This is a genomic window from Crocosphaera chwakensis CCY0110, from assembly GCF_000169335.1.
GTDB lineage: Bacteria > Cyanobacteriota > Cyanobacteriia > Cyanobacteriales > Microcystaceae > Crocosphaera > Crocosphaera chwakensis.
On the sequence record NZ_AAXW01000010.1, the window covers coordinates 57672 to 142523 of the forward strand.

The following is an 84852-nucleotide window of genomic DNA, read 5'->3' on the forward strand; positions in this document are numbered from 1 at the left end:
ATCAATTATTGGAATGGGCAGAATATGCGGGTAATTATTACGGGACTCCCCGTGCTAAGGTTGAAGAAAAAATCAACCAAGGTTTACTTGTACTTCTAGAAATAGAAGTGATTGGGGCAAAAGCCATAAAAAACAGCTTTCCTGATGCTTTGAGAATTTTTATACTTCCCCCTTCAATTGAAGAATTAGAATATCGTTTAAGAAGCCGAAAAACGGACTCAGAAGCAGCTATTTTACGTCGTTTAGATAGGGCAAAAGAAGAATTAGCAGTCAGTGATGAATTTGATAAGTGTATTATTAATGATGATTTAGAAATAGCTTTAACACAACTAGAAAAAGCTATTTTTTCTGATTAGATATAGAAGAAATATGCAAATAATAATTGTGACTAAAACAAAGAAAAATCTTAAATGTAAGTTATCTCAAAATGGGGTTTAATGGTTAGGTTAATATACGAAATTTTACTTATACTTGTGGTTTATTTTTACATTCGGGTCAGTGTTTTTTGGGATTGACGGTAATTAATTATGATTCATATCTTAGTAATAAGAAAGGGAAAATCGACCCTTCTGATGATCCGATGTAGGATAAAGCATGAATCATTCGACAAACTTTAAACATGACTTAGAAAACCTAACTCAAAAAACATTTTACTTTTGTTTAGGTGCAACTTCTTCCATTGTACAAAACACTCAAGACAATTTACAACAGTTGTCAAAAAATGCTCAACAAACTGTCGACGAATTAATCAAACGAGGAGAAGATAGTTATTCTCATTCTCCTGAAATTAACTTTCCTAATTTTCAAACTAAAGAATCTGTAAGTTTTGATTTAAAAAATCGTCTTTTTATGTTGGTCAAAGGAGATCAAGACTTAGCAGAAAGATTAATTAATTTACAAAAGCAAAAAAATCCTGGTCATCCTGAAAAATGGTATTGGGAAAAAGTAATTTATGACTTAGAAAGACATTAAATTTACTAAACCATCATCATCAACTTACATAGTCCCTAATCATTAACATTAATTAGTATCAATGAGTAGTAAAAAACATGAGATTTTTAAAACGCATCGGAATAGTTGCCTTATTTTTTCTCGGAGTTTCTTGGGCAGTTTGTAACTTTCAAGGATTAGCTAATAAAGGGGAATTTGATTCTATTGTCCTGAACTTCAAACAAGATATTCCTATTACAGAGGTTGAAAATAAAATTAGTGAACTTAGTCAAAAATACAATCAAAAAATTAGTTTAAATAGTGAATTCTCAAAAACCGAAAGAATCTATATTCTTAAAGGGAATAAACAGTTTCTAAAACAATTAAAAGAATCTGGATTATGTGACCTAACAGACTATATTGAGCCTAATTATCGATATCATACCTTAGAAGCGGTTAACGATCCTAGATATAGTGAACAATGGAATCTGCAAAATATTAATATTGAAGCTGCATGGCGACAAGCTAAAGGTAAAGGGGTAACAGTTGCTGTTATTGACACAGGTGTTAGTCATGTTCCTGACTTACAAAAAACAGAATTTGTCGAAGGATATGACTTTGTTAATAATAAAAAAGAAGCTAGTGACGATCATGGCCACGGCACTCATGTAGCAGGAACAGTTGCACAATCAACTAATAATAGATATGGAGTTGCAGGGGTTGCTTATCAGGCAAAAATCATGCCTCTGAAAGTGCTATCTGCTGCCGGATTTGGTACCATTTCTGATATTGCCGAAGCCATCCGTTTTGCTGCTGATAATAATGCTGATATTATTAACATGAGTTTAGGGGGTGGTGGTGCCAGTCAAATGATGGAAGATGCCATTAATTATGCCCACGAAAAAGGGGTTGTTATTGTAGCAGCAGCCGGCAATGAAGGTCGTAGTTCTGCCTCTTATCCCTCTCGTTATGATAAGGTTATTAGTGTCTCTGCCTTAAATGCTAATAACGAGAAAGCCTTTTATTCCAATTTTGGGGCAGGTGTGGATATTTCGGCCCCAGGAGGCGGAGAAGATAAGAAGATTCTTCAAGAAACCATTGATCGTAATGGACAACCAACCATAGCAGGGTTTATGGGAACCAGTATGGCTTCTCCTCACGTTGCTGGTGTTGCTGCTTTGATTCGTTCGGCTGGTGTTAAAGAACCTGAGAAAATTCGTAAGATTTTAGAAGACTCTGCCAAAGAGGTCGAAAACGACAAATTAAATTATTATGGTTTTGGTCAATTAGATGCAGAAGCAGCCTTAAAATTAGCCAAAAAAGGGCAATTTCTTCTGCGGTTAGATCATGATTTATTAATGAAGTTGTTAATGTTAGCAGTGGCTTATATATTCACTGCATGGTTCAGTAAGTCTATCCGTTTTACCGACCTTTTTCATCTGGGAATGGTGTTAGGAAGTTCTGGTTTTTTCTTGTTAAAGCTAGTGCAAATTTTCGATGTTCCTCAATGGCCTCTAAGATTAGTCAGTAGTCCTTTAGGAGAATGGGGTAATGCGATTCAAGGCAGTATTGATATGAATCCCATTTTTGCTAGTGTTCTTATTCCTTTTTGTTTGATGGCCTTACTATTAGGAAATAATGACGGAAAATGGTTTGCTGTAGGAACAACCATTGGAATGGCCGGATTTTTAGCTGTGACCACCTTTACTTCTCCTGATCTTTGGTTATTAAGTTCAGGTTTAGGGTCTCAAATCTTTTTAGGGGTAAATGCTTTACTTTGTTTAGGGTTAGTTAGTTTATCTTTAAAAGAAAATTAGTCCCTTGATCAAGAGAAATTCTGCGATCGCCTTTTTCGGTAGGGAAAAAGGCGATCGTATTTTCTTGAGAAACCTAATGCTGAACCTTGAACTCAAGTTATTCAGTTGGCAAAAGGTAATAAGTATGAGAACAATGGTTAAATATAAAATAAAAATAATACTGTCACCAACTAGCCGATGAACGACAACGCAACTGCTAAAAACCGCCTTCTGGGAGAATTTGACTATTATTTATTTGGCCAAGGGGATCATCATCGCATCTATGAGAAGATGGGGGCCCATTTGGTTGACATCGATGGGGTGTCAGGGGTTTACTTTGCTACCTGGGCCCCAAATGCTTATGAAGTCGCTGTAGTGGGAAATTTCAATAACTGGAACCCTGAAGCGAACAAGATGGAGAGAACCGAAGTAGGAATCTGGGAATTATTCATTCCTGGGATGAAAGTCGGGGATCTTTATAAATATTCAGTAAAAAATCACCATCACCATTGTGTCTATAAAACTGATCCCTACGGGTATCAACAGGAAGTGCGTCCTGCCACGGCTTCTATCGTAGCTGATCTTTCTACCTATACTTGGAACGATCAGCAATGGATGGACAAACGGGAACGCACGAACCCCGAAAAACAACCTATGTCTGTCTATGAAGTCCATTTAGGATCTTGGTTACACGACAGTATTGATAACCCTCCCAAAGAAGGTCCGAGTCTTCCGGTTGAACAAAAACCAGGGGCCCGTTACCTTAATTATCGAGAACTGGCAGAAAAATTAATTCCTTATGTTAAAGATATGGGTTACACTCATATCGAGTTACTCCCTGTCACAGAATATCCTTTTGACGGATCTTGGGGCTATCAAGTGGTTGGTTTTTATGCCCCCACTTCTCGCTACGGTCCCCCTCAAGATTTTATGTATTTTGTGGATAAATGTCACGAAGCCGGTATTGGGGTAATTTTAGACTGGGTTCCTGGTCATTTTCCCAAAGATCAACATGGGTTAGCCTATTTTGACGGTGGACCTTTGTACGAATATGCTGATCCTCGTAAGGGAGAAATCAAAACTTGGGGAACCTTAGTCTTTGACTACGGACGCAATGAAGTAAGAAACTTTCTGATTGCCAGTGCCATGTTTTGGTTTGATAAGTATCATATTGATGGCATTCGTGTCGACGCTGTCGCCTATATGATCGAACTGGATAAAGGTAGAGAAGGGAACTGGGTTCCTAATAAGTATGGAGATAATGGTCATTTAGAAGCCATTAGTTTCTTACAACATTTGAATAATACCATTAGCCATAATTATCCGGGTGTGGTGACCATTGCTGAAGACTCTACCGCTTGGGGTAATGTTTCTAAACCGGCTAGTGAGGGAGGACTTGGGTTTACTTTCAAGTGGAATATGGGTTGGATGAATGATACCCTGAAATATTTAAAAGAGCATCCTAACCATCGTTCTAACTGTCATAATAAACTTACGTTCAGCATTTGGTACGCTTTCGATGAAAAGTTCATGTTAGCCCTTTCCCATGACGAAGTGGTTCACCTCAAAGGACATTTGGTTAATAAAATGCCTGGGGATGAATGGCAAAAAATGGCTAATGTTCGCACCTTGTTAACTTATATGTTTGCTCATCCTGGGAAGAAAACTCTATTTATGGGAATGGAGTTTGGTCAGACTTCTGAATGGCAAGAATTTCTGGATATTGACTGGTATCTCCTACAATACGAACCTCATAAAGGGTTAAAACGGTTGGTTCAGGATCTTAATAAAATGTATGTCCGTGAACCGGCTTTATATATGGAAGATTTTAGCCGTGAAGGTTTCGAGTGGATCGAGGCTAATGATGCGCCAAGGGGCTTAATCTCTTTTATTCGCCGTGATCCTGCATCTGGGGATACCATTGTCGCTGTATGCAACTTTAAACCCTATGTCTATGAATATTACTGGGTTGGCTTGCATCAACCAGGAGAGTATATCGAATTAATTAACTCTGATGCCCAAGTTTACTGGGGTAGTGGTGTTTCTAATCCTAGCGTTATTGAAGCCCGTCAATGGAATAATGCCCCTTGGCCCTATGCTCTAGAAATCACTATCCCTCCTTTAGGTGCTGTAATCTATAAATTAAAGCGATAAACGTGACTTAGGAGTTTGGAGTGATATATTTATGCTCCTCTAACTGTCATCTAGGTTGGAGGAGCATTATATTTTGAGTATTTACTGTATTTATTGTTTCATTGCTGGTTCGATAGGTTCTAAAGGCCGTACATCTTGGGCGGTTTCAAAGAACGTGGCATAAACCCATCCTCCGAGAATTCCACCAATGATAGGAGCAACCCAAAATAACCATAATTGAGCAATAATTTCTCCATTACCACAGAATAAGGCAACCCCGGTACTTCTGGCCGGGTTAACAGAGGTATTGGTGACAGGAATACTAATTAAGTGAATTAAGGTTAATGCTAAACCGATGGCAACTGGACCAAAACCAGCAGGGGCTAAGCGATCAGTCGCTCCCATAATAATTAATAAAAACATAAAGGTCATGACAATTTCAGTCACTAAAGCAGACAATAGACCATAACCTCCTGGGGAGTGGGTTCCATAACCATTGGTAGCTAAAGGGGTTGGACCACTTAAATCAAGGGCCCCATTACCACTAGCAATGATTAATATGACTGCTCCGGCTGCGATCGCTCCTAAGACTTGTGCCACAACATAGGGTAGTAAATCTGAGCCACTAAAGCGTTTTCCTGCGAACAAACCAAAGGAAACAGCCGGGTTAAAATGACCCCCAGAAATATGACCCACTGCATAGGCCATGGTTAAAACCGTAAGTCCAAAAGCAAGGGAAACTCCTAAAAATCCTAATCCTAATGGGTTACCTTCTCCTCCAAAGTTAGCAGCTAATACCGCGCTACCACAGCCTCCCAGGACTAGCCAGAATGTGCCAAAAAACTCCGCTACATATTTTTTCATGATTCGATTTTTTGTCAATTTTGATTGAAATTGACTACAAACTAACAGTCCTTATCTCTGAAAAGGAAAGTCATTAATAAAATTTAAAGATTTGTTTTACATTAAGTAATAGTTGCCGTTATTTTTGTTAAGAAACCAGTTATTGTGTTCATAGACAAAAGTATTGGAGATTTATAGTAATTACTGCATAAATAATAAGTATTAATTTTTAATTAGTGCTGAATCCATTATTTACCAATACAAAATCGGCTAAAAATTTTATCTAAAACCGATTCTGTTATTTCTTCTCCTGTTATTTCTCCTAATACTTGAATGGCTGATCTTAGGTCAATCGTCCAGAAGTCAAGGGGTAAGTCTTCTGTGATGGTAATTTGTACTTGTTGTAAGGCGATTTTTGAACGGGTTAAGGCTGCTGCTTGTCTTTGATTAATAGCAAAATCTAGATTATTTGCGGTTAGTTTCTGTTGATTAATCCCTTGTAAAATAGTCGATTCTAAGGCTTCGATTCCCTGATGATTGGCAGCCGATGTCTTAACAATCCCTTTGATTTCTGGAGGAAATTGAGATAAATCAGGGGTAGCTAAATCAATTTTATTAATAACTAAAATGGTAGGAAGATGACGGATCGGTTGATAAATTTCACTATCTTCTACTGTCCATCCCACCGTTGCATCAATAGTAAGTAAAACGAGATCCGCTTGACTGGCCGCTAACCGCGATCGCTCAACTCCAATTTTTTCGACTTGATCCGTTGTCTGACGAATACCGGCAGTGTCTAAGACTTGAATGGGAATACCTCCCACCACTAACTGGGACTCCACCACATCCCTGGTAGTGCCAGGTAAGTCAGTAACGATAGCGCGATCGCTGCGACTCCAGGCATTCAATAAACTGGATTTTCCCACATTAGGACGGCCAACGATAGCCACTTTTAAGCCATTCCGCAATAATTCTCCTTGTTCTGCGGTCTTTAAAATGCTCTCAACTTGCTCTAAAATTTCCTCTAACCCCTGAGAAATGGCTTTTTTATCTAAAGGAGGTAAGTCGTCTTCAAAGTCGATTCTAGCCTCAATTTCGGCGAGGATATCTAGGCAATGATGGCGTAATTTTTGGATGGGTTGGGCGAGCTTTCCCTGTAACCCGGCTAAGGCCATTTGAGATGCTTGTTGCGATCGCGCAGAAACTAATTCACTAATACTTTCGGCCTGGGTTAAATCAATCCTACCATTGAGAAAGGCTCGCAGGGTAAATTCTCCGGGTTGAGCTAAAATGGCACCTTGTTCTAAACATAACTGTAACACCTGTTGAACGGGCATAATTCCCCCATGACAGTGAAACTCGATGACATCTTCACGGGTATAAGAACGAGGTGCTAACATCATTAATAACAAAGCTTCATCAAGCACTTGTTCCGTTTGGGGATGACGAATATAACCATAAAGGATACGATGGGATTCCCATTTTTGCTTTCCTGGGGCGATAAATAAGGTTTGAGCGATATTCAGGGCGTTATTGCCTGATAAACGGATAATTCCGATACTCCCTTGTTGGGGAACAATGGCTGTTGCGATCGCTGCAATGGTTTCTCCTTGGGTTATCATTTCTGTCATAAGCTAGTAATCATAATCTATTAAAAATATTAAATCCTGATACCAGGGGAGAAAAGCTTTCTCTTCCCTGACAAATAGTTAATTTTTTAGTTTAATCTGAAAATCATGGTTAATTATAGAAAGAAAAGATAAAATCAAACTATAATGCCAACCGAATTACAATTATTAAAATGTTTAATTCTCTGCCAAATTCTTTCTAATTGTTATCAACCCATTCAATTAATACGGTTTGATGAGACAAGAAAAGAGATATTCATTATTGCAGGAGAATTAGGAACAATTGAAATTACCATTTTTGAACAAGGACAATGGAGATATGATGTCACCGAAACCTAACTTTAAAGAGATGAGTCTTCAGGAACTAAAAAAATACGTCTTATCCCATAGAGACGATCAAGAAGCATGGCAAGAATTTACCCATAGAGATCGACCTAATGCTGTTTATTTTGACACAGATGTACCTTTAGCGACACAAAAACAAAGACTACAAGAACTCATTGAAAAGGAGAAGTATTCTAATGAAATCTAATCATTATACTCAAATAAGTAACCACGAATTTAAACAATATTTAATTAAAAACAAAGATAATCAAGAAGCTTTTTATGCCTATTTGGTTCGTAAACAAAAACAACCTAAAGATATAATGATTGGAGTCGATTAAGTAGATAACTTAACCACTGAACAACAAATTGAATTAATGACTCAATGGCTTCAAGAAAAATTCAATCTGTAGTGCGACTCTCTGACAGTTTCTCTTTAAGTTATAATTGTTACAATAACTGTGAAAATTAATTAGTTGTTTGATAAATCTCAAACTAAACTTTCATGTTTAAAGAAGAAAAACCTTTAGAAAGAGAAGCATTAATTAAAGAAGTTTGTCGTCGTATTCGAGTCGCTAGAAGTTACTGGGATGCTCATAATAATCGAGCTTGTCGACGAGAACGAGAACAGGCATTACTATTATATAATCGTTTAAGCAAGCAAGAAAAAGAAAAAATTCCTCAAGTCTTAAGAGTTTGGCTTCGTTATCGGAGTGAAAAGTATTTCGGTTCTCATCGTACCTCACCTGGAAAAAGAAAAAAGAAGAGAAAATAATTAATAATTGATCACTGGTAACTGAAAATGCGTTAACTTAGATAATGGTTCTTCAAAAATCGTTTAACATCATGGTTTATCACATTATTTATGACGGAAATTGTAATCTTTGTTCGACTTTTACCCAACTTTTAGCTAAATTTGATCAAGGTAATCTTTTTGATTATATTCCCATACAAGATGAAGCTACTTTGCAACAGTTCAGTATTACCTCAGAAGATTGTGAAATGGGGATGATTTTAATTGATGGTGACAACGAAAAAAGACGTTGGCAAGGAAGCGACGCAGCAGAAGAAATTGTTAATTTATTACCGTTAGGACAAGCATTTATTACTGCTTATCGTAGTTTACCAGGAATGAAATGGTTAGGGGATAAAACCTATGAACAAGTTAGGGACAATCGTTATAATTGGTTTGGTAAACGGGATAAAACTTATCAATCTCCCTATCCTTTTGGTTGTGGTGAAAGGGATAATTGTTCTGTTTCTAGTTAATTAAATCATAGAAGAAATGGCTTTAATTAACTGTTCAATTTCATCAGGTAACGTAAAATAATGAATACAAGCACGAATACAGTCAGGATCACTAATAGTTCTTAATAAAAATCCTTGATTTTCTAACTTTTTAACTAAGGTTATATGATTAATCCCACTATCCACTGTAAAAGAAACTAATCCCGCTTCTGGTGGTGATTTTTTTAGACAGTTAATAGCAGAAATTTCCGATAACCCTTGCCATAAATATTCACTTAGCTTACAAATTTGTTGATACCGTTGTTCAGAATTTGCCCAACTGTTATGAACAGCGATCGCAGCCCTTAATCCTTCATATTGAGGATAAGCAGATGTAGCAATTTCAAACTTTCTACCATCTTGTTTAAAATCAATGGGTTGTGCTTTTTCATCAATATTAATCCCTCGCCAACCAATAAACGTAGGATTAATTAAGTCAAAAATTTCTGGACGGATATAAAGTGCGCCTACACCAGCCGGTCCACAAAACCATTTATGTCCGGTAAACGCATAAAAATCCACCTCAGTTTCTGTTAAATTTAACGCTAATGAACCAGCAGATTGAGCAGCATCTGCTAACACTAAAATCGGGCGATCGCTTTCGGTATAATGATGACAAAGATGACTAATTTCTTTTAAGGGTAAAACTTGTCCTGTATTCCATAATAAATGACTTAAAACCAGTAGTCTTGTTTGTGGTTTTAAATATTCTTTAATCACCTCAACGGGGTTACCTTCATTTAAGGTGTTTAAGATGGGACAAATATCAATTTCTACGGCAAATCGCTGGCTAATTTCTTTAACTATAGCAATCACGCCCGGATGTTCACAATCGGTCATTAAAATGCGATCGCCTTTCTTCCAATCTAATCCCCATAGAGCAATATTACAGCCAGATGTTACATTTTCTGTTAAGGTAATTGTTGAGGCTTCAACCCCTAATTCTTGAGCAATTTCTGCTCGTAATAATTCTGTTTTTTGAGTAATCCATTCATTAACTTTAAAAGAAAAAGGACCTTGTTGTTGAAGAACATTATGAGCATCAATAATGGCTTCTAATCCGGAACGGGGTAAAGTTCCTTGTCCCCCAAAATTAAAATAGACTTTGTTCGTGAGTCCAGGAAACTCTTGTCTTTGTTGTTGGACTTCTGACAGGAATGCTTGGGGATAAATCATTCTTTGGGTAACAGGAATAGGTGAAAAAAATCAGTACAAAACTAAATTTGTCCTTATTTTAGTTTATGAGCGATCGCTAATTTTTGCAATACCACTAAAATACTAAAGAAGGAGTCAGAATCAATCATAAATTAATTGTTGTTCTGACTCCTTATGCGAAAGGCAGTTTACTTTTTTGAAAACTGTTACTTTTGCCTGTCTTGAGTGTGTCTTAGATTCGCTTTTGCTTCTTGTTTATTTTGACTATTTAAGCTTTAAACTGTTTGCTAATGCGTTTCATGGCTTCTTCGACATTTTTCCGACTATTAAAGGCAGAAATACGAAAATAACCTTCTCCTGCTGCCCCAAACCCTGATCCGGGAGTTCCTACCACATTAGTCGTTTGTAAGAGTTTATCGAAGAAATCCCAACTAGAAAGATTATGGGGGGTTTTTAACCAGATATAAGGGGCATTAACCCCACCATACACCTCAAATCCTGCGCTTTTAAGCTGTTTACAGATAATTTTTGCGTTTTCTAGGTAAAAGCTCACTAACGCCTTAATTTGGGCTTTTCCGGCTTCAGAATAAACTGCTTCTGCTCCCCGTTGCACAATATAAGAAACCCCATTAAATTTAGTGGACTGCCGACGGTTCCATAGTTTCCAGAGTTCTACCTCAGATCCGTCGGAAGCTTTAGCGGTTAACTGTTTGGGAACCACTGTAAAAGCGCAACGAGTACCGGTAAACCCTGCATTTTTAGAAAAAGAACGAAACTCGATGGCGCAGTCTTTTGCTCCTTCGATTTCGTAAATAGAATGGGGTAAACTATCATCGGTGATAAAAGCTTCGTAAGCAGCATCAAAGAAGATAATGGCGTTATTTGCCTTAGCATAATCAACCCACGCTTTAAGATACGCTTTTGTTGCTGTTGCGCCGGTGGGGTTGTTGGGGAAACAGAGATAAATGAGGTCAACTTTTTCGCTAGGAATATCGGCGACAAAGTTGTTTTCTGCACTGATGGGTAAATAAACTAAGCCTTCGTATTCTCCCTTATCGTTGGTGTCTCCCGTGTGGCCGGCCATGACATTGGTATCAACATAAACGGGGTAAACCGGATCTGTAACAGCAATTTTGTTATTTTTGCCAAAAATGTCGAGAATGTTGCCGGTATCGCATTTTGCACCGTCTGAAACGAATATTTCTGAGGCATCAATATCACATCCTCTACTTTGAAAGTCTTGATCTGCGATTTTTTCCCGTAGCCAACCGTAACCTTGTTCGGGGCCGTAACCTTTGAAGGTGTTGCGATCGCCCATATCTTCTACAGCTTTGATCATAGCGGTTCGGCAAGCTTCAGGTAAGGGTTCGGTTACATCTCCAATCCCTAGTTTAATGATTTTCGCTTCGGGGTTCCCTTCAACAAAGGTGTTGACTCGTCTTGCTATTTCGGGAAAGAGATACCCTGCTTTGAGTTTGAGATAGTTATCGTTAATAGTTGCCATATTCTAGGTGGTTACAAATGCCTTTATTTAGCTTACTCTGGTTTCGGTTGTTCAAACATCAGATAAGGAAGTTGTTTCATTCCTAATGCGTTATAGGTTTCTTGAGCGATAAGATTATCTTGTTCAACATATAATCGAAACCCACAAACATCTTCTTTATTACTAGCGAGTTCTTTAACAAACTCATACATCCTGCGATAAACGCCACGACGACGATAATTTTTTAGAACAAAAACACTTTGAATCCACCAAAATACGCCATTTCGCCAGTCGCTCCATTCTCTGGTAATCATTAAACACCCAACTACTTTTGAATCAACTTCGGCTACAATATAGAATCCTTGTGATGGGTTTTTTAACAAAGTATTGACCCCTGCTAAAATGACATGAGGTACTAAAACTTTATTTTCAGTTTCTTTTGCCATTGCTTGATTAAAATTGGCAATATTTTTTCCATCACTAGGTTGGGCTAGACGTATGCTTATAGTATCCAATTTTTAACTCAAATTAGTCCGTTTCATCATTTCTATTTTACTTTCTTAAGGAAACTAAAATTAAGTTTTCTTAGTTCAACGGAAGAAAAAGTGATTCAAATAAAGAGAATACTGACTCTACTTATTATTAGGAAACTTCTTATTTATTATTGGACTCTTCCCAGTCCGGACAAGCATCAGTATTAGAACCATAAGGGTGCATTCCACAAACAAATAAATGTTTACCATAGAGTCGTCCATGGTAATGAATACACCCGCGACAAGCAGGATGTACGTTATGAGTTGGTTCTATTTTTGGGGAGAGCATTAAATCAGAATCTTCATGGTATTCATGATAGTAGTAATAGCCCTGAAATTCTTCTTCGATGGAAATATCAGCCAGTGGGGTGAAAACATCATCAAGAAATTGATCAATTTCTCTTACGACATCGTTTTGAAAGTCTTCAGCAGCCGTTTCTACAGACTGGCCGACTTCATCGACAAAACCCTCTACAGCAACTGCTACGTTTTCCATCCATTCTGTTAAGTCTTTTTGCCAGTCTTCCATAATATTAATTCATTTAAAATGATCTAGTAGAAAGTATTTTGCTTAGTTATTGACGCTTTAATCGATTTAATTCGTCTTGTAAGGATTCAACTTGTTGTTTTAAATCATCTAAGTTTTCTTGTTTTGTTTCTTCGGTGTTGTTTTCATCATCTTCTGAAACAATTTCGATTAGACGGGGTTCTTTTTGTTTATTTTTTTCTTTTGTTTCTTGGTTGACTTGTTGAGCTTGTTGAATCATGTCATCAACATATTTCTTAGCTTCTTCTACATTCATTTCTCCCCTTGAAACCATTTCATCAGCAACTTTTTGCGCTTGGATTCTTAATTCTTGTAAGTTTATTTCAGCTTTTTCCCTCGCATAGTCAGCAATACCAACTCCAAGATAAAATGCTTTTTGTACTAAGTTTCTTAGATCAGCCATATTGTCCTCAACTTTAGCTTTTTTTTAAATTATAACATTAATATTTTAACTTTCTTTTTCGGCTAATTCTAACCATCTTTCTGTAGCTCTGTCAATTTCTTCGACTAATTGGGATAATTGTTCGGTTAGGGTTTGCATTTCACCATAATCTCTAGGAGGATTATTATATAAATTAGCTTCTAGTTTTTCTTTTTCTTCCTCTAGTAAAGGAATTTTTTCTTCTAAGTTCTTATATTCGTATTTTTCTTTAAATGTGAGTTTATTGGATTGCTTGGGTTGACTATTTTTAGTGGATTTTGATGGTTTGCTTTCTTGAAAAATTGCCTGATTTTGTAACTCTCTTTCTTTCTCTTCGGCTGCTTTTTTATAGTCTAAATAAACAGAGTAATTACCAGGATACTGTTTAATATTTCCTCCTTCTTCTAGGGCAAAAATAGTGTCAACGGTTCGATCCAAAAAGTAGCGATCGTGAGAAACAACAATAACACAACCATTAAACTCTTCTAAATATTCCTCTAAAACAGCTAAGGTTTGTACATCTAAATCATTGGTAGGTTCATCTAATATTAAGACATTAGGCGCACTCATTAATACTTGTAATAAAAATAATCTTCTTTTTTCGCCTCCCGATAGTTTATGAATGGGGGCATATTGTTGATTAGGAGGGAATAAGAATCTTTCTAACATTTGAGAGGCAGTAATCACACTACCATCGGCAGTTCTTACTAATTCTGCTACATCTTTTAAATAATCAATAACTCGCTGATTTTCATTAATTAATAAATCTTCTGAATGTTGATCAAAATAACCAAAATGAATGGTTGATCCGATGTCTACTTTGCCTGAATCGGGAGTAATTCTTCCTGTAATAATATTCATTAAAGTAGATTTACCGGCTCCATTTTTGCCAATAATTCCTACCCGATCTTGAGGACTAAAAATATAGGTGAAATCTTGAATTAAAACCCGATCACCATAAGCTTTATTAATGTTTTCTAATTCAATAACTTTCTTACCAATACGACGACTAGCGGTACTAATTTCTACCTTTTCTTGAGCTTGCCTAAACTCTTTATTTTGCATTTCACCAATACGATCAATACGGGCTTTTTGTTTTGTACTTCTCGCTTTTGGTCCCCGTTTTAACCATTCTAATTCTCGTCTTAATACCCCTGCGTGTTTCTTTTGACTACTAATTTCTGACGCTTCTGCGTCTGCTTTTTTTTCTAAGAAATAGGAGTAATTTCCTGAATAACCATAGAGATCACCCCGATCAATTTCAATAATACGATTGGTGACTTTATCTAAGAAGTAACGATCATGAGTAATTAATAATAATGCTCCAGAATAACGGTTTAAATAACTTTGTAACCATTCCACTGACATGGCATCTAAATGGTTCGTCGGTTCGTCCATTAATAAGGCATCGGGTTCTGATAATAAGCCAGAAGCTAAAGCAATTCTTTTGCGATAACCTCCCGATAAATCTCCAATTTTAGCGTCAAAATTTTCAATTCCTAATTGACTCAAAACAATCTTAGCATTGGTTTCTAATGCCCAAGCATCTAGGGTTTCAATTTGTTGAGTTACGGATGATAAACGGGACATTAAACTATCAGTTTCTTGAGGGTTATGAGCTAATTTATGAGAGATTTCTTCATACTCTCTAATTAGTGCCATTTGTTCTCCACAGTCAGCGAAAACCTGTTCTAAAACGGTAAGATTTTCATCCAAATTGGGTTGTTGGGGTAAATAAACAATTTTCGATCCCGAATTGATCCATAGTTCTCCCCCATCAATGGGTTCTAGCCCTGCTATAATTTTTAGTAAGGTAGATTTCCCCGATCCATTAGTACCAATTAAACCGACTTTATCCCCTTCGTCTAAACTAAAGGTTGCCTCTTTTAAAATTTCTTTGATTCCAAAATCTTTTTCAACTGATTGTAAGCTTAAAATCGCCATCTATTCCTTTCCTTCTTGTCCTATTTTTAATTCTAGCAAACCGACTGTTCCCACAAAAAAAGTATAGATACTATACTGTAGGGGATTTTTCTGTTGTAATCTAGTATAGTAAGCTGCAATAAGTGCTTCTATCCCGTGACTAATAAGGGCAATTCTATCTATCCAAAAAATCCAGTTTAAATCTTTCGATACTTGCCAATTATGAAACGTTCCATAAAGATTAACTAACTCCCAAATAATAGCCGTACTAATTAACCCAGTAGAAACTATTTTAATTAAGGTTTTAATTTTTTGAAATGAAGAATGATTAATGATTTTTGTTTCTATTTTTGAGTCCATTAATTTGATATGTTACACGACAACAATTGATTATTTTAGATTATCTTAGGCGCTAATCCACTAGAATTTAGGATTAAATAACTTAAGCTTAATCCCGATTTTGTAAAAAAATCTCTTAAACAATTATATGATAACTAACTTAAGTAAAATTATCCATCATTTCTTTCAGAGGACTATAGAAACTCTAATAGGAAAAAAATACATGAGATGGTATAAAACTATTAATTGGGAACAAGTCACTCGTTCTTATCAATCTGATAAAATTAGTTACCCCTCTTATTATACATCAGTTAACTATCATGGCATCCAAAACGGTTATCTTAACCCTATTGCTGCTATAACTTACGATATTATAACGCCTTTAGCTACTCTGCCAAGTGAACAATGGCTGCGTCAAAGTTTATTAAAAACAATCACCATAAAACCTATAAAAATTCTAGACTTAGGTTGTGGAACCGGAACAAACACGATAAACTTAAAAACTACATTTCCTAAAGCAGAGGTAATGGGCTTAGATTTATCTCCCTATATGTTAGCAATAGCAGATAAAAAATCTCGCATTAATCAGCAAGAAATTATCTGGAAACAAGGACTTGCTGAATCAACAGACATCTCATCTTATTCGTGTGATTTAATTACTATTTCTTTACTGTTTCACGAAGTTCCTAATAAAATTTCTCAAGCCATTCTTAAAGAAAGTTTGCGGTTACTAAAGCCAAAAGGACAGTTAATTATTTTAAATGCTAATCAACAGCGACTAAGATATCTTAAATGGTTAACGAAATTGTTTAGAGAACCTTACTCTTTCACTTATGCTCAAGGTAATATTAGAGAATGGTTAGAAAAAATTGGCTTTCAAACTATTAAATCCAAACCAATAGGAGGAATTTATCAAATTACCTCTGCTTATAAACTTTAAGAAAAAAGTAAAAATTATCTTAAAAATAAAAATTTTATAGATCCCAAAACCTAATAATGATATGATTAAGAGGATATGCTTCTCCATAACCTATTTTAACTTATCAAACTGAAGTCAATATGTTCTTTTTATTGGAAGTCGGTACAGAAGAATTACCCGCAGATTTTATAGATGAAGCGATCGCTCAATGGAAACAAATCATTCCTAATAGTTTAGAAGAAAACTTTTTAACTCCTGATAAAGTTGCTGTTTACGGAACACCTAGACGATTAGCTGTTTTAATTTCTGAACTTCCAGAACAACAAAAAGATCGAGATGAAGTCATAAAAGGTCCACCAGCAAAAGCAGCCTTTAAAGACGGAAAACCTACCAAAGCAGCGGAAGGATTTGCCCGTAAACAAGAAGTTGAGATCAAAGATTTGGATATTCGTCCTACTGATAAAGGAGACTTTATTTTTATTGAGAAAAAAATAAAAGGAAGACAAACGAAAGAAATTTTACAAGCGTTAATTCCAAATTGGATTGATAGCCTAGAAGGCCGACGGTTTATGCGTTGGGGCAATGGAGAACTAAGATTTTCCCGTCCGATTCGTTGGTTAGTTGCATTGTGCGATAAGCAAGTTTTACCCATTGAAATTATTAATGGAGATAGTACTATAACCAGCGATCGCCTATCAAGAGGACATCGAATTTTACATCCAGATACGGTTAGTATTGCTCAAGCATCGGACTATGTAGAAACCTTACGCTCTGCCTACGTAGAAGTTGACCCGAAACAGCGTCAAGAAATTATCGAAAAAGATATCGAAACCATTGCCAAAGAACTAAAAGGCAAAGCTGATCTCCCCGACGACTTATTAACAGAAGTCATTAATTTAATTGAATATCCTACCGCTATTGCTGGAAAATTCGATCCAGAATTTTTAAACCTTCCTACTGAAGTCATTACGACAGTAATGGTCAAACATCAGCGATATTTTGCCGTCAAAAAAACTGAAAATGAACTATTACCCAATTTCATCACCATTGCTAATGGAGATCCCAACAAAAAAGACATTATTGCTCAAGGAAATGAAAGAGTAATTAGAGCAAGATTAGCGGATGCACAATTCTTTTATACGGCTGATTGTGACGAACCCTTAGACAGTTACTTACCTGAACTAGAAAACGTCACTTTCCAAAAAGAATTAGGAACCATGCGCGACAAAGTTGATCGGATCATGGACATGGCACAACAAATTGCAAAACAGTTAGAAATTGACGAAAAAGAACAAGAAGAAATTGAAAGTACGGCCTTATTATGTAAAGCTGATTTAGTAACGCAAATGGTCTATGAATTCCCCGAATTGCAAGGCGTAATGGGACAAAAATATGCTTTAGTTAGTGGAGAATCAGAACAAGTTGCCCAAGGTATTTTTGACCATTATTTACCCCGTGGGGCTAATGATATCATGCCCAAAACCTTAACGGGTCAAGTTGTCGGAATTGCCGATCGCTTAGACACTTTAATTAGTATTTTTGGCTTAGGGATGATCCCTACCGGTTCTGGCGATCCCTTTGCTTTACGACGGGCTGCTAATGCTATTATTAGTGTAACTTGGGAAGCGAAATTACCCATTAATCTATCCCAATTATTAATACAAGGGTGTGAAGCATTTATGGCGGATCACGCAGATAAAGACTCTCCCTTAGAAGCATTACAAACTTTCTTAATTCAACGTATACAAACCCTATTACAAGATGAGTTAAACATCGACTATGATTTAGTGAATGCGGTGTTAGGTGAAGCGGATGCCGAATACACAGACAGAGCATTACAAAACCTTTTAGATGTCAAAGATAGAGCAGAATTTTTACAAGAAATTCGTAATAATGAAATATTAGATAAAATTTATGAAACCGTTAATCGTTCAACCCGTTTAGCAGCGAAAGGAGACTTAAATTATACAGAATTAGATCCCAGTGAAGTGGTGCAAACTGAGTTATTTGAAAAGTCTTCTGAACAGGAATTTTACAATGGTTTAATGGCTTTATTGTCTAAGACAACTCAAGCACAATCTCAGAGAAACTACCAATTACTAATAGAAGGATTACTAGATATTGTTCCTAAAGTTAGTGAATTTTTTGATGGAGAAAATAGTGTTTTAGTAATGGATGAAAATCCACAAGTTAGACAAAATCGTTTAAATTTGTTAGGGGTTCTCCGTAATCATGGACGAGTTCTGGCAGACTTTGGTGCTATTGTTAAAAGTTAACCTAAGTCCGAACTTTGCTATAGAAAATATAGCAGTTCCCTTGCTTGTAAGGTACAAAGGTTATCGCTTTGAGGCAGAAGGCAGAAGGCAGGAGTTACGTGTGCCTCATGAGTCCGAGAATTGCTATAACAGGTTTTTGAAAGTATTTCCAAGGCTCAAGCTCTAAAAATTCAATAACTGAAATTGTCCATTCTTTTTAATACTTTAATTATAAAGAATTATGTCTTTTAATTACATTAAATTAAATTAACCCATAGTTTCACTATAGCTTTGAAGCTAGAATAATAGAGTAATATCCTGTTAGTTAAAATTGTAATTATAAGCATGATATACTAAGATAAAGATCACAGATATTACATTTTTAAGATTAAAAAAAAAGCCCTAATCCTATCTTGACTCACAATTAAGGATTAAGACTTTCTGTTCCCTAACCTTAATTCACTCATTTTGGTAGTGAATCTGCGAATAACCAACATAACGAACTAAGCGTAAACTTGTCTGTACGTGAACGTACATAACGTCTGAAGCAGTTCTGTATTATTAGGATAAATTAATAGAGATATTTAAAGTCCTGTGAGTTGTAAATGCTTGGAAGAAATTTTCCAATTAAATTGAGGGGAATACCAACAATAATCAAGGAGAATTGTTAACGGAGAAAGGAAAAATAACGCCCAAAAAATAGCAGTCGGTAGATAGAGAGAATATTGAATCATAAAAGTTACAAATGCAATAGCGATCGCCCAAATAATCCGACTAAAATAATGATTCGGAATAGAACGGGGATCAGTTAACATAAATAGAGCAAATAATAATAAACTACCCGTCATTAAGTGATGGCTTAAAACGTCCCAACTCCAGCCTAACCAAATATTACGAATGGCCTCTAATAGGGTATAAAATCCTAAAAATATTGCCGAAGTGTCCCAACGGCCAACCCGTTTTAAAATCATGGCACCGGACCCTAACAATAGTAGCAAAAACCAAAGATCATTACCCCATTGTCCAGGAGATACCCAAGCATCTTGAGTCAAGGTTAAAGCTGTAATAATGCCAAAATTAGCAGGATTAAAAAAATGTTTGTTATTAACACGAAAAAGAAACTTACTGGCAATGGCTAAGCTTCCTGCTAAAATCATAGTTGTAGGCTGATTAGCCCGTAATAATAAACATAAACCCAAAGCCGTAATTAATGCACTGCGCCAAGATGCCATAAATAAGGGATTAATAATAGACAAATTTAGATTAATTGTTTCTTTATTTTTTAAAAAGTAAATACAAGAAGTTAACAAGAATTGTGTCAATAAACAACTAATAATAACGACAATAATCAATTCAGGTTTTAACGACCAATCACGGGTAATAATCCCTAACCCAAGAAAGCCACTGAGGAACAAAATTTGATAATCTCGATCATCTTGTAAAATCATGATAGATTCCTGTAGAGTAATGTCCCTTATTTTATCGATTTTAGAAAATCATGGTCAGTTTCGTATCATTTTCTTATTTTTTGCTTTCAAAGTAGCTTAATAAAAATGCGAGGTTAGCAGATTTTGTCCGCTAACCTTTTTCTTCTATATCTAGCTGATTTTTGGAATTAAACTTGTTCTGATACCAAATCCGCTTATTTTAGTAGAGTAACATTTTTTCTCCCTGCTCCCTGCTCCCTGCTTCAAGACTTAATACTATACTATCTAAAACGGATCTAGTATGACACTGGCTTACAGCCTTCAGTTGTCACTAATGACTCAAACCCCTTAATTGCTATATACAACTGTAGAACAACGTTACCCAAAAAACCCTTTTTTTGAACAGTGCCTTAAAAAAGGCAAGATTACCAGTAGCAAACCAACCACAGAGGAAGGTTCAGGAACGTTTTCTGGTTCAGCAAACAGAAAATCATCGGTTACCACCAAATCTACCCCATTTACTGGGTCATCTACTTGCCCAGGTATGGGATCAACAATTGGAGTTAAGACTGGTATTTCTCCGTCTATATCGAAAATAGAACCATTACCTAAAATTAGTTCTACACTGGTTACTATCGGCTTGTCAAAGAGTACCCCTAAAAAGGAGGGTTCGCCACTATCAGATGGCTCGACAAAGAATTTTCCCAAACTCTTTGAGCCATTAAAGTATTCAATACTGCTTGTTTCAGGTAGTTCAACATCGAGGAAAATTGCCCCGAACCCGCGCGTCGCTGCCTGAGTAAAAGTACCAGCTAATGTAAAACTTTGTTCGATTTCATTTTGGTTGTTTCCTTCGCCAATATGGGCGAAAGTAACAGGGGGACTAAATGCAGGAAACTGACCAGCCACGCTTGGGTTCACGCTCTCAAAGCCATCGTCACTAACAAAGTAAATCTCATCGTATAGTGCGCCTCGCCCTAAAAACAAATCTTCAGGAATGCCTACTGTCCCATTAACTGGAACTCCGTCCCAGTTAATCGTGCGAAACCCACCTTTTTGGGGACCTACAGCTAAAGTATTATCTGCACCACCAATGGCTTCTTTCATCTGTTCAAAAGCAACGGCCGCAGCGTCACCAGTCCCGCTAAAAACAGTGGCAGCTTGAACAGGGATATTAACTGTAACCATCCAGACAAAAATGGCTGCTTTGCCTAAGTGTTGAATTTTCATAAACATTAACTCCTATAAATAAATACCAAGTTACAAAGCGACTTAGTTTTTATCAAACCTTATAGCTATAAAATTTGATATGAACAATTATTCTATAAAATTTTACTCAAAAATTGGAGAAGACATAACTTAAAAAATAATTAATTTTAAACACAATCGCTTTAATAGAAAGTCAATACTACTTCAGTGAAAAAGCGATCGCATGACTTAAACAGACAAAACACTTCACTTATGAAAAAAGTTAAGAATTGGGAACAAAAAACACCAAAATATCAACAACAAGAGTTAAACTTTTCCAGATATGAAATATTATTTTAATTATGCTCTTTATATTATCAAAAAACTAACAAATTAAAACATGAGAAACTTCTCATCTATCTTTCATGACGGTTCATCTACACTTCATTGGTAGGTCATAAAGAAATGTTTTGCTATTAAGTAAGCAAAAACTTGACACCATTTATAACAAGTTTAGAGGTTATCTGTATGAATCTTTATCCTTTTAATTCTGAACGTCTTAACTCCATCAAAGCTGCTTACAGTACCCGTCGTGTGGATTTGAGTAAAATTGCCACAATCTTAAAAGGCAATGTAAAACCTCAAGTTGGGGATTTAGTTTTAGCAAAAATCGATAAAATTGGTCAACATACTCGTATTGAGTTGGCTTCAGGACGAAAAGCGCAATTATTCCCAGGTGATGAAATTATTGTTAGTTATGGTAACCGTTATGCCCCAGATCAATTTGAAGCCATAATTCCTGAAGATTTATCTCCTTGTCATTTAGTAGCAGCCGGAGGTTTAGCCTCAACCATGTTATCAAAACATACTAAAATTTCTTCAGCTACTACCATTACGCCTTTGGGTTTACTGGGGGATGGGAATGGAAAACGGATGAATCTCAAAGATTGGACTTTAGCTGCAACCAGTTATATTGGTCAACTTCCTCCAACCATAGCAGTTGTCGGTACTTCAATGAATTCTGGAAAAACCACCACCGTTGCCAACTTAATTAAAGGTTTACGCCTATCAGGACTAAAAGTTGGGGCTGCAAAAATCACAGGAACCGGCGCAGGGGGCGATATTTGGTTAATGAAAGATGCAGGGGCCAATCTTGCCCTCGATTTTACGGATATGGGTTTTCCTTCTACCTATAAACTCTCTTGTGAGAAGATAAAGCAAATTTTTCTCACCTTAACCCATTATTTGGCAGCCCAAGAAATGGATGTCATCATTTTAGAAATTGCTGATGGTTTGTATCAAGAGGAAACCGCAGCATTAGTTTCTTCTGCTACATTTCGTCAGGGAGTTCAAGGGGTTCTCTTTGCTGCTAATAGCGCATTAGGGGCAACTGCTGGACAACAATGGTTAAAACAATATCAACTGCCTTTATTGGGAATAAGTGGAACCCTTACCATGTCTCCTTTAGCCATGAAAGAAGCAGTTAACGCTACAGGATTACCTATTTTTACCCGTCAGCAACTACAACAAGCAGCCATAGAACTGATTTTACATCCACAGAAGAGCAATTACCCGTTTACCACAACTTTAGGAGATAACAAAAAATTTCAAATGTGTTAATTATTCTCTTAATTGCCTGATTTTGAACTGACGTTATGAACAAAACAAGACCCCTCCAGACGGCAAGGTGGGCAAAGTTTTCTACTCTATGAGTAGTCCAGATAAATCTCTAAATTTGCCCACCCTACAAAACTGCTTCTTAAACACTCTCTTATTGTGAACTGAAGTGATGAACAAAACAAAGACCCCTCCAGCTATTTATGGTCATCGAAAATGGCTATTAATTAGATTGATTATCAATGGGTTTGCCCAAACCCTAGCCACCCTAGCTAACGCAGCGATCGTAGAAATGACCTTTGATCGTTTGATTGTTGAGAGTCCATCTGATAGTTTTGGGCAATTTATTTTACCCATTATTCTTGCATTATTGGCCGCTATTGGGGCGATCGCATGGTTACGAATGACAGAACGCATCGATGCGGAGTCCCTTGGTCAAGAGTATGCGGACGAAATTCGTCTAACATTGTATCGTCAGTTAAGTCGTCTTAACCCCAGAACCCTGCAAAATCGAAGTCAAGGGGCAGTTTCCCTCCGTTTTGTTGGGGATTTAAACGCTATGCGACAATGGGTGAGTTTAGGATTGGCTCGTTTGACGGTTACGACTACCATTACCCTAGGAGTGGTTTTGGTCTTGACTTTCATTAGTTGGCCCCTAGGATTAAGTGTGACTGGGGTTTTAACCATCGGATTCTATGTATCTCTCAACTGTGGTCAACAACTACAAATGAGGGCAAAAGAAGCCCGTCGTTATCTGAGTCGATTGGCTGGTAATATTAATGAAAAAGTCGCAGCGATCGCAGTTGTACAGGTTTTTGGTCAATCTCATCGTGAAGAAAAGCGGATTGCTCGTCAAAGTCTTCAACTTAAGGAGGCTAGAATCGAACGGGCTAAAGTGGCCGGACAGTTACAAGGGGTGATGGAAGCTACTGCTTCTTTAGCGTCTGCCGTGGCTTTATTTGTGGGGGCAATAGAAGTCTCTGCCGGTCGAACCACACCAGGAACCGTTGTTGCTGTCATGAGTCTTGTAGGGTTATTAGTTCCCCGTCTACGAGAGGTGGGAAGAGTACAGGAATATTGGCATAATTTCCAAGTATCTTACAATAAAATTGAGGAATTCCTGAAAATTCCTAGCTTAATTACCGAAAAACCCCACGCCCCTCATTTAAACTTGAGAAAAGGACATCTAGCCTTTGAATCAGTAGGAGTAGCTGATGTATTATTTGATATCACCGTTGAGGCGAAACCTAGCCAAGTGGTGGCTTTAGTGGGGCCGAATGGGGCCGGAAAATCCACACTTTTAGGGTTGGCTGCTCGTCTATTTGATCCGGATAGCGGTACTATTCGTTTAGATGGACAAAATTTGGCTAATTACAGTTTATCTTCTGTTCGTCAGGCGATCGCTATGGCTGGACCAGATTTACCACTACTGAGAGGCAGTATTAAGCGCAATTTACTCTATCGTTGTCCTGATGCGTCTCCTGAAGAAATTAACCAAGTGTGGCAACTGTGTGGTATCCATGAATTATTGGCTGAGTTGCCCCAAGGAGAAGACACGAAAATATCAGAAGGGGGTAAGGGTTTATCTTCTGGACAGCGACAACGAATCGCTTTAGCTAGGGCAATATTAGGCAATCCAGCAGTTTTATTATTAGATGAAATTGATGCTAATTTAGATGTAAAATCTTCTGCTATTGTTGATCGTGTTATTAATCATTATTCTGGAACTGTTTTATTAATTACCCATCGTCCTGAACGTTTAGCGAATGTTGATGTCATTTGGTATTTAGAAAATGGACGGTTATTAGAAGCAGGAGAGTCCAAAAAAATGTTACAAAATTATTCAGTAACTCGTTTATTTAATTCTCAGAAACTATTGACAACATTGTCTTAGTTAGAATTCTGAGTCAAAATTAAATTAATCGCAGCTTTGGACATTTCTAAATTACTGTGATTTACCCCTTCTACTTCGATTAATTGCCATTGAAAATTAATATTTTCTTTCATAGCAATTTTTTTAGCTGTTTCATAAAAAAACTGTCCCCTTGCTAATCGATGTTTTCCTTGTTCATTTGCTTGAGGAGTTTGACGGAGATGTTTATCATTTTCATTTGTGTCTTTTGTTCCTAATAGAATAATTAATTTTTTAGTTAATATCTGCTTTAATGTATTTTTTTCTATCCCTGAATTACCTAATCCATAGGGAAAGGGTATTCCAAAATTGGGCATTGTGTACCATCCTGAATTAGCTGCGATCGCTGTTTCAAATCTTGCTTTTGGATTAAACATAACTAACCGATGCACAAATTGCGCTCCGGCTGAATGACCATAAATTATATAGTTTTCTGTTTCTAAATTTTGGTTTATTTTAACAGCATCAAAAATTCTTTCAATGGTTGTAAATGTCCATTGGCTATGATCAATAGGTTTTCCTGAACGTTGAAACATATTACCCTGTTGATAATGACGACTTTTAGGATAATATTGTTTAGAAAATTCAGGTACTAATAAAATAAAATTATTTTGTTTTGCATAATTAGCCCAAATATTTCGATATTCTCTCCCATTTCTTTCTACACCATGTAAAACAAAAATGATAGGAGTCAACTTTGTCAGGTTTGCAGGAAAATAAGACCAAACAGTAATCGGTTTTTCTGGGTTTTCGTTATAATCAGTAAAGATAAATTTACCTTTTTCTGGTGTTGATTTAGTTACATTAATAGATTGATATTGTAGCATTTTATAAAATCTTGAAAAAAGAATAGATTAATTTTAAGAAAAAGACATATTGATATTTTCTACTAAATCTTGAAAGCGAAAAGGTTTACTAATATATTTTTTGATATTATAGCTTTCTCCTTTATTTTTGACTTCTCTTTGATCTAAAGCAGTCATAATCATAACAGGAATTTGATTTCCTTCATTTTTTAAATGTTGTAAAAAAGTCCAACCATCCATAATAGGAAGTCCTAAATCGAGAAGAATTAGATCAAATTGTTCTGTCTGGGTTAAAGATAAAGCATCTTTTCCATTGGTCGCAACTAATGTTATAAAACCTTGCTTATTTAAACCTTTTTCTATGAACTGTGCTAAACGGGGTTCATCTTCAACAATTAAAATACGACTCATTGATTAATAAACTTTAAGAATAAATTATTCACTATCCTTATTTTAACCTGTCTTGTATGAAATAAGTATTTTTTGACACTTTTATTATTCTTATAATATCAATTTCTTACTATAAAGTCGAAAATTTTTCTTGCTTTGCAAAACTAGAATTTAAACGTTTAGCACCTTAGTTTATGCTATCCATTGATAACCAATACCCCGAATAGTAGCAATGGTGTTTTTTCCTACTTTTTTACGTAAATAACCAATATAAACATCAACAATATTAGAACCAGGATCATAACTATAACCCCATACATGATCAAGTAATTGTTGTCGTGTCATTACCTGTCCTTTATGAGAAATTAAAATTTCTAATAGGGTAAATTCTGTGTTCGATATTTCAACTAATTGATTATCAAGATAAACCTGACGACTGCGTAAATTAAGCACAATTTTTCCTGATTTTAACTCAGTTTGTATGGGGATAAAGTTATCAACTCGATTCTTGAGACGCAAACGAATTCTAGCTAATAATTCTTCAAACCGAAAAGGTTTTGTAACATAATCATCTGCACCTCCTTCTAACCCTGCTACTTTATCTTTTATATCGTCCCTTGCTGTCAGAATAATAATTGGTAATGTTAATCCTTGACCCCGTAATTCTTCTAATAGGATAAATCCATCTTTTAAAGGGAGTCCTAAATCTAATAAGATTAAGTCAAATTCCTGACTAAAAACCATCTCTGAAGCCATTTTTGCATCAGAAGCAACCTCAACGGTAAATCCATTTGCTTCTAAACCTTTCTTGAGAAAAGCAGCAATTCTAGGTTCATCTTCAGCAATTAAAATTCGATTCATAACTATTGATATATAGTAATTATGACAATTTTAAAGAGTATCATTAACTGGCAAAATAATAGTAAAAGTCGAACCTTTACCCACTTCACTAACACATTCTATCCAACCATTATGAGCTTCTACAATCGCTTTTACAATGGATAAACCTAATCCTGAACCTTCTATATTTTGAATAGATTTTCCTTTATAAAATCGCTCAAAAATGTGTTTTTTTTCTTCTGGTTCAATTCCTTTTCCAGTATCCTGAACCCAAAGCTTAAAGAAATTTCTATCCTGATTAGAACCAATAATAATTAGGGATGTTTCTGTTGTATTTTGTACAGCATTTCTAACTAAATTCATCAATGCTTGAATGAGACGTTGACGGTCGCCGATTATATTGATTGTCGCTTTATTTTCTAATAACCAATCACGGGAACCTAAACCCAACGCTTTTTTATAAATATCTTCCATTAAACAAAAAACATCGATAACTTCTTTTTGCAGAAAATCAGGTCTTTCAGACTTAGCTAAAAGCATCAAATCATTAACTAAACGATTCATTCGATCTACTTCATCTAATACCAATGCGATCGTTTCTTTTTGTTCTTGAGGATCATCTCCCATTAACTCAAGATGTCCTTGAATGATAGTAATGGGAGTTCTTAATTCGTGACCAGCATCATTAAGAAAATTTCGTTGACTTTCAAAGTAAGGATTCAGGTCTAGAAGTTAGGAATTAGGGAAGGAAACAAACAATTCGGATGACCGACTTTGGCTATTAATGACTTCTCGAAAAAATCAATCACCGAACGTTCTTGACGACGACAAGTTTGAATAACCGTCAATAAGTTAGCTGTTTGTTTAAATCGTTCCATGCTTCTTGAACCCCCACTAACTTTCCGTTTCGTGATGGCTAATCTTAAGGATCTTTCAGCAAGATTATTATCAGGGGGGATCTCTGGATGCTCCAGAAAATACCACCATTGCTCTGCCTTTTGCCGAAGGTTTCGCAAAAGTTTTCCGGCTTCATAACCGGCTTTAGGCTTCCATTCTTCTGTGGCTATCTTTATCTTATCTTTGAATTGTCTTGCCCAAACTTGATAACCATGCCTATTCTTATCGTTTTGCCAAATACGATAATGACGGAAAGCTTCATCAATTAATTTGAGAAAAGTTTGACCGATGGTTTTGTTATATTGACCTGGAGTTTTTATTAATCGCTGAAAGTGACGGCGTAAATGTGCCAAACATTTCTGTTGAGCAACAACAGTATAACCATTGTAAACTCCCAAATCATCACTACTTAAAACACCACCATATTCATGGCCTAACTGATCTTCTAATTCCTTACGCCCCCTAGTATCAGCAGCCCGAAACAGGCAGAAAAGTTGATTGGTAAATACCCACAACCATTCTTTGACTCCCTTCACTGGCCAGGGTGTTTCATCAACATGAATTGGGGGTTGTTCTACTTTGACCCACTTGGATAATTGTTCAACCGACGGATTAATGGCTGTTTCTACTCGTTGATTGGTGGCTACGATGGTCCCCATACCTATCTCAATTTGCCCTAACTCCCACAACATCTCTTGTTGCTTTTCATAAGGTAGATGTCCATAATTCCCTAACCATCCCAGAAAAGCTTGTAACTTCACTCCTAAATCTTGTCCTGGGACGGTCTTGGGCGACCAATTCGCTTTGGTCACTTCACCACAATGCCCACAGCGACAATGATGACGATGATATTCTACTACCTCAATGGGTTTATCTACCAGTTGTGCTACCTGCTGAGAATCAACTTTCACTGGTTCTATTAATAATTCTGTTTGACCACAGTGACTACATATTGATGGTTGCAAGATTTGAATTCTGTCAATTCTCCCAAAGCCTTTCCTTGTTTTTCCCTTATGTCCAGGTTGTCCCCCTGGTTTTCTTTTCTTATCCTTATCGTCTTCAGTTGTTTTAGCCTTCTCAGACTTTTTCAATAAGTCTGTTGATGGGGGTTTTGATGAGGTTTGGCTATCTAAATTACGACTGAGCTTTAATTTTTCTATTTCTTTTTGTAGCTGCTCGATAAGTTTCTGTTGAGCCAAGATAATTTGTACCAACCCAGATTTTGACAGTTGGTTTAATTCGTCTGGATTTAACTGTACTCCTGGTTCAGTTTGACTCATACCGTTACTTTAGCGCAGTCAGCCTGTTTGTCAATATTTGCCACCTGAATCCTTACCTTTCAAAAGCAAACTCAAGACGATTCATCATTTGATTAAAGGTATTTGTCAGATCATAAATTTCTCCATATCCTGTAACATCAATTCGTTTTTTAAGGTCAAATTCGTCAATTACATTGGCAGTTTTAGCGAGCGATCGCAAAGGACGTAATATTTTATCAGAGGCTAACCAAGCGAAAATAAAGGCTATTATTAACCCTGTAACTAAGACTGCTATAAATATGATCAAAATGTCAAAAGCTTCTGCTCTTTCTCCAGTTCTTGAGTGAATTGCCACAAAAAGTCCTTTTACTTTCTGATCAATAATAATGGGTTTAATAGCATATTTAAACTTATCGACTTCTCCCCAATATTGCTTTGGTTTTATAAGAGAGTTTTGCTCAAAACTCAGAAACCTTGTTATTAATGCTGATTCATTTTTAATATCTTTAGGCAAACGTTGCGGAACAGAACGATAAATATTTTGATCAACAATAGTAATTAAAGAATTATCGTCTTCAGGAATAACTCCATCTAAGAATTCATCTAATTTTTCTTTAATCTGCTCTGAATTAGTATCTTCTTGTGCTTCATTTAAGTGAATTTCTTTAAATCTTTCAAAAGATTTAATTTCTTCTTTGAGATTTTCCTCAACTCGACTATCAACTTGATAAAAAACAATTAAGTATATAATAGGAATGGAAAAACCAGTAAATACTAACATTAAGCTAACGTACCACAATAAAATTTGAGAACGGGCTTGCCAAAATAACCCTTTTTGTTTGATAATTTTATTTTTAGACTCAATTTGATGTATGAGAAATTTCTGTATCATTTATAAATTAATCCTAAAATAAATCAATGATGGGTGGTTTTTAGCTGTTTTAGTGTACCGACAAGCAGAGGGGATGTCAGTCCCAAAAAGAGAGTGTCTTAATGCTTTTTACGGTTCTTTTCTCGAACAAGAAGTGGAAATAAGTAGAAATAAATGTCTATGTTGAAGGGATTCATCAGTTCTCATAATTTGTGATAAGGAAAACTGATGTATAAAACTAACTTCTATTTCCTGAGTAGTATTCATAAATTTTTGGATTCACTGTCATAATTATGCTATTTAATCTAAGGTCATTTAATGAACTAATAAATAAGAAAGATTAAAAACTAGAGAATAACTATCAGTTTTTCATTATTTCAGTTTTTTGTACTGATATGGCATCATAGAAACGCTAGTATAGATAAAATAAATTCTCATTTCGTTAAATCTCTTGAAAAAATAATTTTATGGAACTTCCTGCCCCTAATAAATTAAATCGTCCTCTTCCGTGGATTTTAGCCATTATGACAGGTGGACTACTGCTGGTTGGAGGATTAACCTATAAAATCGCTAAAACTCCCGTTTCCGAAAATGAACTGGAGAAAATGACCGTCATCGCTGAACGAGAAACTCTGGCTGTGGATATCGAAGCCAGTGGAGTAGTAGAACCCATTGAAAGCGTCAATATTAGCCCCAAAAACCCAGGCCGGTTAATACAGTTACGAGTAGAACAGGGCATGAAAGTTAAAGAAGGGCAAATTTTAGCCTTGATGGAACACACAGAAGTTAAAGCGGAAGGGAAATACGCTGAAGCTAACTATAATCAAGCCTTAGCGGAATTAGATGCAGCTAAAGTTCGTATTCCTAGTGAAGTTCAACAAGCTCAAACCCGTTACGTTCAAGCACAGACTCAACTAGAACAAGCAAAAGCCAATCTAGAACAAGCAGGCCAGAGAATTCCCAAAGATATTGACCAAATTAAAGCGCAAATTGTATCAGCCCAGTCAACTGTTCAGTTAGCTGCTTCCCGTGTGAAACGTAATGAAGAACTACTCCAAGAAGGGGCTATCACCCAAGACCGATTTGATGAACTGCTTAATAATTATAATAATGCTCAAGCCAGTCTTATCGAACTTCAGACCAGGTTAGAACAGGCAAATCAGACAACTAAGCCAGAAATTGAGCAGTTGAAGCAAGAAGTTGTACAAGCGCAAGCAACTGTTGCTGAAGCACAAATTCAACTCGAAGAACGGAAAACAACCGCAAAAACCGAAATAGCTCGCTTAGAAGCTGCTGCTGAAGCTTCCAAAGCTCAACTTGAGCAAGTGGTCATTCAATTCCAAGATACCGCTATTCGCGCCCCATTTGAGGGGATTGTCACCCAAAAATATGCTAATCCGGGGGCTTTTGTTACTCCGACTACCTCTGCATCTAGTACCGCTTCGGCTACTTCTAGTTCAATTTTGGCTTTAGCAAGAGGCTTAAAAGTAGTAGCTAAAGTGCCAGAAGTGGATATTGCCATGATTAAACAGGGACAACCAGTGATGATTACCGCCGATGCTTTCCCCAACGAAGTTTTTAAAGGACAAGTGGTTTTAATCGCACCAGAAGCCGTTGTCGAGGACAATGTGACCTCTTTTGAAGTGACCATCGGCTTAGTAACGGGACGGGATCAATTATTATCACGGATGAACGTGGATGTGAACTTTTTAGGAGAAGAAGTTAAAGATGCTTTAGTGGTTCCCACTGTTGCCATTGTTACCAAAAATGGCGAAACCGGGGTGATGGTGGCCGATGAAAACGAGAAACCAAAATTTAAACCCGTTACCATCGGTCAAGTATTAGATGAAAAAACCCAAATTCTTTCCGGTTTAACCACTGGAGAAAGGGTATTTATTGACTTACCTGAAGAAGAAAAAAAGAAATCACTATTTTAATTAATAACTCCTATGAATTTTTTAGACAGTGTTAAAATGGCAACCTCCATGTTAGCTGCTAATAAATTACGCACTAGCTTGACTATGTTGGGGATGATTATTGGTAATGCGTCGGTTGTTGCTACGATTGGTATTGGTCAAGGGGCCGAAAACTTAGCCACTGAACAGTTAAATGAATTAGGTCCGACAGTCCTCTTTGTAGTTCCTGGAACCCGTAAAGCTCGACGTGCTACTCTAGATATACCGAAAACCTTAGTCTGGGAAGATGCAAAGGCGATCGCAGAACAAGTTCCCAGTGTTGCTGGGGTTGCGCCGGAAAGAAATCAACGACAACTAATTAATTATAAAAGCGAAAATACGAGTGCTTTATTAATTGGAACTACGCCAGATTATCCAAAAATTAGAAGTTTTCCAGTGGAAAAAGGTCGGTTTATTAATCAAATCGATATGCAAAGAAATAAAAGAGTTGCTGTTATTGGACAGGATATTGTTGACCGCTTTTTTAAACTTAGCAATCCCATTGGTGAATCCATTAGAATTAAAAACATTTCTTTTGAAATTGTTGGGGTAATGGCTGCAAAAGGCTCTCTAGTTGGCACTAATTTAGACGAAACCGTCCTAATTCCTTTGACGACTATGTCCAATCAAATTGTAGGTAAAACATCTCCCTATGGCTTGCAATTGAGTTGGATTAATGTAGAAGCTAAAAATGTTGATAGTGTGTCAGCTGCTCAATTTCAAATTGAAAACTTATTACGATTAAGACATCAAATAACCAATGAGGACGACTTTGGGGTAGAAAGTTCAAAACAGATGTTAGATATTGTGGGAAGTATTGCTACTGGATTAACAGTTATGTTGACATTTTTAGCAGGAATTTCTTTAATTGTTGGGGGCATTGGAGTGATGAATATTATGTTAGTTTCGGTGAGTGAAAGAACCTCAGAAATTGGACTAAGAAAAGCATTGGGAGCCAGTCGAAGTGATATTTTAGGACAGTTTTTAATTGAAGCGGTTATCATTTCTGTTTCTGGCGGAATCATTGGTATTTTAACAGGAGTAGGTTTAGTAACAATAGTGGGAGTTGTTTCTCCTTTATCCACTACCATTTCTTCTATTTCTATCATTGTTTCCTTGGCAGTTTCTAGTGGTATTGGTCTAGGGTTTGGGGTGATTCCTGCTCAAAAAGCAGCGAAACTTGATCCAATTGTTGCTTTAAGAAGTTCTGTTTAAGGAATTAATCAGTTATAAGTTAGTAGAGGTCAAGAAGATGGATTTTAAAAGATTACGAATAATTAAAAATAATGCCTTCAAATTCTCTAAAACGTATAAAACTTATGTTGATTACAGATAATTTACCTTTAAATCGTAATAAATTCATCCAAGAAGACCAGATACTAAACATTACAGGTGCAAACTGGTCAGATTACGAAAAATTTGACTCTCAAGACTATTCAGGTTATCGTGTTTCCTATTTTAATGGAGAAATAACGATTGTGTCCCCAGGACGAAATCATGAAAGAATTTCTGAAATTATTAACCGATTGATTATTGCTTATTGTGAAAAATATGATCTTCAAGATTTCCCTTTTGGACAAACAAGATTAAATGTATCGGGACAAACAGGAAGAGAACCAGATATTGCTTATGCTTTTGATTGTGATAAAAATTTACCAGATTTAGTAGTTGAAGTTATCTTTAGTAGTGGTGATATTGAAGTCTTAAAATCCAGTTATCAAAAGATTGGTATTCGAGAATTATGGGTTTGGAAAAATAATAAGATTACTTTCTACTATTTAGAGCAAAATAGTTATATTGTTATTGAATATAGTAAGATACTTCCTCATATTAAGTCAGAATCCTTTATAGAATATGTTAACCGAGGAATAACTGAAAGTCCCTTGCTTATCAAAAAGGATTTTTTGAAAATTATTTAATAACAGCTAGTCCCCAAAATTCTCTTATTCTGTCAAAATATTAAATCCTGCTTGGGAAAAATGCTTATCAAAGGTTAGAACTTTGTTAATATTTAATTTCCACATTATGATAAATGATAAACAATCAACTAAACCCCAAGTTTTGTCTTCGTATTGTTTATAGAGATTAAATGCTTCTTCAAATAACTGGGTGGTTAAATTAATAATATTGACATTATCAGAAGTATAAAAGTCTTCAATAATTTTAATCGCTTTAGGTTTAGAATGACGGACAACTGGATTACCTAATTCTAATAAAACTGCATTAGTTGTAATAAAGGAATATTGTTCATATTTTATAGATAAATTAATTGCTTGCTGATGATACTGATCTTGTTCATAAATTAACCCGATTACAAATCCAGTATCAATAAAAATCAGTTTTCTCATGTTTATAAATGTAATAAAAACTATGAATTATGGTCAAATTCTGATGGTTTATCGATTGTATTTTTTCTTAATGCTGCTATGATGTTTTTCTTATTATGCTTTAACTCATGTTCTTTTGATGAGAGTTTTAACAACTCAAATTCATTAATATCAGGAACTATATCTAAGTCTTTTTCATAGTCATAGATGAGCATTCCTAACACATCTAAATAGTCATATTCCTTTTCTGTCAATTTAGGTTTATCTAATAATTGATTAATTATTTTTTGAGTTGCTTCTAAATCTTCCTCTGATTTTATTGGACGAGGAGGAAACTGTTTTAAAAGTTCAATATATTCTTTTTGATTATACATATTTTTAGCTCAACTATACCTATGTTTATTATATCCTAAAAGGTAGTGTAAGAATCTTGCTGACTATAACACTACACATTAAAATTAGTATGTTATAATTAGTAGAAACAAAACCATTGAAGAATAGGAGTTAATTAGATGCCATCAGATCAAGTGATAGATATTGAGAAAAAGCTGCGTAATTATTCAGTTGAAGATAAACAATGGTTAGTTAAAAAAGTAACTGAGCAATTACAATTAAGTGATTCACAAACAGCTACAGAATTAATGAAAAGTTGGGATGATGCTTATAGTGATGGTTTAGATGAATCAGAAATTACAATGTTAGAAGCAGTGCGATGTCATCAGGGTAAATTATCTGAATAATTATGACAATTTTTCAAGGAGAAATCTATTGGATTGATTTAGGACAACCTATCGGATCTGAACCTGCTTATCTTCGTCCCTGTGTAGTTGTTCAAAATAATATTCTTAATCAGTCAAAAATTGGAACTGTTATTGTTTGTGCTTTAACCACAAACTTAAGACGAGCAAGAGCTATTGGTAATGTATTATTAAATGAAGAAGAAGCAAATTTACCAGAAAAAAGTGTTGTCAATATTTCTCAGATTTTTACAGTAGATAAACGTTTGCTTAGTGATCCGGTTGGGAGACTTTCAGAAGAAAGAATTAACGAGATTATTTCTGGTATTAAATTAGCTCTTGAACCTCAATCATTAGAGTGATGAAGAATAATATAGAATAATTTTAATTTATGAATTATGATAAAATTCTGATGGTGAATTCATTATATGTTCTCTTAATGCTGCCATAATGTTTTTAGGTTTATATAATAAGTAATTAACCCTTGCTTGAGTCTCTTCTAAATCTTTCTCAGATTTTATTGGACGAGGAGGAAACTGTTTTAAAAGTTCAACATATTCTTTTTGACTATACATATTTTTAGCTAAACTACTCTCGTTTTTATATCTCTCTATTATACATTATCGTAGGGGTTTAATAATATTAAATCCATTTAGTCTAGTCAATGTTTTAGAAACAACTCCTTTGATTCCAAGTTAATTGGACACGAAAACCTGGACTAACACAAGTTCTCAGGTTTGTTTTACCATTAGATTGAATGGCATATACTTTAATATAATCTGATCTATGAACAAAGAAAGTATGTTTTTTTAGTATTTTTTTCTCCAGATATCTTGCCATACATTAATATAATTTGGATTAAACTTTCTAAAAATTTCTGCTACTTTATTTTTATCTTGACTCAAATAATATTTATCCGTTTTTTCATTAAATTTTGTATGATAAGCACCGTTTGCATAGCATTCAGCAATACTTAGCATTAAATTAATTAGACTAGCTGAACAAATTTTAGGTTCACATTTTTCGTCAATATACCAAATTGGAAAATTATCTTTTTGTTGTTCATAAAATAAAATATAATACATTTCTTGATTATTTCCACAAAAAAGAGGTAAAGCATAATTTTCAAGTTCGAGATTGTTATTTTTCCCAATAATTTTAAAATGATTATCATGATTTTCCCGAAAACAACAAAATAATAAATCAGGAGATAGTTGAATATTCTCAGAATCATAATAAGATAGTTCTTTAACTTCTTTGGGAATTTTAAAAGGAAGATAATTAGTTAATATTTTTGAGTTTTTATCATCTTTTATTGAATCGGATGAAAAAAATGCTTCAGAATAGTTAATCTTAAGCCAACAATAGATGTCATAAAGTACATCTGAAAGTAATGATATGGAATTTAACCAAAAATATAAATTATTTTTGTCTGTTTCTTGACTAAATTTTTCGTAGTCAAGCCCTCTAAGTAATGCTATTTTTAAATCACAATTTTTTTCTTGAAAAAACCATTTAGTTTCCCATTCAGTATAAAGATATTTTCCATACTTCTCTGGGATCTCGATTCCACGACAAGCATAAATTTGATATCCATCAATAAATTTAACGGCTGCTTGTCCTTCTCTATGAAGACGAATCATTTTATCAAGATATAATTCAATGGGTTTTTCAATAACAAAACAAACATCTGTGAAAGATAGCATATAAGGACATTCTTCACATAAATATTTTACAGTATTCCAAATTTCTTGGTTACACTTAACATTTAGTTCTGTAATATAAAAATCATATTCACAACAATTACTAGCCATTAATTCACAATTAATTGATTTCCAAAAACAAAAATAATCATAAAGTATTTCATAAAAGTTGGAAGCTGCAATTGACAATATGTCTTCTTCATACAAGAAGATATCTCTAATTTCAGGAGACAAAACGTTACTAGAACGAAACCTACTAATTGATTCTTTATCAAGAAGTGAAAGCAATTCACATTTTAAACTGTGGTAATTACTGTAATCGTTAATTGATGGTTGGCGTTGATCAATATAATTTTTAGCTTGAAGTGGACTGTCACAAAAAACAATTTCAGGTTCTCCTAAATTCAAAATTTGATAGGATTTTTTAACTAATTATTTAACCTTTGAGCGATTAATAGGGTCAGTAGAAAAAAGAAATCTTCGCCACTTCTCTATATATTGGTAAACTAAAACTTGTGTATTCATAAACTTTTGGTCTATTTAGCTATCTTATAGAGCTATTATAATTGAAAAAACAGTCTATAATAAATTAATAACTTAACCTAGATTAAATGTAAATATGATTAACATCACCCTTAAACAAGAACAAGAAACATTTATTCAAGAAAAACTCAACAGTGGAGAATATAACAACATTGATGAAATTATTACCGAAGCATTATTATTACTAGAACAAAAAGATAAACACTATCAACAATGGGTTAAAGAAACTCAAGATAAATTGAATATTGGAATCGAACAATTAAATGCAGGACAAGGAATAAATAGCGAAATAGTAATTAATCGCTTAAAAAATAAGTATCATACATTAATTAAATAATTAAACCGATGAATGAGGAAAAAAGGCAGCAGGAGACAGATTAAAAAATTCAGCTAACTCTTGAATATGTCTTGTTGTTAATTTTCTTTTTTCATTGAGTACATCAGAAATAATAGATTCTGTTTTGAAAATAGAAACTAAATCTTTCTGTTTTAAGTTTCTTTCCTCTAACAAAACCTTTAATAACTCAACTCCATAAATATCAGGAACTATATCTAGGTCTTTTTCATACTCATAAATAAGCATTCCCAATACATCTAAATAGTCTGACTCTTCTTCTGTTAATTGGGGTTTATCTAATAACTGATTAACGATTTCTTGGGTTGCTTCTAAATCTTCATCCGATTTGATTGGACGAGGAGGAAACTGTTTTAAAAGTTCAATATATCTATCTTGAGTGTACATATTTTTAGCTACATTACTCTCATTGTGATACTTATCTATTATACATCATCCATCGTAGAGGTTTAATAGTATTAAACCCTAATCTATGTCATCGCTAACACATTTGATATACAATGATATTAATATTTACTAAGGAGTTTAATATCTATGACCTTTGAAGAAATACAACAAACCATTGAGGGTATGTTAGCAGTTCAAAGACAACTACAAGAAAGTCAAATGGAACTGAAAGAAAGTCAAATGAAACTACATGAAAGACAAATGGAATTGCAAGAAAGTCAATTTGAATTACGAGAAAGACAACTTCTGTTCCAAGAGACACAGGAACAAGACAGAGAGACATTACGAGCAACATTACAAGTTATAACTGAAGAAATGAACCGTTTTATTGAAAGGTCTAACCGTAATGAGAGACGCATTGAACAGTTAATTGGTTACAGTATTACTAATGAATCAGAACATCTTGATATTGAACAAAGGTTTAGAAAACTTGAAGCTAAATTACATGAATTACAAAGCCAAAAGTAGTTAATATTATAGTATGGACAACCCAAACCAACCCGACAATAACTCCCAAACCCCACACCCTGGAAAAAATAAGGGTGGTGGTTTACTCGTAATAAAAGACTGGGCTAATTATACCCTTTCCCCCGAAGGACCAGACGTATGGAAAACCCTATTTCATAAAAGTGCTTGTTTATCTTGTGCATGGGGAACCGGTGGCCAAAAAGGTGGGTTTACCAATGAAGTTGGGGAAAAGCTACAACGATGTGCTAAAAGTGCTGAAGCTATATCATCGGAGTTACAACCAGGAATAGAACCCCATTTCTTTGAACAATATTCTATAACAGACTTACAACAGTTAACCTCACAAGAAGCAGATAGATTAGGTCGTTTAACCTTTCCTGTTATCCTACGCAAAGGGGAAAGCCATTATCAACGGATAAGTTGGAATGAAGTTTATAATTTAGTTGAAACAGCATTTAAGAAACCTTCCGATCGCATTGCTTCTTATAGTTCCGGACGATCCTCTAATGAAGCAGCATATCTCTTACAATTGATGATGCGATCGCTTAATTCCAATAACTTAGCAGATTGTTCTGATTTGTGCCATCGTCCCTCAACAGTGGGGTTAAAAACCGTCTTTGGTACAGGAACCTCTTTAGTTAGTTTAGAAAGCTTAAAAGCGTCTGACTGCGTGGTTTTGGTAGGTTCCAATGCACCAGCAAACCACCCTCGGTTGATGAATGAGTTGATTAAACTACGTGATCGCGGGGGAACAGTTATCGTTATTAACCCTGTCGAAGAAGTCGGGTTAAAAAAGTTTGGATCGCCTGCATTTCCTATCAAGTCTCTTATCCCAGGATCGGATATTGCATCCTTATTCTTACAACCTCATCCCGGTAGCGATCTCGCTATCTTTGTCGGGATACAAAAATCTCTCATAGAAAGAGGGTTAATACAACCAGATTTCTTAGAAAATTATACGGAAAATTGGCAACAAATAATACAACAGTCTCAAACAACTTCTTGGGAAGCTATAACTGATACTTGCGGTGTTTCTAAAGAAGACATTGAAACTGCTGCAACTCTCATCAGTGAAGCAAACGGTGTCGTTTTTGCGTGGGCCATGGGGGTGACACAACAGTTGCATGGTGTGGAAACAATTTTTAGTATCGCCAACACGGCCTTAATGACCGCAAATGTGGGAAAATTAGGTGCAGGATTAATGCCCATACGTGGTCATTCTAATGTACAGGGTTTTGGATCAATGGGAGTCACCAACATTCCCAAAAAAGCTATCCAAGACGCATTAGAAAAGTTATTAGGGCGATCGCTTAATCGCACACCAGGATATGACGCGCGATCGCTGATAGATGCAGCAGATGACAACAAGGTAGATAGTTTATTATGTTTGGGAGGAAATCTTTACGCAGCTAACCCCGACTTAACCCAAGCAAAACGTGCATTAGGCAATATTGAAACCGTTATTTATCTCTCCACCAAACCTAACTTAGGACATTTTCATGGACTCGCAGCAGAAAATACTCTTATTCTTCCTGTTTATAACCGTTTCGAGAACCCCCATAAAACGACAGTTGAGTCCGGAAATAATTTTGTTCGGTTGAATGATGAGGGGAAAACTCACTTACAAAACGCTGATCTCGTATCAGAAGTCGGTTTTATCACAGAATTAGCCTATCGTCTCTTAGGAGATAGTCCCGTAGACTGGCGCAAGTTACAAGACACTCGTTATGTGAGAAAACTTATTTCTGAAACTGTTCCTGGTTATGAAAAGATTGCACATATCGACGAAACACAAGAAGAATTTACCATTTCAGGACGAATTTTTACAGAACCAAAGTTTCCTACAGCGTCAGGAAAAGCGATGATGCAAGAGACTCCCTTACCCGCCATTACTTTACCCCAACCCGAAGCTTTTGGCGTGTCTGACCCCTTTTCTGGGGTAGTGGTTGCCTTAATTACCGGACGCAGTTACCGTCAACATAATACAATTGTTTATAGCAACGATGATCCCTATCGGGGTATGCCTCACCGTCATTGTATTTTAATGCACCCTGAAGATGTTCAAAAAGCAGGATTCAAAAATCATCAACGGGTAACAGTGCAAGGAGATGGGGGAAAATTAGACAATATTGAGGTTATTTGCGGTCAAATTAAACAAGGTGCAGCTTTAATGTTTTATCCTGAAGCTAATATTTTGATGAAAGCACATCTTGATAAGCGATCGCAAACCCCTGCTTATAAACGAGTCCCTGTTTTAGTTTATGCTGTTGGTGATTAGCACAACAAGCACAAATTTTGAGGTTACCAAACAGGATGTACTGGTTTTGCTTGAGTGAATTAGCTAAATATATGGTTACTAATCTACAGTAGACATATATATATCTGTTATTCTATCAAAGAATAGACTATCCATAAGCTGGTTTCACTAAAATACTATCTGTCATTAAAAGTAGAGAAACATAACTTACAAAAGAAAAGGAGTGGCGAGCTATGTTAGTCGTCCCTCTGAACCACAACGTCGTTATAGAAGAAATAGAAGTTTTTCTATTGGTTTGAAAGCTGATTCTTGGCTTAATTCATTATCATTTTTTGCTGAAGAAGTTCAACAATTGATGCGTCTCGTTCCTAGCAAACGCACTTATTATTCGAGAGGTCTCAGGACTGCAACCATTATTCAATCGGCTTTTTGACTTTCTGTGTAGGCCCTCCAGTCAAAAGACTTAACATCCCTAGTCCAATTAACCCCATAATCCCGGCAATAGGATTATTATCAATTCCTGTTATTAGAGGAGAAACTTTATTGGTATAATTGACCAAATCCCCTACATTTAGTATGTAATATCCCCACACTAAACCCCCATGTAGTCCAATACAAATTCCTAAACGGTTACCATGACCCATTTTTGCCCAAACCAATGTAATTCCTAATAAAAATAAGGCCGGAAATTGCGGAAACGTTCTAATAATTTCTTCTATCGGCTTTAAAAAGTGTAACGTGGCAAAAATAATTCCGTTTAAAAAAATAAAAAGTTTGGGATGATAATCTTTTTTGAGTTCTTCTAGTAACCAACCTCTAAAAAATAATTCTTCTGCTAACCCAATACCTAAAGCAGTTAATAAACCTTCAAAAACAATAACGGTAAAATTATCAGAAGGTGGGACAAATTTGATCCAGCCTAAAATGGCTTCTATAATAAATAATCCAAACGTGAATGATAAACCTACACTTAAACCATTGAGCAACTCAATACCATTCTTTCGAGTAAAAACTAATCCATAGGTTCGCCACCAATGATTAATTTTATAAACTTTTTTGTTCCAGATAAATAACAAAGCAATAAACTCTAGATAAAGTATTGCCATAGTTATTATCGTAGTTAAATTAGGATCATTTTCTAATAGTAAATAAAGAGGAACAGCTACAGGAAGCCAGAAAACTAAGAGTAAAATGATAAAAATTACCAGACGAAAAGGCGCTGGGTAATTAGCTATTATGGCAAAATTAAGTTTCAAGGATTCAAATTTAAGCTAAGGTTTCAAGTAATAATATTATTAGGAAATATTCAAACTATTGTTTCGAGTTTTTGAGATTGCTATCAATGTTACTCGTCTGGTTCAATGGTGCTAGTTAAACCATGATTTTTTAAAGTTTCACAGTAAAATTCTGCTGGTTCTAAAGCACAAGTAATCACCAAAGCTGTCCCATTAGTATGAGCTTCCATCATAATATCAACGGCTTGGGGTTGGGTCATTCCTGATACAGTTTGCATCAAGGTTTGAACCACATATTCCATAGAGTTGAAGTCATCGTTATGGAGCAAAACCCGATACCGAGGGGCAGGTTTACGAACAGTAGAAGTGGATGAAGATCGTTTTTCGATTACTTCTGTTGTCATTACTTTAGCTATCCTCCTTGTTTTGCATTATGTTACCAAAAAAAATATCTCTCTGAGCCAATTCACATATTGTTATTTTTGTCAATATAAATTCGAGTGTACTAAACAAAAAAATAGTACATTAGCTCAAAAAACCTAAAGAAAGTGATATAAAATAAGCCAGCAAGATCATAAGGTCACGAAGGAATAAGAGTTAGAAAGTCTTATTTTAAAAGTTGACATAGATACTGTAGATTTTCAGTCTTTATCATCATACCATAAAGGCGGAATCTCGTTGCTTATTGCAAGTAATTATCAGTGTCAGGAAATCTTAAAATATTGAATATTAAAAGTGTACGGGATTATTGAATAATATCTACTTATCAATTATTGGTTTAAACCGTTGCCAGCATTAAGATTGTATTAGTTTTCCTTGTTTTTGTTTTTTTTGGTACTTTTGTATCTTCTGATAATATTTCATCGGGTTTCGATAAGTTATAAAAGCTAATACAGAAGTGCTGGCTAAGAAGACAAGTAGAATTAAAGGTTTCCATGACCCAACAGTAAAAATAAGAGAAAAAGTGATAGCTGAAAGACTACTCATACCTAGGGCTGAAATAAGATAGAAACGATGAAAAGGTTGACTGAGAGATTGCCAAGTAAATTGACTCTTTTTTTTGCTAAATTTGATAAACTTTTCACTCAATGCTCCTAAAAAGATACCAAAAGACATAGTTATAGATACTTTAAGGAAATTATTGATAAACTGAATGTAATCTGAAGGAAAACTCTCATTAATATTTGAATAGAAGACTCCTAAAAAGGGTGATAATGTCATGAGTGATGCAACTGCTAATAGTCCTACACGAATATTTTTCCAGGTTATTTTAAATCCAATAAAAGCAGTAACTATAAACAAATAAACTGTTATTAATATTCGCAACCATTCTTGATTAATGGTTACGTGGAAAGTAATCAAGAAACTAAGCAACCAGGAAATTACTAACACAAAAAAATGGTGTTTAATATTAATTAAATTTAGAGGAGGTATGAATATTTTTAAAGCTAAAATATAGTTAACTTCTTCATCTTCATAAGTATGGAGACATATTTGACGTTCATAAACCCTATTTCTCATTAAATTTTGAGGATTAATGCTTAAAGTAGTTTGTGATTGATTGATTTCAAACTTAGAAGGATTGATTTTTAGCCAAGGATGAGAATCGACTTTACTAAAAGGATCATTAGGATGGGGTATAAATTCCCAAACTCCTGTTCTAACCTTTTTCGGAATCACTGTTTTAGTTTTTAATACTTTGATAATAGTTTGGTCTAGCTCTTTTTCATGTATTTTTAATCGTAATTCTTTTAATACCACTTCTTTGGTATAATCTACTTGAATAATTTTGAGACCATTATAAGCAGCTTTTGCACTAAAATAACGTTCTTTATGATTGATTTTTGTTAATTTTTCTAGCCAATTAATAAATGCAGAATTAATAGGAGGCAGTTGCTCGTGAAAGCTAAGGATATTATCATCATTAATTAGATGCTGAATATCTGTTGACCGAGTACCCGTTAGCAAACAAATTAATGTCATCCCTAAACCGTATAAATCCGTTGCTTTGGTTAACGTTTTATTATAAATTTGTTCAGGTGCCATAAACCCAAAAGTACCAGCAGCTACACTACTTTTACCTCTTTCTTGATTACCAAAAGAAGAGAGTCCAAAATCAATTAAATAAGTGTTTAAATTATCATCTATTAAAATATTTTCAGGTTTAATATCTCTGTGAATAATAGGTGGAGTTTGAGCTTGTAAGTAAATTAAAATATCCAGAATATTTAACGCTATTTTTTTGATATCTTCTGGTGTAAATGTTCTAGAAATAGCCAAGGATTTTCCAGAAATATATTTTTGTACTAAACAGAGACTTTTCTCAGTTTCAAAGGAATCTAAATATTGAGATATATAAGGATGGTTAAGAGATTTTAGTATATTGACTTCTCTTTCATAATCTTTAAAATTTTTCCATTCTACTGTTTTAAGAAACTTAAATTCTTTAATAATAACCTGTTCATTAAATTGCAAATCCTTAGCTAAATAGGTACTTCGATTATTTCCATGATGTTGATGTAAGGTTTCTAGGACTTTATATCTTTGATTCAAGACTATTAATTGATTATTCATAATTAACTTTGGATTCTTTTATGTTTAGATTGATTATAATTTAGTTTAATAGTTTGGTGATGATTATGATAATCTTTAATGGTTATTTTGATAGCAAAAACAATAAAAAAGATTATTAAAGTTAAATTTAATGCTGTTGGTGTACCACTAATAAATGGATTAAGTTTTATTAGCACGAAAGTCAAACTTAAAACTTGAATAATAGTTAATTTTAAAGCCGTTTTTCTTACTATCCCCGATTGTTCAATTTCTTTAAATAAAAATCCGATAGTTTGACCAAAAATTAAGCAACTTGATGTCAAAGAACCCACAATAATCAAAGCTGAAAATAAATCTAATCCCTGTTGATAATCTAACATCAATAGAGAAAATCCTCCTTTAGCCGATAAAAAAATAATCCCAGGAATCATTAACCCTTGCCAGTAAAACTTATGTTTTAACCCAGTTCTAATTCCTAAAATTAACCAGATAATAGCAGATAGTACATTTAAAAAACTTAGAAATAATAGACTATTTGTCTCTAAAGCATAAAACTCAGATGTTTTTGTTAAGTTATTTAAAATTATTGGGTTAAATAAAGTAATAATGAAAATGAAATTATAATTACAATAAATACTAAAAAAGAATAAAGGAATCAAAGAAGCCATTAAACAGCCAAAGATATCACTAACTTTAGGCAAAACTAATTGACCTGATTTTATACTTATGTCAACAATTTTAGGTTCTAAATCATTATTAATGGTTAAACTTAACTGACGATGATAAACGGTATTCGCAAGTAATTGAGTGGTATCTACTTCAATATCACAACTATGAAAGTTACCACAAAACTCTGGAGAAGAAAGCTTAATCCAACTTTGATCAGTATCATCATTTGGATGAGGAACAACTTCCCATTTTCCAGACATTAACGTAGTCGAAACCAAATTTTTTGCTTTTATAGTTTGCTTCAGTCTTTCTCCTAAAATCTTACCCTGAAACTCTAGAAAATTATTGCTTAGAATAACATCAGGACTGACATTAACATTAATTTTTAGCAACGCTTCTTTCGCTAAATGAGCAGATTGAAAACGCTGAGTTACTTTAGGTTCAACTAGCTTCTTTAACCACTGTTCAAAACTACGACTATAAACATGAGTATCAAGTTCAAAACTAAACTTTCCAGTCTCATTAATGAGTTTTTCAATTTCAATTGATGGAGTTTGAGTCACTAAACAGATTAGTGTAGAACCTAAACCATATAAATCGGCTGCCGTGGTTAACTTTTTATTATAAATTTGTTCAGGTGCCATAAACCCAAAAGTTCCGGCTGATACGGTACTTAATCCTAAATTATTACCGCCAATATGAGCTAAACCAAAATCAATTAAATAAACATTTAATTCCTCATCCACTAGAATATTTTCTGGTTTAATATCTCGATGAATAATCGGAGGAAGTTGAGTTTGTAAATAGATCAAGATATCTAACAAATTAAGGGCAATTTGTTTAAGGGTATCGGGACTATATTGATTGACGTGAGATAAATTTTGAGCCGGCTTATATTCCTGAACTAAACAAAATCCATCCTCACTACTAAACGAATCTAAGTAACGAGGAATTCCTGGATGAGAGAGATATTTAAGAACCGTAATTTCTTGTTCATGCTGTTGATATCCTGACCATGTTTCGTCATCAATAAATTCAAAGCATTTAATAATAACAGGAGTTTGATTCTTTACCTCAAACCCGTGATAAGTAATACGACCTCCTTGATAGTTATAACCTAACTGTTCAATCACCTGATAACCCTGTTCAGAGAAGTCAGGAACTGGGATCATTGCTGTCATAATATTTTCAACATAGAAAAACTATTAATGATAGAATGCCCACAAATTGCTTGAAACTTATACTCTTAATTCATGAAGAATTTTGACAAAACTTTAGGAAGTGCGATCGCTGATCACACTTCCCATGATGTTAATTTTTCAGATCATCCTTTTAGATAGGATTACGTTTATTGATTAAGGAAATAGCCCTGGTAACACTTTCAGGAAAAATAACCACTAACCCTCCTTTATCCACCTTATCTAAGCCATATTCAATGGCTTCTGTTTCGTCTAAAATGGCTTGATAATCTGCTTGATCGTTTTCGCTAAGAATACCATCGATAATTAAATCGGCTGCTTCTCCACGATCGCGTCCACGCTTGTCGTCATCTTCTTTAACCAGAATGCGATCAAAGACCCCCGCAGCAATTTTACCAAGGAGAACCAAATCTTCATCACGGCGATCGCCTGGTCCTCCAACCACCCCTAACCGTTGTCCTTTCCAGTTCTTAACAAACTCTCCCACCGCTTCGTAACCAGCTGGGTTATGGGCGTAATCGACTAAAGCGTGATAATCTCCTAAATTAAAGAGGTTCATTCTGCCTGGGGTTTGATTGGCTGAGGCTTTAAAAGTTCTCACCCCTTGGCGAATGTCTTCGATATCGACCCCTTGACAGAAGGCTGCTAAGCAAGCTGCTAGAGCATTAGCGATCATAAATGGGGCCATTCCATTCATGGTCATAGGGACATTAACCGCTTCTTCAATTCTTAGGGTAAATTGTCCTTCTAAGATTGAAATATAACCATTTTCATACACAGCAGCCATCCCATCCCGTCGGGTATGGTTTTGGATAACTTCATTATCAGGGTTCATCGAAAAGTAAGCCACTTTTCCTTTAACCTGTTCAGCCATCGCCGTAACAAGGGGATCATCAGCATTGAGAACCGCGTAACCGTCAGCATGGACAACTTCAGCCACCACTCCTTTAACCCTAGCCATTTGCTCGATGGTGTTAATGTCTCCTAACCCTAGGTGATCGGCCGCTACGTTTAAGACAATACCCACGTCACAATTATCAAAGGCCAAACCCGATCGCAAAATGCCTCCTCTGGCACTTTCTAACACTGCCACTTCCACAGTGGGATCTTTAAGGATCATTGCAGCACTATAAGGGCCTGTATTGTCTCCTTTTTCCACTAAATACTCCCCAATATAGACCCCATCCGTACTTGTGTAACCTACCACTTTACCGGTTTGACGATAAATATGGGCGGTTAAACGGGTAGTCGTTGTCTTCCCATTGGTTCCTGTAATAGCGACGATAGGGACACGACTGGGACTTTCGGGAGGAAAGAGCATATCCATGACTGGAGCGGCCACATTGCGCGATAACCCTTGAGAGGGGGCAACGTGCATCCGAAACCCTGGGGCTGCGTTAACCTCAACGATCACCCCATCCACTTCTTTGAGGGGTTTGGTAATATCGGGCGTTACCACATCAATACCCATAATGTCAAGGCCAATAATTTTGGCTACCCGTTCTGCTATCCAGAGGTTTTCGGGATGGATGTCGTCGGTGCGGTCAATGGCAATACCGCCTGTGCTAAGGTTAGCGGTTGCTCTTAAATAGGCGATCTCCCCTTTTTCGAGGATGGTATCAAGGCGTAACCCTTGCTTATCGAGCATTCCTAACACGGTTTTATCTACTTTAATCCGCGTTAGGACGTTATCATGACCGTCCCCTCGTCTGGGGTCTTCGTTGGTTATTTCGATTAATTCTTCAATGGTATGTTTATCGTCTCCCACCACATGGGCCGGAACTCTTTCGGCCACAGCCACTAATTTTCCGTTAATCACCAGGAGACGGTGATCACTCCCTTTATAAAATCGTTCTACAATGACGCTACGGGTTTTTGATTCTTCTGAGGCAAGATCGTAGGCTTCTTCTGCTTCTTTCGTGCTATTAATATCGATGGTGATACCCCGACCATGATTGCCATCAAGGGGTTTAATGACAATGGGATAGCCTCCCACATCATCGATGGCACTTTCTAATTCTTCAAAAAATTGAATAGTCGTTCCTTTGGGGACAGGAACCCCGGCATCTTGGAGGATGGTTTTCGTTCCTTCTTTGTCGCAGGCTAATTCTACGGCTAAAATACCAGAATAGTCGCTTAAGGTGGCTTGAATACGTTTTTGATGCACGCCATACCCTAGTTGTACCATCGCCCTAGCACTCAAGGGCATCCAAGGTATATTTCTGGCTTCTGCTTCAGTAACGAGGGTTTGGGTTGAAGGGCCTAGGGACGCATTGGCTTGTAAGTCTTGTAAGTCATTGAGATCCTGTTCTAATTCTCTGAGGGGATAGGTTCCGGTATCGACAATAGATCGACAGAGACGAACGGCTGCTCGGCCAGCATAACGGCCTGCTTGTTCATCTACATATTCAAACACCACGTTATAGACCCCTGGGGTAGCAGTTTCTCTGGTGCGACCAAACCCCACCGGCATTTTTGTTAATTCTTGTAATTCTAGGGCAACGTGCTCGACAATATGCCCCATGTAAGTGCCTTCTTTGACTCGTTCTAAGAAGCCTCCCCGATGGCCTGGGGAACAATAATGCTCGATTAAACTAGGGAGTACCTCTACCAAGCCGTCGTAAAAGCCAGGAATTTCGTTTGAGGGTTTCTCTGCTAGATCCTCCAAGTCGAGGCGCATAACAATCAATTTCTTGCGCCTAATACTCCAGTAGTTGGGGCCGCGTAGGGTCAGGGTTTTTAATATTTTCATACTCGCCGTTTCTTGAGATTCGCACTTGGAAGGATACAGAAGCTACATCCTAATGATCATGTCTCTTCATTAGGGTTGATATCTGTTCACGGTGAACAGTTTTTTATTTTTCTTTATTGTATGGAGTTGCTAATTTTAGCAATACATTCATGTTGATGAAGATGGTAGCAGTCACCGTGGGATAAGATGTTAAGTTTTAAATTGTGGAGACTTAAGGGATCAGCGGCCGCGATATCTCCTTGGTTTGTGTAGGTCATATCTCGACCATCAACGATAGTAACGGTTCCTTTGCCAACAATACGGATCAGGCCATCTCGTTCAAACATAGCGCAGGTATCTTCATCGATGCCGATCCCTAATCTTTCAGGATGGGTTGATAATGCACTGAGTAAACGGGCCATGCGGTTGCGGTTATGGAAATGTTGATCCACAATAATTTCAGGAATGATTCCCAATCCCATGGCCATATCCACTAAAGCACGGTTAGGAGATTCACCGCTACTGCCACCAGCAATCATGTGATGCCCCATAACAGCAGCCCCGGCGCTGGTTCCTCCTAGAGAGATTTCACCGAGTTGTACCCGTTGCCGAATTCTTTCCATTAATGGCGTATCAGCCAACAGTCCACATAATCTTAATTGATCGCCTCCTGTCATGAACACCCCGGTACATTCTTCGACGTACTCTTTAAAGTAGGGATCGTTACCCTGATCGCGATCGCGGATATCTAGAACTTTGACATATTTGGCTCCCATTTCTTCAAAAATACTTTGATATCTTTCCCCGATTAAGACCGGTTCTCTTGAAGCTGAGGGAATAATGGCTATGGTAGCATCGGTGCCACCTGAGCGAAACCAAAAGGTGTGCAGAATTTCTTTACCATGCACTTTGTCTTCTGCGCCACCAATGACTAAAATGGCAGTGGTTGTAGGTTGGGACATGGGGCTTGGGTGGGATTGAGTCTCTAATTGCAACATAATCTTATCTTTCAGCCAAAGAAGGTTCGGTACGGTCGGTCACTTAGTCACAGATTACTCCGCCCTTCGGGTTCGCCAGTTGCTCCACTTGGGGAGACCCCAAGACCGCACTGGACTCACCGTACAACGACGGAGCCTGCTGTGACCGTTGGTCATAAATAGGGATCAGAGCAGAATATGCCAACTTCAAGCCTTGGTACTTACTCAATTTTTGGCCCCGTTTCTCTGATCTATTCTAAGCTACACTAGGCTCTGAACAGTAAAATTAATATTATTTTTGGAACTTTATTAGGATAACCTGTGAAGATTGATGTCATTACGTTATTTCCTGATTTCTTTACATCTGGATTACAGTCTGGCTTACTGGGTAAGGCCTTAGCTAATCATATTGCTACAGTTAACTTAATTAACCCTCGTGATTTTGCCCCAGATAAACATCATCGGGTGGATGATATTCCCTATGGGGGTGGGGTAGGCATGGTTCTCAAACCTGAACCGATTTTTGCTGCGGTTAACTCTGTTCCTCGCTTACCTAGTACGCAAGTTATTTTGTTAACCCCTCAAGGTTCTCCGTTAACTCAAAATACTTTACAGGATTTGACGACCAATTATCAACAATTAATCTTAATTTGTGGTCATTATGAAGGGGTTGATGAACGGATTCGCTATTTAGCGGATCGCGAAATTTCTTTAGGGGATTTTGTGTTAACTTGTGGAGAAATCCCTGCCTTGGCTTTAATTAATGGGGTGGTTCGTTTGTTACCTGGAACTGTAGGAAAAGTGGAATCTTTAAAAGCAGAAAGTTTTGAAGATGGCCTACTCGATTATCCTCAATATACCCGTCCTGCTGTGTTTCAAGATTGGCAAGTTCCTGAAGTTTTACGCTCAGGTAATCATCAATTAATTGCTCAATGGCGACGAGACGAACAAATAAAAAGAACGCAACAACGTCGCCCGGATCTCTGGGAGAAATTTGAAGAAAGGAGTCAGGAGTCAAAATGATTAGTTTAATTATCAGTTAGTTCTAAGTTCATAAGTTCTTTATGGTTTCTCGTCGTACACTTTTCAAAATTTTCGGGTTTGGTGGTTTAGGTACTTTAATAACTTATTCTCGGTTTAAAAAGCCATCTCCTTCTTTTTATCAACAAGATAGTTTAAGTTTACCTTACGGTTTATCTGATCCTAAATCTGTTGTTGTTATTGGTGCAGGTTTGGCTGGTTTGGCTTGTGCTTATGAATTAAGTCGCCGTGGTTTTGAAGTAACGTTATTAGAAAAATCTTCTAATTTAGGAGGAAAAATTTCTAGTTGGACGATTAATGTTGGTTCAGATAGTTTCAAAATGGAACATGGTTTTCACGGTTTTTTTCCTCAATATTACAATCTCAAAAAAATAGTATCAGAATTAAACATTGAAAATAACTTTCACTCTTTAGGATTTTATTCGGTTCTTTTTGCTGATAACAAATATAATTATCGCCCTGAAAATTTCTATCCGAGTCATTCTGCTTTTCCGTGGAATATTATGGATCTCGCTGTTTGGTCAGATAACCGTTTAAACTGGGGCATTAATATTACTAAGTTGTCCCATTGGCAGGTATTTAAAGAGATTACAGGGTTTAAAATTCCTGATAGTTTTCAACGTTTAGATCATCTCTCGGTTCTTGACTGGTCAAAAATAGGATTTCCTCAAGGACTATATGATTTATATTTTCTTCCTTTTGCGAGATCGACACTTAACTCTCCTGATGTTTTAAGTGCAGGGGAATTATTACAATTTTTTCATTTTTATTTCTTTGGTAACCCGGAAGGATTAGCTTTTAATGGGACAAAAGATGACATGGGAACCAGTTTAGTTAATCCTATTATTGCTGCAATTCAAAATAATCAAGGTAAGGTAGTAACAGAAGGAAACATTAATGATATTATTCTCAAACATAATAAAATAGAATCGATTACTTACAACCAAGGAAATGAAATAATTACTATTCCTTTTAAAGTTGAAAAAAATACTATTTTAAGTAATCAAAACGAAACTTATTATGGTGCTGGCGATCGCTTATTTTTGGAAACAGATAAACAAGTCATTAGTTTACGCTGTACTCATCAAGGTTGTACGGTAAAAAAACAAGAGAATGGTACTTTTCTCTGTCCCTGTCATGGTGCAGTATATGATGAAAATGGAAAGGTAGTCAAAGGGCCAGCAAAACAAAATTTATCCCATTACGAAATTGTCAAAAAAAATAATGATTCTATTAACTTAATAAGTAACAATGCTTCAGCAAATAACAACTTTAAAACCATACAAGCTGATTATTATGTTATGGCTACTGATGTACCAGGAATACAACAGTTATGGACAAGGATAAAAGGAGAAAATAATGATAGATTAACCCAAAAAATTGAACAGTTAGCTGTTGCTGATCCCTTTGCAGTAGCTCGATTTTGGTTTGATCAAGATTTTGAATGGAAACATAGTAATTTTACGTCCCTTTCGGGTTACAAACTTACCGATAGTATTACTTTATATCATCGTCTGCAAACCCAATTTATTGAATGGGCAAAAAAAACAGGGGGTAGCGTTGTCGAATTACACGCATATTGTTACAAAGAAAAGGATTTTCCTACCCAAGAAATTTTATTACAAACCTTTGAACAAGAATTATATGAAATTGTTCCTGAACTATCAGAAGCTAACTTACTGCACAAAGAATTAGTTAATCAAAAGAACTTTTCTGGCTATCCTCCTAATAGTTATGAAAATCGTCCAGAAACTGTGACAGAAATTGATAATTTATTCTTGGCCGGAGACTGGGTAAAAATGCCGTTTCCTTGTGGTTTAATGGAAAGAGCGGTTAGTAGTGGATTATTAGCTGCTAATGCTATTTTAGAAAAAGAAGGTTTACAAAGACGGATATTATTAACTGTCAACCAAGGTATTAAATTAATTTAGCTTTATTATTGTATGTTTAATTGTAGACAAATCTACCCTAATTCAGATTGATTGTTGTTTGATTGGTGGGTTTAGCAAAAATGTTTAGTTGGATAGGAAGTCCTGAGTTACATAGCTGGATAAAAGTCAACGATGTTATCGATAAAGTTATACATCAACTTATACATACAAAACACGAAAGTTACGCTAATTAATTATTTATTATTGTCCTAATACGCTCAGCAAAATTTGTGTTAGTCTGTCATCTATCTAGAGGTAGAATTTGAGAGCATATAAAAAGTTTTTACTTTTAGATGAGCCTAGATTTTTTGAAAGTGTCATGTTACTGTAATGCAAAACTTATACATAAAATAAAAATTACATTGTTTAGCTTACTTTGTGCATTTTTTGATATATTACAAATTTGTGAATTTTTAGTTAAGATAAGAAGATTGTATGTAACAACTGACCTTAGTAAAACTAAAATATGTATATCAATATGTATTGGGTGAGAAATATTGGCTGAGAAATGGCTTTCAATTCATCAGTCTATCAGTCTATATGAGAATACCTTGAGCTAAAAAGAAATCTACCAAAAAGATATTAGTTCATATTTAGTCGAAACGGGTAATTACCATTAACAAAGAACTGCTCAAAACATCTATTAAATAAATGTTCTCATGTCATCATTAGGAAAATCTAAAAACCAAAAGTTTTTTATTATTGGCATTGGTGCCTCAGCCGGTGGGGTACAGGCGTTAGAATCCTTTTTTGATAGTTTACCCGATAATCCTAATGGGGCTTTTGTGGTAGTGCAGCATTTGTCTCCTAGTCACCCCAGCATGATGACAGACATTTTACAACGGCAAACTACTCTGCCCGTTGAACAAGTACAAGACCAAACCCTACTTGAACCAGCCAAGGTTTACGTATTACCCCCTCGCAAGACTATCATCCTCGAAGAGCGACGACTCCGTTTATTAGATAATCCCCCGAATTCTCCACCCAATGTCATTGATCGCTTTTTTGAGTCCTTAGTAGATGGTTGGGGGGAGCGAATGATCGCCATTTTGCTCTCAGGAACTGGTCACGACGGCACCAAAGGACTACAGGCCGTCAGTCGAGCCGGGGGCATCGCCTTGGTTCAGTCTCCAGAAACAGCCCAATTTACCAGTATGCCCAGTAGTGCTATTCCTTCGGGACTGGTTGATGAAATTCTTTCACCCCAGGATCTGGCCAAGACTGTCTATGAATTGATTCGCTTTTCAGATAACTTTCCCACCTCTAGTTTACAAGACTCGAATCTCATTGATCCCAACCAACTCCAGGAAATTCTAGAGATTCTATCCGAAAAAGAAGATATCGATTTTTCCCACTACAAAGTTAGTACCCTAAGTCGTCGTATTCTTCATCGTTGCGCCCTGACTCGCGAAGAAAACGTTAGCCAATATATCGAACGCTTAGAAACCTCTGAACAAGAGCAGAAGCTACTACGACAAGATTTATTGATCGGGGCAACCTGCTTTTTTCGAGATCGCGAGGTTTGGGAACTGCTCAAAGAGCAAGTGTTACCAGGAAAAATTTCTAAATTAAAGCCAGGCGAGCAACTTCGTATCTGGATTTCAGCTTGTGCCACAGGGGAAGAAGCCTATTCAATGGCTATTGTAGTCGATGAAGTCCTGCAAACTATCGACAAAACAATTCAGGTCAAGATTTTTGCCACCGATCTCGATAGTAGAGCCTTACAAGTCGCTGCTGATGGCGTTTATCCCGACACCATTGCCAATGATATTTCTCCGAAACGCCTAAAACGTTACTTCGAGTTCCAAGGAAACCAATATCGCGTCAAGCCATTGTTGCGAAAAATGCTGATCATTGCGCCCCAAGACCTCACAAAAAACGCAGGTTTCTCCAAAATGCACCTGGTGAGTTGTCGTAATGTTCTCATTTATATGCAGTCCCCACTTCAATATCAGGTATTGCGACTGCTACATTTTGCCCTAATGCCCCAAGGAACCCTAATATTGGGGACTTCTGAAACCCTAGGTAATATGAGGGACGAATTTACTCCCGTGAGTACCAAGTGGAAAATTTTTCAGAAACGGCGAGACTCATCCCTGTCGTCTCTTCTGGTGACTCGGCCTTCCCTTCCTTCAACTTTCAAATCTTCTGTCCCGATCAAGACTCGTCAGCAACGATTTGATAAAATTTTAGCCGGACTACTGAAACTCTGTTTACAAGATCGTCAAATCACGGCCTTATTAGTCGGTGCTGACAACGAACTTCTACAGATTTTTCATAACTCAGCCCAACTCCTAGAGCATTCCGTTGGCATAATGAGCCTAGATGTAGTTGAACAAGTACACCCGGCCTTAAAATTACCTCTCAGTACCGCCCTCCATCGAACCCGTCGTCGTAATGAAGAGTTGGCACTATATACGGGTATTAAACTAGAAAAAGAAGGCAAAGAATGGAACGTTACCCTGCGGGTTACGCCTAATAAGAATGGTCATGATAGGGAACAAATTTTAGTGGTGTTTGAAGTCGAAACTTCTTCTAACGCTTCAGTACAGCCCTTGCGGTTTGATGCAGAAGAAGAAGCAACCCGACAAATTAGTGAGTTAGAACAGGAACTCCAGCAAACCCGTGAAAATTTGCAAGTCACTATCGAAGAACTCGAAACCGCCAACGAAGAGCAACAGGCTACCAACGAAGAACTCCTCGCTTCTAACGAAGAGTTACAAAGTACCAACGAAGAACTACAGTCCGTCAATGAAGAATTATATACAGTCAACGCAGAACATCAGTCCAAGATTCAAGAGCTAACTCAGCTTAACGCTGATATTGATAACTTACTGCGGAGTACAGATATCGGTGTCATTTTTCTCGACAGACAATTCAATATTCGCAAGTTCACTCCAGCAGCCACACGAGCCGTTAACATTAAACCTTCGGATATCGGCCGTCCCCTTACGGACTTAACCAACAACCTAAACTGTCCCAACTTGATTGACATTGTGCAGCAAGTGGCAACAACCCAGGAACCCTACGAACAGGAAGTGACCATCTCTCCATCCCATGACTATCTACTGATGCGAGTTCATCCCTATCTCCAGAACGACAAAGACAGTGAAGGCATTGTTATGACCTTTGTGCAGGTAAATGAACTAAAGCAAGTCCAGCAACATCTAAAACAGGCTAACATCCTTCTCGAAAAGCTCTACGAAGCCAGCCCTGCTGGACTTTGCTTGTTTGACCAAGAGTTAAAATTTATTCGCGTTAATCAGGCGTTATCTCGAATTAATGGTGTTTCCATTGAGGGACATCTGGGCAAAACCCTGCACGATATTGCCCCTCAGTTAGCAGAGTATCTTGAAGGGATTTTACAACAGGTGATCAACACAGGGGAAGCCATTTGTAATATTGAAGTCAGAGGAATCATGCCAGCGACTCCAGAGGTTGAACGCTGCTGGATCGCCAGTTATTATCCCGTTGATTTTATCAATGATGGTCGGGGTGTTGGGGCTGTTGTGGTTGAGATTACCCAACGGGTTCAGGCCGAAGTAGCCCTACGCAATAGTCAGATGAGATTACAAGAAGCGCAACGATTGGCTAAAGTGGGTAATTGGGAACTAAAATACGAAGAAAATTTGACCCTAGCCACGGCCAAACCGGACTGTTCAAAGGAACTCTATGAGATTTACCAACTCGATCCCCAACCGTCGTCCCCTAGCCTAGAAGATATCTTAGAATGTTATCCCCCCGCAGATCGTCAGGCACTGGAGAATGCTTTTCAACTGTTGATCTTTCATGGTATTCCCTTCGGTTTAGATGTTGAGCTTCACATTTCTGAACAAGACATCCACAGTCTCAACGTGATCGGTCAAGTGATTCGAGATAAAGACGGTCAGATTCTCAAGTTCTATGGCACTGTTATGGATATTACAGAGCGTAAACGCATCGAACAAGAACTGGTACGTCGTAACCAAGCCCTCGAAGAAGCGATCGCTGTGGCTCAAGTGGCTGACTCGGCCAATCAAGCTAAAAGCGAGTTTCTAGCCAATATGAGCCATGAAATTCGTACTCCTATCAACTCAATTATGTTGGTAGGCCAACTACTAGAAGGGACTAAGCTAGATACCCAGCAAAAAAAATTGCTGCAAACCCTGACAAATAATAGCAATCACTTGTTAAATATCATTAATGATATTTTATCCCTCTCAAAACTAGAATCCCGTAGCCTAGAACTGGAGCATCGCCCTTTCCACCTTAACGAGATGTTCCAAGAGCTTTCTAACACCTTTACCCCACAAGCACAAAGCAAAGAAATTGGCCTCACGTTTACCATTGCTTCAGATGTTCCTGATGTTTTGATGGGAGATGACTTTCGCTTGCAGCAAGTGTTCAGGAATCTCATTAGTAACGCCATTAAGTTCACATCATCTGGTCAAGTGACTGTCAACGCAAGCTGTGATCGTGACTCAGTATCAGAGAAGTCTCAGGTCAATTTATACTTTACCGTTCAAGACACGGGTATTGGCATTGACCCAGCTAAACAAGAGGATTTGTTTCAGCCCTTTGTACAAGCCGATAACTCAACCACCCGACAATTTGGTGGCACAGGATTAGGGTTGACTATTTGTCGCCGTATCATTCAAACGATGAACGGAGAAATTGGTCTAGATAGCATAGTGGGAGAAGGTTCTACCTTTTGGCTAAAAATCCCTTTTTCTTTGGGGGATAATACCCGTGTTCCTGAAACAGAGGAAACTAACGATTCAAACCAGGAACAACAGACGACTGCACCGACTACTTTGAAAATTTTACTGGTGGAAGATTATGAAGATAATCGCTTTTTGATGTTAATGTTGTTGGAGACTTTAGGCTATCAGGCTGACTGGGTAACCAATGGTCAAGAATTTCTCGATCAAACAGAAGAACAGGACTACGATATTGTCTTTTTGGATTGTCAGATGCCGATATTAGACGGTTACGAGGCTATAAAGCGTTTTCGCCAGCGAGAAGAGGAAGGCAATCATACGGTGGTGATAGGACTCACCGCGCACGCTATGGAAGGCGATCGCGATAAGTGTTTAGAAGCGGGCATGGATGACTATTTGAGTAAACCTATCCTCATAGAAAGCTTAGCGAATTTGTTAGAAAAATGGTCTTAATCTAAGCTGTTGCTGTTACGCGAGAAAATAAGGCGATCGCTGCACTGATAAAAGCAGGGATATCATGAGGGTTACGACTGGTGACTAAGTTACCATCAATGACCACTTCTTCATCTACCCAGTTAGCACCTGCATTTTTCAGGTCTGTTTTTAGAGATGGCCAAGAGGTGATTTTTCGACCTTGCACCGCCTCAGCTTCTACTAAAGTCCAAGGACCATGACAAATGGCTGCCACTGGTTTATCTGCGGTGAAAAATGCTTTAATAAACTCAACAACAGACGGGTTAGTTCTCAGTTGATCAGGGTTAGCCACACCACCAGGAAGCAGTAATGCGTCATAATCATCAGGGTTAGCTTGATTTAATGCGACATCGACGTTAAATTCGTCTGCTTTATCATAATGATTCCATCCTCGCACTGTTTTATCCTTCGGGGAAATCAGATGAGTGGTTGCACCAGCATCATCAAATGCTTGACGAGGTTTTGTCATTTCAACTTGTTCAAACCCGTCTGTAACTAAAATCGCAATTTTCTTATTTTGTAGTTCTTTTGTCATGATTATTTTCTACTCTATTTAAGATTGTTTGTTTCTACTAAAAACAGCCTATCGAGTTCATTAAGATATATCCATCACACTTAAGATAGAGATTTAATAACTAAGAGATACAGCCATTGCTTAAAATGAGACTAGGAACATTAATTGAGTTAACAAAAATTATGACTTTGTTAGAACAACTAAAAAGTAAACTTGAAGTTTATAAACCGATACTTCTAGAAAAATACAACATCCATCAATTAGGCATTTTTGGATTAGTTGAAAATTGTAACAATAATCAAGAATTAAACATCTTGATTGATTATATTGAAGCTCCTAGTTTACTAGATTTGGTTGAATTAGAAAATTGGTTAACGGAAAAATTAACAATTACTGTTCATATTTTTACTAAAAATGGACTAAAAGGACAAAGACGACAAAGAATTCTATCAGAAGTATCCTATATATGACAAGAAGAGAATTGAATGAATATCTTAACGATATCCTAATGGCAATAGACCAAGTTCAATCATTGACTTATCAACAAAGTTTTGAAAGCTTTAAAAATAATTCAGTCAACTTTTTAGCTATTATTCAAAATTTAGTGATTATTGGAGAGGCTATTAAAAATGTTTCCAGTGATGTCAGAGAAGATTATCCTCACGTTCCCTGGAAATCAATAGCAGGAATGCGAGATAAATTAGTTCATGAATATTGGGCAATTGATGAACAAGTTGTCTGAAAAGTTATCACCAATAATATCCCGTAACTTAAAATAGATATTTCAAGAAAATAATGCTAAAATTATCTATATTTTTAACTAAGATGTAATCAAGAAATAAATTATGACAATTAAAGCATTTGTTACAGGAGGAACCGGGTTTATCGGTGCAAACTTAGTAAGACTCTTATTAAAAGAAGGTTATGAAGTTCGAGCTTTAGTTCGTCCCCAAAGTAATTTAGATAACCTCAAAAACTTAGATATTGAAATTGTTAAAGGGGATCTCAATGATATCAATTTAGTTGAGAAAATAAGAGGCTGTCATGTTCTCTTTCATGTGGCAGCCCATTACTCTTTATATCAAGCTGATAAAGATAAATTATATGAAAGCAATGTGTTAGGAACTCGCTCTATTTTAAACGCAGCTAAACAAGCTAATATTGAACGCATTGTTTACACAAGTTCTGTGGCTGCGATCGGTGTAGGAAAACCAGGAGAAATCGTTAACGAAAGCCATCAAAGTCCTGTTAATAAATTAGTCGGACATTACAAAAAATCAAAATATTGGGCTGAACAAGAAGCCAAAAAAGCTATCATTAATGGGCAAGATATTGTTATCGTTAATCCTAGTACACCCATCGGACCATTAGATATTAAACCCACCCCCACTGGCGACATTATTTTACGTTTTTTACGCCGTCAAATGCCCGCTTATGTCAATACTGGTTTAAATATTATTGATGTGCGAGACGTAGCGCAAGGTCATCTGTTAGCATTAAAAAAAGGTATGATCGGGGAACGTTATATTTTAGGCAACAAAAACCTAAGTTTAAAAGCCTTATTAGAACAATTATCCCTATTAACAGGGTTAAAAGCTCCTCAACAAACCTTACCTTTGTGGTTACCTTTAACTGTGGCTTGGATGGAAGAAACTTTATTCTCTCCTTTGGGTAAAAAACCGTCTATTCCTATTGATGGGGTGAAAATGTCTAAACAACCAATGTATTATGATCCATCTAAAGCCATTAATCAATTAGGTTTACCTTCTTCTCCCATTGAAATAGCTTTAAAAGATGCCATCGATTGGTTTAGCAATAATGGTTATGCTTAAATTAATTACTTTTTAAAAAAATCAAAATAATAGAATATTTAGTAACTAAAAAAATTATTATGTCTGTTATTGATGTCCATAATCTTAGCAAAATCTATAAAGTTTCTTCAAAAAAACCTGGATTCAAAGGAACAATTAATCATTTTTTCAAGAGAACTTATCGAGATATTATCGCTGTTGAAGATGTATCATTTACCATTAACTCAGGTGAAATAGTTGGCTTTTTAGGGGCAAATGGTGCAGGGAAAACAACTACATTAAAAATGCTAACTGGATTAATTCATCCCTCAACTGGTGAAGTAAAAATAGTTGGACATATTCCTTTTAAGCGTCATCCTAAGTTCTTAAAACAGATGAGTTTAATTATGGGACAAAAACAGCAATTATTATGGGATCTTCCTGCTTTAGATTCTTTAAAAATTAATGCTGCTGTTTATGAAATTCCTGACAAGATTTTTTACCAAAGATTACAAGAATTATCAGAAATGCTGTCTATCAAAGAAGAATTAACCCAACCGGTTCGTAAACTTTCTTTAGGACAGAGAATGAAAGCAGAATTACTCGCTGCTTTGTTACATCATCCTCAAGTTTTGTTTTTAGATGAACCCACATTAGGGTTGGATGTTAATTCTCAAGCTGCAATTCGTTCTTTTTTAAAAGAATATAATCAAAGATATGAAGCAACTATTTTATTAACCAGTCATTATATGGCTGATATTACTGCATTGTGTGAAAGAGTTTTATTGATTCACGAAGGACAATTAATTTATGATGGTAACTTAGAAGAATTAGTAGAAAAGTTTACCCCATATAAGGAGGTCAATGTTGAACTATCCTATCCTTTATCATCAGATAAACTCGCTCATTACGGACAAGTTGAAAATGTAAAAGGTCAAGAAGTTAGATTTTTAGTTAAACAAGAAAACCTAACAGAAACTATCGCTAAAATTTTAGCTCAATTAGAAGTCAATGATCTGAATGTCACTGAACCCCCTATTGAAGAAGTGGTTAGTCAAATCTTTTCTAGGGGTAATGTTGATATAATCGATAAACATTAGAAATAAAACAATATGATTGATATTAATACCTTAAAAAATCGCAGGAAAAAACTAGCTAGTTTGATTAATTTTCCTACAGTATTATGGTCAGGAAAGTCACCTTCCAAAAATTTCAAAGCTAACCATTATCCTTTTCGTGCTAGTAGTCATTTTCTCTATTTTACAGGAATTCCCTTAGAAAATGCAGCAATACGACTAGAAAATGATAAATTAGACTTATTTATGGATAATCCTTCTCCTGATAGTACCCTATGGCATGGAGAAATGCCAACGAGAGAAGATATTGCAAGAAAAATAGAAGCTAACAATGCTTATCCGATGAAAATATTAAAAGATAAAATAGATGGGGTTGCGACGATTCCCGTTCAAGACATTGTTACTTATGAAAAACAAAGAAAAATATTACAGCGTCCCTTATCTATTAATCAAGATTCAAAAGATATTGATCATCAATTAATGAAAGCTATTATAAGTTTACGATTAACCCATGATGAGATGGCTTTAAAGGAAATAAAAAAAGCGATTAATATTTCTGTTGAAGCTCATAAAAAGGGTATAAAATCAACTAAAAAATGTGCAACAGAAGCAGAAGTTAGAGCAGTGATGGAAAGTCATATAATGAGTCAAAATATGACTTGTGCTTATAATAGTATTGTTACTGTTCATGGAGAAATTTTACACAACGAAACCTATAATAATTTATTAGAATCAGGGGATTTATTACTAGCAGATGTGGGAGCAGAAAGTGCTTTAGGATGGGCTTCAGATATTACAAGAACTTGGCCAGTGAATGGACAGTTTTCTAGTTCTCAAAGAGACATTTATGATGTTGTTTTAGCGGCTCATGATGCTTGTATAGAAAAGATGCAAGCAGGAATAGAATATCGAGATATTCATCTTTTAGGAGCTAAAATAATTGCAGAAGGATTAGTTAATTTAGGCATTTTAAAAGGCAATCCTGAAACCTTAGTAGAAAAAGACGCTCATGCTATATTTTTTCCTCATGGAATTGGTCATTTATTAGGATTAGATGTTCATGATATGGAAGACTTAGGAGACTTAGCAGGGTATGAAGACGGAAGAACCAGAAGCGATCGCTTTGGGTTAGGATATTTACGATTAGATCGACCTTTAAAACCTGGTATGGTAGTTACAATAGAACCCGGATTTTATCAAGTTCAGGCTATTTTAAATCATCCTCAATTTAAAGAGAAATATAATCAAGTAGTTAATTGGGATAAATTAAAACAATTTTCTGATGTTAGAGGAATTCGTATTGAAGATGATATTTTAGTCACAGAAACAGGAACAGAAATATTAACCAAAAACTTACCCACTCAAGCTGAAGAGATTGAGGAAATTATGGTTGAATAGATCCAATACCTACTCAACTGCTCACTAAATTCACCCAAATGGATGACCCCTTATAATCCTTTATGATGAGGTCAGCTAATCCCCACTGTTTTAAACTGGTAGCTACACAAAATCAGCTAACTTTCTTAAAAGGTTGAGGAGAGTATCATTATGAGTCCCTCAGAACAAAATCAAAAACTGGTACGCTTTTTACAACAAGAATTGAACATTCCTGCTGAGTCCATTGCTTTAGTGCAACGTCATCCTGAACTACCTTATAGTTCTTTTCCTATGTTATTGTGGCGTTACGGATTAATTAGCATTACTCAATTAGACAAAATTTTTGATTGGTTAGATCATAGTTTATCCCGTTCAGCAAAACACTTTTAGATAAAAAAATACAATAAAATAAGACAATTAACATCACGTCTTACCCTTAAAAACAGGGAAAAATAAAAAAGTTAATGACTTCAATCGATGTTTGGAAACAACCCCCTTATTTAAAACCTGGTGATACCATTGTAGGGATTTCTCCCAGTGGAGCCATTAAAGACCTTGCTGCGGTAGAAAAAGCCAGAGAAATTGTGCGATCGCAGGGTTATAATCTAGCATTAGATAAACATTGGAACGCCCATTATGGTTATTTAGCTGGCACCGATGAACAACGTCGAGAAGCCTTATTAGAAGCATTAACAAACTCCAATTATAAAGCTATTATCGCTGTGCGTGGGGGTTATGGTGCAGCCAGATTATTAGAAGCAGAAGACTGGGAAACTATCTTTAGAAATAATCCTAAATGGATCATTGGTTTTTCCGATATTACGGGCTTACTCTGGAAACTAGCAAGGCTTAACATTTATAGTATTCACGGACCGGTATTAGTTAGTTTAGCCAAGGAACCAGAATGGTCATTAAAACGACTATTTAACTATCTTCAAGGTCATCCCTTACCCCCGTTACAAGGAGAAGGGTGGGGAAATGGCCAAGCGGAAGGATGGTTATTACCCGCTAACTTAACCGTCGCCACCCACTTACTGGGAACCCCCCTAAAACCCCCCTTAGACGGCGCAATTTTAGCACTAGAAGACGTAGGAGAACCCCCTTACCGTATAGATCGAATGTTGACACAATGGCGGTTAATAGGTGCATTTCGTGAGGTTAAAGGGATTGCCTTGGGACGGTTTAGTAGTAGTCACGCTTCTTCGCATAGCTGGACTGTAGAAGAGGTATTACGCGATCGCTTAGGGGATCTCGGTATTCCCATTGTTTCTGAGTTACCCTTTGGTCATGAGGGAGTTAACGCTATGTTACCCGTGGGGATGAAGGTTAGGTTAGACGGGGATCAGGGGATACTTACAAGGGTGTAGGGTATAGGGAGGGAGATTAAAACTATTGCCTTTTGCCTTTTGCCTTCTAAGAGAAAATACTGTCATTGTTAACGCATTAGGATAAGATGATAAAAAATTAATCAACTGCCGTCGTCAATATTGGGTGAGGAGTTAGGGTGTCGAATCGATTTCAATTCAAGGTGAAACAACAACTAAGACAACTATTGCTGTCAATAGCCGATAAATTAGAAAGTGATCCCTCGACAGCATCACCCGTAACCACAGAAAAACCGAAAAAACGAAGACGGTTTAGACGACGTAAAAAACGAGAGAAAGGACAAAATAACAATATTCTCACGCAAAGAGTAATTTCTCCTCTACAAAAAATAGTTAGTGTGCGTCGTAGTCGACGGTTTTGGTTATTGTTAGGAGTCAGTTTAGGCTTAAGTAGTGGAACGATCGCCCTAGGATACGGTATTTATCAGATAGAAACTAGCATCACCGAATCAGTCGAAGATGTCTTAGTGTATGCTCGTCCCGAAACCTTGACGATTGAAGGAGCAGACGGAGAAATCTTACAACAAATTGGCCCAGTGAGCCACGAAAAATTAAAAATATGGCAGATTCCTGATACGGTACAACAAGCCTTTATTGCCAGTGAAGATAGTCGCTTTGAAAACCATAGAGGGGTAGATATTCAAGGCATTATTCGCGCTGCTTTGTCTAACTTCCAAGCAGGGGAAGTGGTAGAAGGAGGAAGTACCATCACCCAACAGTTAGCGAGAATCGTCTTTTTAAATCAAGAGCGCAGCTTTACCCGAAAATTTAAAGAAATGCGCCTTGCCCAAAAAATTGAAAATAACTTTAATAAACAGCAAATATTAGAACGGTATCTTAACTTAGTTTACTTAGGCTCTGGAGCCTACGGTGTGGCAGACGCTGCTTGGGTCCATTTTAGTAAACCCATTGAAGACTTAACCATTTCAGAAGCAGCCACTTTAGCTGGTATTGTTCCAGCACCAAGTCTATACTCTCCTTTAGAAAATAAAGAAGCAGCCAAAAAACAACGGGACTTAGTGTTAGAAAGAATGGCTAAAGAAGAGTTTATTACTGAGTCTGAGTTAAATAATGCGATCGCTTCTCCTGTAGCTGTTAACCCCAGTCAACCGAAACGTTTTGCTAGAAAAGCTCCCTATTTTACTGATTATATTCAACAACAACTGCCTAACTACGTCTCCCCAGAGGTGATCCAAGCAGGAGGGATCACCGTTGAAACTACCCTCAATAGTCAATGGCAAGAAGCAGCCGAAGAGGCGATCGAAAACGCCATTCGCTATGGTCGTTGGCAAGGGTATAAACAAGCCTCATTAACCGCCATTGACCCTCGTAACGGACAGATAAAGGTGATGGTAGGAGGTAACGACTACGAAAATAACCAATATAACCGTGTTACTCAAGCCAAACGCCAACCCGGTTCGACCTTTAAAGCCTTTGTGTATGCTACAGCGATCGCTGCTGGTTTTTCTCCCTATCGCACCTTTACAGATGCTCCTTACATTGTTGATGGTTATCGCCCTGAAAATTATGGGGATCAATACAGTGGGGGACAGGTTTCAATGCGTCAGGCCATTGCTTCCTCTTTAAACGTTGTCGCAGTGCAAACCTTAGTGCAAGTGGGTTGGAACCCCATCATTAATATAGCGCAACGGATGGGTATCGAATCCGAACTTAAACCTACCTATTCTTTAGCTTTAGGAGCCTGGGAAGTCAACTTATTAGAACTTACCAACGCTTACGCCACCTTAGCTAACGAAGGGATTTATCAAGAAGCTCATGGCATTAGTCGTATTTTAGATCGTCACGGTAAAGTGCTTTATCAAGCTCAAGCGGATACTTTACAAGCGATCGATGCTAACACCACCAATATTATGACTTGGATGTTGCGAGGGGTGGTGACATCGGGAACCGGAACCCCTGCTAGGCTCGGAAGAAGACCCGTTGCCGGCAAGACAGGAACCTCCGATCAAGCCAGAGATTTATGGTTTGTGGGCTATATTCCCCAATTAACGGCCGGGGTTTGGCTCGGTAATGATAATAATAAGCCTACGTGGGGAGCGAGTACCACCGCAGCAAGAGTTTGGGGCGAGTTTATGGAAGAAGCAACAGAGAATATGGACATTGAGTCTTTTCCTGACTTACCCCGTTTAGATGGACGCAAAGGAAGCATCAAAGCCGAACCCCTCAAGCCTAAAAAAGCTTATTATCAACGAGTTGCCCCCCCTGAACCCGAACCCGAACCCCAAGCCCGTAGAACAACTCGTCGTCGTTATGCCCGTCGTTCCTCTACCACAGCACAACGTTCAGCCCCTCCCCGACAAAGAACGGTGAGTCGTCCTCCTGTTCGTTCCCAGACAGCAGCAGCCCCAAAACCTGACCCTAAGCCCGTTGAAACCGTGGAAGCATCCCCTGCGCCAGAAGTATCGAATATTGCCCCTCCCGCTCCTCCTGCAGCTAGGAAAACGGAGTGAATAGACCTTATCTCGTTACTATGGTTCACATAATTTGTTACGCCACGAAAGGTATGTGGAATTTGGGATCAAAGTTATATTGCTCGTTTTGTTTTGAAGTCGGTCAATTTTAGTCAATTTAGACAGTTTCAAAACCTCCGACCCACCTTCAATTAAATTCAAGGTGGAAAGCGGAGGTGCATTCCGTACTTTTAGGCTATCTATAGTAAATAAAGTCCTAGAAATTCCTAGAATTTACTTAGTTCTCTGCTTTATTCTCGTTAGCAAAATAAGCCCAAGTCCCTAATGTGGCAGCTAATAACCAGCCAAATACTAAAACTAAAACAACAGGTAAAAAATCAGTAGTCATAATCGAGCCTCCGATAAGTAAAAACACTTATCAATCTTCGTTCATTCACAACATAGCAACTCCTCAACAGCAATTGCAATATTTCTTAACGAATTGACTAAATTGTTAGAACCTTTAATATTTTTCTCAGAAAACTGTTAATAAATTCTTAATCTTAGCTAGAATAAGATTTAGCTTGTAGGACTAATTTTTACAGTATTTTCCATTTTTTCGAGAAATATCTACCCATCAATCTTACTTAAAAAAATATCCTTAGATGAGTTTTTTAGATATTCTTAAATCCGCAATTCATTTAGTCATGAAATGATAAAATAAGTAATTCATTAATTTAGTTCAAACAGTTTTAGCTCCTGATTTCTTAGTTGAATATACTACTTCTGAATGATGGAACTGATTCTATAGATAGTCGCTATACAGAATTTTTTGAGTATTAAGAAATTACTCAATTATCTTTAGAAGCTAAAAAATCAGGTTTTGATGGAATTTTTATTGATTGCTTTCGATGCCTATTCTTGACCCTACTTTAACTGCTATTTGCCAACTTAAATCTCTTATTCGATGCAATCTCGTCTCCAGTCGTCTTACCTATCATCCAATTTCACTCAGGGGTTCTGGCACAGTAGTAAAATAAAACAAATGAATCAACTGTTGAGCCAATGGCTATTAAACGTAATCAAAACCCCAATAAGAACAATAACACCGATAATACTGAAGACAGGGAACTATTAAAAACAACACAAACAACTCAAGACAAAGATAATTTAGAAGAGAGTATCCGTCCCCATTCGTTTGATGAATATATTGGACAAAAAGACCTCAAAGATGTTTTATCCATCGTAATAGAAGCGGCCAAAACTCGAAATGAACCGATGGATCATCTTTTACTATATGGACCTCCTGGCCTGGGAAAAACCACTATTTCCCTAATTTTAGCGTCAGAAATGGGAGTAAATTGTAAAATCACAGCAGCTCCTGCTTTAGAAAGACCAAGGGATATTACAGGACTGTTAGTTAATTTAAAACCAGGGGATATCTTATTTATTGATGAAATTCATCGCCTAAACCGTTTAACCGAAGAATTGCTCTATCCTGCTATGGAAGATTATCGTCTTGAGATTACCATTGGCAAAGGACAAGCAGCAAGAACCCGTAGTATTCCCTTACCGAAATTTACCCTAGTGGGAGCAACCACTAAAGTCGGTTCCTTAACGTCTCCTCTGCGCGATCGCTTTGGCCTTATTCAACGGTTGAAGTTCTATGATCCCGAAGAATTAGCGTTAATTATTAAACGAACGGCTAAATTATTAAATACTTCTATTACTGAACAAGGGTCCCAAGAAATTGGCCGACGATCCAGAGGAACCCCTCGTATTGCTAACCGTTTATTACGAAGAGTTAGAGATTATATACAAGTCAAAAAATTTGACACCATTACCCAAGAATTAGCAGCAGAAGCCTTAAATATTTATCAAGTTGATCCCCAAGGGTTAGACTGGACTGATCGCCTCATTTTAGAGACGATGATCACACAGTTTGACGGTGGACCAGTGGGACTTGAAGCAGTAGCAGCAGCTACAGGAGAAGATGCAAAAACCATCGAAGAAGTTTATGAACCCTATTTATTACAAATTGGCTATATCAACCGGACCCCCAGAGGAAGAGTGGTAACTACTGCTGCTTATCAACATTTAGGAAAAACAGGAGAACAACAGTTATCAATTTTCAGTGAATAGTGGTCATGAATCAGCCATTTATTGTAATTAAGATCATAGTCATACTATAAAATTCAAATTATTATAGTTTGAAAACTTTTTAAAATTCATTTTTATATGAAGAAATTTCAATGAAGCTCACATCTAAAGTCATCATTTCTGCTCCTCATATCGTTATTCCTAAAACCTATTGGACTCCTTTATTGGGAGAAGTTTTACGAGATGCTGATTTAATTACAGAGGCACAACTACAGATAGCATTAAGAGATAAACAAGAGTATAAACATCGAAAAATTGGTGAAATTGTAGCCTTAAGAGGATGGTTAAGACAAGAAACCGTTGATTTTTTTGCAGAACAATGGCCGAACTGTTTACAACAAAGGGAAAAATATCTGATCGGCGAATATTTACAACAAGCTGCCTTATTAAATAAACAAGATATTGAAAATATATTAGATTTACAACAAGACCTTAAGATTAAGTTTGGAGAAATTGCTGTTAGTCAAGGATTATTGACACAAAAAACTTTAGATTTCTTTCTTCAGAATCTCTTTTGTCAGCCTTCTCAGAATACTTTATTTATAGCTTAGTTTTAATAAAAAACCTCCTACCTTTAAGGAGGTTTTTCTTTTGAAATAGAATTTTGAATTAACTATTTTTAGGTTCAACTAAGTTATTTAGGCCATCAATAACTTTTGCTGAAATAATTTTATCTTTTTTGGTAAGGTCTTCTAAAACATCTTCGCCGTCAACCAGATAGCCAAAAACAGAATAACGACCATCCATTAAATTGAAACCAGGAGGGGTTAATTCGCTGTCAAATTTGAAGAAGAAAAATTGTGATGATCCTCCATTGGGATCTAGACTAGGACGGGCTAAAGCCACAGCCCCATAAGCATTAAAAGGAAGCACTAATTCAGGTAAGTAAATTCCCATTTCTTCGAGGGTAGCCCCATAAATCGGTTCTTGGTCGTCTTTTACTCTTACTTCTAAGGGAACAGCACGGTATTCTCCTGTTTCTGGGTCAATAAACCCTTCTTCTTCCCCTGGAGGATTACCCGTTTGTATAGCAAAACTATCTTCTAAATCAATAAAAGATAAACCATCATAGAAACCTCGTTGAACTAGGTCGATGAAGTTTCCTCCGTTGACTGGGGCGTTATAACCATCAACGACAATAGTGAGGTTTCCTTTGGTCGTTTCTATCTCGACGGTAGCTCGTCCTTTTAACTGTGGTAAGTCGGCATATTCTTCAGGAATTTCAAAGGGAAAGCCTTTAACCATTAAGCTTTCAATGTTGCCAATATTATCAAGAACATTCCGTCTTTTAATCCAAACCTCTTCTTTATCTTTGTTTTCGACTGCTTCTTGCAGTTCACTGACTCCTGTTTTGATATCCTCTAAAATGGTTTCTGCTTGAGATTGGCGATCGCTAGGAACTCCATCAAGAATTTCATCGCTGCGTAGCGTTAGCACAAAAGAAGCACGTTTAACGTCTTTGGCGATAGGCGGCCAGCGTTTTCCTCTGAGATGATTGGAAATATCTTCAATCGCGTCTTGAACTTTGCGAATGGGTTCGTTATCAATGGGTAGGGCATACCTCAAAATAGCTTCAGGGTCAGTAATAGCATTTCCTTGGGCTAAAACACTAATTAATACAGAATTTGTGCCTAATTGATTCCAAGTTGCTCCACATAAATTGATAGAAAGAGTCACTACGATCATAGCGACTATGGTTTTTTTGCACCAATATTTCAGTCGGGATCGGACATTAGACCAAAAACTTTGTTGTAATTTCATTAACTTTAAGGATTACGATGAATGATCATTTTCACTGTTTTTATTTACCATAATTTGAGGTCTTATTGATACCCCCTATCGTATGAAGTCTTGATTATCAGTTTACAATAAAATAATATTAATTAATATTGATTACATTTTTAGGAAGTTAAACTATGGCAAGAGGTCTGTTTTGGTTATCGTTATTAGTTGTCTTTTTTATCTTAGCTTGGAGTGGTTGGAATGAATATCAAAAGTTAGAAGCTTATCGTCAATGGGCTGAAAATTTTGATCAAGCTAAATATGATATTTATGCCATTATTGGTGTTAAAGGTAAAGAAATTACTTGGGGTAAGCCTAGTCGTTCTATTCCTAATACTTTACCTAAATTTTTGTTAACTGATGTTGACAAAATAGAATTATTAGTCAATGATAAATCTGTTGATTTAGGTAACTTACCCAATAAAGGTAAACCTATTATACAGTTTAATTTTATCAATAAAGATCAATCTTCAATTAAAATTCCTTTTACTGAAATTGATTTAGCAGCTAAGTGGGTCAAGTATTTAGATAATTTAACAAAAGTTTAACGTCTAACTTCATTAATGTGGTGTGTTTTCCATGAGTTTAAAATCAATTATTATCTTTTTAAGTTTAACTTGCTTATTTATCGGTTGCACTAACCCAAAACAAGGAATCAATCAGGCTGAAAATAATTGCCCATCTTCTCCAGGATCACCTCCTAAGTTTAAGGTAAAAAACGAGGGAGATTTTTTTGAGAAATTAAAAACATTAAATATCGAAGTTTCTAAGAATATAATAACCTTTCAAACACAAGACTATGATTTTGTTTTTTGCAATAGTGATAATACTTTCATTACAAAAAGAGGAACTTATCAACCTGAAGAAAAGCCAGCAAAAAATTATGAAGAAGCCATTGAAGAATTAAATAATCCTTCCTATAAAATTATTAATTGGCAAGATAAAACCTATCAGTATCGAGTTATTCTTGATCCTAATCCCTTTCCTGATTTTGAGGTTGAATCTGAAAAAGTTATCTTAGAATTAATTACCCCAGAAGCAGAAAAACCGCAAAAACATATTTTATATACATTAGAACAGGTGAAAAAGCAGCAAGCTGGCATTCAATTAGGTGTACCAGAAGTTACTGCTAGTGTCATTAATAATAATCAATTTTATTGGTCGGTTTCTTCAGAACAAGGAGAAGGGAACGGTGGAATTGCTACTATTGTTAACTACGATCCACAAGAGAATTCAATCAATCTTATTCAGCCTTCTCAAATCGCACAGCAACAAATTAATGACTTAAAAATTAGTAATAATACCGATACTACATTCTGGTTAGCCACTCAAATCAGTGGAGAAGGGAACCCTTATTTACCAGGAATGGGACTAATTTCTTATAATACTAAAAGTAAATCATTAAAGTCTTATCATGCTCGAAATAGTAAATTAGTTGGAATGATTCCTTATAAATTAACGATAGAAGAAGACAAGATTTGGGTAGCAACTGGTAATGGAATATGTCAAATAAAATGGCAAGAAATAGACCAAGAAAATAGTTGGAAATGTTGGGAATTTAAGTTACAAGCTGAAATTCCCTCAGGAGGATTAGAAGTTTATCAAAGTTTATTAAGTTCTACTTCATCAACCACTATAAATACTGATGAAAACAATAAAATAATTGAGGTTTTATGGTGGTCACCTCAAGATTATGAAGCAGATAAAGGTCGTTATGAAGTGGTTTATAATACTCCTTTTTCAGTGACTTTAGATGATAAAGGAGCAATGAACTGGAAAGAAATATATGATAAAGAATACAAAGTGCATTCATGGGAAGCAATGGTTTATTGGCCGGGAAAAGATTGGTTATGGAATGGGAATAGGTTTATTCGTCCTTTTGATGGAGTATCGTTAAATTATTTTGGAGGTGGGCCTGGAGGTATTAGTAGCTGGAAAAACCCCGAAAAACAACGCCCTGAAATTTATGCCATCAGAGGTGATTTAGATTTAATAAACCTTACTAAAAATTCTACCAATGTTAAATATTATTCAGGATGGGTTGAGGATAGTTTATTAGACCCATACCTCACGATAGTTCCTACTGAAAAATTAACAAATATTAAACCTAATCCTTTGAAAAAATTCCCGAAAGATTAGCGTTTTTTGAACAGCTAGGTCAAAATATTAACACCTATAAACTATTTTGAAAGTCTATAATAAGTTTATACATCGCTAACATTAAATATAATTGCGAATTTCTAATTAACAGGTTACTTACAAACAAAAAAAATTAGATCAAAGAAGACGAAATATTTAATTAGTTGCTTGAAATCAGTTCAATTTTAGTAGGGTTAAATTTTGTAACAGTCAAAAATTCTCTTTTAATGGCATGAACTAAACTATAGGTAAGACAAAAATTAGTCTTGAGAAAGCATCTTTTGTCAATGGGAAGTGAGTTGGAAGATAATTAAAGTAGTAATCACTAATAAGAAAGATTAACACACCTGCCATTGAGAGAAGTAGAAACTCAATAATTGATCAACAAATAGGGGTTTCAAACATGGTTAATCTTAATACATTGAGAACAGTTTTTTTTCATCCTTCTCAACCCAATCTATCCTTATCTTCTCAACCTAGTTATTCAGGAAATACCACATTAGAAAAAGATAGCGAAGAAGCCATTATTCGTCCTACCTATGGGTTAGAAGACCTAGGACTTTATAATATTGGTCGGGTTTATCGTAATTTACCCATTGCTCAATTAGTTGAACACGCTTTAATTCGGGGAGAAGGTACTTTAGTTGATAATGGTGCTTTATTAGTAGAAACGGGTCAATATACGGGTCGTTCTCCTAAAGATCGCTTTATTGTTAAAGAGTCCAGTAGTGAACAAGAAATTGACTGGAATCAGCATAATGTTCCCATTTCTGAAGCCAAATTCAATCAACTCTATCAAAAAGTTATTGCCTATCTGCAAGGAAGAGATATTTATATTTTTGATGGTTATATCGGAGCCGATACCAATTATCGTTGTGGGGTGCGTATTGTTAACGAATTAGCCTCCCAAAACCTTTTTGTTCATCAATTATTTATTCGACCCTCACCCGAAGAATTAAACAATCATCAAGCAGATTTTACCGTTATCGCTATCCCTGGATTACATGGTGATCCCGAAAATGATGATATTCGTAGCGAAGCCTTTATTGTAGTTCATTTACAAAAAAGATTAGTCATTATTGGCGGTTCTCGTTACTCAGGAGAGATAAAAAAATCCGTTTTTTTAATGATGAATTATTTCATGACCAAGCGGAATGTTTTACCCATGCACGGTGCAGCTAATATTGATAAACGGGGTCATACTAACCTCTTTTTTGGCCTATCAGGAACTGGAAAAACCACGCTTTCTGCTGACCCAGATTGTCATTTAATTGGGGATGATGAACATGGTTGGTCAGAGTCCGGAATTTTCAATTTTGAAGGGGGATGTTACGCTAAAACCATCCGATTATCCCAAGAACACGAACCGCAAATATGGGCTGCCATTAAGTTTGGAACACTCTTAGAGAACGTTATTGTTGACCCCGAAACCCAAATTCCTGACTATGATGATGGTCGGTTAACGGAAAACACCCGCGCTGCTTATCCCTTGCGCTACATTCCCAACTGTTGCCCTTCTGCGAGGGGAAACCATCCGAAAACCATCTTTTTCTTAACCGCCGATGCGTTTGGGGTGTTACCTCCCATCGCCAAATTGACCAAAGAACAGGCCATGTATCATTTCTTGGCCGGATACACCAGTAAACTGGCCGGAACGGAACGGGATATTACCGCCCCTCAAGCCACCTTTTCTGCTTGTTTTGGTCAATGTTTCTTTCCATTATCCCCGACCGTTTATGCCAAGATGTTAGGAAAACGACTCGATCAACATCATGAAACTAACGTTTTCCTAATTAATACTGGTTGGTCTGGTGGTCCTTATGGAGTCGGTCATCGTATTTCCATTAAGCATACGAGAGCTATGGTTACAGCAGCTTTAAACGGACAATTAGATTGTGTTAATTATCATCCCCATCCCATTTTTAAAGTTTTAGTCCCTGAAAAAGTCACAGGGGTTCCCCATCGTATTCTCGATCCCCAAAATACTTGGGATGATGTCGAAGCTTATCAACAACAAGCTATCGAATTAGCCCATCGTTTTGAGGTTAATTTTAAACAATTTCACGATGTTCCGGCTGAAATTATGTCTGCTGGTCCCGTGGTTAGATAAACTGATAGCACCCGTTATTTATATCTAAGCGATCGCTATTTTTAGGTGTGAATGATAACAGGCGATCGCTCAATACTGTGGTGCAAAGGAACACGCACCAAGAATTTTCATTTTTAGTATCAGTGGAAAACTCCTGTAATCTTAAGGACTTTGTAATAGTAAAGGCAATTTATCCTCTCCCCCGCCAATAATAATCACCTTAGAGTTTTCAGACTCCGCTAATTTTTGGGTAGCTTCTATGGCTTTTAATTTAATTAATTGTTCTGTTAACCCTTGAGATAATAATCGTTGTGAGTCGGCTACCCCTTGGGCTTCAATTTTTTTCCGAGTGGCTTCCTGTTGCGCCTTTTCTAATTCAAATGCGATCGCTTGTCGTTCTTTTTCATTGATAAACTCTTGTTTTTGACTGGCTTGTTCGGCTTCTAATTTTTCTTCGATGGCTTTTTGAATTGTTTGCGGTAAGATGACATTTCTTAATAGGCTTTCATCCACAATAAACCCCAAAGGTTTTAAACTTGTATTGAGTTCATTTCTTAATTTGTCAGCGACAATCACTCTTTTTTCCCCATAAATATCTCTTGCATCGTAACTAGCCGTAATTTGGCGAATAATTGAGCGAAAACGAGGAATTAAAATTTCTTCTTCTTCTGTACCAATGGTTTTATAAACCGTAGACGCTTGTTGAGGATTAATTTTATATTGTAAACTTACATCTAATTTTAGATTTAACCCTTCTCTTGAAGTTGCATCAACTGTTTCTTTTATATCTTGTAAACGAGTGGAAAATTTGGTTACTTTTGCCAAAGGACTAATCCAATGTATCCCAGAGGTTAAAGGTTGATCTTGAACATTACCAAAAATTTCTACGACTCCTACCTCTCCAGCAGGAAGAACGACTAAAAAGCGGAATATAATATGATAAATAGAGGAAAAAGCTGCCAAACATCCAATTAAAAAAGCAATGTTTTTTACTTTTTTTTGATGAACTGCTCCTCCTAAACTAGGATTTTGAAAGGCAATTAAAAAAGCCACTAAAGCCGTAATAAGAGACAAAATAACAGACATTTTAAGCCCAATAGATAAACAATATCTTTGTTTTCGTAAACTAGCAAAATATCGGGAGATCATCACGATGTCAGGTTCAACTTCGATCTAAACTTTAGCTCCCCCTGGAAGGAATTTATGGGAAGAATAGGCAATCCTAGATAGCCCACAAATACCTATTTGATGACAGTAAAACGTTGCTTTTATTGTTGTTTATAGTTTACACGATAATACATTGAGTCAAAAATTAAAATTTTATAACAACATAAATTATAATACTTCACTAAAGAGATTTTATAGATTCAGAAAAAATTTTACAATTGTTCAACGTCTTTTTCAATTGTTTGTTGATTGGCAATTGTTCAATCTTCCTAATTTTAAAAACTATAATGCTTTTTTACGATTCATTTAGACTGACGATAAAGCTGTTTTTTCCTAGTATTTTTAGGCAGTTAATCAGAAATTTCACACCTAAGTAAACCCATTAAGCCATAAAACACACTTTCTTAGGGTTATTTTTGTAGAGTTTACGGTTTAATAGAGATTAGGAAAATTTAGAATATTGAGAGGAGTTAATCAAAAACAGTGTTTGTACTCAATGGTTACGAATATGTCTTGGGTTTTCTACTCGCTTGTAGTTTAATCCCCATTCTCGCCTTAACCGCCTCCAAAATTTTACGGCCTAGTGGTGGTGGACCAGAAAGACGCACCACTTATGAGTCAGGAATGGAACCCATTGGCGGGGCTTGGATTCAATTCAATATCCGTTATTATATGTTCGCCCTCGTCTTCGTAGTATTCGACGTAGAAACTGTCTTTCTCTATCCCTGGGCTGTTGCCTTTAGTCGCTTAGGTTTATTAGCCTTTGTCGAAGCTTTGATCTTTATTGCCATTTTAGTCGTCGCCCTGGTTTATGCCTGGCGGAAAGGCGCGTTAGAATGGTCATAAAACTTAGCAATTATTATCAATCGACGATTGTAGTTAATCATTGAATCTCTTATGAGTCCGAACCCAACCTCCGATCTATCCGCCCTTGAGCAGTTGCAAAAGGAAAAAATCCTTAATCCGGCTGCTCGTGGCCAAGTTACTCAAGATTTGTCAGAAAATATCATCTTAACCACCGTAGACGATCTGCATAACTGGGCAAGATTATCCAGTTTGTGGCCTTTGTTATACGGAACCGCTTGCTGTTTCATCGAATTTGCAGCCCTTATCGGCTCTCGCTTCGATTTTGACCGTTTTGGTCTCGTTCCTCGTTCTAGTCCCCGACAAGCGGATTTAATCATCACGGCAGGAACCATTACGATGAAGATGGCTCCAGCTTTGGTGCGTCTTTATGAAGAAATGCCTGACCCTAAATATGTTATCGCAATGGGTGCTTGTACCATCACCGGTGGAATGTTTAGCAGCGACTCCACAACCGCCGTTAGAGGTGTCGACAAACTAATTCCCGTCGATGTTTATATTCCAGGTTGCCCTCCCCGTCCTGAAGCCATTTTTGACGCTATCATCAAACTGCGTAAAAAAGTCTCCAATGAGACGATCCAAGAACGGTCTAAGGTAATGGAACAAACTCACCGTTACTATAGTACCCCCCACAACATGAAAGCGGTTTCCCCCATTTTGACTGGGAAATATTTGGCAACCCCTACCCGTCAAGCTGCTCCCAAAGAATTGACAGAAGCGATCGGCATGGAAGTTCCCCCCGCTTTAGCATCTCAAAAACAGAAAGAGGAAGCATAATATGGTTGATGAAAATACACAAGATAACGCCCCAGAACAAGAAGAAGAAAGTGCGATCGTACAAGCTGGCCCAGTTTCAAGTTGGTTAACGGAAAATGGATTTGATCATGACTTACTTGAACCGGATCATCTAGGGATAGAGTTAATTAAAGTTTCCCCCGACTTTTTGATCCCCCTCTGTACTGCATTGTACGCCTACGGATTTAATTATTTACAATGTCAGGGTGCTTATGATCTTGGTCCTGGAAAAGAACTGGTTAGCTTCTATCATTTGATCAAAGTGAGCGATAACTGCGATCAAGCTGAAGAAGTTCGCATTAAAGTCTTTTTATCCAGAGATAACCCCCATGTTCCTTCGGTTTACTGGATCTGGAAATCGGCAGATTGGCAAGAACGGGAAAGCTATGATATGTATGGCATTGTCTATGATGGTCATCCCGATCTTAAACGCATTTTGATGCCAGAAGATTGGGTGGGTTGGCCCTTACGAAAAGATTATGTTTCTCCCGATTTTTACGAGTTACAAGACGCTTATTAAACAATGAACAGTTATCAGTGACCAGTGACCAAAAACTGATAACAATTCCTTAAGACTCCGTAATATTTCCCCTCAAATCAGTTAGTTTGGGGGGCTTTTTTAATAACCATACCCGAACTGTCCCGTACCATTAGACCCAAAAATCGCTGTAAGGCTTTCGGCGATTTCTCTATGGGGAAGTTCAGCTAATTATACGTTCAGTCGGGCAATACTCAACATACAAGTTCACTTATTTAAGAATTCTTATTGATAAAATTCCATTCTCCATTTTACTTGTTACATTGACTGCGGTTGGTAAATTAGTATTTACTTGTACAGGTGAAATTTGCTTTCTTCCTCTCGTGCCTTTTATCGTGGCAGTATAATACCAATTATCATCTCTAAGATTAGTATTAGCACTTGTATGTCTAATATCAGTGAAAGTTGTTTGACCTGAAGTACCAGATATATTAAAAGTTTCTTTTGGCAGTGAAATTCTTTCTCTCTTTTCTGGAATTATAGTTCGTCGGCGTCCTATCAAGGTTAGATCATACTCATGCCATCCACGACCGTTACAATCTTTATATAAAATAGCTCCAAAAGGCCCTCTTACAGTCGTATAACCGCATCCTTTAAGTCGTGTACGAACAACAGCCCTATTCCCCTGAAAGTCAATTCCCTCAAGAGAAGTTCCACAATTAGCTGAGATTTCTGTAAAAGTTTTATCAATAATTTCCCATCCTTTTTCTATCAAAAAATCTCTTCTTATAGTTTCATTAACACCACAGTTCTCATCTATTACTTTTGTTCTTCGTTGAGGAAAATTTTGTATATCTTCTTTTACCTCTTCAGGTGTAATCTTTTCATAATTTCCCTCTATATAACCCTCAATATTATACTTAACTTGAGGTGTTAACTTTACACTTGTTTGTAAAGGACTATTAATTATTGAATCTCTAGCCCAACAAACAACAGGTATTACAGTAGTTTTATATAGAGTAAGACTAATAGATAATAACTTGCTATCATCCAAATTATTTAGTATTTTTTCAGGAATTGCAATTGCTATTTCATTATTATTTCTAGCTATAATATTTGTCTCAATTCCATCAACTTTAACTTTAGATTCAGATCCTATATCTAAAAAATTTCCTCTAATTTTTACAAATGGATCATCATTATTTACAATCACTTCATCAGGTTCTATATAAACTATACGAGGTATTTTATTTCGACAAGGTAATGAATATAAACTATTATAAGCTGCAATATCTCCTTCAAAAATGGCTCGTCGAGCTTCCTTTCCAGCCCCCTTAATTATGGCTTCTGTAGCATTTTCATTTTCCTGTATAACTCTTCCTATATCTTCAAAAACCTTCTTCTCAGTTTCATTTAATTGTCGAATTGTTTTATCTAAACGATTACCAAAAGTTTTGTCAATTTCTTTAATAACTTTATTAGCATTATTTTCTAGCGAATCCCCAACTTCTCTAAATTCACCTCCAGCATCTTTTATAACAGAACTTAATCTTTCTAAAGAATCCAATAAAAGCTTTCTAATTTCTGCTATGCTTATATCCCCAAGTAAAATATTCTGTAAGATGCCTGGAGACTGAGCATAAGTTCCTGCTGTATGTAGGTGAAAAGGAAATATAAATGAAGAAGAAAAAATTATTATAAGTGTTGTAAATATAATCATAGCTATATTTTTAAATTTTCTCCTAAACAATTTTTTCATTTTCCTTAGTTATGCTTCAATATCTTTGAATATTCACCAAAAAGACTATCACAAGTTTTTTGTTAGCAATTTACTTTATTAATAAAACTTAACCCATGATTATAATCATACATCCTGCATTATTTTTTGTTCGTTTACTATCACAACGCCATTTTGAATATATGTATATAATTATACATATATACCGAATATGTATGTAGCCAGGGGACTCTCCAAGACTTGATAAAATAGAGAATTGTTCTTGATTTTTTTCAAAAACAAGTCATCAGTTCTTTGCTCATAGCTGTATCTCCTTCGTGTTCCCTGTTTCCCTTCTCAATTGTGCAATTTATTTTGTGTACTTAGTTCTGTACTTGGTTAATTTTTTTCCTAAGTCTAAATCAAAATATCCTTTATTATTAATATCGCCCTTGATAATTTTAAAAGTATTGTTCGGTTCTCCTAGATGATTTAAAACCAAACTAGCTAAAGAAAAATCTTGATTTTTGGTGTAATCATGTAAAGTGACAACTGTTTTTAAACCAGCATCCGAAGCAGCTTGTAACCCATGAAAAGAATCCTCAAATACTAAACATTCATCAGGGGATAACTTCATCTCATTTAACACATATTTATAAATATCAGGAGCGGGTTTTTTATTCGGAACAATATCCCCGGCTGCGATCACTTCAAACCACTCAGGATTTAAGTGTTTTTCAATTAACGCTAAGGCATTCGGTAACGCGCTAGTAGTTGCGATCGCTAATTTTATTCCCTTCTGGTGAGCCTCTTCAATTAGTCTTTTTACTCCTAAGCGTAATTGAATTTCTCCTGATGATAATAAGTTCCGATAATGGTTCGTTTTTGCTTGATGAAGTTGAGGAATTAAACTGTCCAAATCTTCTATAAGATCAGGATTATATTGTTGTAAATAATATCGAATCCTTTCTTTTCCCCCAGAAATTTCCAGTAACTCTCCGTAGACGGTTTCTGACCAATTCCAGTTTAAATTCACCTCAGCAAAAGCCCGATTAAACGCAATTCTATGGCCATCCCTTTCCGTTTCTGCTAAGGTTCCGTCCACATCAAAAATTAAAGCTTTTAACTCTCTCATAATCAACTGGTTGAACGTATTAAATAGATTAATTAGATTAATATTTTCTCCCCACACTCCCCACTCCCTGCTCCCTCTGCCTCCTCTGCCTCCTCTGCCTCCTCTGCCTCCTCTACTCCCCACTGCCAAATTAACCTAGTCCTTCAACCACAGGATGGAAATAAAAGGCTAACCCAATTACCGCATAAGTTGCTAATAATAAAGTACCTTCTAACCAATTAGAACGGCCATCCGAACTAATAGAATTCGTAATTAAAACAGCCACAGCTACAGCTACTAATTCAAAGGGATTAAAATCTAAATCCATCGGTTGTCCTAATAACCAACCCGCAATAACTAAAACCGGAGCAACAAATAAAGCAATTTGTAAACTAGAACCCACTGCCACCGACAGCGATAAATCCATTTTATTTTTCATCGCTACCGTAACTGCCGTAGCGTGTTCTGCTGCATTGCCGATAATGGGTAATAAAATCACACCCGTAAACAAAGCAGTTAACCCTAAAGATGAAGTAGCTTCTTCTAGGGAATTAACCAATAATTCAGATTCAATGGCAACCCCAAGGGTCACTAATAAAAGGATGGTAATCCATTTCGTCAAATTAACATTTGCTCCATCTTCTTCGGCAGATTCATCTTCTGCTGCTATGCCAACTTCATATAAATAAGCATGGGTTTTCATTGAAAACAGTAAAGTTAACCCATAAACCAAAATTAAAACAACCGCCACAGCAACAGATAAATTCTGTAAGGTTTGTTCTTCAATGCCACTCGACGTATATTGTACCGCCGTCGGTAATAAAATAGCGATCACCGCTAGATTCATTAAAGACGCATTAACATTGGCTGCTAAGGATTGAAATTTTTGTTCTTTGTAGCGCAAACCACCCAATAACATAGCAAAGCCCATCACTAACAATAAATTACCAACAATTGAACCGGTAATGGTTGCTTTAACCACACCAATTAACCCTTCGTTTAACGCTACTAAAGCTAAAATTAATTCTGTGGCATTACCAAAAGTGGCATTTAATAACCCTCCTAAGTTCGGGCCGACAACAACAGCAATTTCTTCTGTCGCCTGACCCATAAAAGCAGCTAACGGCACAATGGCTAAACCGGCTGTGATAAAGGTAATCGAAGCTCCCCATTCTAAGTATTCAGAGGCAATAGATAAAGGGATAAAAACTAACAAAATCGACAGAATCGCACTTTTATTGAACATAATAATACTCATCAATGGGCTAAGGTTCTTAAATCCCTTTTTTAGTTTAGGTGATCAATGAACTTGACATATTCTCTTAATGTAAAGTTATATGATAAAACGATTACAACACTTTTAGAGTTTAACCATGAGTCAAGCCAACCGCCAGCCAACTCGAGATAAACACAAAAAACCAATGCCTGTTGTAGTGTACGAACCCAACAGTCGCGTCAGGCACCCTATCCAGCTATTACAAGAAATGTGGTACGATTTGCTCGCTTCTCGTGAATTAGCATGGCAATTATTTCAACGAGACATTCAATCTCAATATCGTCAGTCTTTACTGGGTGTACTTTGGATTTTTATTCCCCCTTTAGTCACCGCAGTGGGTTTAACTTTCCTCAGAGAAGCCAAAGTCTTGAACTTAGGAGAAACTCCTATTCCTTACCCTGTTTATGTGGCTCTGAGTATGACTCTTTGGCAAACTTTTCTCCAGACTTTTAATAATACGATGGGAGCAGCCCGAAGTGCTAAATCAATGTTGATGAAATTAAATGTACCTCCCGAAGCGTTTGTTATCTCAAAAATCGCACAAACTTTATTTAATTTTCTCATTCAACTAATTCCTATTTTTTTCCTGTTTGTTTGGTTTAAAGTAGGAGTAACTTGGACAATTCTTATCGCTCCAGTTGCTTTCATTCATTTGATTTTATTTGGAACAGGACTGGGATTAATCTTAAGTCCATTTTCTTGTCTTTATGGTGATGTGAATAAAGCAATTGGTTTTGTGACTCGGATCTGGTTATTTGTGACTCCTGTAATCTATCCTCAACCCAGGGAGGGATTATGGTCGATTTTGGTGAAAATTAACCCTGTAACTCCTTTACTGGTAACCACAAGAGATTTAGCTACCACTGGAGAAATTTCTAATGCAGCAGGTTTTTGGATTGCTAGTGCTGTGGCTATTATCATGACATTGGTCGGATGGATGTTTTATCGCCTATCTTTACCCTTTTTAGTGGAAAGAGCTTAATTAATTATTGGGATGAATTGAAAAATGTCTCATGGTTATAACATCACTTGAATCAGAAAAAATTGAGAAACGACTTGAAAAAAATCAAACTTACAAAGCCCATTTTTAGTATAATTGCTTGATGAGTTGCCCTTAAATAAATTATTATTAAGAAGCCCAAAACAAAGCATCACACCACTAACTGGTGAGATGTCAAAAATTAAGTATAAAAAATCCTGCCTCTAAACATAGCAAGGTCGGGATATCAATCCATCAAATATTGACTACAGGAAAAATTTTGTGACAGTCAGAGTGCGTATCGCCCCTAGTCCAACAGGGAATTTACACATAGGAACCGCCAGAACCGCCGTTTTTAACTGGTTATTTGCTCATCATCACCACGGCAAGTTTATTCTTAGAGTTGAAGATACCGATCAAGAGCGATCGCGTCAAGAATATACGGACAATATTCAATCAGGACTGGCCTGGTTAGGTTTAACCTGGGACGAAGGTCCCTTTTTTCAAACCCAACGTCTCGCTCTTTATCGTCAAGGGATTCAAACTTTGCTAGACAAAGGCTTTGCTTATCGTTGTTATTGTACCCCAGAGGAATTAGAACAGATGCGAGAGGCTCAAAAAGCCAAAAATCAAGCCCCTCGCTATGATAACCGTCATCGTCATCTCACCGAAGAACAACGCCAAGCTTTTGAAGCAGAAGGGAGAAAACCCGTCATCCGTTTTATTATTGATGATGATCGCGAAATTGTTTGGCACGATCTCATCCGAGGCAAAATGACCTGGAAAGGTAGCGATCTTGGTGGGGATATGGTCATCGCTCGTGTTGCTGATGATCCTGATCAACCGTTCGGACAACCTCTCTACAATTTAGCAGTGGTCGTTGATGATATGGATATGAAGATCACCCACGTTATTCGAGGTGAAGATCATATCGCTAATACTGCTAAACAAATTCTTTTGTACGAAGCACTTGGGGAAACAGTGCCAGAGTTTGCCCACACCCCCCTAATTTTGAACCAGGAAGGGCGTAAATTGTCCAAACGAGATGGGGTGACTTCTATTGATGATTTTCGGAAAATGGGTTTTTTACCCGAAGCTCTCGCTAACTATATGACTCTCTTGGGATGGACTGCCCCAGACTCAACTCAAGAGATTTTTACTTTGACTGAAGCAGCGCAACAGTTTAGCTTAGAACGGGTTAATAAGGCTGGTGCTAAGTTTGATTGGGATAAACTTGATTGGATTAATAGCCAATATTTACACAAAATGTCAGGGACTGAATTAGTGGATTTATTGGTTCCTTATTGGCAAGAGGCAGGTTATCCTATCAATGTAGACAGCGATCGCCCCTGGTTAGAAAAAATGGCTACTCTTATTGGGCCTAGTCTTACTCGTTTAAGTGACGCAGCTAAAGAAAGTGTCTTATTATTCGGAGAAACAGTAGATTATAGTGAAGAAGCTATAGCCCAAATGAAACAAGAAGGGGTTAAAGAGCTTTTACAAGCTGTTTTAGACAAGATTGAAGTCTCTTCTCAATTAACTGAAGATGAGGCTAAAGATACCATCAAACAAGTGACAAAACCTTTAAAGTGAAGAAAGGGTTAGTCATGCGATCGCTTCGTGCCGGTCTATGGGAGATTACACGGACTGATTAATTCATCTTGGTTCTATGATGACAAGATGGGATAAAGTCGTTGAGTCACGGTTGAGTTAT

Annotated in this window: 78 protein-coding genes (1 of these 78 cut by a window edge); 43 read left to right on the forward strand and 35 right to left on the reverse strand. The window is 36.5% G+C overall.

The window, feature by feature from the left end; genetic code table 11:
* The 4 genes from gmk to glgB form a co-directional block, all read left to right on the forward strand.
* Positions 1–356, forward strand: partial view of a guanylate kinase gene (gmk, locus tag CY0110_RS08490; protein ID WP_008274989.1) — the 3' portion only. Its footprint begins 199 nt before the window's first position; the window shows 356 of its 555 coding nt (coding positions 200–555); its start codon lies beyond the left edge, outside the window; its stop codon occupies positions 354–356.
* A 238-nt stretch (positions 357–594) separates the two neighbouring features.
* Positions 595–972, forward strand: a complete 378-nt coding sequence (locus CY0110_RS08495) for a hypothetical protein (protein WP_008274990.1) — start codon at positions 595–597, stop codon at positions 970–972.
* Positions 973–1049: 77 nt separating this feature from the next.
* A complete protein-coding gene (locus CY0110_RS08500) occupies positions 1050–2747 on the forward strand; it encodes a S8 family serine peptidase (protein WP_008274991.1) in 1698 nt (565 codons plus the stop codon).
* Positions 2748–2924: 177 nt separating this feature from the next.
* Positions 2925–4880 carry a 1,4-alpha-glucan branching protein GlgB gene (gene glgB / locus CY0110_RS08505; RefSeq protein WP_008274992.1) on the forward strand — a complete coding sequence of 652 codons (1956 nt, stop codon included), beginning with the start codon at positions 2925–2927 and terminating at the stop codon, positions 4878–4880.
* 90 nt (positions 4881–4970) lie between these two features.
* Here the strand turns inward: glgB and aqpZ are convergent, their stop codons facing one another.
* Positions 4971–5741 carry an aquaporin Z gene (gene aqpZ, locus CY0110_RS08510; RefSeq protein WP_269719937.1) on the reverse strand — a complete coding sequence of 257 codons (771 nt, stop codon included), beginning with the start codon at positions 5739–5741 and terminating at the stop codon, positions 4971–4973.
* A gap of 209 nt (positions 5742–5950) precedes the next feature.
* Positions 5951–7324, reverse strand: a complete 1374-nt coding sequence (mnmE, locus tag CY0110_RS08515; protein ID WP_198139129.1) for a tRNA uridine-5-carboxymethylaminomethyl(34) synthesis GTPase MnmE — start codon at positions 7322–7324, stop codon at positions 5951–5953.
* Between the two features lie 153 nt (positions 7325–7477).
* Here mnmE and CY0110_RS08520 point away from each other — a divergent pair, with 153 nt between their 5' ends.
* From CY0110_RS08520 to CY0110_RS08540, 5 genes are all read left to right on the forward strand, one after another.
* On the forward strand, positions 7478–7669 hold the full coding sequence (locus CY0110_RS08520) for a DUF6888 family protein (protein ID WP_008274995.1): 192 nt from the start codon (positions 7478–7480) through the stop codon (positions 7667–7669).
* Entirely contained in the window at positions 7650–7862 is a 213-nt protein-coding gene (locus tag CY0110_RS08525) for a DUF6887 family protein (protein ID WP_232285701.1), read from the forward strand. Before CY0110_RS08520 ends, CY0110_RS08525 begins: the two co-directional genes overlap by 20 nt.
* Positions 7852–7995 carry a DUF6887 family protein gene (locus tag CY0110_RS08530; protein WP_008274997.1) on the forward strand — a complete coding sequence of 48 codons (144 nt, stop codon included), beginning with the start codon at positions 7852–7854 and terminating at the stop codon, positions 7993–7995. Before CY0110_RS08525 ends, CY0110_RS08530 begins: the two co-directional genes overlap by 11 nt.
* Before the next feature lie 164 nt (positions 7996–8159).
* A complete protein-coding gene (locus CY0110_RS08535; protein WP_008274999.1) occupies positions 8160–8429 on the forward strand; it encodes a hypothetical protein in 270 nt (89 codons plus the stop codon).
* A gap of 71 nt (positions 8430–8500) precedes the next feature.
* A complete protein-coding gene (locus CY0110_RS08540) occupies positions 8501–8923 on the forward strand; it encodes a thiol-disulfide oxidoreductase DCC family protein (RefSeq protein WP_008275000.1) in 423 nt (140 codons plus the stop codon).
* On the opposite strand, the gene CY0110_RS08545 is transcribed toward CY0110_RS08540, so the two are convergent.
* The 7 genes from CY0110_RS08545 to CY0110_RS08575 all read right to left on the reverse strand — a co-directional run bounded on the left by CY0110_RS08545 (position 8924) and on the right by CY0110_RS08575 (position 15363).
* Positions 8924–10117: an aminotransferase class V-fold PLP-dependent enzyme gene (locus CY0110_RS08545; RefSeq protein WP_008275001.1), complete on the reverse strand. Its 1194-nt coding sequence runs from the start codon at positions 10115–10117 to the stop codon at positions 8924–8926.
* 247 nt (positions 10118–10364) lie between these two features.
* Positions 10365–11600, reverse strand: coding sequence for an LL-diaminopimelate aminotransferase (locus CY0110_RS08550; protein WP_008275002.1), 1236 nt, complete (start codon positions 11598–11600; stop codon positions 10365–10367).
* 32 nt (positions 11601–11632) lie between these two features.
* The gene (locus CY0110_RS08555; RefSeq protein WP_008275003.1) at positions 11633–12094 is read right to left on the reverse strand and encodes a GNAT family N-acetyltransferase; all 462 of its coding nucleotides are present in this window, start codon (positions 12092–12094) and stop codon (positions 11633–11635) included.
* Between the two features lie 139 nt (positions 12095–12233).
* A complete protein-coding gene (locus CY0110_RS08560; RefSeq protein WP_008275004.1) occupies positions 12234–12641 on the reverse strand; it encodes a hypothetical protein in 408 nt (135 codons plus the stop codon).
* A gap of 46 nt (positions 12642–12687) precedes the next feature.
* A complete protein-coding gene (locus tag CY0110_RS08565; protein ID WP_008275005.1) occupies positions 12688–13062 on the reverse strand; it encodes a phasin family protein in 375 nt (124 codons plus the stop codon).
* 45 nt (positions 13063–13107) lie between these two features.
* Entirely contained in the window at positions 13108–15024 is a 1917-nt protein-coding gene (locus tag CY0110_RS08570; RefSeq protein WP_008275006.1) for an ABC-F family ATP-binding cassette domain-containing protein, read from the reverse strand.
* The gene (locus tag CY0110_RS08575) at positions 15025–15363 is read right to left on the reverse strand and encodes a hypothetical protein (RefSeq protein ID WP_008275007.1); all 339 of its coding nucleotides are present in this window, start codon (positions 15361–15363) and stop codon (positions 15025–15027) included. It lies immediately after the preceding gene.
* A 202-nt stretch (positions 15364–15565) separates the two neighbouring features.
* On the opposite strand from CY0110_RS08575, the gene CY0110_RS08580 reads away from it, so the two are divergent.
* The gene (locus tag CY0110_RS08580; RefSeq protein ID WP_008275008.1) at positions 15566–16282 is read left to right on the forward strand and encodes a class I SAM-dependent methyltransferase; all 717 of its coding nucleotides are present in this window, start codon (positions 15566–15568) and stop codon (positions 16280–16282) included.
* A 119-nt stretch (positions 16283–16401) separates the two neighbouring features.
* The gene (gene glyS / locus CY0110_RS08585; protein WP_008275009.1) at positions 16402–18537 is read left to right on the forward strand and encodes a glycine--tRNA ligase subunit beta; all 2136 of its coding nucleotides are present in this window, start codon (positions 16402–16404) and stop codon (positions 18535–18537) included.
* A gap of 563 nt (positions 18538–19100) precedes the next feature.
* Here glyS and CY0110_RS08590 read toward each other — a convergent pair.
* A complete protein-coding gene (locus tag CY0110_RS08590; protein ID WP_008275010.1) occupies positions 19101–19964 on the reverse strand; it encodes an RnfABCDGE type electron transport complex subunit D in 864 nt (287 codons plus the stop codon).
* Between the two features lie 357 nt (positions 19965–20321).
* On the reverse strand, positions 20322–21173 hold the full coding sequence (locus CY0110_RS08595) for a hypothetical protein (RefSeq protein ID WP_008275011.1): 852 nt from the start codon (positions 21171–21173) through the stop codon (positions 20322–20324).
* Positions 21174–21659: 486 nt separating this feature from the next.
* Here CY0110_RS08595 and CY0110_RS08600 point away from each other — a divergent pair, with 486 nt between their 5' ends.
* Both CY0110_RS08600 and CY0110_RS08605 read left to right on the forward strand, forming a co-directional pair.
* Positions 21660–22751 (forward strand): hypothetical protein, encoded by a 1092-nt coding sequence (locus CY0110_RS08600; protein WP_008275012.1) that lies wholly within the window; start codon positions 21660–21662, stop codon positions 22749–22751.
* A 169-nt stretch (positions 22752–22920) separates the two neighbouring features.
* The gene (locus CY0110_RS08605; protein ID WP_008275013.1) at positions 22921–24642 is read left to right on the forward strand and encodes an ABC transporter ATP-binding protein; all 1722 of its coding nucleotides are present in this window, start codon (positions 22921–22923) and stop codon (positions 24640–24642) included.
* On the opposite strand, the gene CY0110_RS08610 is transcribed toward CY0110_RS08605, so the two are convergent.
* The 6 genes from CY0110_RS08610 to CY0110_RS08635 form a co-directional block, all read right to left on the reverse strand.
* Complete coding sequence (locus CY0110_RS08610) at positions 24639–25487, reverse strand: alpha/beta hydrolase (RefSeq protein ID WP_008275014.1); 849 nt, start codon at positions 25485–25487, stop codon at positions 24639–24641. The two genes, CY0110_RS08605 and CY0110_RS08610, sit on opposite strands and share 4 nt — an antisense overlap.
* A 33-nt stretch (positions 25488–25520) precedes the next feature.
* Positions 25521–25877 (reverse strand): response regulator transcription factor, encoded by a 357-nt coding sequence (locus CY0110_RS08615; RefSeq protein ID WP_008275015.1) that lies wholly within the window; start codon positions 25875–25877, stop codon positions 25521–25523.
* Between the two features lie 171 nt (positions 25878–26048).
* Entirely contained in the window at positions 26049–26717 is a 669-nt protein-coding gene (locus CY0110_RS08620) for a response regulator transcription factor (protein WP_008275016.1), read from the reverse strand.
* Positions 26718–26747: 30 nt separating this feature from the next.
* The gene (locus CY0110_RS08625; protein ID WP_269719939.1) at positions 26748–27419 is read right to left on the reverse strand and encodes a sensor histidine kinase; all 672 of its coding nucleotides are present in this window, start codon (positions 27417–27419) and stop codon (positions 26748–26750) included.
* A 2-nt stretch (positions 27420–27421) separates the two neighbouring features.
* Positions 27422–28873: an IS66-like element ISCysp3 family transposase gene (locus CY0110_RS08630; protein WP_008272619.1), complete on the reverse strand. Its 1452-nt coding sequence runs from the start codon at positions 28871–28873 to the stop codon at positions 27422–27424.
* Between the two features lie 52 nt (positions 28874–28925).
* Complete coding sequence (locus tag CY0110_RS08635) at positions 28926–29744, reverse strand: HAMP domain-containing protein (RefSeq protein WP_008275018.1); 819 nt, start codon at positions 29742–29744, stop codon at positions 28926–28928.
* A 446-nt stretch (positions 29745–30190) separates the two neighbouring features.
* Between CY0110_RS08635 and CY0110_RS08640 the strand changes: the two genes are divergently transcribed.
* From CY0110_RS08640 to CY0110_RS08650, 3 genes are all read left to right on the forward strand, one after another.
* On the forward strand, positions 30191–31660 hold the full coding sequence (locus tag CY0110_RS08640) for an efflux RND transporter periplasmic adaptor subunit (protein ID WP_008275019.1): 1470 nt from the start codon (positions 30191–30193) through the stop codon (positions 31658–31660).
* A gap of 12 nt (positions 31661–31672) precedes the next feature.
* Positions 31673–32893 (forward strand): ABC transporter permease, encoded by a 1221-nt coding sequence (locus CY0110_RS08645; RefSeq protein ID WP_008275020.1) that lies wholly within the window; start codon positions 31673–31675, stop codon positions 32891–32893.
* Positions 32894–32997: 104 nt separating this feature from the next.
* Entirely contained in the window at positions 32998–33597 is a 600-nt protein-coding gene (locus tag CY0110_RS08650) for a Uma2 family endonuclease (RefSeq protein ID WP_035798896.1), read from the forward strand.
* A gap of 24 nt (positions 33598–33621) precedes the next feature.
* Here CY0110_RS08650 and CY0110_RS08655 read toward each other — a convergent pair whose 3' ends face one another.
* Positions 33622–34026, reverse strand: a complete 405-nt coding sequence (locus tag CY0110_RS08655; protein WP_008275022.1) for a type II toxin-antitoxin system VapC family toxin — start codon at positions 34024–34026, stop codon at positions 33622–33624.
* A 20-nt stretch (positions 34027–34046) separates the two neighbouring features.
* On the reverse strand, positions 34047–34379 hold the full coding sequence (locus CY0110_RS08660; protein WP_008275023.1) for a hypothetical protein: 333 nt from the start codon (positions 34377–34379) through the stop codon (positions 34047–34049).
* Positions 34380–34517: 138 nt separating this feature from the next.
* Here CY0110_RS08660 and CY0110_RS08665 point away from each other — a divergent pair, with 138 nt between their 5' ends.
* Positions 34518–34745, forward strand: coding sequence for a hypothetical protein (locus CY0110_RS08665; protein WP_008275024.1), 228 nt, complete (start codon positions 34518–34520; stop codon positions 34743–34745).
* Positions 34746–34747: 2 nt separating this feature from the next.
* The gene (locus tag CY0110_RS08670) at positions 34748–35104 is read left to right on the forward strand and encodes a type II toxin-antitoxin system PemK/MazF family toxin (RefSeq protein ID WP_008275025.1); all 357 of its coding nucleotides are present in this window, start codon (positions 34748–34750) and stop codon (positions 35102–35104) included.
* A gap of 27 nt (positions 35105–35131) precedes the next feature.
* Here CY0110_RS08670 and CY0110_RS08675 read toward each other — a convergent pair whose 3' ends face one another.
* The gene (locus CY0110_RS08675) at positions 35132–35317 is read right to left on the reverse strand and encodes a hypothetical protein (RefSeq protein WP_008275026.1); all 186 of its coding nucleotides are present in this window, start codon (positions 35315–35317) and stop codon (positions 35132–35134) included.
* A 234-nt stretch (positions 35318–35551) separates the two neighbouring features.
* On the reverse strand, positions 35552–36853 hold the full coding sequence (locus tag CY0110_RS08680; RefSeq protein WP_008275027.1) for a DUF6745 domain-containing protein: 1302 nt from the start codon (positions 36851–36853) through the stop codon (positions 35552–35554).
* A gap of 211 nt (positions 36854–37064) precedes the next feature.
* Here CY0110_RS08680 and CY0110_RS08685 point away from each other — a divergent pair, with 211 nt between their 5' ends.
* A complete protein-coding gene (locus tag CY0110_RS08685; protein WP_008275028.1) occupies positions 37065–37325 on the forward strand; it encodes a ribbon-helix-helix domain-containing protein in 261 nt (86 codons plus the stop codon).
* On the opposite strand, the gene CY0110_RS08690 is transcribed toward CY0110_RS08685, so the two are convergent.
* On the reverse strand, positions 37326–37730 hold the full coding sequence (locus CY0110_RS08690; RefSeq protein ID WP_008275029.1) for a helix-turn-helix domain-containing protein: 405 nt from the start codon (positions 37728–37730) through the stop codon (positions 37326–37328). It lies immediately after the preceding gene.
* 147 nt (positions 37731–37877) lie between these two features.
* On the opposite strand from CY0110_RS08690, the gene CY0110_RS08695 reads away from it, so the two are divergent.
* From CY0110_RS08695 to CY0110_RS08705, 3 genes are all read left to right on the forward strand, one after another.
* Positions 37878–38258, forward strand: a complete 381-nt coding sequence (locus CY0110_RS08695) for a hypothetical protein (RefSeq protein ID WP_008275030.1) — start codon at positions 37878–37880, stop codon at positions 38256–38258.
* A 13-nt stretch (positions 38259–38271) separates the two neighbouring features.
* Entirely contained in the window at positions 38272–40536 is a 2265-nt protein-coding gene (locus tag CY0110_RS08700) for an FdhF/YdeP family oxidoreductase (RefSeq protein WP_008275031.1), read from the forward strand.
* 202 nt (positions 40537–40738) lie between these two features.
* Complete coding sequence (locus tag CY0110_RS08705; RefSeq protein WP_008275032.1) at positions 40739–40948, forward strand: hypothetical protein; 210 nt, start codon at positions 40739–40741, stop codon at positions 40946–40948.
* Here the strand turns inward: CY0110_RS08705 and CY0110_RS08710 are convergent.
* The 6 genes from CY0110_RS08710 to CY0110_RS08735 all read right to left on the reverse strand — a co-directional run bounded on the left by CY0110_RS08710 (position 40929) and on the right by CY0110_RS08735 (position 49900).
* Positions 40929–41771 (reverse strand): CPBP family intramembrane glutamic endopeptidase, encoded by an 843-nt coding sequence (locus tag CY0110_RS08710; protein WP_008275033.1) that lies wholly within the window; start codon positions 41769–41771, stop codon positions 40929–40931. The two genes, CY0110_RS08705 and CY0110_RS08710, sit on opposite strands and share 20 nt — an antisense overlap.
* 89 nt (positions 41772–41860) lie before the next feature.
* Complete coding sequence (clpS, locus tag CY0110_RS08715; RefSeq protein WP_008275034.1) at positions 41861–42154, reverse strand: ATP-dependent Clp protease adapter ClpS; 294 nt, start codon at positions 42152–42154, stop codon at positions 41861–41863.
* Positions 42155–42545: 391 nt separating this feature from the next.
* Positions 42546–44324, reverse strand: coding sequence for a serine/threonine protein kinase (locus CY0110_RS27920; RefSeq protein ID WP_008275035.1), 1779 nt, complete (start codon positions 44322–44324; stop codon positions 42546–42548).
* A gap of 2 nt (positions 44325–44326) precedes the next feature.
* Positions 44327–46153: a serine/threonine protein kinase gene (locus CY0110_RS27925; protein WP_008275036.1), complete on the reverse strand. Its 1827-nt coding sequence runs from the start codon at positions 46151–46153 to the stop codon at positions 44327–44329.
* A gap of 151 nt (positions 46154–46304) precedes the next feature.
* A complete protein-coding gene (cphA, locus tag CY0110_RS08730) occupies positions 46305–48923 on the reverse strand; it encodes a cyanophycin synthetase (protein ID WP_008275037.1) in 2619 nt (872 codons plus the stop codon).
* A gap of 113 nt (positions 48924–49036) precedes the next feature.
* Positions 49037–49900, reverse strand: a complete 864-nt coding sequence (locus tag CY0110_RS08735) for a cyanophycinase (RefSeq protein ID WP_008275038.1) — start codon at positions 49898–49900, stop codon at positions 49037–49039.
* A gap of 300 nt (positions 49901–50200) precedes the next feature.
* Here CY0110_RS08735 and trmD point away from each other — a divergent pair, with 300 nt between their 5' ends.
* The 3 genes from trmD to CY0110_RS08750 all read left to right on the forward strand — a co-directional run bounded on the left by trmD (position 50201) and on the right by CY0110_RS08750 (position 58004).
* On the forward strand, positions 50201–50902 hold the full coding sequence (gene trmD, locus CY0110_RS08740; RefSeq protein WP_008275039.1) for a tRNA (guanosine(37)-N1)-methyltransferase TrmD: 702 nt from the start codon (positions 50201–50203) through the stop codon (positions 50900–50902).
* A 41-nt stretch (positions 50903–50943) separates the two neighbouring features.
* Entirely contained in the window at positions 50944–52851 is a 1908-nt protein-coding gene (locus tag CY0110_RS08745) for an FAD-dependent oxidoreductase (RefSeq protein ID WP_008275040.1), read from the forward strand.
* A 659-nt stretch (positions 52852–53510) separates the two neighbouring features.
* On the forward strand, positions 53511–58004 hold the full coding sequence (locus CY0110_RS08750) for a chemotaxis protein CheB (RefSeq protein ID WP_008275041.1): 4494 nt from the start codon (positions 53511–53513) through the stop codon (positions 58002–58004).
* A 1-nt stretch (position 58005) separates the two neighbouring features.
* On the opposite strand, the gene CY0110_RS08755 is transcribed toward CY0110_RS08750, so the two are convergent.
* The gene (locus CY0110_RS08755; protein ID WP_008275042.1) at positions 58006–58560 is read right to left on the reverse strand and encodes a type 1 glutamine amidotransferase domain-containing protein; all 555 of its coding nucleotides are present in this window, start codon (positions 58558–58560) and stop codon (positions 58006–58008) included.
* 161 nt (positions 58561–58721) lie between these two features.
* Between CY0110_RS08755 and CY0110_RS08760 the strand changes: the two genes are divergently transcribed.
* From CY0110_RS08760 to CY0110_RS08795, 8 genes are all read left to right on the forward strand, one after another.
* Entirely contained in the window at positions 58722–59009 is a 288-nt protein-coding gene (locus CY0110_RS08760; RefSeq protein ID WP_035798936.1) for a nucleotidyltransferase family protein, read from the forward strand.
* Entirely contained in the window at positions 59006–59281 is a 276-nt protein-coding gene (locus CY0110_RS08765; RefSeq protein ID WP_008275044.1) for a HepT-like ribonuclease domain-containing protein, read from the forward strand. The genes CY0110_RS08760 and CY0110_RS08765 overlap by 4 nt, the downstream gene beginning before the upstream one ends.
* Positions 59282–59384: 103 nt before the next feature.
* The gene (gene hpnA, locus CY0110_RS08770) at positions 59385–60371 is read left to right on the forward strand and encodes a hopanoid-associated sugar epimerase (protein ID WP_008275045.1); all 987 of its coding nucleotides are present in this window, start codon (positions 59385–59387) and stop codon (positions 60369–60371) included.
* A gap of 59 nt (positions 60372–60430) precedes the next feature.
* Positions 60431–61429 (forward strand): ABC transporter ATP-binding protein, encoded by a 999-nt coding sequence (locus tag CY0110_RS08775; protein ID WP_008275046.1) that lies wholly within the window; start codon positions 60431–60433, stop codon positions 61427–61429.
* 12 nt (positions 61430–61441) lie between these two features.
* Positions 61442–62803 carry an aminopeptidase P family protein gene (locus tag CY0110_RS08780; protein ID WP_008275047.1) on the forward strand — a complete coding sequence of 454 codons (1362 nt, stop codon included), beginning with the start codon at positions 61442–61444 and terminating at the stop codon, positions 62801–62803.
* Positions 62804–62953: 150 nt separating this feature from the next.
* Positions 62954–63172, forward strand: a complete 219-nt coding sequence (locus CY0110_RS08785; protein WP_008275048.1) for a DUF2949 domain-containing protein — start codon at positions 62954–62956, stop codon at positions 63170–63172.
* A 74-nt stretch (positions 63173–63246) separates the two neighbouring features.
* Positions 63247–64149 (forward strand): S66 peptidase family protein, encoded by a 903-nt coding sequence (locus tag CY0110_RS08790; RefSeq protein WP_008275049.1) that lies wholly within the window; start codon positions 63247–63249, stop codon positions 64147–64149.
* Positions 64150–64286: 137 nt separating this feature from the next.
* Positions 64287–66638 carry a transglycosylase domain-containing protein gene (locus CY0110_RS08795; RefSeq protein WP_035798899.1) on the forward strand — a complete coding sequence of 784 codons (2352 nt, stop codon included), beginning with the start codon at positions 64287–64289 and terminating at the stop codon, positions 66636–66638.
* A gap of 238 nt (positions 66639–66876) precedes the next feature.
* Here the strand turns inward: CY0110_RS08795 and CY0110_RS08800 are convergent, their stop codons facing one another.
* Positions 66877–66987 (reverse strand): endonuclease, encoded by a 111-nt coding sequence (locus CY0110_RS08800; protein WP_157464558.1) that lies wholly within the window; start codon positions 66985–66987, stop codon positions 66877–66879.
* Between the two features lie 656 nt (positions 66988–67643).
* Between CY0110_RS08800 and ruvB the strand changes: the two genes are divergently transcribed.
* On the forward strand, positions 67644–68720 hold the full coding sequence (gene ruvB, locus CY0110_RS08805) for a Holliday junction branch migration DNA helicase RuvB (protein WP_008275052.1): 1077 nt from the start codon (positions 67644–67646) through the stop codon (positions 68718–68720).
* Positions 68721–68830: 110 nt separating this feature from the next.
* Positions 68831–69289, forward strand: coding sequence for a hypothetical protein (locus tag CY0110_RS08810; protein ID WP_008275053.1), 459 nt, complete (start codon positions 68831–68833; stop codon positions 69287–69289).
* A gap of 58 nt (positions 69290–69347) precedes the next feature.
* Here the strand turns inward: CY0110_RS08810 and CY0110_RS08815 are convergent, their stop codons facing one another.
* Complete coding sequence (locus CY0110_RS08815) at positions 69348–70499, reverse strand: peptidylprolyl isomerase (RefSeq protein WP_008275054.1); 1152 nt, start codon at positions 70497–70499, stop codon at positions 69348–69350.
* 155 nt (positions 70500–70654) lie between these two features.
* Between CY0110_RS08815 and CY0110_RS08820 the strand changes: the two genes are divergently transcribed.
* The 3 genes from CY0110_RS08820 to pckA all read left to right on the forward strand — a co-directional run bounded on the left by CY0110_RS08820 (position 70655) and on the right by pckA (position 74769).
* Entirely contained in the window at positions 70655–71068 is a 414-nt protein-coding gene (locus CY0110_RS08820; protein WP_008275055.1) for a hypothetical protein, read from the forward strand.
* Positions 71069–71099: 31 nt separating this feature from the next.
* Entirely contained in the window at positions 71100–72659 is a 1560-nt protein-coding gene (locus CY0110_RS08825) for a hypothetical protein (RefSeq protein ID WP_008275056.1), read from the forward strand.
* Between the two features lie 403 nt (positions 72660–73062).
* On the forward strand, positions 73063–74769 hold the full coding sequence (gene pckA, locus CY0110_RS08830) for a phosphoenolpyruvate carboxykinase (ATP) (protein ID WP_008275057.1): 1707 nt from the start codon (positions 73063–73065) through the stop codon (positions 74767–74769).
* Between the two features lie 141 nt (positions 74770–74910).
* On the opposite strand, the gene CY0110_RS08835 is transcribed toward pckA, so the two are convergent.
* Positions 74911–75897, reverse strand: a complete 987-nt coding sequence (locus CY0110_RS08835) for a prohibitin family protein (protein ID WP_008275058.1) — start codon at positions 75895–75897, stop codon at positions 74911–74913.
* A gap of 501 nt (positions 75898–76398) precedes the next feature.
* On the opposite strand from CY0110_RS08835, the gene ndhC reads away from it, so the two are divergent.
* Genes ndhC through CY0110_RS08850 form a run of 3 tightly spaced genes read left to right on the forward strand, consistent with a single transcriptional unit; the run spans position 76399 to position 78094 of the window.
* Positions 76399–76761: a photosynthetic/respiratory NAD(P)H-quinone oxidoreductase subunit C gene (gene ndhC / locus CY0110_RS08840; protein ID WP_008275059.1), complete on the forward strand. Its 363-nt coding sequence runs from the start codon at positions 76399–76401 to the stop codon at positions 76759–76761.
* A 51-nt stretch (positions 76762–76812) separates the two neighbouring features.
* Positions 76813–77556, forward strand: a complete 744-nt coding sequence (ndhK, locus tag CY0110_RS08845) for a photosynthetic/respiratory NAD(P)H-quinone oxidoreductase subunit K (RefSeq protein ID WP_008275061.1) — start codon at positions 76813–76815, stop codon at positions 77554–77556.
* A gap of 1 nt (position 77557) precedes the next feature.
* Positions 77558–78094 (forward strand): NAD(P)H-quinone oxidoreductase subunit J, encoded by a 537-nt coding sequence (locus tag CY0110_RS08850; protein WP_008275062.1) that lies wholly within the window; start codon positions 77558–77560, stop codon positions 78092–78094.
* A gap of 229 nt (positions 78095–78323) precedes the next feature.
* Here CY0110_RS08850 and CY0110_RS08855 read toward each other — a convergent pair whose 3' ends face one another.
* From CY0110_RS08855 to cax, 3 genes are all read right to left on the reverse strand, one after another.
* Entirely contained in the window at positions 78324–79811 is a 1488-nt protein-coding gene (locus CY0110_RS08855; protein WP_008275063.1) for a hypothetical protein, read from the reverse strand.
* A gap of 328 nt (positions 79812–80139) precedes the next feature.
* Positions 80140–80904 (reverse strand): HAD family hydrolase, encoded by a 765-nt coding sequence (locus CY0110_RS08860; RefSeq protein WP_035798940.1) that lies wholly within the window; start codon positions 80902–80904, stop codon positions 80140–80142.
* Between the two features lie 130 nt (positions 80905–81034).
* Positions 81035–82129, reverse strand: a complete 1095-nt coding sequence (gene cax / locus CY0110_RS08865; protein ID WP_035798943.1) for a calcium/proton exchanger — start codon at positions 82127–82129, stop codon at positions 81035–81037.
* A gap of 127 nt (positions 82130–82256) precedes the next feature.
* Here cax and CY0110_RS08870 point away from each other — a divergent pair, with 127 nt between their 5' ends.
* A complete protein-coding gene (locus tag CY0110_RS08870) occupies positions 82257–83141 on the forward strand; it encodes an ABC transporter permease (RefSeq protein ID WP_008275066.1) in 885 nt (294 codons plus the stop codon).
* A gap of 279 nt (positions 83142–83420) precedes the next feature.
* Positions 83421–84731 carry a glutamate--tRNA ligase gene (gene gltX, locus CY0110_RS08875; protein WP_008275067.1) on the forward strand — a complete coding sequence of 437 codons (1311 nt, stop codon included), beginning with the start codon at positions 83421–83423 and terminating at the stop codon, positions 84729–84731.
* Positions 84732–84852 lie beyond the last annotated feature (121 nt).

Coding starts and splice junctions, on each gene's coding strand:
- CY0110_RS08825 (WP_008275056.1), top strand. CDS start 71,100: ATGAGTTTAAAATCAATTATTATCTTTTTAAGTTTAACTTGCTTATTT.
- CY0110_RS08665 (WP_008275024.1), top strand. CDS start 34,518: ATGCCATCAGATCAAGTGATAGATATTGAGAAAAAGCTGCGTAATTAT.
- CY0110_RS08850 (WP_008275062.1), top strand. CDS start 77,558: ATGGTTGATGAAAATACACAAGATAACGCCCCAGAACAAGAAGAAGAA.
- CY0110_RS08690 (WP_008275029.1), bottom strand. CDS start 37,730: ATGTACACTCAAGATAGATATATTGAACTTTTAAAACAGTTTCCTCCT.
- cphA (WP_008275037.1), bottom strand. CDS start 48,923: ATGAAAATATTAAAAACCCTGACCCTACGCGGCCCCAACTACTGGAGT.
- pckA (WP_008275057.1), top strand. CDS start 73,063: ATGGTTAATCTTAATACATTGAGAACAGTTTTTTTTCATCCTTCTCAA.
- CY0110_RS08775 (WP_008275046.1), top strand. CDS start 60,431: ATGTCTGTTATTGATGTCCATAATCTTAGCAAAATCTATAAAGTTTCT.
- CY0110_RS08700 (WP_008275031.1), top strand. CDS start 38,272: ATGGACAACCCAAACCAACCCGACAATAACTCCCAAACCCCACACCCT.
- CY0110_RS27925 (WP_008275036.1), bottom strand. CDS start 46,153: ATGACAGCAATGATCCCAGTTCCTGACTTCTCTGAACAGGGTTATCAG.
- clpS (WP_008275034.1), bottom strand. CDS start 42,154: ATGACAACAGAAGTAATCGAAAAACGATCTTCATCCACTTCTACTGTT.
- CY0110_RS08645 (WP_008275020.1), top strand. CDS start 31,673: ATGAATTTTTTAGACAGTGTTAAAATGGCAACCTCCATGTTAGCTGCT.
- CY0110_RS08780 (WP_008275047.1), top strand. CDS start 61,442: ATGATTGATATTAATACCTTAAAAAATCGCAGGAAAAAACTAGCTAGT.
- CY0110_RS08610 (WP_008275014.1), bottom strand. CDS start 25,487: ATGCTACAATATCAATCTATTAATGTAACTAAATCAACACCAGAAAAA.
- CY0110_RS08750 (WP_008275041.1), top strand. CDS start 53,511: ATGTCATCATTAGGAAAATCTAAAAACCAAAAGTTTTTTATTATTGGC.
- CY0110_RS08525 (WP_232285701.1), top strand. CDS start 7,650: ATGATGTCACCGAAACCTAACTTTAAAGAGATGAGTCTTCAGGAACTA.
- CY0110_RS08565 (WP_008275005.1), bottom strand. CDS start 13,062: ATGGCTGATCTAAGAAACTTAGTACAAAAAGCATTTTATCTTGGAGTT.
- CY0110_RS08630 (WP_008272619.1), bottom strand. CDS start 28,873: ATGAGTCAAACTGAACCAGGAGTACAGTTAAATCCAGACGAATTAAAC.
- CY0110_RS08600 (WP_008275012.1), top strand. CDS start 21,660: ATGAATCTTTATCCTTTTAATTCTGAACGTCTTAACTCCATCAAAGCT.
- CY0110_RS08500 (WP_008274991.1), top strand. CDS start 1,050: ATGAGATTTTTAAAACGCATCGGAATAGTTGCCTTATTTTTTCTCGGA.
- CY0110_RS08640 (WP_008275019.1), top strand. CDS start 30,191: ATGGAACTTCCTGCCCCTAATAAATTAAATCGTCCTCTTCCGTGGATT.
- CY0110_RS08785 (WP_008275048.1), top strand. CDS start 62,954: ATGAGTCCCTCAGAACAAAATCAAAAACTGGTACGCTTTTTACAACAA.
- CY0110_RS08685 (WP_008275028.1), top strand. CDS start 37,065: ATGATTAACATCACCCTTAAACAAGAACAAGAAACATTTATTCAAGAA.
- CY0110_RS08855 (WP_008275063.1), bottom strand. CDS start 79,811: ATGAAAAAATTGTTTAGGAGAAAATTTAAAAATATAGCTATGATTATA.
- CY0110_RS08635 (WP_008275018.1), bottom strand. CDS start 29,744: ATGATACAGAAATTTCTCATACATCAAATTGAGTCTAAAAATAAAATT.
- hpnA (WP_008275045.1), top strand. CDS start 59,385: ATGACAATTAAAGCATTTGTTACAGGAGGAACCGGGTTTATCGGTGCA.
- CY0110_RS27920 (WP_008275035.1), bottom strand. CDS start 44,324: ATGAATAATCAATTAATAGTCTTGAATCAAAGATATAAAGTCCTAGAA.
- CY0110_RS08810 (WP_008275053.1), top strand. CDS start 68,831: ATGAAGCTCACATCTAAAGTCATCATTTCTGCTCCTCATATCGTTATT.
- mnmE (WP_198139129.1), bottom strand. CDS start 7,324: ATGATAACCCAAGGAGAAACCATTGCAGCGATCGCAACAGCCATTGTT.
- CY0110_RS08545 (WP_008275001.1), bottom strand. CDS start 10,117: ATGATTTATCCCCAAGCATTCCTGTCAGAAGTCCAACAACAAAGACAA.
- CY0110_RS08655 (WP_008275022.1), bottom strand. CDS start 34,026: ATGAGAAAACTGATTTTTATTGATACTGGATTTGTAATCGGGTTAATT.
- CY0110_RS08550 (WP_008275002.1), bottom strand. CDS start 11,600: ATGGCAACTATTAACGATAACTATCTCAAACTCAAAGCAGGGTATCTC.
- CY0110_RS08860 (WP_035798940.1), bottom strand. CDS start 80,904: ATGAGAGAGTTAAAAGCTTTAATTTTTGATGTGGACGGAACCTTAGCA.
- CY0110_RS08870 (WP_008275066.1), top strand. CDS start 82,257: ATGAGTCAAGCCAACCGCCAGCCAACTCGAGATAAACACAAAAAACCA.
- CY0110_RS08650 (WP_035798896.1), top strand. CDS start 32,998: ATGTTGATTACAGATAATTTACCTTTAAATCGTAATAAATTCATCCAA.
- CY0110_RS08595 (WP_008275011.1), bottom strand. CDS start 21,173: ATGAAAATTCAACACTTAGGCAAAGCAGCCATTTTTGTCTGGATGGTT.
- CY0110_RS08615 (WP_008275015.1), bottom strand. CDS start 25,877: ATGAGTCGTATTTTAATTGTTGAAGATGAACCCCGTTTAGCACAGTTC.
- CY0110_RS08820 (WP_008275055.1), top strand. CDS start 70,655: ATGGCAAGAGGTCTGTTTTGGTTATCGTTATTAGTTGTCTTTTTTATC.
- CY0110_RS08760 (WP_035798936.1), top strand. CDS start 58,722: ATGACTTTGTTAGAACAACTAAAAAGTAAACTTGAAGTTTATAAACCG.
- CY0110_RS08540 (WP_008275000.1), top strand. CDS start 8,501: ATGGTTTATCACATTATTTATGACGGAAATTGTAATCTTTGTTCGACT.
- CY0110_RS08815 (WP_008275054.1), bottom strand. CDS start 70,499: ATGAAATTACAACAAAGTTTTTGGTCTAATGTCCGATCCCGACTGAAA.
- ruvB (WP_008275052.1), top strand. CDS start 67,644: ATGGCTATTAAACGTAATCAAAACCCCAATAAGAACAATAACACCGAT.
- CY0110_RS08745 (WP_008275040.1), top strand. CDS start 50,944: ATGGTTTCTCGTCGTACACTTTTCAAAATTTTCGGGTTTGGTGGTTTA.
- CY0110_RS08590 (WP_008275010.1), bottom strand. CDS start 19,964: ATGATTTTACAAGATGATCGAGATTATCAAATTTTGTTCCTCAGTGGC.
- CY0110_RS08580 (WP_008275008.1), top strand. CDS start 15,566: ATGAGATGGTATAAAACTATTAATTGGGAACAAGTCACTCGTTCTTAT.
- CY0110_RS08560 (WP_008275004.1), bottom strand. CDS start 12,641: ATGGAAGACTGGCAAAAAGACTTAACAGAATGGATGGAAAACGTAGCA.
- CY0110_RS08735 (WP_008275038.1), bottom strand. CDS start 49,900: ATGTTGCAATTAGAGACTCAATCCCACCCAAGCCCCATGTCCCAACCT.
- ndhK (WP_008275061.1), top strand. CDS start 76,813: ATGAGTCCGAACCCAACCTCCGATCTATCCGCCCTTGAGCAGTTGCAA.
- glgB (WP_008274992.1), top strand. CDS start 2,925: ATGAACGACAACGCAACTGCTAAAAACCGCCTTCTGGGAGAATTTGAC.
- CY0110_RS08575 (WP_008275007.1), bottom strand. CDS start 15,363: ATGGACTCAAAAATAGAAACAAAAATCATTAATCATTCTTCATTTCAA.
- glyS (WP_008275009.1), top strand. CDS start 16,402: ATGTTCTTTTTATTGGAAGTCGGTACAGAAGAATTACCCGCAGATTTT.
- CY0110_RS08520 (WP_008274995.1), top strand. CDS start 7,478: ATGCCAACCGAATTACAATTATTAAAATGTTTAATTCTCTGCCAAATT.
- CY0110_RS08605 (WP_008275013.1), top strand. CDS start 22,921: ATGAACAAAACAAAGACCCCTCCAGCTATTTATGGTCATCGAAAATGG.
- CY0110_RS08675 (WP_008275026.1), bottom strand. CDS start 35,317: ATGTATAGTCAAAAAGAATATGTTGAACTTTTAAAACAGTTTCCTCCT.
- cax (WP_035798943.1), bottom strand. CDS start 82,129: ATGTTCAATAAAAGTGCGATTCTGTCGATTTTGTTAGTTTTTATCCCT.
- CY0110_RS08495 (WP_008274990.1), top strand. CDS start 595: ATGAATCATTCGACAAACTTTAAACATGACTTAGAAAACCTAACTCAA.
- CY0110_RS08620 (WP_008275016.1), bottom strand. CDS start 26,717: ATGAATCGAATTTTAATTGCTGAAGATGAACCTAGAATTGCTGCTTTT.
- CY0110_RS08755 (WP_008275042.1), bottom strand. CDS start 58,560: ATGACAAAAGAACTACAAAATAAGAAAATTGCGATTTTAGTTACAGAC.
- CY0110_RS08800 (WP_157464558.1), bottom strand. CDS start 66,987: ATGACTACTGATTTTTTACCTGTTGTTTTAGTTTTAGTATTTGGCTGG.
- CY0110_RS08765 (WP_008275044.1), top strand. CDS start 59,006: ATGACAAGAAGAGAATTGAATGAATATCTTAACGATATCCTAATGGCA.
- CY0110_RS08535 (WP_008274999.1), top strand. CDS start 8,160: ATGTTTAAAGAAGAAAAACCTTTAGAAAGAGAAGCATTAATTAAAGAA.
- CY0110_RS08670 (WP_008275025.1), top strand. CDS start 34,748: ATGACAATTTTTCAAGGAGAAATCTATTGGATTGATTTAGGACAACCT.
- CY0110_RS08695 (WP_008275030.1), top strand. CDS start 37,878: ATGACCTTTGAAGAAATACAACAAACCATTGAGGGTATGTTAGCAGTT.
- CY0110_RS08530 (WP_008274997.1), top strand. CDS start 7,852: ATGAAATCTAATCATTATACTCAAATAAGTAACCACGAATTTAAACAA.
- CY0110_RS08660 (WP_008275023.1), bottom strand. CDS start 34,379: ATGTATAATCAAAAAGAATATATTGAACTTTTAAAACAGTTTCCTCCT.
- CY0110_RS08790 (WP_008275049.1), top strand. CDS start 63,247: ATGACTTCAATCGATGTTTGGAAACAACCCCCTTATTTAAAACCTGGT.
- CY0110_RS08835 (WP_008275058.1), bottom strand. CDS start 75,897: ATGATCTCCCGATATTTTGCTAGTTTACGAAAACAAAGATATTGTTTA.
- CY0110_RS08570 (WP_008275006.1), bottom strand. CDS start 15,024: ATGGCGATTTTAAGCTTACAATCAGTTGAAAAAGATTTTGGAATCAAA.